The organism is Bradyrhizobium liaoningense (assembly GCF_018130825.1).
GTDB classification, from domain to species: domain Bacteria; phylum Pseudomonadota; class Alphaproteobacteria; order Rhizobiales; family Xanthobacteraceae; genus Bradyrhizobium; species Bradyrhizobium liaoningense_B.
The window spans coordinates 57,672-171,420 of sequence record NZ_JAFCJS010000012.1; the positions used below are offsets into that span (position 1 = coordinate 57,672).

General features: G+C 64.6%; 104 protein-coding genes and 1 tRNA gene (2 of these 105 only partly in view). 55 read left to right on the top strand and 50 right to left on the bottom strand.

The features are described from left to right. From JQ603_RS35015 to JQ603_RS35025, 3 genes are all read right to left on the bottom strand, one after another. Positions 1-596 carry the 5' portion of an efflux RND transporter periplasmic adaptor subunit gene (locus JQ603_RS35015; RefSeq protein WP_212347227.1) on the bottom strand. 334 nt of this gene lie to the left of the window's left edge, so 596 of the gene's 930 nt are visible here — the first part of the coding sequence; it begins with the start codon at positions 594-596; its stop codon lies beyond the left edge, outside the window. Positions 597-754: 158 nt separating this feature from the next. After that, on the bottom strand, positions 755-1,426 hold the full coding sequence (locus JQ603_RS35020; RefSeq protein ID WP_212347230.1) for an OmpA family protein: 672 nt from the start codon (positions 1,424-1,426) through the stop codon (positions 755-757). Positions 1,427-1,573: 147 nt separating this feature from the next. Continuing rightward, on the bottom strand, positions 1,574-3,112 hold the full coding sequence (locus JQ603_RS35025; RefSeq protein WP_212347233.1) for a caspase family protein: 1,539 nt from the start codon (positions 3,110-3,112) through the stop codon (positions 1,574-1,576). Positions 3,113-3,499: 387 nt separating this feature from the next. Here JQ603_RS35025 and JQ603_RS35030 point away from each other — a divergent pair, with 387 nt between their 5' ends. From JQ603_RS35030 to JQ603_RS35040, 3 genes are all read left to right on the top strand, one after another. Beyond that, the gene (locus JQ603_RS35030) at positions 3,500-4,306 is read left to right on the top strand and encodes an N-acyl homoserine lactonase family protein (protein ID WP_212347235.1); all 807 of its coding nucleotides are present in this window, start codon (positions 3,500-3,502) and stop codon (positions 4,304-4,306) included. 191 nt (positions 4,307-4,497) lie between these two features. Then, positions 4,498-4,842 carry a YciI family protein gene (locus JQ603_RS35035; RefSeq protein ID WP_212347238.1) on the top strand — a complete coding sequence of 115 codons (345 nt, stop codon included), beginning with the start codon at positions 4,498-4,500 and terminating at the stop codon, positions 4,840-4,842. 294 nt (positions 4,843-5,136) lie between these two features. After that, positions 5,137-5,409 carry a hypothetical protein gene (locus JQ603_RS35040; protein ID WP_212347241.1) on the top strand — a complete coding sequence of 91 codons (273 nt, stop codon included), beginning with the start codon at positions 5,137-5,139 and terminating at the stop codon, positions 5,407-5,409. Between the two features lie 172 nt (positions 5,410-5,581). On the opposite strand, the gene JQ603_RS35045 is transcribed toward JQ603_RS35040, so the two are convergent. From JQ603_RS35045 to JQ603_RS35055, 3 genes are all read right to left on the bottom strand, one after another. Further along, entirely contained in the window at positions 5,582-5,839 is a 258-nt protein-coding gene (locus JQ603_RS35045) for a hypothetical protein (RefSeq protein WP_145832006.1), read from the bottom strand. A 381-nt stretch (positions 5,840-6,220) separates the two neighbouring features. After that, positions 6,221-6,940 carry a class I SAM-dependent methyltransferase gene (locus JQ603_RS35050; protein WP_212347554.1) on the bottom strand — a complete coding sequence of 240 codons (720 nt, stop codon included), beginning with the start codon at positions 6,938-6,940 and terminating at the stop codon, positions 6,221-6,223. Between the two features lie 85 nt (positions 6,941-7,025). After that, positions 7,026-7,568, bottom strand: a complete 543-nt coding sequence (locus JQ603_RS35055; RefSeq protein WP_212347244.1) for a MarR family winged helix-turn-helix transcriptional regulator — start codon at positions 7,566-7,568, stop codon at positions 7,026-7,028. Between the two features lie 110 nt (positions 7,569-7,678). Here JQ603_RS35055 and JQ603_RS35060 point away from each other — a divergent pair, with 110 nt between their 5' ends. From JQ603_RS35060 to fahA, 5 genes are all read left to right on the top strand, one after another. Then, complete coding sequence (locus JQ603_RS35060; protein WP_212347247.1) at positions 7,679-9,295, top strand: FAD-dependent oxidoreductase; 1,617 nt, start codon at positions 7,679-7,681, stop codon at positions 9,293-9,295. A gap of 8 nt (positions 9,296-9,303) precedes the next feature. Next, entirely contained in the window at positions 9,304-9,528 is a 225-nt protein-coding gene (locus JQ603_RS35065; RefSeq protein WP_212347250.1) for a DUF2783 domain-containing protein, read from the top strand. An 18-nt stretch (positions 9,529-9,546) separates the two neighbouring features. Beyond that, complete coding sequence (locus JQ603_RS35070) at positions 9,547-10,503, top strand: MBL fold metallo-hydrolase (protein WP_212347253.1); 957 nt, start codon at positions 9,547-9,549, stop codon at positions 10,501-10,503. A gap of 2 nt (positions 10,504-10,505) precedes the next feature. Next, positions 10,506-11,852 carry a homogentisate 1,2-dioxygenase gene (gene hmgA / locus JQ603_RS35075; protein WP_212347256.1) on the top strand — a complete coding sequence of 449 codons (1,347 nt, stop codon included), beginning with the start codon at positions 10,506-10,508 and terminating at the stop codon, positions 11,850-11,852. A 209-nt stretch (positions 11,853-12,061) separates the two neighbouring features. Further along, on the top strand, positions 12,062-13,333 hold the full coding sequence (fahA, locus tag JQ603_RS35080) for a fumarylacetoacetase (protein ID WP_212347259.1): 1,272 nt from the start codon (positions 12,062-12,064) through the stop codon (positions 13,331-13,333). 107 nt (positions 13,334-13,440) lie between these two features. Here fahA and JQ603_RS35085 read toward each other — a convergent pair whose 3' ends face one another. After that, entirely contained in the window at positions 13,441-13,752 is a 312-nt protein-coding gene (locus JQ603_RS35085) for a DUF1272 domain-containing protein (protein WP_212347262.1), read from the bottom strand. A 73-nt stretch (positions 13,753-13,825) separates the two neighbouring features. Continuing rightward, positions 13,826-14,305: an Lrp/AsnC family transcriptional regulator gene (locus JQ603_RS35090; RefSeq protein ID WP_212347265.1), complete on the bottom strand. Its 480-nt coding sequence runs from the start codon at positions 14,303-14,305 to the stop codon at positions 13,826-13,828. A gap of 121 nt (positions 14,306-14,426) precedes the next feature. On the opposite strand from JQ603_RS35090, the gene hppD reads away from it, so the two are divergent. Further along, on the top strand, positions 14,427-15,545 hold the full coding sequence (hppD, locus tag JQ603_RS35095; RefSeq protein WP_212347268.1) for a 4-hydroxyphenylpyruvate dioxygenase: 1,119 nt from the start codon (positions 14,427-14,429) through the stop codon (positions 15,543-15,545). Positions 15,546-15,682: 137 nt separating this feature from the next. Here the strand turns inward: hppD and JQ603_RS35100 are convergent, their stop codons facing one another. The 4 genes from JQ603_RS35100 to JQ603_RS35115 all read right to left on the bottom strand — a co-directional run bounded on the left by JQ603_RS35100 (position 15,683) and on the right by JQ603_RS35115 (position 20,725). Next, the gene (locus JQ603_RS35100) at positions 15,683-16,789 is read right to left on the bottom strand and encodes a CaiB/BaiF CoA transferase family protein (RefSeq protein WP_212347271.1); all 1,107 of its coding nucleotides are present in this window, start codon (positions 16,787-16,789) and stop codon (positions 15,683-15,685) included. A 207-nt stretch (positions 16,790-16,996) separates the two neighbouring features. Beyond that, positions 16,997-17,797 (bottom strand): FAD binding domain-containing protein, encoded by an 801-nt coding sequence (locus JQ603_RS35105; RefSeq protein WP_212347274.1) that lies wholly within the window; start codon positions 17,795-17,797, stop codon positions 16,997-16,999. A gap of 15 nt (positions 17,798-17,812) precedes the next feature. Continuing rightward, positions 17,813-20,155, bottom strand: coding sequence for a xanthine dehydrogenase family protein molybdopterin-binding subunit (locus JQ603_RS35110; RefSeq protein ID WP_212347277.1), 2,343 nt, complete (start codon positions 20,153-20,155; stop codon positions 17,813-17,815). Positions 20,156-20,239: 84 nt separating this feature from the next. After that, entirely contained in the window at positions 20,240-20,725 is a 486-nt protein-coding gene (locus JQ603_RS35115) for a (2Fe-2S)-binding protein (RefSeq protein ID WP_209969521.1), read from the bottom strand. Positions 20,726-21,404: 679 nt separating this feature from the next. Here JQ603_RS35115 and JQ603_RS35120 point away from each other — a divergent pair. From JQ603_RS35120 to JQ603_RS35140, 5 genes are all read left to right on the top strand, one after another. Beyond that, complete coding sequence (locus JQ603_RS35120) at positions 21,405-21,854, top strand: SRPBCC family protein (RefSeq protein WP_211414326.1); 450 nt, start codon at positions 21,405-21,407, stop codon at positions 21,852-21,854. Positions 21,855-22,127: 273 nt separating this feature from the next. Further along, on the top strand, positions 22,128-23,843 hold the full coding sequence (locus JQ603_RS35125; protein WP_245004065.1) for a PQQ-dependent methanol/ethanol family dehydrogenase: 1,716 nt from the start codon (positions 22,128-22,130) through the stop codon (positions 23,841-23,843). Positions 23,844-23,982: 139 nt separating this feature from the next. Next, positions 23,983-25,161, top strand: a complete 1,179-nt coding sequence (locus JQ603_RS35130; protein WP_212347280.1) for a c-type cytochrome — start codon at positions 23,983-23,985, stop codon at positions 25,159-25,161. 153 nt (positions 25,162-25,314) lie between these two features. Next, positions 25,315-26,004, top strand: a complete 690-nt coding sequence (locus tag JQ603_RS35135) for a response regulator (protein WP_212347556.1) — start codon at positions 25,315-25,317, stop codon at positions 26,002-26,004. Between the two features lie 103 nt (positions 26,005-26,107). Next, entirely contained in the window at positions 26,108-26,797 is a 690-nt protein-coding gene (locus JQ603_RS35140) for a response regulator (RefSeq protein WP_212347283.1), read from the top strand. Positions 26,798-26,941: 144 nt separating this feature from the next. On the opposite strand, the gene JQ603_RS35145 is transcribed toward JQ603_RS35140, so the two are convergent. Continuing rightward, a complete protein-coding gene (locus tag JQ603_RS35145) occupies positions 26,942-28,297 on the bottom strand; it encodes a hybrid sensor histidine kinase/response regulator (protein WP_212347559.1) in 1,356 nt (451 codons plus the stop codon). A 5-nt stretch (positions 28,298-28,302) separates the two neighbouring features. Continuing rightward, positions 28,303-29,469: an FIST N-terminal domain-containing protein gene (locus tag JQ603_RS35150; RefSeq protein ID WP_212347286.1), complete on the bottom strand. Its 1,167-nt coding sequence runs from the start codon at positions 29,467-29,469 to the stop codon at positions 28,303-28,305. A gap of 262 nt (positions 29,470-29,731) precedes the next feature. Between JQ603_RS35150 and JQ603_RS35155 the strand changes: the two genes are divergently transcribed. Further along, on the top strand, positions 29,732-31,771 hold the full coding sequence (locus JQ603_RS35155; protein WP_212347289.1) for a methyl-accepting chemotaxis protein: 2,040 nt from the start codon (positions 29,732-29,734) through the stop codon (positions 31,769-31,771). A 333-nt stretch (positions 31,772-32,104) separates the two neighbouring features. Continuing rightward, positions 32,105-34,138 (top strand): methyl-accepting chemotaxis protein, encoded by a 2,034-nt coding sequence (locus tag JQ603_RS35160; protein ID WP_212347292.1) that lies wholly within the window; start codon positions 32,105-32,107, stop codon positions 34,136-34,138. Between the two features lie 112 nt (positions 34,139-34,250). On the opposite strand, the gene JQ603_RS35165 is transcribed toward JQ603_RS35160, so the two are convergent. Beyond that, positions 34,251-34,634 carry a DUF3175 domain-containing protein gene (locus JQ603_RS35165; RefSeq protein WP_212347295.1) on the bottom strand — a complete coding sequence of 128 codons (384 nt, stop codon included), beginning with the start codon at positions 34,632-34,634 and terminating at the stop codon, positions 34,251-34,253. Positions 34,635-34,815: 181 nt separating this feature from the next. Between JQ603_RS35165 and JQ603_RS35170 the strand changes: the two genes are divergently transcribed. The 3 genes from JQ603_RS35170 to JQ603_RS35180 all read left to right on the top strand — a co-directional run bounded on the left by JQ603_RS35170 (position 34,816) and on the right by JQ603_RS35180 (position 38,824). After that, positions 34,816-36,297 (top strand): MFS transporter, encoded by a 1,482-nt coding sequence (locus JQ603_RS35170; protein ID WP_212347298.1) that lies wholly within the window; start codon positions 34,816-34,818, stop codon positions 36,295-36,297. 4 nt (positions 36,298-36,301) lie between these two features. Then, complete coding sequence (gene otsB, locus JQ603_RS35175) at positions 36,302-37,120, top strand: trehalose-phosphatase (protein WP_212347301.1); 819 nt, start codon at positions 36,302-36,304, stop codon at positions 37,118-37,120. 240 nt (positions 37,121-37,360) lie between these two features. Further along, on the top strand, positions 37,361-38,824 hold the full coding sequence (locus JQ603_RS35180; protein ID WP_212347304.1) for a trehalose-6-phosphate synthase: 1,464 nt from the start codon (positions 37,361-37,363) through the stop codon (positions 38,822-38,824). Positions 38,825-38,977: 153 nt separating this feature from the next. On the opposite strand, the gene JQ603_RS35185 is transcribed toward JQ603_RS35180, so the two are convergent. Then, positions 38,978-39,319, bottom strand: a complete 342-nt coding sequence (locus tag JQ603_RS35185) for a hypothetical protein (protein WP_212347307.1) — start codon at positions 39,317-39,319, stop codon at positions 38,978-38,980. 196 nt (positions 39,320-39,515) lie between these two features. Here JQ603_RS35185 and JQ603_RS35190 point away from each other — a divergent pair. Both JQ603_RS35190 and atzF read left to right on the top strand, forming a co-directional pair. Then, positions 39,516-39,605, top strand: a tRNA-Ser gene (locus JQ603_RS35190). Positions 39,606-40,011: 406 nt separating this feature from the next. Further along, positions 40,012-41,394, top strand: coding sequence for an allophanate hydrolase (atzF, locus tag JQ603_RS35195; protein WP_349630774.1), 1,383 nt, complete (start codon positions 40,012-40,014; stop codon positions 41,392-41,394). Here atzF and JQ603_RS35200 read toward each other — a convergent pair. The 6 genes from JQ603_RS35200 to JQ603_RS35225 all read right to left on the bottom strand — a co-directional run bounded on the left by JQ603_RS35200 (position 41,391) and on the right by JQ603_RS35225 (position 47,283). Beyond that, positions 41,391-42,116 carry a Crp/Fnr family transcriptional regulator gene (locus JQ603_RS35200; protein WP_212347309.1) on the bottom strand — a complete coding sequence of 242 codons (726 nt, stop codon included), beginning with the start codon at positions 42,114-42,116 and terminating at the stop codon, positions 41,391-41,393. The two genes, atzF and JQ603_RS35200, sit on opposite strands and share 4 nt — an antisense overlap. Positions 42,117-42,183: 67 nt before the next feature. Beyond that, on the bottom strand, positions 42,184-43,059 hold the full coding sequence (locus JQ603_RS35205; RefSeq protein ID WP_212347311.1) for an ABC transporter ATP-binding protein: 876 nt from the start codon (positions 43,057-43,059) through the stop codon (positions 42,184-42,186). Then, entirely contained in the window at positions 43,047-43,826 is a 780-nt protein-coding gene (locus JQ603_RS35210; RefSeq protein ID WP_349630775.1) for an ABC transporter permease, read from the bottom strand. The genes JQ603_RS35205 and JQ603_RS35210 overlap by 13 nt, the downstream gene beginning before the upstream one ends. After that, positions 43,823-44,731, bottom strand: coding sequence for an NrtA/SsuA/CpmA family ABC transporter substrate-binding protein (locus JQ603_RS35215; RefSeq protein ID WP_245004067.1), 909 nt, complete (start codon positions 44,729-44,731; stop codon positions 43,823-43,825). Before JQ603_RS35215 ends, JQ603_RS35210 begins: the two co-directional genes overlap by 4 nt. Before the next feature lie 327 nt (positions 44,732-45,058). Beyond that, on the bottom strand, positions 45,059-46,018 hold the full coding sequence (locus JQ603_RS35220; RefSeq protein ID WP_212347313.1) for a fatty acid desaturase: 960 nt from the start codon (positions 46,016-46,018) through the stop codon (positions 45,059-45,061). 311 nt (positions 46,019-46,329) lie between these two features. Beyond that, a complete protein-coding gene (locus JQ603_RS35225; protein WP_212347316.1) occupies positions 46,330-47,283 on the bottom strand; it encodes a LysR family transcriptional regulator in 954 nt (317 codons plus the stop codon). A gap of 98 nt (positions 47,284-47,381) precedes the next feature. Here JQ603_RS35225 and JQ603_RS35230 point away from each other — a divergent pair, with 98 nt between their 5' ends. From JQ603_RS35230 to JQ603_RS35240, 3 genes are all read left to right on the top strand, one after another. Further along, positions 47,382-48,563: an MFS transporter gene (locus JQ603_RS35230; protein ID WP_212347318.1), complete on the top strand. Its 1,182-nt coding sequence runs from the start codon at positions 47,382-47,384 to the stop codon at positions 48,561-48,563. A 10-nt stretch (positions 48,564-48,573) separates the two neighbouring features. After that, a complete protein-coding gene (locus JQ603_RS35235; RefSeq protein WP_212347320.1) occupies positions 48,574-49,608 on the top strand; it encodes an aldo/keto reductase in 1,035 nt (344 codons plus the stop codon). 226 nt (positions 49,609-49,834) lie between these two features. Further along, the gene (locus JQ603_RS35240; RefSeq protein WP_212347322.1) at positions 49,835-51,409 is read left to right on the top strand and encodes an amidase family protein; all 1,575 of its coding nucleotides are present in this window, start codon (positions 49,835-49,837) and stop codon (positions 51,407-51,409) included. Between the two features lie 48 nt (positions 51,410-51,457). Here JQ603_RS35240 and JQ603_RS35245 read toward each other — a convergent pair whose 3' ends face one another. Continuing rightward, a complete protein-coding gene (locus JQ603_RS35245) occupies positions 51,458-52,762 on the bottom strand; it encodes a TadE/TadG family type IV pilus assembly protein (RefSeq protein WP_245004068.1) in 1,305 nt (434 codons plus the stop codon). A 443-nt stretch (positions 52,763-53,205) separates the two neighbouring features. On the opposite strand from JQ603_RS35245, the gene JQ603_RS38370 reads away from it, so the two are divergent. The 5 genes from JQ603_RS38370 to recQ all read left to right on the top strand — a co-directional run bounded on the left by JQ603_RS38370 (position 53,206) and on the right by recQ (position 58,812). After that, complete coding sequence (locus JQ603_RS38370) at positions 53,206-53,334, top strand: hypothetical protein (RefSeq protein WP_271580803.1); 129 nt, start codon at positions 53,206-53,208, stop codon at positions 53,332-53,334. Between the two features lie 173 nt (positions 53,335-53,507). Next, the gene (locus JQ603_RS35250) at positions 53,508-54,809 is read left to right on the top strand and encodes an O-acetylhomoserine aminocarboxypropyltransferase/cysteine synthase family protein (RefSeq protein WP_212347326.1); all 1,302 of its coding nucleotides are present in this window, start codon (positions 53,508-53,510) and stop codon (positions 54,807-54,809) included. Between the two features lie 12 nt (positions 54,810-54,821). After that, positions 54,822-55,823: a homoserine O-succinyltransferase MetA gene (metA, locus tag JQ603_RS35255; protein WP_212347328.1), complete on the top strand. Its 1,002-nt coding sequence runs from the start codon at positions 54,822-54,824 to the stop codon at positions 55,821-55,823. Between the two features lie 105 nt (positions 55,824-55,928). Then, entirely contained in the window at positions 55,929-56,672 is a 744-nt protein-coding gene (locus JQ603_RS35260; protein WP_212347330.1) for a polysaccharide deacetylase family protein, read from the top strand. Between the two features lie 274 nt (positions 56,673-56,946). Further along, positions 56,947-58,812, top strand: a complete 1,866-nt coding sequence (gene recQ / locus JQ603_RS35265; protein ID WP_212347332.1) for a DNA helicase RecQ — start codon at positions 56,947-56,949, stop codon at positions 58,810-58,812. 187 nt (positions 58,813-58,999) lie between these two features. Here recQ and JQ603_RS35270 read toward each other — a convergent pair whose 3' ends face one another. After that, complete coding sequence (locus tag JQ603_RS35270) at positions 59,000-60,013, bottom strand: 1-aminocyclopropane-1-carboxylate deaminase (RefSeq protein ID WP_212347335.1); 1,014 nt, start codon at positions 60,011-60,013, stop codon at positions 59,000-59,002. 161 nt (positions 60,014-60,174) lie between these two features. Between JQ603_RS35270 and JQ603_RS35275 the strand changes: the two genes are divergently transcribed. Next, positions 60,175-60,639 carry an Lrp/AsnC family transcriptional regulator gene (locus JQ603_RS35275; RefSeq protein ID WP_212347337.1) on the top strand — a complete coding sequence of 155 codons (465 nt, stop codon included), beginning with the start codon at positions 60,175-60,177 and terminating at the stop codon, positions 60,637-60,639. A gap of 107 nt (positions 60,640-60,746) precedes the next feature. Then, positions 60,747-61,892 (top strand): PLP-dependent cysteine synthase family protein, encoded by a 1,146-nt coding sequence (locus JQ603_RS35280; protein ID WP_212347340.1) that lies wholly within the window; start codon positions 60,747-60,749, stop codon positions 61,890-61,892. Positions 61,893-61,920: 28 nt separating this feature from the next. Here JQ603_RS35280 and JQ603_RS35285 read toward each other — a convergent pair whose 3' ends face one another. Next, positions 61,921-62,496, bottom strand: a complete 576-nt coding sequence (locus JQ603_RS35285; protein ID WP_212347344.1) for a hypothetical protein — start codon at positions 62,494-62,496, stop codon at positions 61,921-61,923. A gap of 153 nt (positions 62,497-62,649) precedes the next feature. On the opposite strand from JQ603_RS35285, the gene JQ603_RS35290 reads away from it, so the two are divergent. Further along, the gene (locus JQ603_RS35290) at positions 62,650-63,210 is read left to right on the top strand and encodes a carboxymuconolactone decarboxylase family protein (RefSeq protein WP_026312077.1); all 561 of its coding nucleotides are present in this window, start codon (positions 62,650-62,652) and stop codon (positions 63,208-63,210) included. Between the two features lie 16 nt (positions 63,211-63,226). On the opposite strand, the gene JQ603_RS35295 is transcribed toward JQ603_RS35290, so the two are convergent. Together JQ603_RS35295 and JQ603_RS35300 are read right to left on the bottom strand one after the other, a co-directional pair. Continuing rightward, the gene (locus JQ603_RS35295) at positions 63,227-64,807 is read right to left on the bottom strand and encodes a sensor domain-containing diguanylate cyclase (RefSeq protein WP_212347347.1); all 1,581 of its coding nucleotides are present in this window, start codon (positions 64,805-64,807) and stop codon (positions 63,227-63,229) included. Between the two features lie 187 nt (positions 64,808-64,994). Further along, positions 64,995-65,867, bottom strand: coding sequence for a hypothetical protein (locus tag JQ603_RS35300; protein WP_212347565.1), 873 nt, complete (start codon positions 65,865-65,867; stop codon positions 64,995-64,997). A gap of 213 nt (positions 65,868-66,080) precedes the next feature. On the opposite strand from JQ603_RS35300, the gene JQ603_RS35305 reads away from it, so the two are divergent. Next, entirely contained in the window at positions 66,081-66,329 is a 249-nt protein-coding gene (locus JQ603_RS35305; protein WP_212347350.1) for a hypothetical protein, read from the top strand. A gap of 9 nt (positions 66,330-66,338) precedes the next feature. Here the strand turns inward: JQ603_RS35305 and JQ603_RS35310 are convergent, their stop codons facing one another. Then, a complete protein-coding gene (locus JQ603_RS35310; protein ID WP_212347353.1) occupies positions 66,339-67,274 on the bottom strand; it encodes an alpha/beta hydrolase in 936 nt (311 codons plus the stop codon). A gap of 140 nt (positions 67,275-67,414) precedes the next feature. Here JQ603_RS35310 and JQ603_RS35315 point away from each other — a divergent pair, with 140 nt between their 5' ends. Continuing rightward, positions 67,415-68,302, top strand: a complete 888-nt coding sequence (locus JQ603_RS35315; RefSeq protein ID WP_212347356.1) for a branched-chain amino acid aminotransferase — start codon at positions 67,415-67,417, stop codon at positions 68,300-68,302. Positions 68,303-68,484: 182 nt separating this feature from the next. Here the strand turns inward: JQ603_RS35315 and JQ603_RS35320 are convergent, their stop codons facing one another. Both JQ603_RS35320 and phaR read right to left on the bottom strand, forming a co-directional pair. Next, a complete protein-coding gene (locus JQ603_RS35320) occupies positions 68,485-69,105 on the bottom strand; it encodes a class I SAM-dependent methyltransferase (RefSeq protein WP_212347359.1) in 621 nt (206 codons plus the stop codon). A gap of 109 nt (positions 69,106-69,214) precedes the next feature. Next, a complete protein-coding gene (gene phaR, locus JQ603_RS35325; RefSeq protein ID WP_212347362.1) occupies positions 69,215-69,805 on the bottom strand; it encodes a polyhydroxyalkanoate synthesis repressor PhaR in 591 nt (196 codons plus the stop codon). Positions 69,806-70,121: 316 nt separating this feature from the next. On the opposite strand from phaR, the gene JQ603_RS35330 reads away from it, so the two are divergent. The 3 genes from JQ603_RS35330 (at position 70,122) to yddG (ending at position 73,310) form a co-directional block, all read left to right on the top strand. Beyond that, positions 70,122-71,300: an acetyl-CoA C-acetyltransferase gene (locus JQ603_RS35330; RefSeq protein WP_212347364.1), complete on the top strand. Its 1,179-nt coding sequence runs from the start codon at positions 70,122-70,124 to the stop codon at positions 71,298-71,300. A gap of 250 nt (positions 71,301-71,550) precedes the next feature. Further along, positions 71,551-72,276 carry an acetoacetyl-CoA reductase gene (phbB, locus tag JQ603_RS35335; RefSeq protein WP_195801800.1) on the top strand — a complete coding sequence of 242 codons (726 nt, stop codon included), beginning with the start codon at positions 71,551-71,553 and terminating at the stop codon, positions 72,274-72,276. Between the two features lie 164 nt (positions 72,277-72,440). Further along, the gene (gene yddG, locus JQ603_RS35340) at positions 72,441-73,310 is read left to right on the top strand and encodes an aromatic amino acid exporter YddG (RefSeq protein WP_212347368.1); all 870 of its coding nucleotides are present in this window, start codon (positions 72,441-72,443) and stop codon (positions 73,308-73,310) included. Positions 73,311-73,445: 135 nt separating this feature from the next. On the opposite strand, the gene JQ603_RS35345 is transcribed toward yddG, so the two are convergent. Continuing rightward, positions 73,446-73,868, bottom strand: coding sequence for a cupin domain-containing protein (locus tag JQ603_RS35345; protein WP_212347371.1), 423 nt, complete (start codon positions 73,866-73,868; stop codon positions 73,446-73,448). 23 nt (positions 73,869-73,891) lie between these two features. Then, positions 73,892-74,659, bottom strand: a complete 768-nt coding sequence (gloB, locus tag JQ603_RS35350; protein ID WP_212347374.1) for a hydroxyacylglutathione hydrolase — start codon at positions 74,657-74,659, stop codon at positions 73,892-73,894. A 108-nt stretch (positions 74,660-74,767) separates the two neighbouring features. On the opposite strand from gloB, the gene JQ603_RS35355 reads away from it, so the two are divergent. Further along, positions 74,768-75,514 (top strand): methyltransferase domain-containing protein, encoded by a 747-nt coding sequence (locus JQ603_RS35355; RefSeq protein WP_212347377.1) that lies wholly within the window; start codon positions 74,768-74,770, stop codon positions 75,512-75,514. Between the two features lie 54 nt (positions 75,515-75,568). Here JQ603_RS35355 and JQ603_RS35360 read toward each other — a convergent pair whose 3' ends face one another. The 5 genes from JQ603_RS35360 to JQ603_RS35380 form a co-directional block, all read right to left on the bottom strand. Then, positions 75,569-76,342 (bottom strand): DUF4167 domain-containing protein, encoded by a 774-nt coding sequence (locus tag JQ603_RS35360; RefSeq protein WP_212347380.1) that lies wholly within the window; start codon positions 76,340-76,342, stop codon positions 75,569-75,571. A 464-nt stretch (positions 76,343-76,806) separates the two neighbouring features. Beyond that, positions 76,807-77,697, bottom strand: a complete 891-nt coding sequence (gene prmC / locus JQ603_RS35365) for a peptide chain release factor N(5)-glutamine methyltransferase (protein WP_212347383.1) — start codon at positions 77,695-77,697, stop codon at positions 76,807-76,809. Then, positions 77,694-78,779 carry a peptide chain release factor 1 gene (gene prfA / locus JQ603_RS35370; RefSeq protein ID WP_212347385.1) on the bottom strand — a complete coding sequence of 362 codons (1,086 nt, stop codon included), beginning with the start codon at positions 78,777-78,779 and terminating at the stop codon, positions 77,694-77,696. The genes prmC and prfA overlap by 4 nt, the downstream gene beginning before the upstream one ends. A 59-nt stretch (positions 78,780-78,838) precedes the next feature. Further along, complete coding sequence (gene ptsP / locus JQ603_RS35375; RefSeq protein WP_212347388.1) at positions 78,839-81,106, bottom strand: phosphoenolpyruvate--protein phosphotransferase; 2,268 nt, start codon at positions 81,104-81,106, stop codon at positions 78,839-78,841. 350 nt (positions 81,107-81,456) lie between these two features. Further along, entirely contained in the window at positions 81,457-82,713 is a 1,257-nt protein-coding gene (locus JQ603_RS35380; protein ID WP_212347392.1) for an aspartate kinase, read from the bottom strand. 150 nt (positions 82,714-82,863) lie between these two features. On the opposite strand from JQ603_RS35380, the gene JQ603_RS35385 reads away from it, so the two are divergent. The 4 genes from JQ603_RS35385 (at position 82,864) to JQ603_RS35400 (ending at position 85,671) form a co-directional block, all read left to right on the top strand. Next, on the top strand, positions 82,864-83,331 hold the full coding sequence (locus JQ603_RS35385; RefSeq protein WP_212347395.1) for a PH domain-containing protein: 468 nt from the start codon (positions 82,864-82,866) through the stop codon (positions 83,329-83,331). Positions 83,332-83,345: 14 nt separating this feature from the next. Further along, entirely contained in the window at positions 83,346-84,113 is a 768-nt protein-coding gene (ubiG, locus tag JQ603_RS35390; protein ID WP_211413381.1) for a bifunctional 2-polyprenyl-6-hydroxyphenol methylase/3-demethylubiquinol 3-O-methyltransferase UbiG, read from the top strand. A gap of 110 nt (positions 84,114-84,223) precedes the next feature. Then, positions 84,224-84,505: a GIY-YIG nuclease family protein gene (locus JQ603_RS35395; RefSeq protein WP_212347398.1), complete on the top strand. Its 282-nt coding sequence runs from the start codon at positions 84,224-84,226 to the stop codon at positions 84,503-84,505. A 266-nt stretch (positions 84,506-84,771) separates the two neighbouring features. Beyond that, entirely contained in the window at positions 84,772-85,671 is a 900-nt protein-coding gene (locus JQ603_RS35400; protein ID WP_212347401.1) for an EamA family transporter, read from the top strand. Here the strand turns inward: JQ603_RS35400 and JQ603_RS35405 are convergent. From JQ603_RS35405 to JQ603_RS35425, 5 genes are read right to left on the bottom strand one after another with little or no spacing between them, the layout of a single operon-like run. Continuing rightward, positions 85,668-86,150 carry a DUF1178 family protein gene (locus JQ603_RS35405; protein WP_212347404.1) on the bottom strand — a complete coding sequence of 161 codons (483 nt, stop codon included), beginning with the start codon at positions 86,148-86,150 and terminating at the stop codon, positions 85,668-85,670. The two genes, JQ603_RS35400 and JQ603_RS35405, sit on opposite strands and share 4 nt — an antisense overlap. Further along, entirely contained in the window at positions 86,147-87,025 is an 879-nt protein-coding gene (locus tag JQ603_RS35410; protein ID WP_212347407.1) for a carbon-nitrogen hydrolase family protein, read from the bottom strand. The genes JQ603_RS35405 and JQ603_RS35410 overlap by 4 nt, the downstream gene beginning before the upstream one ends. Next, the gene (gene grxC / locus JQ603_RS35415) at positions 87,022-87,297 is read right to left on the bottom strand and encodes a glutaredoxin 3 (RefSeq protein WP_212347570.1); all 276 of its coding nucleotides are present in this window, start codon (positions 87,295-87,297) and stop codon (positions 87,022-87,024) included. The genes JQ603_RS35410 and grxC overlap by 4 nt, the downstream gene beginning before the upstream one ends. A 47-nt stretch (positions 87,298-87,344) precedes the next feature. Continuing rightward, complete coding sequence (locus JQ603_RS35420) at positions 87,345-88,142, bottom strand: ComF family protein (protein WP_212347410.1); 798 nt, start codon at positions 88,140-88,142, stop codon at positions 87,345-87,347. Positions 88,143-88,199: 57 nt separating this feature from the next. Further along, positions 88,200-88,787, bottom strand: a complete 588-nt coding sequence (locus JQ603_RS35425; RefSeq protein WP_212347413.1) for a macro domain-containing protein — start codon at positions 88,785-88,787, stop codon at positions 88,200-88,202. A 109-nt stretch (positions 88,788-88,896) separates the two neighbouring features. On the opposite strand from JQ603_RS35425, the gene JQ603_RS35430 reads away from it, so the two are divergent. Then, complete coding sequence (locus JQ603_RS35430) at positions 88,897-89,745, top strand: methyltransferase domain-containing protein (protein WP_212347416.1); 849 nt, start codon at positions 88,897-88,899, stop codon at positions 89,743-89,745. Between the two features lie 114 nt (positions 89,746-89,859). Here the strand turns inward: JQ603_RS35430 and JQ603_RS35435 are convergent, their stop codons facing one another. Then, positions 89,860-90,270 carry a (deoxy)nucleoside triphosphate pyrophosphohydrolase gene (locus tag JQ603_RS35435; protein ID WP_212347419.1) on the bottom strand — a complete coding sequence of 137 codons (411 nt, stop codon included), beginning with the start codon at positions 90,268-90,270 and terminating at the stop codon, positions 89,860-89,862. Between the two features lie 137 nt (positions 90,271-90,407). Between JQ603_RS35435 and JQ603_RS35440 the strand changes: the two genes are divergently transcribed. Next, on the top strand, positions 90,408-91,739 hold the full coding sequence (locus JQ603_RS35440; RefSeq protein ID WP_212347422.1) for a TadE/TadG family type IV pilus assembly protein: 1,332 nt from the start codon (positions 90,408-90,410) through the stop codon (positions 91,737-91,739). Positions 91,740-91,872: 133 nt separating this feature from the next. Here the strand turns inward: JQ603_RS35440 and argJ are convergent, their stop codons facing one another. Both argJ and JQ603_RS35450 read right to left on the bottom strand, forming a co-directional pair. After that, complete coding sequence (gene argJ, locus JQ603_RS35445) at positions 91,873-93,114, bottom strand: bifunctional glutamate N-acetyltransferase/amino-acid acetyltransferase ArgJ (protein ID WP_212347425.1); 1,242 nt, start codon at positions 93,112-93,114, stop codon at positions 91,873-91,875. Positions 93,115-93,215: 101 nt separating this feature from the next. Then, a complete protein-coding gene (locus tag JQ603_RS35450) occupies positions 93,216-94,124 on the bottom strand; it encodes a peptidylprolyl isomerase (protein WP_212347428.1) in 909 nt (302 codons plus the stop codon). A 354-nt stretch (positions 94,125-94,478) separates the two neighbouring features. Here JQ603_RS35450 and secA point away from each other — a divergent pair, with 354 nt between their 5' ends. Continuing rightward, the gene (gene secA / locus JQ603_RS35455) at positions 94,479-97,319 is read left to right on the top strand and encodes a preprotein translocase subunit SecA (RefSeq protein WP_212347431.1); all 2,841 of its coding nucleotides are present in this window, start codon (positions 94,479-94,481) and stop codon (positions 97,317-97,319) included. 384 nt (positions 97,320-97,703) lie between these two features. On the opposite strand, the gene JQ603_RS35460 is transcribed toward secA, so the two are convergent. Further along, positions 97,704-98,147 (bottom strand): MarR family winged helix-turn-helix transcriptional regulator, encoded by a 444-nt coding sequence (locus JQ603_RS35460; protein WP_212347434.1) that lies wholly within the window; start codon positions 98,145-98,147, stop codon positions 97,704-97,706. A 179-nt stretch (positions 98,148-98,326) separates the two neighbouring features. Between JQ603_RS35460 and JQ603_RS35465 the strand changes: the two genes are divergently transcribed. The 7 genes from JQ603_RS35465 (at position 98,327) to JQ603_RS35495 (ending at position 105,813) form a co-directional block, all read left to right on the top strand. Beyond that, positions 98,327-99,511 carry a substrate-binding domain-containing protein gene (locus tag JQ603_RS35465; RefSeq protein ID WP_212347437.1) on the top strand — a complete coding sequence of 395 codons (1,185 nt, stop codon included), beginning with the start codon at positions 98,327-98,329 and terminating at the stop codon, positions 99,509-99,511. A 164-nt stretch (positions 99,512-99,675) separates the two neighbouring features. Continuing rightward, positions 99,676-101,190, top strand: a complete 1,515-nt coding sequence (locus JQ603_RS35470; protein ID WP_212347440.1) for an amidase — start codon at positions 99,676-99,678, stop codon at positions 101,188-101,190. A 36-nt stretch (positions 101,191-101,226) separates the two neighbouring features. Beyond that, positions 101,227-102,084, top strand: coding sequence for a branched-chain amino acid ABC transporter permease (locus JQ603_RS35475; protein ID WP_100235671.1), 858 nt, complete (start codon positions 101,227-101,229; stop codon positions 102,082-102,084). A 4-nt stretch (positions 102,085-102,088) separates the two neighbouring features. Further along, positions 102,089-103,306, top strand: a complete 1,218-nt coding sequence (locus tag JQ603_RS35480) for a substrate-binding protein (RefSeq protein ID WP_212347443.1) — start codon at positions 102,089-102,091, stop codon at positions 103,304-103,306. Positions 103,307-103,312: 6 nt separating this feature from the next. Next, positions 103,313-104,404: a branched-chain amino acid ABC transporter permease gene (locus JQ603_RS35485; protein ID WP_212347445.1), complete on the top strand. Its 1,092-nt coding sequence runs from the start codon at positions 103,313-103,315 to the stop codon at positions 104,402-104,404. Then, positions 104,394-105,125 (top strand): ABC transporter ATP-binding protein, encoded by a 732-nt coding sequence (locus JQ603_RS35490; protein WP_212347448.1) that lies wholly within the window; start codon positions 104,394-104,396, stop codon positions 105,123-105,125. Before JQ603_RS35485 ends, JQ603_RS35490 begins: the two co-directional genes overlap by 11 nt. Beyond that, entirely contained in the window at positions 105,118-105,813 is a 696-nt protein-coding gene (locus tag JQ603_RS35495) for an ABC transporter ATP-binding protein (protein ID WP_212347451.1), read from the top strand. The genes JQ603_RS35490 and JQ603_RS35495 overlap by 8 nt, the downstream gene beginning before the upstream one ends. 329 nt (positions 105,814-106,142) lie before the next feature. Here JQ603_RS35495 and JQ603_RS35500 read toward each other — a convergent pair whose 3' ends face one another. The 4 genes from JQ603_RS35500 to JQ603_RS35515 form a co-directional block, all read right to left on the bottom strand. Beyond that, a complete protein-coding gene (locus JQ603_RS35500; RefSeq protein ID WP_245004072.1) occupies positions 106,143-107,666 on the bottom strand; it encodes a L,D-transpeptidase family protein in 1,524 nt (507 codons plus the stop codon). Between the two features lie 511 nt (positions 107,667-108,177). Then, positions 108,178-109,140 (bottom strand): acetyl-CoA carboxylase carboxyltransferase subunit alpha, encoded by a 963-nt coding sequence (locus tag JQ603_RS35505; RefSeq protein ID WP_212347457.1) that lies wholly within the window; start codon positions 109,138-109,140, stop codon positions 108,178-108,180. Between the two features lie 221 nt (positions 109,141-109,361). Continuing rightward, entirely contained in the window at positions 109,362-110,321 is a 960-nt protein-coding gene (gene xerD / locus JQ603_RS35510) for a site-specific tyrosine recombinase XerD (RefSeq protein ID WP_212347460.1), read from the bottom strand. A 17-nt stretch (positions 110,322-110,338) separates the two neighbouring features. Further along, the gene (locus JQ603_RS35515) at positions 110,339-110,485 is read right to left on the bottom strand and encodes a hypothetical protein (protein ID WP_035669499.1); all 147 of its coding nucleotides are present in this window, start codon (positions 110,483-110,485) and stop codon (positions 110,339-110,341) included. Positions 110,486-110,654: 169 nt separating this feature from the next. Here JQ603_RS35515 and JQ603_RS35520 point away from each other — a divergent pair, with 169 nt between their 5' ends. From JQ603_RS35520 to JQ603_RS35530, 3 genes are all read left to right on the top strand, one after another. After that, the gene (locus JQ603_RS35520; protein ID WP_212347462.1) at positions 110,655-111,278 is read left to right on the top strand and encodes a shikimate kinase; all 624 of its coding nucleotides are present in this window, start codon (positions 110,655-110,657) and stop codon (positions 111,276-111,278) included. Beyond that, entirely contained in the window at positions 111,275-112,423 is a 1,149-nt protein-coding gene (aroB, locus tag JQ603_RS35525; RefSeq protein ID WP_212347467.1) for a 3-dehydroquinate synthase, read from the top strand. Before JQ603_RS35520 ends, aroB begins: the two co-directional genes overlap by 4 nt. 94 nt (positions 112,424-112,517) lie before the next feature. Next, positions 112,518-113,749, top strand: the 5' portion of a protein-coding gene (locus tag JQ603_RS35530; RefSeq protein ID WP_212347470.1) for an HlyC/CorC family transporter. 73 nt of this gene lie beyond the right edge of the window; only the first 1,232 of its 1,305 coding nucleotides appear in the window; it begins with the start codon at positions 112,518-112,520; its stop codon lies beyond the right edge, outside the window.

Sequence of the window (113,749 nt, forward strand, 5' to 3'; positions counted from 1 at the left end):
CGGTCGATCTCGGGCGCGACCAGCCGCACCCGTCCGATCAGATCGGGCGCGTCGTCGCGGCTGATGCGCACGGTCGCGCCGGGGCTGAGCTTGGTCATGTGGACCGCCGGAACCTGAGCGTCGAGCTCGATCTCGTTGTTGACGGCGATGCGGAACATCGGCCCGGCCTGCGGGGACGCGGGCGCGCCGACGATGGTGCGCACCTCGGTGACGAGACCCGGCGCAGGCGCCTTCAGCGAAATGGGGCCTTGCGGTCCCGGACGCTGCGGCTGGCCCGGAATCTGCGGCGGCGCGGTCAGGCGCGCCAGCTCCTGGTTGTCGGTGACCAGAGTACCTTCAGTGACGAAGACGTCGGTGACCCTGGAGCCTTCCTGGTCGGCAACGACCACCGCCTCGCGGCGCGGCACGAAGAAGCCGGTCACCCGGACGAGATCGGAGAAGCAGGCATTGGTCGACTTCGTCACGATGACGAGCGCCGTGCTCGGCGTCTCCTTCGCCTCGGGGCGGCGGCGATGCTCGAACAGATAATAGCCGACGCCGAGGGCCACCACGAAGGCCACGGTTCCGGCTGGCTTGAGGTATTCGGAGAGGTTCATCGCCGGATCATCCTGGCCTGGCTCACGGCCGTCCGCACGAGGCCCATGAAGAGCATTTCCCTGAAATAAAGCAGCGTCCCGCAAGGCTGCGGGACGCGCTTTGGACGCGAGACTTTACACCACATCACGACGGGTCACTGCAAAGGATTACGTCGCGCCTACTTCGAGGCCGTGGTCTTGTTTTCCATGTTGACCACCTGCACGCGGCGGTTGACCTCGGCCATGGGCTGGCTCGGATCCTTCAGCTTGCTCTTGCCATAGCCGACGGTGACGAGGTCGGTCGCCGAGATGCTGTACTTCTCGACCAGGTAGCGCTTGATCGAATCCGCGCGGCGCTCCGACAGGTCCTGGTTGTAGGCCTCGCCGCCGGCGGCGTCGGTGTGGCCGGCGACCACGAAGGTCGAGCCTTTCAGGTCGGGGCTGGTCAGCGCGCGGCCGAGCGCCTGCACCGAGGGCATCGACTTGGCGCTGATATTGGCCGAGTTGTAGTCGAAGGTGATCTCGAGATCGATGTTCGGCTTGTCCTTGGCGACTGAGGCGATCTCCTCGCGCTCGGTCGACGACAGCGAGCGCGTGGAGCGGCCGCGCACGGACTGGATCAGCTTGGTCTCCGCCGCGTTCGGCGCGGGATCGGCCTGCGGGGCCATCGACAGGCCGCGGGTCAGCGGCTTCTTCGCCGGCGGCGCCAGCGCGCGAAGGATCTCGTCCTCGGTGACGTTCTTGCTGTTGCCGTCATCGGCGGAGAAGGCGGGGGCGGCCGGCAGCGACAGTGTCGCGCCGATGGCCAAGATGGACAGGATTGCGGTCAGTCCCTTTGCAGCCAATCTCATAGCTAGTCCCTCCTGCGCAGCGTGCCCGCGCGGTTCCAAAATTCCTGCAATGGGGCCCCCCGGGAAAGGCCGCCTGCGGCATCCGACCGTTAGTCTTCCGTGGGCCGCCAAGGTTCGAGGCATCTGCTGCCTGAACTCAAAAAAATACTAGCGTACTCCGTAGCTTGCGAATTCCTGAACGATGTTCGGATCCATCGCCTTGGCATTGGCAATATCAAGCGCGCCTTCCTGGGCGGAGCCGTTGCGCTGCTTGGCGAGGCCGCGGCCGTAGAGCGAGGAGGTCAGGCGCGGGTTGATCTTCAGGGCCGCATCGAAATCGGCGATCGCGTTCTTGACCGCGCCCGACTTCAGATTGACCAGCCCGCGGCTGTCCAGCGCATCGACGAAGTTCGGCCGCAGCCGCAACGCCTCGTTGCAATCCTTCAGCGCGCCCTGGAGATCGCCGACCACGGTGCGGGTCCAGCACCGGTTGTTCAGCGCCTCGACATCCTTCGAGTTGATCCGGAGCGTGTCGTCGAAATCCTTGATGGCGAGGCTGTAGGCCCCCTTGCTGGCATAGACCTGGCCGCGCCGGTACAGCGCGTTCACATCGTCAGGATTGGCCGCGATCTTGGCCGTCAGGCCCTTGATGGTGGGATCCTCGGCCAAGGCGGCCGCGCTCGGCCCGCTATCCGCGTTCGGCGCGGGCGCGGGGTCGGCCGGTTTCGCCGGCGGTGGTGGCGGGGGCAGGGCCGCCTCGACCTGCGGCTTCGGTGACGGAGCCGGTGCGGGCGGCGGTGGCGGAGGAGGGGCAGGCGCGGCAGCCGTGTCAGCCGGCTTCGCGGGCGCCGGCGGTGACGGCGGGGCGGGTGGTGCCGGCGGCGGGTTGTTGGCGACGACCGGCGGCGCAGGCGGCGGGGCCGTTGTCGTCGTTGTTGTCGGGCGCGACCCGGCGGCGCCCGGAATGAAGGAGAAATCCTCGGCCAGCGAGGAGGAGATCCACGGCACCTGCTCGCCGCGCGAGGCGCGGGTGACGCCCATCTTGGTGCGGTTCAGCGTCTCCTCGGCCATCAGGTCGGGGACGCGGATTTCCTTCAGCAGTTCCTGCACGAACAGGCTGTGGTCGCCGCCGGCGTCCGAGACCACCGAGGCCAGCGCCGCCGAATACATCACCAGCGTGCCGTTCGGCGCGATGACGGGCGTAAGACCCGCCGAGAAGCTGCGGAACCGGCGCTCGAACGGGTTGCGCCTGGAGGCATCGATCAGCGCGATCTTGACGCCGGCGCCGCGCGTGTTGAGCTCGCCGAGCACGGTCTCGAGGCTGAAGCCGTCGCGGCGCACGTCGGATTCGGTCCAGATCTGCGCATCGACCGGCAGCATGTAGCTCTGGCGCGCCGACTGGATGCCGAAGCCGCTGAAGAATACCAGCGCCACCGAGCCCGGCTTGATCTTGCCATAGAGCTTGTCGAAGGCGCGGCGCATGCCGTCGCCGGTCAGGTTCTCGCCGATCTCGACCGAGAAGCCGTCGCGCTTGAGCTCGTCGGCCATGTCGCGCGCATCGTTGAGCGGTTCCTTCAGCGGAGCATCCGCATCCGGATATTTGGCGTTGCCGATGACCAGCGCAAAGCGGTCGCCGGCCGCCAGCGATGGCGCAGTCGGGACGAGCGAAACCAGCAAAGGGAGAAGGAAAAGGAAGCGAATTTTCATAATCAGCGCGGTCCAGCCAAAAAGGCGCCGTTCCAGCTTGCGCCGCGGCGACCTTAACTTACGCTCCAGGCATTATCAAACCGGGGGGAGGGGGCGTCAACCTCTTGGAGATTCGGCATTATCGCGACGATTGAGCGCAATGCAGACGCATGCCGGTAGTGGAATGAACGGGCTGTCATGTTTGGGTTCGACCCGACCTGGTTGGGCATGGCAAGCGGCCATGTTGCAGCAGTCATGTTAGGGGACTCATGTTAGGGGACTCATGGCGACGAAAATGTGATTGGTCTCACATTGCAGCAAGCCTCGGCTGTTTGACCTTTGCGGCGGACGATGGCTTGGTGCGTCCGCACGTTCAGCTCCCCTCACAAAAAAGCAAAGCCAAGAGCCATGGGAAACGTCTACGAAATCTACGCGCTGCGCTATGCGACGATGTCGCCACGCACCCCCAGCATGAACTTCCTGGCGCCCGATCCGCATGACAGCGCGGCGCAGGATCTCGACTATTTCGTCTGGCTGATCCGAGGGTACGGCCGCGATATCCTGGTCGATACCGGCTTCAATGCCGAGGAGGCGAGCGCGCGGGCACGCAAGCTGACGCTCAATCCGGTCGATGCGCTCGAGCGCTTTGGCGTCGCGGCTTCGAGCATCCGCGACGTCATCGTGACGCATCTGCATTACGACCATGCCGGCAATCTCGACCGCTTCCCGAATGCGCGCTTCCATCTGCAGGAGCGCGAGATGGCTTACGCGACGGGGCGCTGCATGTGCAACGGACTGCTGCGACATCCGTTCTCGGTCGAGCACGTCACGCAGATGGTGCGCCATGTCTATGGCGAGCGCGTCACCTTCTATTCGGGCGACGGCGAGGTCGCGCCCGGCGTCACCGTGCACCGTGTCGGCGGCCATTCCGACGGCTTGCAGGTGGTGAAGGTCGAGACCGCGCGCGGGCCCGTGGTGCTCGCATCCGATGCCGCGCATTACTACGCCAATCTCCAGCGACGCAGCCCATTCCCGATCGTCTACAATGTCGGCGACATGGCGCAGGGCTGGGAGACGATCGAGCGCCTCGCCGGCCACCCTGACAGGTTCATTCCCGGCCACGATCCGATCGTGACCGAGATCTATCCGCGCGCCAGCGACAAGGTCGACGCGTGGGCGCTGCACCTGCCGCCGACGCGATCGTTTGCGAAGTGACGGAATCCGGGGCGTGTACTTGTAAGTCCTAAGCGCGGCTAAGATCAGCCGGGCCTGATATCCGCTGCGCTCCTGAAAGCAGCGCGCAAACGAGCATCGCCGGAGGTCCGAGCCGGGCCAGAAGCTGAACATGCGAAATACCGATGATCTACCGGAGCGTGTTCTTCGGGCCGCAGATAACAGGAGATCACATGACGCACTACATTATCTACTTCAACCAGCAATGGGTCGGTGATCACTCCGAAGAGTGGTTTCAGTCCCGTGGGCGGTTGGTCAGGGCAGTCGTAGCGGAGATGAAGGAGGCGGGCGTGCACATCTTCGCCGCGGGAGTAGATGAAGACCTGAGCAAGGCTTTCAGTGCTGACGAGACCAGCGGCGAACTGCACTTCGGCGAAGGTCGGTATTCCAATGTCCCCGAGTATCTCGGTGGCTTCACCGTCGTGAATGTCTCCAATCAGGAGTCCGCAAAGTTTTGGGCCGGCAAGATCGCAACGGCTTGCGGCTGGCCACAAGAGGTCCGACCACTCCATGTATGACGATTGCAGGACATGGGGCCGAACCCGAGCTCGCCTGGCTGCTCGTCGCCCATCTGAGGCTCCTAACTCGCCGCTTGGCCAGGACCTGAAAGCGTCTACGCTTTTTGAGTCAGGCTCTGAGGAGCGCGCTCTTGCGCGCGTCTCGAAGGATGAAGGCCGAGATGCGCCTTTCGACAATGGCGATTGGAACTAGGAAACCTCGGGATGTTCGCGCGTTTAAGGGGCGGGAGCAAGCCGTGGAGGAGAAGCATGCGAACAGCAGTTCTCGCGTTGATCGTAGTTGCCGGAAGCGCAATGACCTACCAAGCAGCGGCCCAGCAGCAAAAGGCCGCCCCCAGTGAGCAAACCAAGGAGGAGATGCGCCGTGATGTAGACCAAGGGCTCAAGGATGGCGAGCCCAACGAGCAGATGCAGCGTGATGCTGACAAAGGGATCAAGACCCGCAACTCCGGAGAGTCCGGATACGTGGCCGATCAAGGCAAGCCAGGCGCTTCTGCGCATCCTCCCGGCCGACCGGGAAGTGAGCAGACCACCGGTTCGGGTGGCCAGACCAGCACTCCGAAATAGAACCCTTAATAGAGCCCTTGGCGATGCGCTCCAAAGCATGATCCGGAAAGAGTGCGAAGCGGTTTTCCGGAAAGATCATGCGTAAACAGCAACCCCAAGCGCGATGACGATTCATCCCAATCTCACCGCGCTTCAGGTCGGTGATGAGTTGCGTGGCGTCCAGAAGTTAGACTTACTTGCGTGGCTCGGTCACCACCTTGGTTGATCCGTCCGGCGCTGCCTGCATTCCCGGTGGGCTTTGACCTTGCGGGCTTTCCGGCGGCGCGCCACCCGATTTCGTGTCCAGCGGTCCGGTCCAACCTTGTGGCTGCAATTGACCTTTTTCTTCCGGTGCCGAGCGTCCAGTTGTCATGTCCTTGGGATCGGTCTGTGCTGTCGCAAATCCGCACGACAACGCCCAGCCAACCGCCGTTATCAGAATGATCCGCATTGTGAGACTCCGCTTGGCTGATCGAACCAACAGGCTGGTCCCGCTTCGGTTCCGAATCAAACTCCCCGCAAACGATGTCCGCTTCCGGTCAAAACCCGCAATGCTCCGATAAAGCCTAAGACTCCTGCTCAACCCCCAAGAAGCCGACATCGGGACCTTGCGAGCCCACGCCATAATACGCCTGCTTCGCGTCGGCCTCTTCGCTGGTCTGAATCAGGTCGAGACTTGCTTCGATCTTGGCGAGCAGGGTCGAGAGCTGCTTGCGCTCCTGCGCGGAGAGGCAGGCGAGGATCTCGTCCTCACGCCGCAGTTATTGCGGGAACAGCTCCTCGTACAGCGCGCGGCGCTTCTTCGCCTCTGAGACGGGCGGCTGGCGTGGTGTCAACGAGCGCCGGCAGGATTCCTGCAAGCGACGATATCGCGGGGAGATTTTCGAGCCGCTACCTCCGGCGGAGAGAATACCGCCAAATATCCTCCGTCACCTGCGAGCTTATATGTGGCGACCTCGCGATAGCCGACGGCGGTCAATTCGCAGCGCAAGAGTTCAATCGGCGTGCCATGCTTCGACGTCGGAAGCTCGAGATCGACAATTCCGACCCGCGCACCCTGCTTCAGGGCGGGCGCGAGGTTGTAGAGGAAGGCATAGGGTTGGGCTATCTCGTGATACATGTGCACGAGGATTGCGGCATCCAGCGAGGAAGCGGGCAGACGCGGATCGTGTGGTTCGCCGAGCGCGAATTGCACGTTCGTCAACTTCAGAAGCTCTGTTCGCCTGGCGAGTTCGATGAGGTAGTCCCGCGTGACGTCCTCGGCAACGACAGAGCCGGCGGGTCCGACGAGGCGGGAGAGCCTGACCGTGTGGTAGCCATCGCCTGCTCCAATGTCGCCGACTGTCATGCCTGGTTTCAGTTCAAGAGCATTTGCGATTTGACCGGACTCATTGAGGGCGTCGCGGCGCTCTTCGGCGGCGCGGCGTGGGCTGACGATCCGTGCAACAGGGCGCTGCGGTGAGGGAAACTCGTTTGTCGCGACTCCGGGGGGAGCCAGATAACCTATGTCAGCGGCGCATGCGCGAGTTGCGGCAAACGCCACAAGGAGCATCGCTATATAAGCCAGTGCCGTCACGGGCCTACCAAGCTCTCTCAACCGGACTCCCAAACGCCGACGTTCGCGCCTCTATGAGTCCCTAATACGCCTGCTTCGCGTCGGCCTCTTCGCTGGTCTGGATCAGATCGAGACTCGCTTCGATCTTGCCGAGCAGGGCCGCAAGCTGCTTGCGCTCCTGTGCGGAGAGGCACGCCAAAATCTCGTCCTCACGCCGCAGCAATTGCGGGAACAGTTCTTCATAGAGCGCGCGGCCCTTCTTCGTCAGCTGCAGGCGGAATTCGCGGCGGTCGGCTTCGTTCTCGACGCGCTCGATCAGTTGCTCATTGAGCAGCGTGGTGACCGCGCGGCTGATGGTGGATTTGTGCGTGCGGGTGCATTGCGAGATGTACTGCGCGCTGCAGGCATCAACGCGGAATCCGAGCGTGGCGATGACGCGCCAGGCCGGAATGTCGAGGCCGTGGCGCTCCTGATATTCGACCGACAGCGCGGAACTCACTTCCGCCGCAAGTCGGTTGAGCCGGAACGGCACGAACTTGAATAGATCGAGCCGTGCCTTCGGCCGCGGCGAGGCTTCGCCGGGGTCGCGTGTCTTCAGCGCGATGTCGCTGGATGTCCTCGCCAAGGAGAGCGCTCCGATTTCCAGTTGACGGCCGGCCGGCTCCGGTCCAAAATAGTTGCACGTGAGACTATCTAGCAGATCAGTCCTGTTCTGACCAGAGCCGAGGTTAGTGTATGGCGCCGGCCAATACGCATCAGGCCAAAACCCAGTTCGGCTATCGCCGTCATCCCGATCAGGACCGCCCCGGGCCAAGCCCCGCGGAGCATCCGGTCGTGATCGTCGGCGCCGGCCCGGTCGGGCTGTCGCTGGCGATCGATCTCGCCCAGCGCGGCCAGCGTGTCGTCCTCTTGGATGACGCCGACCGTATCGGCGAAGGCTCGCGCGCGATCTGCTTCTCGAAGCGCTCGCTGGAATATTGGGACCGGCTCGGCGTCGGCGACCGCATGGTCGACAAGGGCGTGGTGTGGAGCGTCGGGCGGATCTTTCACGGCGAATCCCAGCTCTACCAGTTCAACCTGCTGCCGGAAGACGGCCACAAGCGGCCGGCCTTCATCAACCTCCAGCAATATTACGCCGAGGCCTATCTGGTCGATCGCATCAACGATCTGCCCGGGATCGATCTGCGCTGGCGCAACAAGGTGACGGCGCTCGAGCAGCGTAACGATTCCGCGCTGCTGACGATCGAAACGCCCGAGGGCGCCTATCGCCTCAATGCGCAATATGTCATTGCCTGCGATGGGGCGCGGTCCTCGTTGCGGCAGATGGTCGGTGCGGAATTCGCCGGCCAGGTGTTCGAGGACCAGTTCCTGATCGCCGACGTCAAGATGACCGCGGAATTTCCGACCGAGCGCTGGTTCTGGTTTGATCCGCCGTTCCATGCCGGACGTTCGGCGCTGCTGCACCGGCAGCCCGACGATGTCTGGCGCATCGATCTCCAGCTCAACCGCTATGCCGATCCGGTTCTCGAGAAGAAGCCGGAAAACGTGCGGCCGCGGATCGCGCGCATGCTTGGCCACGACAAGTTCGAGTTCGAGTGGATCTCGCTCTACAAATTCCAGTGCCGGCGGATGGACCGCTTTATCCATGGCCGCGTGATCTTCGCCGGCGATTCCGCGCATCAGGTCTCGCCCTTCGGTGCGCGCGGGGCGAACTCGGGACTCGAAGACGCCGAAAATCTCTCCTGGAAGCTTGATCGCGTGCTGCGGGGCAAATCGCCCGCGAGCCTGCTGGAGAGCTACCACGTCGAACGCAGCATGGCGGCGGACGAGAACATCCGCGAATCGACGCGCTCGACCGATTTCATGGCGCCGAACTCGCATCAGGAGGCGCGGTTGCGCAAGGCGGTGCTGTCGCTGGCCAAGGAGACCGAGTTCGGCAAGCGCATGGTCAATGGCGGCCGGCTCTCGGTGCCTTGCAGCTATGATACGCCGCTGTCGTCACCCGACGCCGATGCGTGGACAGGTGGTCCTCGTCCCGGCTGTTCCATGCTCGATGCGCCCATTGCAGAGCGCAGCTATCTCACGGATGCCTTCCGCAAAGGTGGAACGGACTTCACCTTGCTGTCGTTCAGCAATGGCGCGGCGTTCGATGCGTCCGACGGCGTCAAAAATATCCGCATCGGCGGAGAGGGCGGACTTGGCGATCCCTCGGGTCTCGTCGCAAAGCGCTACGACGCCGAGTCGGGCGCTGCCTATCTGCTCAGGCCCGATGGCTATGTTGCGGCGCGCTTCCGGCATCCGACGCGCGAAGCGATTGCGGCAGCGCTGTCGCGTGCCGCAGGCTTGAATTGAGGTTTCGCATGCCGCTTTCCACCAGCTCGAACTTCGCTCGCCCGGACGACGCCTTCCGCGCCATCGTCGAGGCGCATCGCGGCCTCACCGAGGAGCAGAGCGCCGATTTCGACGCGGCGCTGGTGCTGATCCTCGCCAACCATATCGGCGACCTCGACGTGCTGCGCGAGGCGATCGGGCTCGCCGTGCGCCGGATGATCGACGGTCAGCAGCAGCAACAGCAACAACAATAACCTCGTAAGGATGAATTGATGGCGAAGAACTTCGCATCCACCGGCGATCTCTCCGAGAAGACAATCACCTTCTCCGAGATCGGCACCGATCTCTATGCCTTCACCGCCGAGGGCGACCCGAACACGGCCGTGATCGTCGGCGACGACGGCTGCCTCGTGTTCGACGCGCAGGCAACGCCCGCGATGGCGAACAAGGTGATCGAGCGCGTGCGCGCGGTCACCGACAAGCCGATCAAATATGTCGTGCTGTCGCACTATCACGCCGTCCGCGTGCTCGGCGCCTCCGCCTACAAGGCGCAAGGCATCGTCGCCTCGCAGGAGACCTATCGTCTCATCAAGGAGCGCGGCAAGCAGGATTGGGATTCCGAATACGGCCGCTTCCCGCGCCTGTTCCAGGATGTCCAAAGCATTCCCGGACTGACCTGGCCGACGCTCACCTTCGAAGGCGAGATGTCGATCTATCTGGGAAAACGCGAGGTGCGGCTGATGCAGCTTGGCGCGGGCCACACCTCGGGCGATATCGTCGCCTGGGTGCCGGATGCCGAGGTGATGTTCTCCGGCGACCTCATCGAATATCACTCGGCCTGCTATTGCGGCGATGCGCATTTGCGCGAATGGCCGCTGACGCTGAACGAGATCCGTAACTTCAATCCCAAGGCGATCGCGCCGGGTCGCGGCGATGCGCTGAAGGGCACGGCCACCGTGCGCGAGGCCATCGCGATGACGCGCGACTTCGTCACCTCGCTCTATGGCGCCGCCGAAATCTCGGTCGCGAAGGGCCGCACGCTGAAGGAATCGATGGCGGCGACACGTGAGGTGATGGATCCGAAATTCCACAGCTTCGCCATCTACGAGCACTGCCTGCCGTTCAACGTGTCGCGCGCCTATGACGAAGCGTCCGGAATCGATGACCCCGTGATCTGGACCGACAAGCGCGACCAGGAAATGTGGGCCGCCTTGCAAGGAGGAGGATAGTCATGAACATCAATACCTCGCCTGACCAGATCGTCCGCAGCTCGGCCCAGGTGACGCCGGGCTACATGTCCGGCTTCGGCAACAGTTTTGAGACCGAGGCGCTGCCGGGCGCGCTGCCGATCGGGCGCAACTCGCCGCAGCGCTGCGCCTATGGCCTCTATGCCGAGCAATTGTCCGGCTCGCCCTTCACCGCGCCGCGCGGCACCAATGAGCGCTCCTGGCTCTATCGCATCCGGCCCTCGGTGAAGCACTCCGGCCGGTTCGAGAAGGTCGATGCCGGGCTGTGGCGCTCGGCGCCGTGCCACGAATACGATTTGCCGATCGCGCAGCTGCGCTGGGACCCGACGCCGTTGCCGAAGGAGGACGTGACCTTCGTGCAGGGCGTGCAGACCATGACGACGGCCGGTGATGTCAACACGCAAGCCGGCATGGCCGCGCATGTCTACCTCATCACCAAGTCGATGGTGGACCAGCATTTCTACAATGCCGACGGCGAGCTGATGTTCGTGCTCCAGCAGGGCAATCTTCGCATCGTCACCGAGTTCGGCCGCATCGATGCCGAGCCCGGCGAGATCGTTGTGATCCCGCGCGGCGTCAAGTTCCGGGTCGAGATTCCGAACGGTCCGGCGCGCGGCTATCTCTGCGAAAACTACGGCGGCGCATTTACTCTGCCGGAGCGCGGCCCGATCGGCGCCAATTGCCTCGCCAATGCGCGCGACTTCCTCACACCGGTCGCGAACTACGAGGACAAGGATACGCCGACCGAGCTGTTCGTGAAATGGGGTGGCTCGCTGTTCAAGACGACCTTGCCGCATTCGCCGATCGACGTCGTCGCCTGGCACGGCAATTACGCGCCCTACAGATACGATCTGCGCACCTTCTCACCCGTCGGCGCGATCGGCTTCGATCATCCCGATCCCTCGATCTTCACGGTGCTGACCTCGCCGTCGGAGACCGCAGGCACCGCGAATATCGACTTCGTCATCTTCCCCGAGCGCTGGATGGTCGCCGACAATACCTTCCGTCCGCCGTGGTACCACATGAACATCATGAGCGAGTTCATGGGCCTGATCTACGGCGTCTACGACGCCAAGCCGCAAGGCTTCGTGCCTGGTGGCATCTCCTTGCACAATTGCATGCTGCCGCACGGCCCGGACCGCGACGCCTTCGAGCACGCCAGCAACGGCGAGCTGAAGCCGGTGAAGCTGACCGGCACCATGGCCTTCATGTTCGAAACCCGCTACCCGCAGCGCGTCACCGCGCACGCCGCGAAGTCCTCGACGCTGCAGGACGATTACGCCGATTGCTGGAAGGGCCTCGAGAAGCGCTTCGATCCGAGCAAGCCGTAGTCTTGCTTACCCTCCCCTGGAGGGGGAGGGTCGCTACGCATGCGGCGAAGCGGAATGCGTAGCGGGGTGGGGTGACGGTCTCTCTGCAAGGAACACTGCCCGTGTTGAGAGATCACCCCACCCCGTCTCAATTTCGCTGCGCTCGATATGAGCCGACCCTCCCCCTCCAGGGGAGGGTGACACCGTCACCGCTGCGCCACGGGAAACCAATGCCCCACCCCAACGACCCCAGCCTCCGCTCCTTCATCGAAGTCGATCCCGCCTCCGACTTCCCGATCCAGAACCTGCCTTACGGCGTGTTCTCGACAGTGGCCAATCCGACGCCGCGGGTGGGTGTCGCGATCGGCAATTATGTGCTCGATCTCTGGGAGCTGGAGCAGGACTCGCGGCTCGATGTCGGCCCGCTCGGCGTGTTCTCCGGCGCCTCGCTCAATCCCTTCATGGCGCTCGGACCAAAAGTCTGGACGAAGACGCGGGCTCGCATCAGCGAGCTCCTGCGCGCGGATCATCCGGAGCTGCGCGACAACGAAGAGCTGCGCAAGCAGACACTGGTGCCGATGCGCGATGCAAAACTGCATCTGCCGTTCGCGGTTTCCGGCTATACCGATTTCTATTCCTCGAAGGAGCACGCCACCAATGTCGGCGTGATGTTCCGCGGCAAGGACAACGCGCTGCAGCCGAACTGGCTGCACATGCCGATCGCCTATAACGGCCGCGCCTCCACCGTCGTGGTCTCCGGCACCAAGGTGAAGCGGCCGCGCGGGCAACTGAAGCCGCCGAATGTGGAGCTGCCGAGCTTTGGTCCGTGCAAGCGGCTCGATTTCGAGCTGGAGATGGGCGCCGTCATCGGTCAGCCCTCAGCCATGGGCGGCATGCTCACCGAGAGCCAGGCCGAGGAGATGATCTTCGGCTTCGTGCTGCTCAACGACTGGAGCGCGCGCGACATCCAGCAATGGGAATATGTGCCGCTCGGCCCGTTCCTGGCAAAAGCGTTCGCGACCTCGATCAGCCCGTGGGTGGTGACGCGCGAGGCGCTGGAGCCGTTCCGCCTGAAGGGGCCGGAGCAGCAGCCGGTGCCGCTCGATTATCTCAAGCAGGGCAAGCCGCAGAACTACGATGTCGAGCTCGACGTGTCCTTGCGCGCTGCGGGTGCCAATGCGCCCGCCGGCATCAGCCGCACCAATTTCAAATACATGTACTGGTCCTCGGTGCAGCAATTGATGCACCACGCCTCGAGCGGCTGCGCCATGAATGTCGGCGATCTCTTAGGGAGCGGCACCATCTCCGGCCCGGAGAAGAACCAGCGCGGCAGTCTGCTCGAAATCAGCTGGAACGGCACCGAGCCGGTCGAACTGCCCGGCGGCGCCAAGCGCTCGTTCCTGGAAGACGGCGACAGCCTTGTCATGCGCGGCTGGTGCCAGGGCAACGGCTATCGCGTCGGATTCGGCGAGGTCGAGGGGACGATTTTGGCAGCGGAGTAGCCGCGCGTTCGGGCTTCGTAGGGTGGGTTAGCGTTAGCGTAACCCACCTCTTTGGCGTCCGCGGCAGCAGAAGTGGTGGGTTACGCTGCGTAACCCACCCTACGAGTTCACCGCCTCTCCGGCGGCACGTCGCGCACCCGCGCGCAATGCGCCGCGACGTCCTCGACGCTGTACTTCAGATGTACCCGCTTGTCAGATGGCACCTGCCTGGTCGTGCACACGCCCGGCCGCCATTCCTGCGTCGGTCTGATCGGACGCGGGGCAAAGCCGCCGCCGCAGTTCGGGCAGACGTTGAAGAGCTTCGTCTCGACGCAGTCCGCACAGAACGTGCATTCGTACGAACAGATCCGCGCATTCGGCGCGTCAGGCGGCAGATCGCAATCGCAATATTCGCAGTTCGGTCGCAGCTGGAGGGCCATGACAAGAGTCTCCCGATTGGCCTGGATCATCGCAGACGGCGCGTGCAGCGCGAAGGCCGTAGTTCCCTCGATTTCAGCCAGCCTTCAAATCCCTCAGCGGCAGCTTCGCGCTTTCCTTCAACCGGTCGAGCACGATCGAGGAGCGCACATGCGCCACGCTCTGGTGCGGCATCAGGACGTCGTTGACGAGGTTGGAGAGGCCCTTGAGATCGCGCAGCACGGCTTTGAGCACGTAATCGGCATCGCCCGTCAGCGAATAGGCCTCCTGGATCTCGTCGATCCGGTTCACCAGTGCACGAAAACGCTTGGAATTGTCCGGCGAGTGCGTCGCAAGTCCCACCTGGATGAAGGCGATCACGCCGAAGCCGAGTGCCTCGCTGGAAAGATCGGCGTGATAGCCCGATATCACCTTCTCCTCCTCCAGCCGCATCCGCCGCCGCGAGCATTGCGAGGCCGAAAGTCCTGCGAGATCGGCCAGCTCCTGGTTGGTGAGGCGGCCGTCGTCCTGCAGCGCGGTTAGGATCTTGAGGTCGAAAGCGTCCACGGATATCATGCGTGTTTTGTCCATTCTATGCACGGATCATGCATACAATAGCCAAATCGCGTCCCGTTTGCACGCTCCTTGCGCGTCCGATGAAGGATAGTTCCTCCCAGCAGCCATTTGGGAGAGCAGCATGGGTCCGTTTCCGCACGATGCACCGCCGGCCACGATCAGCGCCGACAATCCGATGGGCACCGACGGCTTCGAGTTCGTCGAATATGCGCATCCCAATCCGGGCGAGCTGCACGCGCTGTTCAAGCTGATGGGCTATGCGCCCGTCGCGCGCCACAGAACGAAGAAGATCACGGTCTACCGCCAGGGCGACATCAACTATCTCGTCAACGAGGAGCCCGGCACCCACGGTTTCGAGTTCGTCGCCGCGCACGGCCCCTGCGCGCCGTCGATGGCATTCCGCGTCGTCGATGCGAAGGCGGCCTATGACCGCGCGATTTCGCTCGGCGCCGAGCCCGCCGATGTATCATCGGCGCAGAAGACGCTCGACGTGCCCGCGATCAAGGGCATCGGCGGCAGCCTGCTTTATCTGGTCGATCGCTACGGCGCGAAGGGCTCGGCCTATGATGCCGAGTTCGAATGGTTAGGGGCGCGCGATCCGCGCCCCGCGGGTGCCGGCCTGTTCTATCTCGACCATCTCACCCACAACGTCCATCGCGGCCGCATGGATGTCTGGGCCGGCTTCTATGAGAAGCTGTTCAACTTCCGCCAGATCCGCTTCTTCGACATCGAGGGCCGCGCCTCCGGCCTGTTCTCGCGCGCGCTGACCAGCCCGGACGGCAAGATCCGGATTCCGATCAACGAGGACGCCGGCGATTCCGGCCAGATCGAGGAATATCTCAAGACCTATCGCGGCGAGGGCATCCAGCACATCGCCTGCGGCTGCCGCGAGATCCACGGCACGATCGAAGGCCTGCGCGCGGCCGGCCTGCCTTTCATGCCGTCACCGCCGGAGACCTATTTCGAGAAGATCGATGCGCGGCTGCCCAAGCATGGTGAAGACGTTGCGCGGCTCCAGAAGAACGGCATCCTGATCGACGGCGAAGGCGTGGTCGACGGCGGCCAGACCAAGGTGCTGCTGCAGATCTTCTCGGCCAACGCGATCGGCCCGATCTTCTTCGAGTTCATCCAGCGCAAGGGCGATGACGGCTTTGGCGAGGGCAATTTCAAGGCCCTGTTCGAATCGATCGAGGAAGACCAGATCCGGCGCGGGGTGCTGAAGGTGGGGAACGCGGCGTAAGGTCTTAGCCTCACGCACACTGCCGTAGGGTGGGCAAAGCGAAGCGTGCCCACGACTTCTTTGTCTCTCACGGAGAAATGGTGGGCACGGCGCTTCGCGCCTTTGCCCACCCTACGAGATCTTTGCCGGGGCTGGATTTATCGCTTCCACGCCTTCGTCACCGCGGTGATCTCCGCCGCCTCCGGCTCGCGCACCGCGGACGGCGTGCGTGAGAATCGCGGCGCCGGCGCCGGCTGTTTCACGCCGTGGCGCTCGACGAAGACGTTGCGGGCGACCATGTGCGGATGCTCCGTCGCTTCCGACATGGTCAGCACCGGCGCGAAGCAGATGTCGGTGCCTTCCATGATCTTGCACCAGTCCTCGCGCGTCTTGCTCTTGAACACGGCCTTCAGCTTTTCCTTCAGCGCCGGCCAGGCCTTGGGATTCATCTGCGCGTCGAAATCCGCGTCCGTCAGGCCCGCGTGCTCGCGCAGCAGCGCGTAGAACTGCGGCTCGATCGAGCCGATCGAGACGAAATGGCCGCAGGCACATTCATAGACGCCGTAGAAATGCGCGCCGCCGTCGAGGAAGTTCTGGTTGCGACCCTCGGTCCAGCGGCCGAGCGTGGTCATGTCGAAGAAGAACGACATCAGCGAGGCCGCGCCGTCGCACATCGCGGCATCGACCACCTGCCCCTTGCCGGACCTCGAGGCTTCCAGCAGCGCTGCGAGCACGCCGACGACGAGATAGAGCGCGCCGCCGCCGAAATCGCCGACCAGGTTGAGCGGCGGCACCGGTGCTTCCTTCGTGCCGATCGCGGCGAGCGCGCCGGTGATGGAGATGTAGTTGATGTCGTGACCGGCGGCGTTGGCGAGCGGGCCTTCCTGGCCCCAGCCGGTCATGCGGCCGTAGACGAGTTTTGGATTGCGCGCGAGCACGACGTCCGGCCCGAGGCCGAGCCGCTCCATCACGCCGGGGCGAAAACCCTCGACCAGCGCGTCGGCGCTGGCGAGCAGATCGAGCACCTCTGCGATCGCTGTCTTGTCCTTGAGATCGAGCTCGATCACCTTGCGGCCGCGGCCTGCCACCGACTTCATGCTCTTCTTCGCGCCGACGCGGTCGAGCGTGACGACGTCGGCGCCCATGTCGGCCAGCATCATGCAGGCGAACGGGCCGGGTCCGATGCCGGCGAATTCGACGACGCGGAAGCCCGAGAGCGGGCCGGCGGTGCGGATGGAGGAGTTTTGGGAGGGTTTATCGAGCACGTTGTTGTTTCCTCGGGTCGCGGGCAGGTGCCGGTGATCCGGCAAACGCCTCACGTTGCTCTTGGGGGCGAGTTAATCGGCTGATTAACTTTTCCCGCCTTCCCGCCAGCGAGGCAAGCGGTTTTCATGCCGCATGGGCAAAATAAAACGGCGCGCACCGAAGTGCGCGCCGCGGAAAATTTGCGTCGAGGCGCTGGCGCGGGATTGTCAGCCCGCAGCAGCCACCGCGCGCTGCGCCATCACCTTGACGAGGTTGGCGCGGTACTCGGCGGTGCCGTGGATGTCCGCCAGCAATCCGCTCGCGGGAATGCTGATGCTGTCGAGTGCGGACGGGGACCAGTTCGCCTTCAGCGCAGCTTCGATGGCGCCAACCCGCATCACCCCGCTCTGCGACGCCCCGGTCGCGGCGACGCGGATCTCGCCGGATTTCGTCTGCGCGACGAACACCGCGGTGAGCGCGAAGCGCGAAGCGGGATGCCGCATCTTGGCATAGCCCGCCTTCGCCGGAACCGGGAACGAGACGGCAGTGATGATCTCGCCGTCTTCGAGCGCCGTGGTGAACAGGCCCTTGAAGAAATCGCCGGCCGCGATCGACCGCTTGTTGGTCTTCACGGTGGCGTCGAGCGCGAGCAGCGCGGCCGGATAGTCCGCGGCGGGATCGTTGTTGGCGATCGAGCCGCCGATCGTGCCGCGATAGCGCACGGCGGGATCGCCGATCAGCGACGCCAGATAGGCGAGCGCGGGAATCGCCTTCTTCGCGGTGTCGCTGGTCGCCACATCGTAATGCGGCGTGGCGGCCTTGATCGTCAGCGTGTCGCCGGAGGCCTCGACGCCGATCATGTCCTTGATCTTGCCAAGGTCGATGACGTCAGAGGGTCCTGCGAGGCGCTGCTTCATCACCGGAAGCAGCGTCTGGCCGCCGGCAAGGAATTTGGCCTCGCTGCTCTTGCCGAACAGGCTGGCGGCCTCGTCCACGGAGGAGGCGCGATGATATGTGGTCTGGTACATGTTCGTTCCTCCCTCTCAAGCCGCGTTGATCGTACGCCACACCCGATCCGGGGTTGCGGGCATTTCCAGATTGTTCTTGCCGATCGCATCCGTGATCGCGTTGATCACGGCCGCTGACGCCCCGATCGCGCCGGCCTCACCGCAACCCTTGATGCCCAGAGGATTGCCCGGGCACAGCGTCGTGGTGTGGGAGAGGTTGAACGAGGGCACATCGTCGGCGCGCGGCATGGCGTAGTCCATGAACGAGGCCGTGACCGGTTGGCCGTTGGCATCGTAGATCGCGTGCTCGAGCAACGCCTGTCCGATGCCTTGAACCAGGCCGCCATGGACCTGGCCCTCGACGATCATCGGGTTGATCAGCCGGCCGAAATCGTCGGCCGCAACGAAGTTGACGAAGGAGGTCTTGCCCGTCCCAGCGTCGACCTCGAGCTCGCAGATATAGGTGCCGGCCGGGAAGGTGAAGTTGGTGGGATCGTAGAAGGCGCTCTCCTTCAGGCCCGGCTCCATCCCGTCAGGCAGATTGTGCGCGGTGTAGGCCGCGAGTGCGACCATCGGGAAAGCGATGGCCTTGTCGGTGCCGGTCACCTTGAACTCGCCGTTCTCGATGACGATGTCGGCTTCCGACGCCTCCAGCGCATGCGCGGCGATCTTCCTGGCCTTGGACTCGACCTTCTCCATCGCCTTGAGGATCGCGGTGAGGCCGACGGCCGCCGAGCGCGAGCCGTAGGTGCCCATGCCGAACTGCACCTTGTCGGTGTCGCCATGGACGATCGAGACTTGGCTGATGGGAACGCCGAGGCGGTCGGCGACGAGCTGACAGAACGTCGTCTCGTGGCCCTGGCCGTGGCTGTGCGATCCGGTGAGGATCTCGATGGTTCCGACCGGGTTGACCCGCACTTCCGCGGACTCCCACAGGCCGACGCCGGCACCTAAGCTGCCGACGGCCTTCGACGGCGCGATGCCGCAGGCCTCGATGTAGCAGGACACGCCGATGCCGCGCAGCTTGCCCTGTGACTTCGCCTGCGCCTTGCGGGCTGCGAAGCCGGCATAGTCGATCGCCTTCATCGCGGCATCGAGCGAGGCATTAAAGTCGCCGGTGTCATAGGCCATGATCACGGGCGTCTGGTGCGGGAACTGGGTGATGAAGTTGGTCCGGCGCAGCTGGGCCGGATCGACCTTGAGCTGCCGCGCCGCCGTCTCCATCAGGCGTTCAATGAGGTAGCTCGCCTCGGGACGGCCCGCGCCACGATAGGCGTCGACCGGTGTGGTGTTGGTGTAGACGCCGATCACCTCGGCATGGATCGCCGGGATATTGTACTGGCCCGACAGCAGCGTCGCGTAGAGATAGGTCGGCACTGACGAGGAGAACAGCGACATGTAGGCGCCGAAATTGGCGTAGGTCTTCACCTTCAGGCCGATGATCTTGTTGCTGGCGTCGAACGCCATCTCGGCATGGGTGACATGGTCGCGGCCATGCGCGTCGGTGAGGAACGCCTCGGTGCGGTCGCCGGTCCATTTCACCGGGCGGCCGACCTTCTTGGAGGCCCACAGCGCCACCATCTCCTCGGGGTAGATGAAGATCTTCGAGCCGAAGCCGCCGCCGACGTCGGGCGCGATCACGCGCAGCTTGTGCTCGGGCGCGATGTTGTAGAACGCCGACAGCACGAGCCGGGCGACGTGCGGGTTCTGCGACGTCGTGTAGAGCGTGAAATGCTCTTCCGCCGCGTCATAGTCGGCGATCGCCGCGCGCGGCTCCATCGCGTTGGGGGCGAGGCGGTTGTTGGTGACGTCGAGCTTCACGACATTGGCTGCCTTCGAGAAGGCGGCGCTCACCGCGCCCTCGTCGCCGATCACCCAGTCATAGACCTGGTTGCCGGGTGCTTCGGGATGAAGCTGCGGCGCGCCGGCCTTGATCGCGGCGTGCATGTCGGCGACGGCCGGGAGCTCCTCATAATCCACGACCACGGCTTCGGCCGCGTCACGCGCCAGATTCTTGCTGTCGGCGATCACGACAGCGACGGCCTGACCGACGAAGCGCACCGTCTCCGGCGCCATCGCCGGCCATGCGCCCATCTTCATCGGGCTGCCGTCCTTGGAGGTGATGGCCCAGCCGCAGATCAGGTTGCCGACCTTGTCGTCGACGAGTTGCTGGCCCGTGAGCACCGCGACCACGCCCGGCATCTTCAGTGCCGCGGAGGAGTCGATCCCCTTCACCCTGGCATGTGCATGCGGGCTGCGGATGAAATGGGCATGGGTCATGCCCAGCAATTTGATGTCGTCCACATACCGGCCCTTGCCGGTGATGAAACGCTTGTCTTCCTTGCGCACGACGCGCGCACCGATGCCTTCAACACCCATGTCTGGTCCTCCCGACCGGAAATTGTTTTGACCGCGCTGTCCATCGACAGCTGCGGCGGTGGTTCTGCTTTCGAGGCGTGCCGCTTACTCGGCCGCCTGCGAGACCTTCATGCGGCCGGCTGCATCCAGCACGGCTTTGACGATGTTGTGGTAGCCGGTACAGCGGCAGATATTGCCCTCGAGCTCTTGGCGGACGGTGGCCTCGTCGAGCTGTCCACCATGGCGCTGCACGATGTCGATCGCCGACATGATCATGCCCGGGGTGCAATAGCCGCACTGCAGACCGTGATTGTCGCGGAAGGCGGCTTGCATCGGGTGTAGCTCGTCGCCCTTGGCGATGCCCTCGATCGTGGTGACGTTGGCACCGTCGGCCTGGCCCGCCAGCATGGTGCAGGACTTCACCGCGCGGCCGTCCATGTGCACGACACAGGCGCCGCACTGGCTGGTGTCGCAGCCGACATGGGTGCCGGTCAGGTTGAGGTGATCGCGCAGAACGTGGACCAGCAGCGTGCGGTCCTCGACGTCGACGGCAACGGCCTTGCCGTTGACCGTCAGTTTGACTGTAGACACGGCGTACTCCTCCCGAATGTTTGTAGTTATTCTAATTAGAGACAGCGCGAACGGAACTTTGCAACTGGGATTTTGGTGACCGCGCGTCATGGAAAGGTCATCGTGGCTGCTCTCGCAGATGTGCGATTCGGCCACGACATGTCGTGCCGCCACCAGCGCATGGCGCGACCTTGCAATGAGCCCAGCGAAAACGGTGTCCACGTCGTCAGATGCGGCCTGCGCTCAACCGCGATCGCGCGAAGCGCTGGCCTTGAGCTCTGGCCTTGGACGTCGCGCTCCTCGCGCGTCGCTTCTCCCTTTGATGCCTTGTTCCTTGTCACGAATAGGAGCACGCGCTCACGCCCTTGTAATCGCGATCTTGGTAGTAGGCGGAAGCGAGCTAAGTCGTTGATTTTGCTTACGGCGATGCAGCAAATCGTTGCCGACCGGCCGCGCCGGCCGGGTGTTGCAATCCACTCCGTCATTCCGGGGCCCGAGCGGAGCGAGGGGAGCCCGGAATCCATCGGGCGGCGGAGTCCGCCGGTAAATGGATTCCGGGCTCGCGACTTCGTCGCGCCCCGGAATGACGTTGAGTAAATGAGACGTCAGAAAAAGAGGCCTAGTACTTCCTGGCGATTGATCGCAGCCGGACGTCCCCCTAGTCGAACCGTACAAGCAACGGTCAAAAGGGATGGAAGCGATGCAGATGAACGACAGTCAGCGGATCCCGGCGTCGAAGGCCACGGTGTGGGCTGCGCTCAACGATCCCGATATTCTCAGGCGCTGCATTCCCGGCTGCCAATCGCTCGAGATGGCATCGCCGACGGAGATGACGGCGACCGTGGTGCTGAAGGTCGGTCCGGTGAAGGCGACGTTCAGCGGCAAGGTGACGCTGACCGACATCGATGCGCCCAACGGCTATCGCATCGTCGGTGAGGGCGCCGGCGGCGTCGCCGGCTTTGCCAAGGGCGGCGCGAAGGTCAGGCTGGAAGAAGAATCGCCTGACGTCACCATCCTGCATTACGAGGCCGACGCGCAGATCGGCGGCAAGCTCGCGCAGCTCGGCTCGCGCCTGATCGACTCGACGTCGCGCAAACTCGCCGCGAATTTCTTCGAAAGTTTTGCGGCGGTGGTAGCGCCATCATCGTGACCGATGCACGGGGGACAAATCGGATTGCGGCGCGATGCTGCCGTAATCCGGCGGCGCATTTCGAGCTGAAAAATACGGGCAAGACGCAAGGCAGGACAACGAGATGAGCAGCGAAAGCCGCCGATGATCTGCACTACTACCTTCCGCCTATACTAAGCGCGAAAAGGCGATGCTGTAATTTCGAACGATGGCTCGCAGATGAACTGCGCATCACGAGCGCAGCGCGCTCAGGCGCCCAACGAGGCGTTCACAACAACATCGCGGAGGGAATACATGACCTTTGGAACGAAGGGCTTCTTGGCCGGCATCTCCATGATTGCGATGCTCGCCGCCGCTACATCCGGCACTCGCGCTAACGAGACCGTGCTCAAGGCGCAATCCGATTCGAACCAGTGGGCCGTCGCCGGCCACGACTACGGCAACACGCGCTTCAGCCCGCTGAAGCAGATCAACACCGAGAACGCCGGCAAGCTGACGCTCGCCTATTCGTTCTCGCTGGCATCGCTGCGTTCGAATGAATCCTCGCCGATCGTCATCGGCAACACGCTCTACGTTTCGAGCTCGTGGGGCCCGAAATACGTGTACGCGCTCGATGCGGCCACCGGCGCGCGCAAGTGGACCTGGGAGCCCGACATTCCCGAGGACGTGCTGCAATACGCCTGCTGCGACGTGAACAATCGCGGCGTGACCTACGCTGACGGCAAGATTTTCGTCGGCCGTCTCGACGGCAAGCTGACGGCGCTCGATGCCGCGACCGGCAAGGTGCTGTGGACGACGAAGGTGGTCGATTACAAGCAGGGTTCCGTCATCACCTCGCCGCCGCTCGTCGTGCGCGACAAGGTCATCACCGGTTTCGGCGGCGGCGAATACGGCGTGCGCGGCTCGCTGCAGGCCTTCGACATCAACACCGGCAAGCAGGTATGGCAGACCTTCACCGTTCCTTCGCCGGATGAGCCCGGTGGCGACACCTGGAAGGGCGATTCCGCCCAGCATGGCGGCGGCGCGGCCTGGCTGGTCGGCTCCTACGATCCGAAGAGCGACACGGTCTATTGGGGCACCAGCAATCCCGGCCCGTGGAACACCGCTGTGCGCTCGACCGGCGACGGCAATTTCGGCAAGCTGACCAACCTCTATACCGCTTCGACGGTGGCGTTCGATCCCAACACCGGCAAGATCAAGTGGCACATCCAGACCACGCCGGCCGATGCCTGGGACTATGACGGCGTCAACGAAGCCGTGCTCGCGGATCTGAAGATCGGCGGTAGCACCGTTCCGGCACTGATGAAGGCGGATCGCAACGGCTATTTCTTCGTCGCCAACCGCGAGACCGGCAAGGTGTTGTCGGCGGAGAAGTACGTGTTCTCCAACTGGGCCAAGAAGTGGGACATCGCCACGATGCGCGCGGTCGAGGATCCCGACAAGCGTCCCGGGCCGAATCATCCCGCCAAGGACATCTGCCCGAACCTGATCGGCGGCAAGAACTGGCAGCCGATGTCGTTCAACCCGCAGACCGGCCTCGTCTACATCCCGTCCAACAATGTCTGCATGGACTGGTCGGTCAGCGACGTCGCCTACAAGCGCGGCGTGTTCTATCTCGGCGCCGAGTTCCCGACCAAGGAAGGCCCCGGCGGCTTCCTCGGCGAGCTCGTGGCCTGGGATCCGGTCGCGCAGAAGAAGGTCTGGTCGATCAAGGAAGACCTGCCGTTCAACGGCGGCACGCTGACCACCGGCGGCGGTCTCGTGTTCGCCGGCAACATCCATGGCGACTTCCGCGCCATCGATGCGAAGTCCGGCAAGGTGCTGTGGAGCAAGAATCTCGGCTCCGGCATCGGCGCAGGTCCGGTGACCTATCAGGTCGACGGCAAGCAATATGTCGCCATCGTCGTCGGCCGCACGGCTGCGCTGCCTGCGTTCCTGGGCGAGGTAGGAAAGAAGATGACGGCCGCAGCTCCCGAGGGCGGTTCGCTCTTTGTGTTCTCCGTCCAGTGACCACTCGCGCGCGTATCCTCTCGAGGTGACGGGATACGCGCGCGCTTTTTCCAGACATGAGCTGCGGCATCGGTTGATGCCCGATGTCGCAGCGCCAGGCTCAACAAGCTCCGGCCCAACAACGCTAGGGGAGACGAGGATGCGTGCCAATCATTCTGCCATCGGTGCGAGCCGACATCGCTCCATCTCAGCCTTGCTCGCATGTGCCGCCGCGGCGCTGATCGTTCCGGCCTCGCCGCTGCGCGCCGACGAGGCGCAGCCGCTTCGTCTCTGCGCCGATCCGACCAACCTTCCATTCTCGAGCGATAGTGCGTCGCAGCCGGGCTTCTATGTCGAGATCGGGCAGGCCCTGGCGCAGGCGCTCGGTCGGCCGATCGCCTATGATTGGTACAAATCCTATTTCGGCAAGCGCACCGTGCGCGTCACGCTGCTCGGCAAGCAATGCGACGCCATGATCGGGCTGCCGCGGTCCGAGGATTTCATGGGGCCGGCCGTGATCTTCTCCAGCAGCTTCGCGAAGGAGGGCTATGCCCTCGTCGCGGCCAAGGGCCAGGCACCCGGCGGCATCGACGGCCTCAAGGGCAAGCGCGTCGCGGTACAGTTCGCCAGCACGCCGCAAAACCTGCTCGCCAGCCGCGACGACATCCAGAAGGTGACGGTGCTGTCGCCCGAGGAAGGCATGCAGGCGCTCGACCAGGGCAGGGCCGACGTCGCCTTCATCTGGGGGCCGGTCGCCGGCTGGCTGAACAAGACCACCTATAATGGCCGCTATCAGATCGAGCTTACCGAAGGCGAAGGCCTGTCATGGGACGCCGCCATCGGCTTTGCCAAGACCTCGACCGAGCTGCGCGATCGCGTTGATGCCGTGTTGCCGCAGCTTCAGAGCACGATCGGCGCACTCGCGGTGAAATACGGCCTGCCGACCGGCGCGCCGGTTCGCTTCGGCGCGGTGCCGGCGGCCACCACGACGGGGACGGGAACCGGAGCCGGCGTGACGGAGATTGCCAATGTGGTGGCGACCGAGACCAAGGGCGACGCGGCCGCGCCAGGTGCCGAGGCCGTCGGCGCGGGCAAGGAGATCTTCAACGGAACCTGCGCGCACTGCCACGGCCCCGACGCCATCCAGAGCGAGCGGAAGATCGATCTGCGGCTGCTGCGTCACCGCTACGGCGACGAGATGCGCGAGAAGTTCTGGACGACCGTGCATGAGGGACGGCCGACCAAGGGCATGCCGGCCTGGAAGGAGGTCTACACCGACGACCAGTTCGACAGCATCTATTCCTTCCTGCTGACGGTCCAGTCCGAGTCGAACGACTGAACGATCTTGACCGAACCCGATCGGGAGGATGTGCTAGCGTCCATCCGGCACCATCCCGGTGCCGGACGGGTGCCGCACGGTTCTGCCTCTTCCGCTACGGCGGCGGATGCCTGTACGGTGCAGCATTCAGCGGTGCAGTCCTGCGAAGGCGCCATGACCAGCTTCCTGATCATCGACGATCATCCGCTGTTTCGCGAGGCGCTCGGCAATGCGGTGCGGCTGGCCTTGCCGGAGGCGCGGATCTTCGAGGCGATGTCGATCGAGGATGCCCTTCATATCCTGACGGCCGAGCAGGGCGAGGGCATCGACCTCGCGCTGCTCGACCTCTTGCTGCCGGATTCGACCGGCTTCTCCGGCTTTCTGCGCTTGCGCGAGGCCTGTCCGCGCCTGCCGGTCGCCATCGTGTCGAGCGACGAGGACCAGCGCGTCGTCCGCGAGGCGCTGGAGCTGGGAGCCGCCGGTTATCTGCCGAAGTCGATGTCGAAGCGCGAGCTGGCGCAATCGATCGAGGGCGTGCTGAAGGGATCGGTGTCGGTGCCGAAGGATTTCGTGGCGACGCCGCGGCGGCGGGCCGAGGCCAGCAAGGCGCTCGAGGTCAAGCTGCGCGAGCTCACGCCGCAGCAGCTTCGCGTGCTCGATCTCTTGCGGCGCGGCTATCCGAACCGGCAGATTGCCCAGGAGCTTCAGCTCGCCGAATCCACGGTGAAGGCGCACATCACCGAGATTCTGCGCAAGCTCGGCCTGTTCAGCCGCAACAAGGCGATCATCGAGATCGGCAAGATGGACTTGCCCGATCCCAAGGCCCGGCCCTATGCGCGGGCCGACCGCGGGCGGCCGCAATGAGGCGCGATGTCGTGCTTGACCTGGATCAACTCGCTCTGACTGGGTTGAGACATTCTCGCTTCGACCTCGAACCCGGCAATAATGAGGGAATGGCTCATCCGTGATGCGATTTCTGATTGTCGAAGATCATCCGTTATTTCGCGAGGCTCTCGAGGCCGCGCTCCAGATGGTGGCGCCGGCGGCCGAGATCTTTCAGGCGACGTCGATCGACGGCGCGCTCGAGCAGGTCGCGGCGACCACCGGGCTCGACCTCATCCTGCTCGACCTGTCGATGCCGGGCACCACAGGTCTTTCGGGCATCATCCGCATCCGCAAGGCGTTTCCCAGGATTCCCGTCGTCATCGTCTCCGGGCATCAGGATCCGCAGATCATGTCCGGCGCCCTGTCGCTCGGCGTGTCCGGCTACATCCTCAAATCATCGTCCAAGCAGGAGCTGGCGCAGTCGATCGGCGAGGTGTTGCGCGGCTCGGTCTGTGTTCCCGCCGCCTATCGCGCGCTTGTCCGCCCGCAGCGCGCCTCCGGCCCCGCGCAGGATCTCATTAGGCGCCTGCATGATCTGACGCCGCAGCAATTGCGCGTGCTCGAAATGCTCAAGCGCGGCCTGCAGAACAAGCAGATCGCCTATGAGCTGAAGATTTCCGAGACCACCGTGAAGGTCCACGTCTCCGACATCCTGCGCAAGCTCAACGTGCTGAGCCGCACCAAGGCGATCGTCGAAATGTCCCGGATCGATTTCGCGACGCTGGCAGCCGAGGGCACCAGGCGCGAGCGGGCACATCCGGATCAGCAGTGACGCGGTTTCGCCTCTTCTTGCCGTGCCGGGCGCGCAACATCCGGCAGATGATTCATCAATAAATCAAAACCTTGGCCCGGCGTAAGATATTACCTCTACTGTGCATGGGGTTGTTTTGCGATATTTGATGTAAGCAGCCGCGCGCTAGCTCAGCAGGAACGACAGCAGCGCCCGCATCTCGGCAGGCTTGATCGGCTTCTTCAGCACTTCGAGGCCGTGGAGGCTCGCCTCCTTCGCCGCCTTCTCCGAATAGTCGGCGGTGATGATCATGGCCGGCGTGTCGAGCTTCAACTGCTCCCGGACGGCGGCGATGGCCGACAGGCCACTCTCGCCGTGATCGAGATGGAGGTCGGCAATCACGGCATCGGGGGCGCCGCCGAGCTCGCTGAGGCGCAACAGCGCGTCCGCGCCTGATCGCGTGGTCGCGACGTCGCAGCCCCATCCCTCCAGCAGCGCGGCCATCGCCTCCGAGCCGTTCGGATCGTTTTCGATCAGCAGGATCTTTGCGCCTTCGAGCCCGCTATAATTGTAGTGCCGCTCGGCGAGCTTGACCTCGTGCACCGCGTCGCCGACGTCAGTGAGGTCGGCCGGCTCCAGCTCCAGGGTGAAGGTCGATCCCCTGCCGAGCTGCGACGACAGCCGCACCTCGTGCCCGAGCACGGTTGCGAAGCGGCGGACGATGGAGAGGCCGAGCCCGAAGCCGGCCTGGTCGGTCGCAATGGCCTCGCCGCGCTGGAATTCGCGGAAGATCGCCTCCTGCTGCGCCTGCGCAATTCCAGGCCCGGTGTCGGAGACCTGGACGCAGATGCGGTCGCCTCTCAGCCGGCATCCCATGACGACGCCGCCGCTGCGGGTGTAGCGGATGGCATTGGCGAGCAGGTTCTGCAGGATCCGCCGCAGCATCATCGTATCCGACGTCACCGCCAGCGGTGAGCTGCGGATGCGCAAGGACAGGCCTTGCCGCGCGGCGATCGGCTCGAACTCGTTGCGGAGCTGCTCGAACAAGGGCGCCAGCGCGATCGCGCGCACGTCGGGCTTGAGTGCGCCGGCGTCGAGCTTGGCGATCTCCAGCAGCGACCGCAGCAGGTCCTCCAGCATCACCAGCGAGCGGTTGGCCTGGTCGATCAGCAGGCCGGCCTCCTGCGACTCCATCATCTCGGTCAGCGCCGACAGCGTCAGGCGCGCCGCGTTGAGCGGCTGCAGCAGGTCGTGGGTGACCGAAATCAGCACCGAGGATTTCAGCGAGCTTGCCGCCTCCGCCTGCTGCTTGGCGCGGTAGAGACCCTCATTGGCGCGCTCGACCGAATGCAGCGCCTCGCGCAACTGGTGCGTCCGGTCGCGAACCTTGTGGTCGAGCGCAATGGCGGTTTCGAACAGCGAGAAGGCGTTGAGCTGCTGGTCCATCGAGCGCTCGACGCGCGACATCAGCGCGGCATTGATCTTCCTCAGCTTGGCGGCCTCGCGCCGCAGCTGGTCGACCGCATCGGGGCCCTGCCACATGTCCGTCACGACGGACGCCTTCCGATCGCAACGCCCGTGAAGGTCTGGTTCACATGCATGGAGCCGAACTGCTCGCCATAGGTATGAAAACCGACGACCCGATTCTGCCGGTACAAGTCGGACATGTCGCGGGTGAGCTGATGCTGCTCGGCGTCGAGCCGGCGGAGCAGGCACTCGAAGCCGATATAGAGCGAGACCTCTCCGATCTGGTCGCGGATATCGGCAAACGTCTCGCGGGTCGCGCCGACCAGGCTTCGCGACGTCGCCGCCGTCAGCACCATGCCCTCGTCGATGGCGCAGAAGAAATGCAGCGAGCCGTCCGGTTCGACGCGCTGGATCGAGCGCGCGTAATAGGAGCCGCCGACGCGCACCAGCACCGGATGCGATGCAAAGGAGAACGGATCGAGCTTGGCGTCCATGATGCCGACCACACGCGAATATTCCAGCGCGGCAGGCTCCGCGTTCAGCTCCCTGACCATTCGATTTTCGATGTCGGCCTCGGTCACGACCATCTTCTGCGCCCGCGGCTCGAAATTGTCGCACTTGAAGACGCGGAACGGCAACGATGTGTTCAACAGGATCAGCAGGGCGGCATTGCTGTGCGCCTTGCCGCCAAAGAACACAAAGGTCTTCTCGAAGCGCATCCCGTCGCCTGCGGACCCGCCGACGACCGGAATGTCGTCCAGCGATGCATAGAGCGCGGACATCACCGCTTCCTCGCGGCGGCACAGGCCGTCGATCAGGACGAGGCCGAAGGCACTGCCGCGGTCGACCTGCGGAGTGGCCCGCAACAGCTCGTGCCGGAGCTCGCCGCCGATCCTGCGGCCGTCCTCGACGCGGAAGCTGTCGAGGTTGAAAATGGGCCGCACCGCCGCGGAGAAATCAGCGCGGCTGAACGCCAGCGCCACGACGCTGTTTTCGTCCCAGCCATCGGGGGCAAGCTCGCCCGCGGTGGTGCAACCGCAAACCTGGGTCTCGTCGAAGTGCCGGGTGATCTCGGCGATGAAGTGATGGGGATCGTAGCTGGGGGAGAGGAACACCAGGATCAGCGCCAGCTCGTCGGAGGGGAGCTGGGCCGCCAGTTCGGCCACGGCTTCATCGACGCTCGCAGCCTTCGATTTGGCCACGGCAACGCCAGACGCACCGCCAAACCGAAAATCGGTTTGCCCCACTCCGTTTCTCCCCTCGAGGACCAGCTCGGTCTAATGCCAAGTGCCTGATAAGTATTCGAGAGTAGGGCGTTTTCCGGTGAGCCGCAACACGGCGCCCGGTCCCGCAAGGCCGGACACGCCCTTCGGGAGGAACTCTCTATTCAGGATGCAAACCGGACGGATTTACCACCCCTTGACGATTCTGCCTTAATTTTCCGCACGGTTCGGGAAGGGCTGCTTCCGCGCCGCTAGTCGTTGCAAGAACATAAGTTGGGGGTTGGGAATGTCCGGGCGTGTCGCGTCGCCGTCGAAGCGTGCAATTTTTCCGACCCTCAGGTTCCGCGCAAAAATCATTCTCGGCTTTGCTGCCGTGCTGGTGATCTCGGCCGGCAGCATGGCTTTCGCCTATTTCGGCTTCGAGCGGGTGTCGTCCGGGGTCGGGTCCTACCGTACCAGCGTGTCCGAAGCCGACCTCGCCCGCAACATCGACCGCGAGCTGCTCGCCTATCGTTCGGCCGTCAAATATTTCGTCGTCACCGGCAAGGAAGACGACGCCAAGGCGGCGCTCGATGCCGAGGCCAGCCTGAAGAGCGCCATCGATCAGGCCATCAAGGGTGCCAAGAAGCCGGCGCGGCAGGAGAGCCTCAACAAGCTCGCCAAGGAGTTCTCCAACTTCTCCGCGACCTTCGCAAAAGTGCTGCAGGCCAAGCGTGACAGCGCGCTGCTGGTGCAGAACCAGCTCACGCGCCAGGCCAACCTGCTGAAATACAAGCTCGACGATGTCGGCAACAATGCCTCCGATTCCGAGGCGCAGGCGATCGAGTTCGGCACCAAGCAGGTCAACGCCCAGTTCCAGACCGCGAGTGCGGCGGCGACCAACTTCGTGCTGACGTCCGACCAGGCGATCGCCACCAGCGCGCTGGCGCGGCTGAAATTCGTCGAGAACTCGCTCGGCGCGGTCTATTCCATGGACGACAAGATCGTCGCCGGCCTGAAGGACGCCAAGACCATCCTGGTGGCCTATCGCGAAGCGCTGGAGAAGCTGATCGCCAACGCCAAGATGGTGGATGAGCTCGTCACCGAAATGAGCGGCTCGGCCGGTGCGATCCTGCAAGGCGCGACCGCCATGAAGGCGGACCTCGTCGCCGAGCAGCAGCGGCTGGATTCGGAGTCGGAAGCGACCATCGGGCAGACCGAGCAACTCGTGCTGATGCTGGCCGTCGGCGGCACGCTGTTAGGTGCGGTTCTCGCCTTCCTGCTCGGCACCGGAATCTCGCGTCCGATGATCGCGATGTGCAAGGCGATGCGCGAGCTCGCCTCGGGCAATTTCGACGTGGTGCTGCCCGGCTTGGGGCGCAAGGACGAGATCGGCGAGATGGCCGGCGCGGTGGAAGAATTCAAGGTTCAGGCCGTCGCCAAGGCCGAGCGCGACGCCGCCGCCAGCGAGGTCCAGAACCGGGAGCAGGCGGCGGGACGCCGCGCCGAGCTGATCCGCTTTGCCGACGATTTCGAGAGCGCGGTCGGCGCCATCGTCTCCAACGTTTCGGCCTCGGCCGTGCAGCTGGAATCGGCGGCCTCGACCCTGACCCGCACCGCCGAGACCACGCAGACCCTCTCGAGCCAGGTCGCCGGCGTCTCCGAGCAGGCCTCCTCCAACATGCAGTCGGTCGCGACCGCGACCGAAGAGCTCTCGGCCTCGGTCGAGGAGATCGGCCGCCAGGTCCGCGATTCCAGCCGGATCGCGGAAGCTGCCGTGGTGCAGGCGAAGGAGACCGACGGCCGCATCGGCAAGCTGTCGCATGCCGCCCAGCAGATCGGCGAGGTGGTCAAGCTGATCACGGCGATCGCCGAGCAGACCAATCTTCTCGCGCTCAACGCCACCATCGAGGCCGCGCGTGCCGGCGACGCCGGCCGCGGCTTTGCGGTGGTTGCGAGCGAGGTGAAGTCGCTGGCAAGCCAGACCGCTAAGGCCACCGACGAGATCTCCTCGCACATCGCGGGCATGCAGGGCGCTACGGCCGAATCGGTCGCCGCGATCAAGGAGATCGGCGCCACCATCGGCCAGATCTCGTCGATCTCGACCTCGATCGCGAGCGCCGTCGAGCAGCAGGGCGCGGCCACGCAGGAGATCGCCCGCAGCGTCCAGACCGTCGCGCAGGGCACCCAGACCGCGGCCACCGACATCGGCCAGGTCAACCGCGGCGCCGCCGAGACCGGCTCGGCCTCTGAGGAGGTGCTGAACTCGGCCAAGTCGCTCTCTAGCGAAAGCACCCGCCTGCGCGCCGAGCTCGACCGCTTCATGGGGAATATCAGGGCGGCGTAGGCGCTCTCTCCATCGTCGTCCTGGCGAAAGCCAGGACCCATTACCCCAGGAGCCAGTTGGGCGAAGACCGGCAACCCCAAGCCTTCGCCAAACCACGTGCTGTGGTAATGGGTCCTGGATCAGCGCTCGCTCCGCTCGCTTGTCCAGGACGACAGCAGAATTTTAGCGGTGCGAGAAAGCCCGCCTTAACAATTCCCCGCGACACCTAACCGCCAGTTGCGGCGCCACAAATTTACCGCCGCTTATCCTTTGCCAACTACCGTGCATACGAGTCGGGGAGCGGGCTGCTCCCGGGCTGCGCCTGGTTTTCCGCGAATGGAATGGGGTGGGGGAATGCCCGTCAAGTCGAAGCCGAACACATCGAAGCTGCTCACCTTGCGCTTTCGCGCAAAAATCATCCTCGGCTTCGTGGCGGTGCTGGCCATCCTCGCCGTCAGCATGGCTTTCGCCTATTTCGGCTTCGAGCGGATCCAGGCTGCCGTGGCCTCCTACCGGACCAGCGTATCCGAAGCGGACCTTGCGCGGACCGTCGACCGCGAGCTGATCGCCTATCAGGGACTGGCGCGGGCCTATACGCTGACCGGCGCGACCGATGACGAGACCGCAGCCAAGGCGGCGGAAGAGAATCTGAGGGGTGCAATCGCCAAGTCCATGGCGGCCACGACCGGCGCTGCGCGCCGCGAGCAGGTCGGCAAGCTCGAGGCCGAGTTCCAGCGTTTCACCAAGGTCTTCGGTGAGATCATCACCCTGACGCGCGAGAACAACAAGATCGCGGCCGACGAGCTCAACAGCGTCGGCAACAAGATCCGCTTCAAGTTCGACGACCTCGCCGATACCGCGGCGCTCGCCGGTCTCGCCTCGGTCCAGACCACGGCCAAGGACGTCACCTCGCAATATCTCGCGGTCTCCACCTCGGTCAGCGCCTTCGTCGCCAAGCCCGAGCCGAAGACCGCCGACGGCGTGATCGCCCGTATCAAGTTCCTGGAGACCCTGCTGGTCTCGATCTACGCCAACGACCAGAAGATCACCGACCGCGTCACCGAGATCGGCAACCTCCTGAAGCAGTACCGTACCTCATTCTCGAAGCTGACCGAGAACGTGAAGGTCATCGTCAAGTCGAATGGCGAGATGACCAAGACGGCCGCGTCCATCCTCAAGCTCTCGGCCGATCTGCGCTCGGATCTCACCGCCGACCAGCAGCGCATCGAGGCCAGCGCCAATACCACCATCGTCGAGACCGAGCGGCTGATGCTGATGCTGGCACTGGGCGGCCTCGCCGTCGGCGCTGCGCTCGCGCTGATGCTCGGCAACGGCATCTCGCGTCCGATGATCGCGATGTGCAAGGCGATGCGCGAACTTGCCTCGGGCAATTTCGACGTCGTGCTGCCCGGCTTGGGGCGCAAGGACGAGATCGGCGAGATGGCCGGCGCGGTGGAAGAATTCAAGGTTCAGGCGATCGCCAAGGCCGAGCGCGACGCCGCCGCCAGCGAAGTCCAGAACCGGGAGCAGGCCGCCAGCCGCCGCGCCGAGCTGATCCGCTTTGCCGACGATTTCGAGGGTGCGGTCGGCGCCATCGTCTCCAATGTCTCGGCCTCGGCCGTGCAGCTGGAATCGGCGGCCTCGACCCTGACCCGGACCGCCGAGACCACGCAGACCCTCTCGAGCCAGGTCGCCGGCGTCTCCGAGCAGGCCTCCTCCAACATGCAGTCGGTCGCGACCGCGACCGAAGAGCTCTCGGCCTCGGTCGAGGAGATCGGCCGCCAGGTCCGCGATTCCAGCCGGATCGCGGAAGCCGCCGTGGTGCAGGCGAAGGAGACCGACGGCCGCATCGGCAAACTGTCGCATGCCGCCCAGCAGATCGGCGAAGTGGTCAAGCTGATTACGGCGATCGCCGAGCAGACCAATCTTCTCGCGCTCAACGCCACCATCGAGGCGGCACGCGCCGGTGATGCCGGCCGCGGCTTTGCGGTGGTCGCGAGCGAGGTGAAGTCGCTGGCAAGCCAGACCGCCAAGGCCACCGACGAGATCTCCTCGCACATCGCGGGCATGCAGGGCGCTACGGCCGAATCGGTCGCCGCGATCAAGGAGATCGGCGCCACCATCGGCCAGATCTCGTCGATCTCGACCTCGATCGCGAGCGCCGTCGAGCAGCAGGGCGCGGCCACGCAAGAGATCGCCCGCAGCGTCCAGACCGTCGCGCAGGGCACCCAGACCGCGGCCACCGACATCGGCCAGGTCAACCGCGGCGCCGCCGAGACCGGCTCGGCCTCGGAGGAGGTGCTGAACTCGGCCAAGTCGCTGTCCTCCGAAAGCACTCGCCTGCGCGCCGAGCTCGACCGCTTCATGGGGAATATCCGCGCGGCGTAGAGACGGCAGAAGGAATTCGTAGGGTGGATTAGCGAAGCGTAATCCACCACCTTGATTTCACTGCCGCGAGTAAAGCGGTGGGTTACGGCTTCGCCTAACCCACCCTACAATCTCACTCCCGCCCGAACGCCCGCTTCAGCTCCACCTTCGCCTTTTCCAGCCGCGTGCGCTGGGTCTTCGGCAGCGTCTTGCCGGCGCGGTTGATGTAGAAGGTCAGCATCGACAGCGCCGAGCGGTATGCGCCAGTCTTGCGGCGTGAGCTGTGCTCGGCCGATCGCTTCAGCGACGCCGCGATCTTCTTCGCGCTGGTCAGCTTGAACACGCCTTGCTTGAGATCGAGCGCGTCGCTCTCCCTCGTCACGCGCTGCGACCAGCGCTTCGGCGTCGCGCGCTTCGTGCCCCTGCGCGTGGTACGACGCCTCGCGCTGGCCTTTCGGCGCGCAGTCTTGTGCGTGCCGCTCTTTCGAGAATGTGTCGTCTTTCTGACATGAGCCATGCGTCAACTCCTTGCGGCTCCGTCGCAAACAGGCGGCAAGTGGGACTGTTCCTGCGGGAACCTGACATCGCCGCAGACGTTGTCGCAGGTGGCAGGCGGAATGCCGCACCCCCGATGATCGGATCGCCCCGTCCAGTCATGTGAACCGGGGCCGCTTCCTTTGGTCAGATCCAACAACCCGATGGAATTGCAGCAAACCCCAACGCTGAACTACGGACCTGCCGTCCCTGCGGCGATCGCTTCCGATCGCATCGTCGAAACCAGCATTCCCTCGCGTCTCGACGCGCTGCCGTGGAGCGGCTTTCACACCCGCGTCGTGCTGGCGCTCGGAATCACCTGGATCCTGGATGGGCTTGAGGTCACGCTTGCCGGCGCGCTTTCCGGCGCGCTCAAGCAAAGTCCTACGCTGCACTTCTCCAATCTCGATCTCGGCATCGCCAATTCCGCCTATCTCGCCGGCGCCGTGCTCGGTGCGCTCGGCTTCGGCTGGCTCACCGACCGCATCGGCCGCAAGAAGCTGTTCTTCATCACGCTCGCGCTCTATCTCTCGGCGACCGCCGCGACCGCGTTGTCCTGGGATATCGCGAGCTACGCGCTGTTTCGCTTCCTCACCGGCGCCGGCATCGGCGGCGAATACACTGCGATCAATTCCACCATCCAGGAACTGGTGCCGGCGCGCTATCGCGGCTGGACCGATCTCGTCATCAACGGCAGCTTCTGGATCGGCGCTGCGATGGGGGCTGTGGCGGCCATCGTCTTGCTCGATCCTGCATTGATGGGCCCTGATCTTGGTTGGCGCCTCGCCTATCTCATCGGCGCCGCTATCGGCCTCGTCGTGCTCTTGATGCGGATGTGGATTCCGGAGAGCCCGCGCTGGCTGATGATCCACGGCCGGCCGGACCAAGCCCACGCGATCGTCGACGACATCGAGCGCTCGGTGATCGGGCATGACCAGGATTCCGGACGCTTCACGAAGATCCGGCTGAAGATGCGCGATCACACGCCGATCCGCGAGGTCGTGCATACGCTGTTTTCCACCTATCGCCAGCGCGCGCTGGTCGGCCTCGTGCTGATGAGCGCGCAGGCGTTCTTCTACAACGCCATCTTCTTCACCTTCGCGCTGGTGCTGACCGATTTCTACGGGATCAGCGCCGATCATGTCGGCTGGTACCTGCTGCCCTTTGCCGCCGGTAATTTCCTCGGCCCGCTGCTGCTCGGCCGCCTGTTCGACACGCTCGGACGGCGCACCATGATCATGTTCACCTACGGCATCTCCGGGCTGCTGCTGGCGCTCTCGGGCTATCTGTTCACGATCGGCGCGCTCAGTGCGCAAGGACAGACCATCGCCTGGATGGTGATCTTCTTCTTTGCCTCGCCCGCCGCCAGCGCGGCCTATCTCACCGTCAGCGAGACCTTCCCGCTCGAGGTGCGCGCACTGGCGATCGCGGTGTTCTATGCGGTCGGCACCGGCATCGGCGGCGTGATCGGACCGGCATTGTTCGGCGTGCTGATCGATACGGGATCACGCACCAGCGTGTTCGCCGGCTATCTGCTGGGGGCCTTCCTGATGATCGCGGCCGCGATCGTGGCGTGGCGCTATGCCGTCTCCGCGGAACGAAAATCGCTCGAACAAATCGCGCGGCCGCTCGCCTTTATGGAGTAGACTGATGAAATCGGAACTTGCGGATATGGCATTGGACGAGAAGCGCACCATGCTCGACGACGACGCGCCCGATGTGGTGCCGGTGCCGCATGCGCTCGTCCCGCATCTCGACGAGACCGCGATCCTGCTCGACATCGACGGCACGCTGCTCGACCTGATGCCGACGCCGCGCGAGGTGTGGGTGCCGCCGGGCCTGTCGGAGACGCTCAACCGGCTGACAGAGCGCACCTCCGGAGCGCTGGCGCTGGTCAGCGGCCGCTCGCTCAACGACATCGACCTGATCTTCGCGCCCGACGTCTTCCGCGCGGTTGCAGGTCACGGCGCGGAGATGCGGCTGTCGGTGGACAGTGAAGCGGACGACGTGCACGCGCCACCGCTGGACAAGGAGCTGAAGCGGCGGCTTGCTGCGATCGCCAAGCTTTCGCCCGGCATTCTGCTCGAGGACAAGGGCTATTCGCTGGCGCTGCATTACCGCCTCGCGCCGCATGCGGAGAAGGCGATCTACGAATCCGTTTCGCTGATCCGCGCCGACCTGCCCAGCGCGCCCATCGAGGTGCTGCCGGGCAAGTTCGTCTGCGAGATCAAGCATTCGGGCTTCACCAAGGCGAGCGGCGTGCGCGAATTGATGAAACATGAACCTTTCAGGGGGCGCCGCCCGCTGTTCATCGGCGACGACGTCACGGATGAGACGGTGTTCGCGATCATGCCCGACATGGACGGGCTCGCCTTCTCGGTCGGCCGCCGCGCCATGGGCGTGAACGGACACTTTGATGCGCCCGCCGATGTGCGCATGTTCCTCGCGCGCCTGCTCGATCCAAGGTGAAACGAAGGCAGCGCCACGTCACAGACACAATGCCATCCGCACGACGTCATTGCGAACCGCAATGCGTGCTGTGCGATGCGACCGCAAATGCTGTCTTTGCAGTGAAATTTCCGGGTTCCGCAGGCGAATCCAGTTCCAACGCGCATGCCCGATTTTGGTTTCAATCCGAAGAAATCATGACAGGAACCATATTGATGAACGGCAGTTAAACGGGGTGGAATGAACAGGAGGGGACGACCTGTGAACTTGGTTGTCGTTTCAAATCGCGTCGCCCGCGGCAAGCCCAACGAGCCCATGACGGGCGGCCTTGCTGCGGCATTGCTTCCCGTCGTCGAGCATTCTGGTGCCATCTGGGTGGGTTCCTCGGGCCGCGTGCGTGACGGCCACCAGAAGGAACCGTTTGCCGAGATCGAAGCGCTGGGTTCGGGCGCGATCGCAACGCTGGATCTGCCGGCGGCGCATTACGGCGGCTATTACGAAGGTTTCGCCAATTCGGCTTTGTGGCCGGCCCTGCACTCGCGCAGCGATCTGATTCGCGTCTCGCTCGAGGATTATGTCAGCTATCGCGAGGTCAACGCCTTCATGGCGCGCGCCTTGATGCGCTTCCGCAAGGCCCGGACCGCGTTCTGGGTGCAGGACTACCATTTCCTGGCGCTCGGCGCGGAGCTGCGCGAACTCGGCGTCGACGATCCGATCGGCTTCTTCCTGCATACGCCCTGGCCGGTGGCCGCGGTGATGCAGGGCGTACCCAATCATCGTGAGCTGATCACGGCGATGCTGGCCTATGATCTGCTCGGCTTCCAGACCGAGGAGGACCGGCAGAATTTTCTCGGTTACGTCGGCGGCGAGCTTGGTCTCACCATCGAAGACGGTGTCGTGATCTCGCAGCATGGTCGCACGCGCTGCGAAGTCTTCCCCATCGGTATCGATGCGGAAAAATTCGCAGCCTATGCGGCGAAGTCGGCATCGCATCCCGATGTGTCGCGACTGCGCCGCAGCCTCAATGGCGAGCGGCTCGCGATCGGCGTCGACCGGCTCGACTATTCCAAGGGTCTCGTCAACCGCATCAGCGCGTTCGACCGGCTCTGGACCGATCAGCCGCAGTTTTTGCGCAGCATCTCGCTGCTTCAGATCGCCAATCCCTCGCGCGGCGCGATCGAGGCCTATGGCAATCTCCAGAACGAGGTCGCGCGCCTCGTCACCGACGTCAACGGCCGCCACGGCGAGGTCGACTGGACGCCGATCCGCTATCTGAACAAGGGCTTCAGCCAGGCCGTGCTCGCGGGCCTCTATCGTACCGCGCAGGTCGGCGTGGTGACGCCGCTGCATGACGGCATGAATCTCGTCGCCAAGGAATATGTCGCCGCGCAAAACCCGTCCGATCCCGGCGTGCTGGTGCTGTCGAAATTTGCCGGTGCCGCCAACGAGCTCGACGCGGCGCTGCAGGTCAATCCGCACGACATCGACGGCATGGCGCGCGCGATCGCGATCGCGGCCGCGATGCCGCTCACCGAGCGCAAGATGCGCTGGGACGCGATGATGAAGAAGCTGCGCGGCCACACCATCCAGCAATGGTCCACCGATTTCGTCGCTGAACTGGAAAAGTGCCGCACGCAGAAAGCCGCCGTCGCTCCGCTCGCCGCCCAGCCGCCGCAAGCGCTGCGCTGGCTGAGGTCGGCGATATCGGGTGTGCGGTTGATTTAGCCTCTTCTCCCTCTCCCCGTTCTTACGGGGAGAGGGTCGGGGTGAGGGGCTCTCTCCACGCGTGAGTTTGTCGAGGGACCTGTACCCCCTCACCCGGATCGCAAGAGCGATCCGACCTCTCCCCGCAAGCGGGGCGAGGTGAAAAACGACGCCTCAATAACAATATGACACGCCGTCCAGGATCGCGCACTGCCGCTTGTTCGGCGCGTTGGGATCGTCCAGCGGCACCATGCCCTTGCCCTGGCCGACGAATACGCCGGGTCCGACATGGATCGAGCTCTTGTTGCCGATGATGACGCTCTGATGCGGCGTCGAACTCGAGCGCGTCCCGTCCGGCCAGAGGATGGCATCGCCCGACAGCACCCCGCGCCGCCCGTCGTCGCAGCTGACATCGACGCCTTGCCGGGTGCAGACCTGGGCCAGCGCCGGCACGGCAAAGGTGGAGCTGACGGCCGAAATCAGGCTCAGTGCGGCGATGGTGTTGCGGATGGTCATGGCGTCCCCGGTCGTGTTTGGTTGCCTCAGGTGAATCGTCGCGCCAAACCCGCCTCCGGTTCAGCCCACAAGGGGTTCCAAAGCCCCCGCAGACGCCTGATATTATTGTTTAAATACAACATCTTACGGAAAATTCACCCGATTTCCCCGCGATCCCTTGCAAAATCACCGGCGCCCCTTCAAGAGAGGGCGCTCCGGAGAGATGGCCGAGTGGCTTAAGGCGCACGCTTGGAAAGCGTGTGTGCGGGAAACCGTACCGTGGGTTCGAATCCCACTCTCTCCGCCATTTGCGCGATTTTGCACGCCAGACTGCGATTTAGGATACTTGAACCGCGCAATTCCTAGCGCTCCATGACGAGATCGGCAGTCGAACGGATCCGCTGCGCAACCCGATCTGATTGGTGGGTTCAATTCGCGGATGGGATTTGAACCTATGACCTTCAGATAGAAAGTCTGAACGTCGCGCCTCATCCGCACCAGCTTGCACAGCAACAGTCCGACGACCGTTGCGAACGCGATCAAACCCGAACGAAAACGCAGCAAAAAAAACAACGCGCGCGATCGATGTGCTGCCGCTCATAACGGTTTGGTTGCAGGTTCGGCTCCTGGCCGTACGGCAGAGGCACTTAGTTGCTTTCCCTGCCGGGCAGCGGCTTCATATTTGTGCGGTCATGCCCTCAGGAGTTTATTCCGTGCCGCAAGCGATCTTATCCGCGCAGAGCCGACCTCTACGTTCGCCCGCCGAGTTGGCCTCCATCATCAGAACCGCCTATGAGCGCATCGCACGGGACCGGCACCGCAACTGCTGGATCTATGTGCGGCCCCTGGAAGAAGCGCTGGCTGAGGCAGATGCCCTTGTGCGGCGAGCGGAGCAGGGTGAAGTCCTGCCGCTCCTTGGCGTGCCATTCGGCGTCAAGGACAATATCGACGTCGAGGACATGCCAACGACGGCAGCCTGTCCGTCATTCGAATATGTGGCTGCGCAATCGGCCAGATGCGTCGAGAGTTTGACGGCCGCAGGTGCGATCTGTCTTGGCAAGACCAACCTGGATCAGTTCGCAACCGGACTGTCCGGCACACGATCTCCCTATGGCGCCTGTTCCAGCGCAGCCAACGATCTGTATGTCTCCGGCGGTTCGAGTTCCGGTTCGGCTGCTGCCGTAGCATCCGGCCATGTTGCCTTCGCTCTCGGCACGGATACCGGCGGCTCGGGCCGGATTCCCGCAGGCTTCAATGGGATCATCGGGATCAAGCCAACCGTCGGCCTCGTCTCATCCCGGGGGCTTGTGCCGAACTGTCCGACGCTCGATTGTCCCTCGATTTTCTGCAATTCCATTGCCGAAGGCCGAATTCTGCTCGGGTTGATCGAAGGATTCGACGACAGCGATCCTTATAGCCGCCAACGGATTGCCTCGTCCTCCCCATCTCCTCGCAAATTCCGGTTCGGCCAGGTCTCCGTCGGTCATCTCAATTCATTCGGCATGCCGGAATGCAATGACCTTTACGGGCAGGCCTGCACGAGGCTTTCGGGACTGGGAGGCCAAGCCAGGCAAATTGACTTCGCGCCTTTCGCCGAAGCCGGTGAAATGCTCTTTTCAGGGCCTTGGATTGCCGAACGTCATGCGGCGATCAGCAAGCTCCTGGACATCGATCATGGAGGCCTGCTTGACGTCATCCGCAACGTGCTGGGCGCAGCTGCCCGGTTTTCCGCAACAGATGCGTTCGCCGCGCAACATCGACTTTTGAAGCTGCGACGCCAGATCCAATCGCTTTTCGAGGAGATCGATGTCCTGGTGGTCCCGACCGCGCCACGCCCCTTCACGATCTCGGAGATGATGGAAGATCCCATCACGCTCAACAACCGCCTCGGTTACTACTCCTATTTTGCCAATCTCGTGGACTTGTGCGCGGTGGCCGTTCCCAACGCAACGCTCGGCAACGGCATGCCGATGGGCATCACTTTGCTGGCGCCTGCGTGGCGTGATCATGCCCTTCTCGACCTTGCCGAGCGATGGCTGCCCGATGCGAAGGCCGGACTGTTCGATCTAAAAGTATATCCGAAGGCCACGTCCTAGACGACTTCGAGATCGAGAGCGCGCAGATTGAGGATCACAATCAGGCCCCGGTGATAACGGATGACGCCCCTTGCCTGCATGCGGGAAAGCTGCACCGTCACCCATTGGCGGGTTGAGCCGATCAGATTGGCGAGATCACCATGCGTGAACGGAATCCCGATCACGATCTCACGGCCCTGCTGCGAGCCGTAGATCTTCGAGAGAAAGACCAACAGACGATGCAACCGCTCGGTCACCGAGCGGGTCCCCAGCATTTGCGCCATGGCCGAGTAGCACCGTGCCTTGAAGGCGAGCGCATCCAGCAGCGCGACCGCGATACTTGCCGATTGAAGCGCCAGCGCGCGCAGGGCTGGGCCGGGCAAGAATGTCACCTGGCTCCGCTCCACCGCAACCGAAGACCATACGTGGGCACCAGTACCGAACAGATCCGGGCCGCCGACGAAATTGCCGGCGAACCAGTAGGCCAGCGTCACCTCACGTCCGGAAGGAGCCGCGTAGTAGCTGCGAATACGTCCCTCTTCGATCAGATAAATGCCGTTCTGCAGATCGCCCTGACGCCAGACATGCTTGCCTGCCTGCAGGACCTCCTCGCGGCCGATGGCGAGGACACGACGCCGGTCAGCCTCACACAACGGATCCAACAAGCTGGGCAGCGACCCGACCAGAGCATCCGATCCCGCCAGCATGATGCCGGCCGTATTCCCGAGACTTGCCGCCGACATCCGCTCGCTCCCTTGCCGCCGCAAGGGAAAATCATTCAAGAGCCATGCCAGACCTGTCGGCAGGCGCCTACGTCCTGACTTCCATTTGCTCGAAGGCCCTGCGGCCTTCCGAGCGGATCAGGTCAAGGCAATCCCGCTTGAGGGCGAGATAGGCAGCCTCCGCAACGATGGCGCTGGAGCGCGGTCGCGGCAGGCTCACCTGAAGATCCCTCAGGATGCGGCCTGGTCCCGCGCTCATGATCAGCACGCGGTCAGAGAGAAGGATCGCTTCATCGATGTCGTGTGTGACGAAGACGATCGTTGCGTTGATCCGCTCGCGGAGCTCGAGCAGATTGTCCTGCATGACCGCCCGGGTCTGCGCATCCAGCGCTCCGAACGGCTCGTCCATCAACAGCACGCGCGGCTGATTGGCGAGGGCACGGGCAATCGCAACCCGCTGCTGCATGCCTCCCGATAGCGTGTGCGGATATGCCGACGCAAACCTGGTCAGCCCGATCATCTCGATGAGGTCGTCGGCAATCCGCAGCGCCTCCGCTTTCGGCTTGCCGAGGGCGCGCGGCCCGTGCGCGATGTTCCGGCGCACCGATTTCCACGGAAACAGATGGGGCTGCTGGAAGACCATCCCGATCTCGGGCCGTGGCGCGCGCATTGCTTCGCCGGCTATGAGCACCTGGCCTTCGAACGGCCGCTCGAGGCCGGCCATCGCATTCAGGAGCGTGGACTTGCCGCAGCCGGATGGACCGACGATCGAGACGAATTCTCCCTGGGCTACCGCCAGGGATACGCGATCGACCGCGACGACCTGTCCGCTCGGCGCATCGAAGACGATGCTCAAATCCTCAACCCGGATGATCGCCTGACGCGCCGGGGCGGACGGCGGGGACGTATCCACGAGCCTGAGCGGCTGGTCTGGACGAAGCAGGCTCGGGGTCATCGCCACCACACGGCGCGTTCGGCAAGAATCGCAAAGGAACGGTCGGCGACGAAGGAAAGCAGCCCGAGAGCCGCCAACCCGCCCATGACCTGACCCGTTTGCATGTTCTGTTGCGCAATTTCGATACGGTAGACGATACCGGCGAACGCTCCCGCCAACTCGGCGGCGACCAGCGTGTAGAAGGAGATGCTCACCGCGGTCCGAAGACCGACCGTGATATAGGGCAGCGCGCCAAGAAGGACGATCTCCCACAGCATCTGCGGCTGCGGCGTGCCGAGCATCTGCGCGGCACGGATAAGTCCGCGGTCGACTTTCTGCACCCCGATGTGGGTCGCAAGCCATACCGTGAAGAACACGCCCCAAACGACCAGGAAAAGCTTGCCAGTCTCCGAGAGGCCAAACCAAAGGATGACGATCGGCACGAAGGCTATGGGAGGAATTGGACGAAGGATGTGAAACAAGGGTGAAAGCAGGCTGGACACCAGCCGGAACCGGCCAGTCAGGACGCCGAGCACGATGCCGCCCGCGGCCCCGATCGCAAATCCCGCGGCCACGCGCGAGAGGCTCGCCATCAGGTCGGCGAAGAATTGTCCGCTGCGAATCCATTCGAGAATGGCGACAGCGACGGTCGATGGCGGCGGAAACAGCACGGCGTTCACGATGCCGGAGCGCGCAACCAGTTCCCACACGCCTGTGAAGGCGGGCACGGAGAGGACGGCGACCAGCACGCTCAGCCGTGCGGTCGCGCTCGCACGGCTGCGTCCCCCGATGCTCACGGGCGCGCCTCCAGCGTGACGCGAGCCGGGTCGAGCGCCTTCAGCGGCGCCGTCACCAGGACTTTCGTGAAATCGGGCATGCTCGCTCCAGGGGGATGATTGCCGGTCTCGAGCCGCCAGGCGGCGTGGGTTTTCAGAGTCGTGAGAAACCTGTCGTCGAGACGCACATGGTAGACATAGTCCGGCCAGATCGAAGCCAATTCGTCGCGTTTCATCCCGGTCGCTGCGGCGATGACGTCGATCGCATCATCCGGATTCGCCTTGAGCCAGCCCTCGGCTTCGATGAGGGACGCCAGGAACTTGCTGACGATCGACGGGTTGGCCGCGAGATAAGACTGCGTCACGACAATATTGAAGGTCTCCGAGTAGAGACCTTTGGTATCAAGCGGGATCGCGCCTTCGCCAAGAGCCTTCTTCGCATTCGCGACGTGCGGCTCCCAGGTATCGAACGCGTCGATGCTGCCGGCCGCCATGGCGGGGAGCATCTCCTGAGGGCGCAGGTTGACGAGCGTCACGTCCTTCGAAGTCAGGCCCGCCGCTTTCAACAGAACCGAGGTGTAAACTTCGCTGCCGGTTCCGGCCGTAAAGGCGATCCGCTTTCCACGCAGATCGGCCTTCGTCTTGATCCCGGCAGAAGCTGCGGTCATGGTCTTGAGATCCGAATATTCCATCCCCGCCACGAAGGCGATCGGCTGTTGCGCCATCGCGGCCGCCGTGACCGGCGCCTCGGCGGTTGTCGCGATATCCGCCCCTCCCCCAAGCACCGTATCGAGGCACTGCTTCCCGCTGGTGAAATTGGAGACCGAGATGTCGAGCCCCTGCCTGGCGAAAATACCCTTCGCGTTGGCGACAATCGCCAGTCCCGAGATCGGCCCGAGATTCTGGGCGAGCCGCGCCTTCAGCAATTCTCCGGCAGTCGCGCGCTGAGGCGTCGTAAACAGGATGGACGCAGTAAGCACGAACACGGCAGAGCGAAGAGCGGTTGTTGATCGCATGCCAAACCCCTGTGATGCCGGCGACCGGAGTGATCGACCGTGACACGAGGGTCGTCTCAAGACGGGAGACCGTGAAGCAATTAATCGACAAGGCCCGACGCTGTCCAATTTCTGCGCAAGCAGACCAGCTTCCGACTGTGACTGGGGCAATAAATTCATCAAGCTGCTCGCACCTTGGGCGCATCGTAGCCTACGGCAACGGCACTCTGCTGGCTTTCATCAAGCCCTGATCCCGATTCAATCAGAACCGATCGGGCTTTCGATGCCGTTGCGTGCGCGGCGAAACCAGGCCCACGTCTGCCGTGTCACTGCGATGTAGCCCGGGCCCCGGTAGACGATCTGATCGGCGACGATCCGGTTCAGTTTCGGCAGCGCATGGAACGGAATCGAAGGATAGGCATGGTGTTCGACATGATAGGGCATGTTCCATGCGAACCAGCGCACGAACATGGCGGTATAGGTGGTGCGGGTATTCTGGAAGGCGCTGCGCGTGCGATCGCAACCGGTGTGTTCGGCAAGGAGATACGGACGCAGAAACAATTGACCGACGATCACGGGGACGACCCAGACCCACAACAGGATCAAGCTGTGCAGCGCGACCGATGCCAGCAGCAGCGCGACGTAGCCTGCCAGATGGAGGCGCGCTTCCGTCACGACAATGTGGCGCTTGCTTTCCGGAATCCAGGGCGACGTGGCGTTTCCGGTCAACGCATGGCGAAGCATCAGCCGCACCCGGAAGGCAACCTGCCGCAAGCCGCTGTAGACGATCACCAGCTGCGCGTCCGAGGTCGGGATCGGGACCGACAGCAGTTCCGGATCCCTCATTGGATCCTGCGTATAGCGATGATGATCCCAGTGGAACAGGCAGTAATATTCGTAAGGCAAGCCGACCGCGAACGAAGAGAGTTGACCGAAGGTGAGATTAAGCGCGCGGCTGCGAAACGCCGTCTTGTGTGCGGTCTCGTGGACCACCATGAACAGGAATGCGACAAAGTAACCTTGGATGACAACCAGCGGCAACGCCCAGACGATCCCGTATCGCGACGAGACCAGCCAGATCAGCGCGCCCACAACGACGATGACGCCGTAGTGGCTGGCCGCGCGGACCAGACCTTGCCAATCGGACCGCACCGACAACTCGCGCAGCATGGCCGGAGTCAGCGGCTTCTCTCCGGTGGCAGTGATGGCATTGCTCATGATCGTCGTCGCCTCGTTGCGGGATCACGCACTTGACCGTGCTCGTGCGGACGCTGGAATTCGTCAAGCACGGACCGATCTTAGGAGGCGACGCCGCAAATGCAGAAGCAATTAATTTCACGGGCGTCGGCGGCCGGCGTCCCGAGATTTGTGGCCTTCGCTTGACCGCATCGACCCGGCGACGGATCGTTCGCTAGTGCCGTTATGGGCAGCGGTGCGCGAATACGAGTCGCGCGGCGTTTGGCCTAGGAAGACAAAAATGCTTCATCTGTCGGTGGGGATTGACTGACACTCTCCCTCCCGCCGTGGGCTCATCCCACCAATTTCCACCTCCCATCCCCGGCCCGCTTCAGCGCGGGATCGCTCACCCTGACATGCTCTGCGAGGAAATCGATGAACGCGCGCACGCGGGCGGGTAGCGGCGCGGTGTGACCGACATAGACGGCGTGGATGTCTTCGCGGTCGCCGGGATTGTAGCCCTGCAGCACCGGCACGAGGCGGCCGGCTTCGATGTCGGGGCCGATGTGGAAGAGGGCGAGGCGGGCGAGGCCGACGCCGCCGAGGCAGAGGCGCCGGGCGGCTTCGCCGTCGCTGGCGCGCGCCACCGGTGGCGGCACGGCTTCCTCGGTGCGGTCGCCGCGCCGGAATGGCCAGCCGCCGCGGATGCGCGGAAAGGTCCAGCCGATGCCGCGGTGATCGGCAAGATCCTCCGGCGTCTTCGGCGTGCCGAAGCGTGCCAGGTAGTTTGGGGTGCCGACGACCACCATGCGGCTGGTGCCGAGTTTGCGTGCGATCAGGCGTGAGGCCTTCAGAGGTCCGACACGGATGGCGACGTCGGCCCGCTCCTGCATCAGGTCGATCAGCGTATCGGTCAGTACGAGGTCGAGCGTGACTTCGGGATGCTGTTCGAGGAAGCGGGGGATCAGCGGCATCATGTGCAGCATGCCGAAAGGGATGTTGCTGTTCACGGTAAGGCGGCCGCGCGGCGCGGCGCCCGAGGCTGCCTCGCGCTCGGCTTCCTCCATCTCGCTGAGGATGCGCACGGCGCGGTCGTAGAAGGACTGACCTTCCTCGGTCAGCGTGAGCTTGCGCGTGGTGCGGTTGATCAGGCGCGAGCCGAGCCGTGCCTCCAGCCGCGAGATCAGCTTGCTCACGCCCGACGGCGTCAGGCGCAGTTTTCGCGCAGCCTGGGTGAAGCCGCCGAGGTCGACGACGCGGACGAAGACCTCCATCTCGGCGGAGCGGTTGGTGTCGAAACGAGCCATGTTGAATTCACGTCATAAATGATTGGATTGCGGACATTCTAATGGTTTTGCCGCAGTGCAGCTATCTGCGTGGCTCGTCTCATCCATTGGAGCAACGCATGCCTCCCGCCGTCCTCGCGCTCACCGCCGGTGCCTTCGGCATCGGCACCACCGAATTCATCATCATGGGCCTCTTGCTCCAGGTCGCCGCCGACATGCACGTCTCCGTGCCGGTCGCGGGCCTGCTCATCTCGGGCTATGCGCTCGGCGTGTTCGTCGGTGCGCCGGTGCTGACCTTGGCCACGCGACGGCTGCCGCGCAAAACCGTACTGCTGGCGCTGATGGCGATCTTCACGCTCGGCAATGCGGCCTGTGCGCTGGCGCCCACTTACGAATTGCTGATGGCGGCGCGCGTGCTGACATCGCTCGCCCATGGCACGTTCTTCGGCGTCGGCTCGGTCGTGGCCACCAGCCTCGTCGCCGAGGACAAGCGCGCCTCCGCCATCGCGACCATGTTCATCGGCCTCACGGTCGCAACGCTGCTGGGCGTGCCCTTCGGCGCCTGGTTCGGCCTGATGCTTGGCTGGCGCGCGGCGTTCTGGGCGGTGACTGTCATCGGCGTGATTGCCTTCGTTGTGGTTGCGGCGCTCGTCCCGGGCCACGTCGGCAATGGCGACAAGCCGATCTCGCTCGCCGAGGAGGTTGCGGTGCTCGGCCGTCCGCAGGTGCTGCTCGGCCTTGCCATGACCGTGTTCGGCTTCGCCGGCCTGTTCGTCGTGTTCACTTACATCCAGCCGATCCTGACGCGCTTCACCGGCTTTTCGGAGGCCGCGGTGTCGCCGATCCTGCTGGTGTTCGGCGTCGGGCTTGCGATCGGCAATGTCGCCGGCGGCAAGCTCGCCGACCGTGGCCTTGCGCGCGCCCTGATCGGCACGCTCGCCGCGCTCGCGCTCGTGCTGCTTGGGCTAGCCGCAGTGCTGTCGGTCAAGATCCCTGCGATCGTGCTGATCCTGCTGCTCGGCATCGCCGCCTTCGCAACCGTCGCGCCGCTCCAGCTTCGCGTGCTGGAAGCCGCAGGTCCCAGTGGCCGCACGCTCGCCTCCAGCCTCAACATCGCCGCGTTCAATCTCGGCAACGCACTGGGAGCCTGGGCCGGCGGCGTCACCATCGATCGCGGGCTCGGCCTCTCGGCGCTGCCGCTGGTCGCAGCCGGCATCACCGCGCTCGGCCTCGTGCTCGCGCTGTGGAGCCTCCAGCTCGACCGCAGGCAGACCGTCGTCGCGGCGTGCCCGGCGGAATAGGAGAGCGATCATGGAATACCGTAATCTCGGCGCTTCCGGGCTCAAGGTCCCCGTCCTCAGCTTCGGTACCGGCACGTTCGGCGGCCAGGGCCCGCTGTTCTCGGCCTGGGGCCGCAGCGGCGCGGAGGAGGCCCGCAGGCTGGTCGATATCTGTCTCGATGCCGGCGTCAATCTGTTCGACAGCGCCGATGTCTATTCGAACGGCGCCTCCGAGGAGATTCTCGGTGCCGCGATCAAGGGCCGCCGCGACAAGGTTCTGATCTCGACCAAGATGAGCCTGCCGATGGGAGAGGGCCCGCTCGATGCCGGCTCGTCGCGGCAGCGGCTGCTTGCCTCGATCGACGCGGCGCTGCGCCGGCTCGGCACTGATCATATCGACCTGCTTCAGCTCCACGCGTTCGATGCGTTCACGCCGATCGAGGAGGTGCTGTCCACGCTCGATATGCTCGTGCGCGCCGGCAAGCTGCGCTATGTCGGCGTCTCGAATTTCGCGGGCTGGCAGCTGATGAAGTCGCTCGCCGTTGCGGACCGGCATGGCTGGCCACGCTATGTCGCCCATCAGGTCTATTACTCGCTGCTCGGGCGCGACTATGAGTGGGAGCTGATGCCGCTCGCGCGCGATCAGGGCGTCGGCGCGCTGGTCTGGAGCCCGCTCGGCTGGGGCCGGCTCACCGGAAAGATCCGGCGCGACCAGCCGCTGCCGGAAGCGAGCCGCCTGCACGCCACCGCACAGTTCGGCCCGCCCGTGGACGATGCGCGCCTTTACGCCGTCGTGGACGTATTGGACGCGATCGCTGCGGAGACCGGCCATACCGTGCCGCAGGTCGCGATCGCCTGGTTGCTGTCGCGCCCCACGGTCTCCTCCGTGATCATCGGCGCCCGCGACGAGGCGCAGTTGCGCGACAATCTCGGCGCCGTCGGCTGGTCGCTGGGCGCGGATCAGATCAAGCGTCTCGACGAGGTCAGCGCGGTGATGCCGCCTTATCCCTATTACCCCTATCGCATCCAGGAGGGCTTTGCGCGGCTCAATCCACCACCGGTGTAGGGATGGGCCGGCGATCGCGGCTGACAGGGCGACATCATACGGCTGCAGCGTGCCGAGATTGCCGAGCGCGGTGCGCAAGCGGGTCGTCGCCTCCGCTGGCGTGATCTTCTCGATCCGCGGCGCCGGGCGTGACAGAGCGTCGCGACAACGCGCCATGCAGAAACGCACCTGTACACGGTCGCATGACCTCCATAACCTCCGCGGCGCAATTTTTTGGAGATGCGACGTGGCGAAGAAGGCGGCGACCAAGAAGAAAAGTACTGCAAAGAAAGTAACGAAGACCCCCAACAAGACGAGCACCGCCCGAAAGGGCACCGTCGCGAAAACCGCGAAGAAGACAGTCAGGAAGGCCGCACCGCGCAAATCGACCACCGCGCGCCGTCCAAAGGGATCGGTCTGGCAATGGTCTGCGGTCGAGACCGCGGCCGCGATCCGATCCGGCGCAATCTCCGCCGTCGAGACCGTCGAGGCGCATCTGGACCGGATGCGCGCCGTCAATCCCAGGCTGAATGCGGTCGTCGTCGATCTCGGCGCGGAGGCGCTGAAGGCGGCGCATGCGGCGGACAAGCAGCGCGCCAAGGGCGGCGAGCTCGGCCTCCTGCACGGCGTGCCCATCACCATCAAGGAGAACGTCGACTATGAGGGGCGGCCGAACTTCAACGGCGTGCCGGCGAACAAGGACCTCATCGCGCCGTCGGATTCGCCTGTCGTCCGCAACCTGAGGAAGGCGGGCGCCATCGTCATTGGTCTCACCAACACGCCGGAATTCTCCTTCCGCGGCTTCACCGACAATCCCTTGCACGGCCTGACGCTCAATCCCTGGGATCCCGATATCACCTGCGGCGGCTCGTCGGGTGGCGCGGGTTCGGCGGTTGCCGCCGGCATCGGCACCATCGCCCATGGCAACGATATCGGCGGCTCGCTGCGCTGGCCGGCGCATTGCAACGGCGTTGCCACCATCAAGCCGACGCAGGGCCGCATCCCCGCCTTCAACGGAAGCGCAACGGCCGAGCGGCCGATGCTGGCGCATCTGATGTCGGCGCAGGGGCCGCTCGCCCGCCATGTCGCCGATGTTCGCCTTGCGCTGGAGGCGATGAGCCAGCGTGACCCGCGCGATCCCTGGTGGGTGCCGGCGCCACTGGTGGGACCAAAGCCGAAGGGGCCGATCAAGGTCGCGCTGGCGAAGATCCCCGACGACATGGACGTCGATCCCCAGGTCGCTGCGGCGCTGCGGCAGGCCGCCGATCACCTGGAACGCGCGGGCTACCGCGTCACCGAGGTCGAGGTGCCCGACATCAACGGCGTCTGGCAGACCTGGTGCGACATCATCACCAACGAGACGGTGGTGATGCAGGAGGCCGGCATGCTGAAGGTCACGACCGAGGACTTCCACAAGGCCTGGGGCGGCATGAGGGCCAAGGCCAATGGGCTCGATCTCAAGGCCTGGATGCAGGCGACGGCCGCGCGCAACGGCCACATCCGTGCCTGGCAGTTGTTCTTCGAGGACTATCCGGTCGTGCTGGCACCGACCACGGTGCAGCCGACGCCGGGCCCACGCGAGGACACGGTCAGCGCCGAGCGCGTGCAGGAGATCTTCTGGGGCGAGATTCGCTTCATCTCCGCGATCAACGTGCTGGGCCTGCCCGGCGCGGTGGTGCCGGTCGCCGTCCACGCGGGCAAGCCGATCGGTGTGCAACTCATTGCCGGCCGCTATCGTGAGGACCTCGCGCTCGATGCCGCAGCCGCGATCGAGAAGCGTGCCGGTGTGATCGCCCATCGCCTTTGGGAGACGATGGCCTGATGCCATGCGCAAGGGCTCCGCGTCAGGCGCGGGGCCCGCAGAGGCCGGTCAGTTGGTCAGATGCGCGGAGGCGATCGCCTTCTGGAACAGTGCGTTGAGCGCATCGGTGATGCTCGAGTCGCTCGAGACCTCGTAGTAATAGCCCGACGTCGCGCAGGCCTGCATCTTGGTCGCGATCGAGCTGCGCCATGGCGCGATGTAGGTGTTGTACCAGCTGTTGTTGGTGATCGCGAGATAGGTGGTGTAGAGCACGGCGATCTTGACGCCGCGCGCCTTGATGGTGTCGCAGATCGTCGTCGTCAGCGGCTCCTGGCATCGGCCCGACGAGGAGATCACGGTCTTGGTGCAGGTCGAGGGATAGTAATAGTCGGCCACACCGTCCGACACGAAGAACAGCCATTTCTGCGGCGAGGACGAGGAGCCGTCGCCGGGTGTCGGAATCGCGCCGTTCATCGACGACAGAATGCCGTCGAAATCCGTGCACATGTCGTTGTTGTAATTGGTGTAGGGAATCGTCATCAGGTCGACGGCGGAAACCGCCGTCTTCACCGAAGACAGACTCGATGTCAGCGCCGAGATCGTGGTCAGGCCGATCGAGGCGCAATCGCTGCCCATGGTGTAGACAGCCATCCGGTACTGGTTGCTGACGAGCTGGCTCGCAGTCGCCGTGTCCGTCAGCGATTGCGTCGCATCCCGCACCAGGTCGATCCGCATCTTGATCCCGAGGTTCTTCGCGATCGAATAATAGCTGTTGGTCTGCTTGGTCTTCTTCGAGCTCGACGTGTAGATGTCGTGGCAGGCGAAGGCGCAGCTGTCGGATGTCGCATTCTGTAACGCAGTCATGTCGGCCGTGGTGGCGCCGAGCCCCTGCGACGGCGAGTTGTCCAGCAGCACGTAGAAGTCGATATAGGACGGCAGCGAGGCCGCCGCGCTCGAACTTGCCGAGATCGCCATGGTCTTGTAACCGACGATTCCCATGAAATAGGTCGTCACGGACGATGACGCCGTTCCCGTGGCGGTGCGGGTGGTGACGCTGTCGGTCACGGTGATGGTCACCGAGCTCGTCGCCAGGCCGTACGCGGACATCTGTCCGGCGAAAGTGTTCAGGGCGTCGCTCTGTGCGGCCGACGCGCTCTTGGTGATCTCGCTCTTCGCGGTGGCGACCAGCACGGCGGTGTCGAGCGCAGCCATCAGTCTCGCGCGCGCCCGTGCGGCGAGGGAATAGTCGACGGCCGCGCCGACGAAGGACAGCAGCGGCACCAGCGCCAGCGCGAAGATGACGGCGATGTTGCCGCGCCGGTCGGAGACGAAGCGCGAGAGCAGGCCATGGGCATTCCCGGTGGCAGTGGGCAAGCAGCGCATCCTTGAATGAAAGCAATGCGCGGATGCTAGCATCGTGGAACTTACGCAACGGTTGACCGTGGTGTGAGCGTGCGTGTCTGCGGCGTTTCCGATCGTGTCGCCGGTGAGAGAAAATCCTCGAGAAAAATAGGCGATTTCGCGCACGGCGCGCGGCGCGCTTCCGTAGTAATCCGGGGTGCTTGACCTCTCGAAGGCTTGCCTTCAATTGCAAGGATGCCGCGCCAACCAAGAGTGCTTCAACCGGCAGTAAGCGAGGACGGCGTGGTAGACGATGCCGCGATCATCGTGCATCGCTTTCCGCGAGTCGTCATTGTTCGAAGAGATGCGCCTCATGGTCTGAAGCCGGTCGCATGGATGTCGACAAAGCATCGCCATCTGCAGTTGCGACGACATCGCGATGTCGATGGAGCGTGCGTGTTGGAGACGCTCACCCGATGCCATGGCCGATGCGACGCATCGGCGTTCTCACGAAGGGACGACCGGCGGCGACCTATGCCACCGTGTCCCGCAAGAACGAGAAGGAAGGTGTCGCGGTGGGCCATCGCCGGCTCGCCATTCGTTAATTCAATTTAACGCGAATTTTAGCCAATTCACCAACAACCGTTAGGGTTACTTCCTCTATCTCTACGCGAATTATTGTCCGCTTTACCACCCGCCTCTAACAGAGGGACGGCGGACAACGCACACGCCTCATATAGGCCAATAAGTGCGGCCCGCTCCACGCGGAGGTGGCACGATGCGCAACGAAACGATCGCTATTCACGCCGGCTACGAACCCGAAGCCACCACGCACGCGGTCGCCGTGCCGATCTACCAGACCGCGGCCTACTCTTTCGACAGCGCCGATCATGGCGCGGCCCTGTTCAATCTCGAAGCCGAGGGCTTCCGCTACAGCCGCATCGCCAATCCGACCAGCGCTGTGCTGGAGAAGCGCATCGCCGAGCTCGAGGGCGGTGTCGGCGCGCTCGCGGTCGCGACCGGCCAGGCCGCACTGCATTTTGCCTTCGTCAATGTCGCCGACCACGGTGGCAACATCGTTTCCGTGCCGCAGCTCTACGGCACCACGCACACGCTGCTCTCGCACATCCTGCCGCGCCAGGGCATCACCGGCCGCTTCGCCGAGAGCGACAAGCCCGATGCCATCGAGAAGCTGATCGACGAGAATACCCGCGCGGTGTTCGCCGAAACCATCGGTAATCCCGCCGGCAATGTCTGCGACATCGAGGCGCTGGCGAAAATCGCGCATGCGCATGGTGTGCCGCTCATCGTCGACAACACGGTCGCGACCCCGATCCTGCTCAAGCCGTTCGACTACGGCGCCGACATCGCCGTGCACTCGCTGACCAAGTTCCTGGGCGGTCACGGCACCACGCTCGGCGGTGCCATTGTCGATTCCGGAAATTTCCCGTGGGCGAAATACGCCGATCGCTTCCCCGCCTACAACAAGCCGGATGCCTCCTATCACGGCCTCGTCTATGCCGAGCGCTTCGGCCGCACCGCCTATATCGAGCGCGCGCGCAGCGTCTATCAGCGCACCATGGGCTCGGTGCTGTCGCCGTTCAACGCCTTCCTGCTGCTCCAGGGCATCGAGACCGTGGCGCTGCGCATGGAGCGCCATGTCGAGAACGCCCGCAAGGTCGCCGAATTCCTCCGCGATGATCCGCGCGTTGCCTGGGTGAACTACACAGGCTTCTCCGACAGCCCCTACTACCCGTTCGTCCAAAAGTATCTCGACGGCAACGCCTCGTCGCTGTTCACGTTCGGCATCAAGGGCGGCATGGAAGCCGGCAAGACCTTCTATGATGCGCTGAAGCTGATCACGCGCCTCGTCAATATCGGCGATGCCAAGTCGCTGGCCTGCCATCCGGCCTCGACCACGCACCGGCAGATGTCGGTGGAGCAGCAGCGCGCCGCCGGCGTGCTGCCGGAGACGATCCGCCTGTCGATCGGCATCGAGCATTCCTCTGATATCATCGAGGACATCGACCAGGCGCTGGAGAAAGCCTGTCCGTCGTCGCGCCTCCAGGCCGCGGAGTAGGCGGACGGTTCGATGACGATCTTGATCGACAGGGATCAAGGCATATCGAGCCCGGCACTGGTGCCGGCCGAGGGCGATCTGGCGCGCGATCATGCCGGCCCGGAGCTCACGATCGGACTGATCAACAACATGCCTGATCCGGCGCTGAAGGCGACCGAGCGGCAGTTCATGAAGCTGCTGCAGGCCGCCGCGGGCCCGCGCCGCATCCGCTTCCACTGCTTCTCGCTGCCGTCGGTCAAGCGGTCGCCGGAAGCGAAATGGCACGTCGAGAGCGAATATTCCGATCTCGCGGATCTCAAGCGCAGGCAATTCGACGGGCTGATCGTGACCGGCGCCGAGCCGGTCGCGCCCGAGCTGCATCAGGAACCATACTGGCGCGATCTCACCGATCTCATCGACTGGGCCAGGACCAACACGCGCTCGACGATCTGGTCATGCCTTGCCGCGCACGCGGCGGTGCTGCATCTCGACGGTATCGAACGGCGCCGCCTACCGGCCAAGTGTCACGGCATCTTCGACTGCGAAGCGGTGGCGGATGATTCCCTCACGCGCGCGGCGCCTGCCCCGCTCAAGGTCTCGCATTCGCGCCTGAACGAGATCGCCGAGAGCGACCTCGTGCAGGCCGGCTACCAAGTGCTGACCCGCTCGGCCGACGCCGGGGTCGACGTCTTCGTGCGCCAATATGCCAGCCGCTTCGTGTTCTTCCAGGGGCATCCGGAATATGACGCGCTGTCGCTTCAGCGCGAATATCTGCGCGACGTGGGCCGCTACCTCGCGCGCGAGCGCGAGAATTACCCGCACGTGCCCGTGAGCTATTTTGACGCAGTCACCGAAGAGAAGCTGGCTCGCTTCGAGAAGCGGGCGAGGCAGGAGCGTCATCCGGCGCTGACCAACGACCTGCCGGCGCTGAATTTGCGCGCCGATATCGCCGCCGGGAGCGCGGCGGCGGCGCTCTTCCGCAACTGGTTGCGCTATCTCGGCGCGGAAGCCGACGCCTCGGTCCTGGCGCGCTAGGCCAAAGGGCGTTGGTTCTGCGTTAGGATTACCAAAGCGTTAGGCTTGCCTCAGCCGGCGCACGAATGTTTCAGTAGAGAAATACGGAATCACAGGAACGTAGTCGTGTGGTCGGCACTCCAGGGACGCGTGAGCAATCGGCTTGCCCGGCATTTCCGTGCCGCGCCGCACCGGCTGCCTGCGCATGCGCCGATGGTGAGCTTCACCTTCGACGATGCGCCCGACAGCGCCGCCGGCGAGGGCGCCTCGCTGCTCGAAGCGCATGGCGGCCGCGGCACGTACTACATCGCCGGCAGCCTGATCGATCGGCCGTCGGATCACTGGCATGGGTTGTCGCGTGACGCGATCGTCCGGCTGCACCATGCCGGTCACGAGATTGCGTGCCACACCTTCTCGCATCAGAGCTCGGCCGATCTCGACGAAGTCGCAATGGCCGGCGAGATCGAGCGGAACCGCAGCCATTTCCGCGGTATCGATTCCTCGATCACGCTGGAGAATTTCGCCTACCCCTATGGGATCGCCTCGGTCTGGCGCAAGCCGCAGCTGGCGAAGGCGTTCCGCTCGGCGCGCGGCATTCTTCCCGGCGTCAATCGCGACGTCATCGACCTCCAGTTCCTGCGCGCCTCGCCACTGGTCGATTGCGAGATCGATGCGGCAGGCGTCGATCGCTATTTCGACGAGGCGGTCGCAAGCGGCGGCTGGTTGATCTTCTACAGCCACGACGTCGCCAATGCGCCGAGCCCCTATGGCTGCACGCCGCATTTGATGCGCCACGCGCTGGAGGCGGCCGGAAAGCGCAACATGCCGATCGTGACCGTCGCGGAAGCGCTGCGACGAATCGGGGCGTAGCTGCTTTTCCTTCTCCGCTTGCGGGAGATGAGGGGTTCTATCCTTGACCACAGATATCGTAGGGTGGGCAAAGCGAAGCGTGCCCACGGCTTCTGTTGCAGTGTCGGATCGATGGTGGGCACGGCGCAAGTGCGCCTTTGCCCACCCTACGATTCCGTGCTCGCGGTGCCAGCCCCCGTCTTGCAAGGGGAGAGGGGCAAGATGGACTTGCCACGGCCGCTCCGCCATGCGACTGGCCTTGTGACGAATCCCGCGGCCCTGCTCCGATACACCCATGAACGCTCCATCCACCGCTCCGCTGCCCGCGCCGGCCAACGGCCGCGATGCGCTGTCGGTGCTGCATTCGGTGTTCGGTCTGCCGGGGTTTCGCGGGGCGCAGGGCGACATCATCCGGCACGTCACCGACGGCGGCAATTGCCTCGTGTTGATGCCGACCGGCGGCGGCAAGTCGCTGTGTTACCAGCTGCCGTCCTTGCTGCGCGAAGGCTGCGGCATCGTGGTCTCGCCGTTGATCGCGCTGATGCGCGACCAGGTCGCGGGCCTGCTGGAGGCCGGCGTCAACGCCGCCGCGCTCAACTCGTCGCTGTCGCCGCAGGAAGCCTCCGACGTTGAGCGCCGCCTGATCGCAGGCGATCTCGACCTGCTCTATGTCGCGCCGGAACGGCTGGTCACGCCGCGCTGCCTGTCGCTGCTGGCGCAGGCGAAAGTGGCGCTGTTCGCGATCGACGAGGCGCATTGCGTCTCGCAATGGGGCCACGACTTCCGCCCCGAATATGTCGGCCTCTCCATCATCGCCGAGCGCTTTCCCGACGTGCCGCGTATCGCGCTCACCGCGACCGCCGACGAGCTGACGCGCAAGGAGATCGTCGATCGGCTGCAGCTTGCCGGTTCCCCGCAATTCGTCTCCAGCTTCGATCGCCCCAACATCCGCTACGAGATCGTCGACAAGCGCAACGCGGTGTCGCAGCTCAAGGAATTCATCCGCGAGCGTCATGCGGGCGATGCCGGCGTGGTCTATTGCCTGTCGCGCAACCGGGTCGAGGAGGTCGCCGCCGCGCTCGACGAGGCCGGCATTGCCGCGCTGCCCTATCATGCGGGCCTCGACAGCAGCGTGCGCTCGCGCAACCAGGATCGCTTCCTCAACGAGGACGGCATCGTCATCGTCGCGACCATCGCCTTCGGCATGGGCATCGACAAGCCCGACGTGCGCTTCGTCGCCCATCTCGACCTGCCCAAGAGCATCGAGGCCTATTACCAGGAGACGGGACGCGCCGGGCGCGACGGCAAGCCGTCGGCGGCCTGGATGGCCTACGGCCTCTCCGACATCGTGCAGCAGCGCCGCATGATCGACGAGTCGGCCGGGTCCGAGGATTTCAAGCGGGTCTCGATCCGCAAACTCGATGCGCTGGTTGGCCTCGCCGAGACTGCGCATTGCCGACGCAAGCGGCTGCTCGGCTATTTCGGCGAGACCGTGCAGGGCGAGAGCTGCGGCAATTGCGACAATTGCCTGACGCCGCCAAAGATGCGCGACGGCAAGGTGCTGGCGCAAAAGCTGCTGTCCTGCGCCTATCGCACCGGGCAACGCTTCGGCGCGATGCACCTGATCGATGTGCTGATCGGGCGCCTGACCGAGAAGGTGACGCAGTTCGGCCATGACAAGCTGTCGGTGTTCGCTATCGGGCGCGAGCTCAACGAGAAGCAGTGGCGCACAGTGCTGCGGCAGCTGGTGGCGATGGGCCATTTGCAGAGCGACAGCGAGGCCTATGGCGCGCTGAAGCTGACGGAGTCCGCGCGCGGCGTGCTGCGCGGAGAAACGGAAGTCTGGCTGCGCGAGGAGGCACCCGGCAGCCGCATCCGGTCAAGCCGTGCGAAATCCCGGCGCGGCGATCTTGCGCCGGCCGCAAACGCGCCGCAGGGCGATGTCGATCCCGAATTGCGTGCGCGCTTGCGATCCTGGCGCTCGGACGTCGCACGCGAGCGCGGTGTACCGGCCTATGTAGTGCTGCACGATGCCACCATCGACGGCATCGTGCGGGCCTGGCCGACCACGCTGGACGAGCTGCGCAACGTGCCGGGCATCGGCGACAAGAAGCTCGAGCATTACGGCGACGAGCTGCTGCAGATCATCAGGACGCGGTAAGGGCGCCCCGATCTCTCCACATCGTCATCCCGGACAAGCGCGCCTAAAGCGCGCGCAGATCCGGGATCCATAGCCACAGGCCGTGGGAAAAGGCACGCTGGTTGGCCCAGTGAGTCGCAACAATTGGCAGTCGGGTAATGGGTCCTGGCTTTCGCCAGGACGACATTGGGGGGAGGCGAGACCCAGCTCAGCCGTTCCGGAAAGCGTAGCCGTAGCCATTCAGCGCCGGCGCGCCGCCGAGATGGGCGTAGAGAATCTTCGCGCCCTTCTCGAAATAGCCCTTCTTGGTCAGGTCGATCAGGCCCTGCATCGATTTGCCTTCATAGACGGGGTCGGTGATCATGGCTTCGAGACGCGCGGTGAGGCGGATCGCCTCCTTGGTCTCTTCGGACGGCACGCCATAGGCGGGATAGGCATAGTCCTCGATCAGCACGACGTCATCAGCGACGATGTCCTTGCCGAGCTCGACGAGTTTTGCGGTGTTCTGCGCGATCGAGAGCACCTGCGCCTTGGTCTGCGCCGGCGTGAACGAGCCGTCGATGCCGATCACCTTGCGGGCACGGCCGTCGGCGGCGAAGCCCACCAGCATGCCGGCATGGGTGGAGCCCGTGACGGTGCAGACGATGATGTAGTCGAACTTGAAGCCGAGCTCGGCTTCCTGCCTGCGTACCTCCTCGGCAAAGCCGACATAGCCGAGCCCGCCATATTTATGCACGGAAGCGCCGGCGGGAATCGCGTAGGGCTTGCCGCCCGCCGCCTTCACTTCCTCGATCGCCTGCTCCCAGCTCTTGCGGATGCCGATGTCGAAACCGTCGTCGACGAGGCGCACGTCGGCGCCCATGATGCGCGAGAGCATGATGTTGCCGACGCGGTCATAAACGGCGTCCTCGTGCGGCACCCAGGCTTCCTGCACCAGGCGGCACTTCATGCCGATCTTGGCGGCGACGGCGGCGATCATGCGGGTGTGGTTGGACTGCACGCCGCCGATCGACACCAGCGTGTCCGCATTGGAGGCGATCGCATCCGGAATGATGTATTCGAGCTTGCGCAGCTTGTTGCCGCCATAGGCGAGGCCGGAATTGCAGTCCTCGCGCTTGGCATAGATCTCGACATTGCCGCCGAGATGTTTTGACAGCCGCTCCAGCTTCTCGATCGGTGTCGGTCCGAAGGTCAGCGGGTAGCGCGCGAATTTTTCCAGCATGGTCAGGTCATCCCGATTGGCGTTGATCTGGGATCTGGCTAGCATTGCCGTGGGAAAATGTGCTCTCAAATATTGCGTCGATATTGCGTGCCTTCTTGCATCAATGGCGCCAATGGATACTATTTCTTCCGAGATAATCTATATTGTCGGAAGCTTCTTTCATGGCCGCGAGACTGGATCGAACCGACCTTAAGATATTGAGATTGCTGCAAAATAACGGTCGGCTCAGCAATGCCGAGCTGGCCGAAACGGTCGCGATCAGCCCCGCCACCTGCCATCGCCGCACCCAGCGCCTGTTCGCGGACGGGTTCATCGCCACTGTGCGCGCCATGGTCGCCCCGAAGAAGGTGGCCAAGGGCACGCTGGTCATGGTCGGGGTCGTGCTCGACCGCTCGACGCCGGAGAGCTTCGCCATCTTCGAGCAGGCCATCGCCAGGCTGAAATTCGTGCTCGACTGCCACCTCGTCGCCGGCGACTTCGACTACTTCCTCAAGATCCGGGTCGGCGACATGGAGGACTTCAACCGCATCCATGGCGAGCAGCTCATCGCGCTGCCCGGCGTGCGCCAGACCCGCACCTTCTTCGTGATGAAGGAGGTCGTCGACAACGCGCCGCTGGAGTTTTGAGCGAGAAGCGTTTTCCAGCGAAGTGGAAACCGGTTCGCGCCAGAAAACGCGTCAAAACAAAATCCGGACCTATTGATGCGCGATCCGCGTCATGAGAGATTCACGCGATGCAGACATTCCCCTTCCGTCAGCACAATCCGGCCGGGCCATCTTATCGGCGCGGCTGGGTCGACGAGGCCGTCGCCGCGATCGAGGCCGACCAGTGCCGCACGGCCGACACGCATCTGATCCGGCTGATCGTGCCGGCATTATCCGGCATCGACATCTATCTGAAGGACGAATCCACGCATCCGACCGGCAGCCTGAAGCATCGCCTGGCGCGTTCGCTGTTCCTCTATGCGCTCTGCAACGGCCACATTCGCGAAGGCACGCCCGTCGTCGAGGCCTCGTCGGGATCGACCGCGGTGTCGGAAGCCTATTTCGCGCAGATGATCGGCGTGCCCTTCTATGCCGTGATGCCGCGCACGACCTCGGCGGAGAAGATCGCCGCGATCGAGCATTATGGCGGCAACTGCCATCTGATCGATGACGGCCGCGCGCTCTATGCGGAGGCGGCGGTGCTCGCCGCCCGGCTGAACGGCCATTACATGGACCAGTTCACCTTCGCCGAGCGCGCCACCGACTGGCGCGGCAACAACAACATCGCCGAATCGATCTTCACGCAATTGGCGGGCGAGCCGCGGCCGATCCCGGACTGGATCGTGATGGGTGCCGGCACCGGCGGCACCTCGGCCACCATCGGACGATATCTGCGCTATCGCCAATATCCGACACGGCTCTGCGTCGCCGATGTCGAGCATTCCGCCTTCTTCGACTGCTTCCGTTCGCAGGACCGTTCCCGCGTTTGCGATCGCCCGTCGCTGATCGAGGGCGTCGGCCGCCCCCGCTGCGAGCCGTCCTTCGTGCCGGGCGTCGTCGACCGCATGATGAAGATCCCGGACGCGGCGACGATCGCGGCGATGAACGTGCTGTCGCGCCGGCTGCGCCGCGTGGTCGGCGGTTCCACCGGCACCAATTTTTTGGCGCTGTGCCGGCTTGCATCGGAGATGCGCAAGGCGAATGTGACGGGATCGCTGGTGACGCTGATCTGCGATTCCGGCGAGCGCTACCGGCAGACCTATTACGAGCCGGAATGGCTGAAAGCGCGCGGTCTCGATCCGGCGCCGTTCGAGAAGACCTTATTGTCGTTCCTCGATTCCGGGCAGCCGCTGGATGTCGCGGTCGAAGACGTTGTCAATCCGCAAAGTGCATAATGTGCTGAAGTGGTATGCTAGACACGAGTCAGGGACGATCCCTGCTTTTGGGCCAGCGCGGACCACCTAGACGCGTACATTGGAGCAGATAGCTCCCGTCTTCGTGCCAGTCGTCGGTCTTGGCAACCTCTTTCCATCCGCGTTTCTCAGGATCTCGCTCGAAGTGCTTCGGCTTCGTTTCAATGAATGGGCCTGTCTCCATTTCGATTTTCTCGATCTTCCAATCGTAGACCATGGCCGGCGCACCTGGTTCGTGCGCATGATTTTCAAAGTAAGGGAACGGGTCGATTCCGACGAATATCAGGCCTCCCAACCAGGTGCCCAGGCGAGCATTGTCTGGGGGTTTTCCGTCGCAGTACATGAGAATGCCAGCGTCCAACACCCACCAGTCATGTCGCGCGTACACGACCTGGGCCACAACTTCGTAGGAACTCTCGAGAATGTGCGTGAACGATGGCGCCTTGTGGTCGAGCCGACCGTACCTCGGAAGAGGGACGACTGGACAGAATTCGAGCGCGAACGAGACATTTGTCGCTTGCGCGAATTCACCATAGTTGCCGTCCTGAATAATCCAACTATCAAGTCCGACGACTAGATCGGCCATCCTGTGCCTCGCCAATGACATACGAAGGGCATAGCATGGTTGTGTTTGCGCTTCCATACCACTTGCCAAATCGCACGGTCGTCACGGCAACTTCACTTGCCACGTGCACGCACGCGGGCGACCGTTAGCCCTTCTCAACGAGGAGATCCCGCCGTGCGCCTCCCCATTCTCGATCCCAAGGATCTGACCGCTGAACAGAAGCCGCTCTATGACGACATGCAGGCCGGCATCAAGGACCACTTCAAGGGCTTTGTGAACATGCGCGACGACGGCGCGCTGCTCGGGCCCTGGAATCCGTGGATCCGCGAGCCGCGCTTCGGCAAGCCGGTGTGGGAGCTGGTCAAGGCGATCGCGTCGAACCCGCTGCTGCCCGCTGCCGTACGCGAGGTCGCGATCCTCGTCACCGGCTCGCATTTCCGCTCCGGCTACGAGCTGTATGCCCATGTGCTGGTGGCCGAGCAGCGCGGCCTTTCCGACGAGAAGCTCGCGACCATCGTCGCCGGCCAGCGGCCGGTCGATCTCACCAAGCAGGAGGCGGTCGCCTACGACATGGCCTCTGCCCTGGTGAGCGGCGGCGTGCTGCCGGAGCTGACTTATCGCGCGGCGGTGAAGGAGTTCGGCGAGCATGGCGCGGCCGAGCTGTCCTACCTCGTCGGCGTCTATTGCATGGTCTCGGTCACGCTCAACACCTTCGACGTGCCGGTGCCGGAATAGACGCAGCTTCCGTCGGTCACTCCGCCGCCTTGCCTGCAGGCGGCGGGGGCGCCCAGGCGATGCAGCGATTGCGGCCTTCGCTCTTGGCCTGGTAGAGCGCATGATCGGCCGCGCCCATCAGCGCGTCGATGCCGGACATGCTGGCGGTGGCCTCGGCGATGCCGACGCTCACGGTGAGGCCGAACTGGATCTTCTCGGCAAAAACCTGCGTGCTCATCACGCGCTTGCGGATGCGCTCGGCTACCGTCCTTGCCTTGGACAGGCTGGTCTCGGGCAGCAGCACGGCGAATTCCTCGCCGCCGAGACGGCCGACGATGTCCGACTTGCGCTTGCCGTCGAGGCAGGCGGCCGCGACCGCCTTGATCGCGGCGTCGCCCACGGCATGGCCGTAGCGATCGTTGACCGACTTGAAGTGGTCGATGTCGAGCATCAGCACCGAGACGGAGCGGTAGTAGCGCTGGAAGCGGCTCCATTCCGCATCGAGGCTCTCGAGGAAGTGGCGGCGGTTGTAGAGCCCGGTGAGCGGATCGGTGGTGGCGAGCGTCTCCAGCATCGCGGCCTTTTGCGTCAGATCGGTGATGTCGACATAGGTCAGCATGCGCCCGCCATTCGACATCGTGGTGCAATGGGCCCTGATGCGGCGGCCATCCGGCGTCTGCAGGTCGCGCACGTGATCGCCGGTCTTGACCTCCTCGACGCGCCGCGCCGGAAATTTCGCAAGCTCGCTGCTGGGAAGATTGGGCGCGCTGGCGCGATGCAGGCGCCGCACCAGCGACGAATAGGCCGGCCGGCTCGCCGCCTCGTCTTCGCTGACCTCCCAGAACCGCCGCATTCGCCGGTTCATGAAGGTCGCGTGCAGGTCGGCATCGAGAAGGAGCACGCCGTCCTGAACATTCTCCAGCGCATCCCGCAGCAGCTTCAACTCGTCGGAGGCGCGCACGATGTCGGTGACGGGCGTATAGGTCAGCATGCGGCCGCCGTCGGGCAGCGGCGTGACCTGGACGCGCACGACATCGCCATTGGTCCGGCGCAGGTCGATCGGGGTCGGATCGCCGGCCTCGATCACGCGAACGCGCTCCGCCACCAGGGCATCGAGCTCGGGGTCCGGCACCTCATAGGCGCCGGTGTCGCGTCCGTGGTGAAGCAGCGTGAGAATGGATGGATTGCTGTCGGCAACCTCGTCGGGCAGGCGCCACATCTGGCGAAACGACCGGTTGATCAGGCGCGCCCTGAGGTGAGAGTCGAGCAGCACGATGCCGGTCGGCACATGATCGAGCGCGGCGCGCAGCGCCAGCATCTGGCCGCGCATCAATGCGTCGGACGAGCGTTCCCGCTCCTCGCCCGCCGCCCGCTCGCTGCCCGGCTGCTCGAAGGCGACCCCGACCTGGCGGTCGGATCGCCAGACCACGCGGCAGGCCAGAATCTCGCGGCCCGGGAGCCTGAGTTGGAACCGCTCGGGCACGCCGAGGCCGCTCTCCATCTCGAGCGTCGCAGCCTCCTCGGTCAGCCGGCGTACGATGCAATCGATCGACGACTGGCCGAAATTGAAGAAGATCTTCCCAGCAAGGAACGTCCGTTCCGAAACCAAGCGGGACATTCGCAGTCTCCGACGCGTAACGACGTGAAAAGTCGGCGTAGTGTCGCGCAAGGTTCCTTGCGTCGGGGTAACGCAAGCGATGTTTTGGGATGAAGATTAACGATCGGTTGACGGGCAAGACGGAAGGTTGTTCCGGCCGGTCGCTAGCGGCCGCCACGCTTTGTCGTAAATCCCGCTACGACCCCGGTCAGTTACGCACCGCATAAAGCGGCGTGCGCAGCGTCAGCTGGTAGGCCGGCTTCGGCGTCCACGCGATCTGCGCGGTGATGCCGAACAGGCGGTTGTCGTTGTCGTCCATGCGGTCGAGGTCGAGGCGCAGGGTCGGCTGGGTGAAGGACTCCGCTATCGTTCGGCCTGCGAACTGCGCGCCGCCGAACGACTGGATGCCGAGCCGCCCGGTGAACTTCCAGTTGTTCGGCCATTGATAGTAGCCGCCGGCATAAAGGATCGTGTTCGGCCGGATACTGGCGAGCGGGCTGGCAATGGTGGTGTAGGTATATTGCATGCCGGCCAGCCAGCCCCGCGTCTCGTCCTCGTCGAGCGCGTAGTCGAATTCCAGGATGTTGTTGAAGGAATTCGTCATGCCCTGCTCGTTCGGCACCGACTGCGTCAGCGTCGATTGCAGCGTGATGGTCGGGATCTTGCCGCCATTCTGCTGGTAGAGGTCGGCTTGCACGCCGATGTTCCAGCTGGTGATATCGAAGGACGACCAGCCGCTGCCGATGTTCACGGTCGAGCCCGACACGCCGCCATAGAGCGAGACACGATCGGTGACGTCGACGGTCAGCGGCAGGTCGACGGCGATGGCTTTGGCCGCCGGCAAGCCGTTCAGCAGCGTCGTGCCGCGTCGTACCGCCAGGGCTTCGAAGGCCGCCGACAGCGAGGTGGTGCCGAAGCCGAGTCCGAGCGTGCCCGCCGGGATCGCCGCATACATGGTGCGCAGGTCGAGATAGATGTTCGGCACAGCCGGCTTTGCGGGCTTGTCCTCCTCATCGTCGGCCGCGAAGGCGGCGCCTGCCGGGATCGCCAGACAAAGCAGTCCCGTCGCGGCAGCGCGCAAAACCGGACGACGGGATTGGCTGCGATGGGGCACGTGACGATCCGACGCGTGGCGATTTGATGGCAAAACCGTTGCTAGATGGAACGTGATCGCTCGTGCGGTCAAGCGCTATCCGCAGACGATGGACGGCATGGATGTGCGGAGTTACCCTGCCGTGATCGCACTGACACACTCGCCCGCCACAGTGCAGGCGGACTATGGAGGACGACAGAAATGAACACGTCACGCCGCATCCTGCTCACTGGTCTGGCGGGGCTCGCTGTTGCTCCGGCCGCTGTTGCCGCCGCGGTGCCGTCGGCCGAACCCGGCGACGTGACGGTCGCCGAAGAGCGCTTCGCGCGCACGATCGCAGCCGCGCATTCGCCCGATATTACCTGCGCGCGACAGGCGGAACGTTATGCCGACGCGCACTGGCCGGAATATGTCGTGGCAGCCAGGGCGGTGCTCGGCGCGCGCGCTTGATTCACGCCTTTACTTCTCCACCGCCCGCCTGACCTGCTCGCCGATCTGCGACAGCACGAGCTGCGCCTGTGGCAGGATCGCACCCATGGCGTGGAAATTGTGAACCATGCCGTCGTGGCAGACATGCTCGACGGCGACACCCGCGGTGAGAAGCTTGCGCGCATAGGCATTGCCCTCGTCGCGCATCGGATCGAACTCAGCGGTGTGGATGATCGCGGTCGGAAGGCCCGCGAGCTTGCTCGCGCGCAGCGGCGAGATGCGCGGATCGGCGGCATCGAAGCCCTCGGGCAGATAGTCGGCGAGGTCGGCTTCGATTGTGATGCGGTCGATCAGGTGTCCTTCCGCGAATTCCTGGCGCGATGGCGAGGTCTCCTCGAAATCCAGCACCGGGCAGATCAGGCATTGCGCCACGATGGAGAGGCCGGCGTTCTGCAAAGCCTCCTGGCACACGATTGCCGCCAATGTGGCGCCGGCGGAATCGCCGCCGACCACGAGCCGCCCGGCATCAATGCCGAGCGAGGGCGCCTCGCGCGCGACCCATTCGGTCGCAGCGATCGCATCGTCCACGGCAGCGGGAAACTTGTGCTCGGGCGCGAGCCGGTAATCGACCGAGACCAGGCGGCATCCGGTCGCATGCGCCAGCGCCGCGGCGATGCGGTCATGCGTCGCGATGCTGCCGGCGACGAGGCCGCCGCCATGGAAGAACACGAAGCCCGGCGCGGATTCGCCGGCAGACGCGGGTGAATAGAGCCGGTAGGGAAGCTCGCCGCCGGGGCCCGGCAGCATGCCGTCGGCCGCGGTCACGTCAGGCGCATCAGTGCGTGCGAACTGCATGAGCTTTGCCAGCGACTGCCGCCGTGCCTCGACGCTGGGCCGGCTCCGGGCTTGCGGCCCGGCCGCAGCCATCATGGTCAACAAACGCTTTGCGAGCGGATCGAGCGGCATGCTGCTTCCTTCTCTCCCTTACGGGAAGGCGTGGCCTACCTCATGGGAAAGGGTAACCTACCTCTTCTGCGCAGGGAATCGTTTAGAAGTTCCGCCAATAGTGGCGCTATAGTGCGGCATCGTGCCAAGGGAGGCCGGTCATGGCCGAGATCAAGAAGCCCATCGAATATTCACCGAGCTGGACCTTCTTCGAGGGCAAATGGCATGACGGCAATGTGCCGATCATGGGGCCGCGCACACATGCGGCCTGGCTCGGTTCGGTCGTGTTCGACGGCGCCCGTGCGTTCGAGGGCGTCGCGCCCGATCTCGACCGTCATTGTGCGCGCACCAATCAATCCGCGATCAGCTTTGGCCTGAAGCCGGTGGTCGATGCCGGCACCTGGCTCGCGCTCGCAAACGAAGGCATCGCGCGTTTCGCGGCGAATGCCGAGCTCTATATCCGCCCGATGTACTGGGCGCAGAGCGGGCTCGGCGGCGGCGTGCTGTTCGATCCCGACTCCACCAACTGGTGTCTGAGCATCTACGAGGCGCCGATACCGAAACCGGTCGGCAACGCGATCACGCTGTCGCCGTTCCGCAGGCCCACCGCCGAATGCGCGCCGGTCGAAGCGAAGGCGGCCTGCCTCTATCCGAACAATTCGCGCGCGCTCGCCGAAGCGGCCTCACGCGGTTTCCAGAACGCGCTGATGCTCGACATGCTCGGCAATGTCGCCGAGTTCGGCAATTCCAACGTGTTCATGGCCAAGGACGGCGTGGTGTTCACGCCGGTCCCCAACGGCACCTTCCTCAACGGCATCACGCGCCAGCGCGTCATCAGCCTGCTTCGCGGCGACGGAGTCACTGTAGTCGAGAAGACGCTGCGCTATGCCGACTTCCTGTCAGCCGACGAGATTTTCTCATCCGGAAATTTCGCCAAGGTCGCGCCGGTGATCCGCATCGACGATCGCGAGCTGAAGCCGGGCCCGTTCTACACCAAGGCGCGCAAGCTTTATTGGGACTTCGCGCATGCGGTGAAGCTGGCGGCGTAGGCTCTCCGATGTCGTCCTGGCCTAGTGCGCAATTGCGCACGGGAGCCAGGACCCATTACCCCAGGGAGAAGTTTGGCGAAGATTCGTCGTTCGGTACTGCCATCGATCGCTACTGATAGACCTCGCGGTATGGGTCCTGGCTTTCGCCAGGACGATACCGGGGGTGTGGCATGCGCCACGCCTTATGAGCCCCGCCTCCGAAATCGGCTGAACTGAAACGCCTGCGTCGAAGCCCACGGTGTGTGGTGCGTCTCGCTCCGCGCCTCGACCAGTTCAAACTCCGGTCCGAGCTCAGCCGCGAGGCTCGCGCTGTCATGGCGCTGCACCGGCAGGCCGCTGCATTTCTCCGGACCGTCGGGCGCAAACGTCGCGATGATGACTTGCCCGCCAGCGCTGACCGCCGACCGCAGGCGCTCGACGTAGGCCGCTCTGTCATCGGGATCAGTCAGAAAGTGAAACGCCGCGCGATCGTGCCAGACATCGTAAGTCCTGGTCGGCTGCCATGTCGTGGCGTCGGCGACGATCCACTCGACCGTTGAAGCGGCCTGGCCGATTCGCTTCTTCGCAACGTCGAGCGCGTTGGCGGAGAGGTCGAGCACGGCAAGATGGCGATATCCGTCCTGCAGCAGTGCATCGATCAGCCGCGAAGCACCGCCGCCGATATCGATGATGGCTGCGCCACGATCGGAGTTGGCTGCGCGAATCATCGCGAGCGAGATCGCCGGGCTGTCCTGATACCAGCTGACCTCGGCCTCGCCCTTGGTGGCGTAGACGTTGTCCCAGTGCGTGGTGCGGTCGGACATGGTGTGCTCCGGCCTTGGCCGGGGACGGCAGCGCGCAAGCGGCGCTGCCGGGATCAACTGGCAATTCGCGCGTCCGCCGTATGCGGACGCGCCGGCACGAACGGAGGAGCTACTCGTCCTTCTTCGACATCCGCTCGAGGCGCTCCTGCATTTCCTTCATCTGCTGGCGCAAATCGTCGATGTTGCTGTCCTTGGGCGCCTCGGCGCTCGCATCGGGCTCCGGCTCGGGGCTCGACGCCGGGCGGGGCGCGGCGAACGGCTTGAACATCGAGAAGGTCTGCTGGAACAGCTCCATGTTGCGGCGGACCTGCTCCTCCAGCGGCGCAAACGGCGTGCCGGACAACGTGTTGGCGATCTGTTTGCGGAACTTCTCCTGCTCCTGGGTCAGTGTCGCGATCGACTGCTCCAGATATTTCGGCACCACCATCTGCATGCTGTCGCCGTAGAAGCGGATCAGCTGGCGCAGGAAGGTGGTCGGGAGCAGATTCTGGCCGGCCTTGTTCTCCTGCTCGAAGATGATCTGGGCCAGCACGGAGCGGGTGATGTCGTCGCCGGTCTTGGCGTCGTAGACCAGGAAATCTTCGCCGTCCTTGACCATGGCGGCGAGGTCTTCCAGCGTCACGTAGGTACTCGTTCCGGTGTTATAGAGCCGGCGGTTCGCGTATTTCTTGATGGTGGTGGGTTGGTCTGATTTCGCCATGGGCTCTCACTTGCAAAAACGCTGAGAACGGGAACCCGGCGGGCTATGCCGCAGGGCGGGAAGAGTACGCAACGCAACAAAATAAGCATTTTCAAAGGGGTCACGCTACCGTTTTGTGCGCCACGGTTAATCGGGCAGCAAAAACGTGCTTGCGAAAGCGCCAAGAACGCTATTTTGAATGCGCTGCGGCATGAATTCGGCCCCCCGCCGATTGACATGCCTCAACGACGTTAACAGGATGGCTGACGAGACTGGCGAGCGTTTTTCCAGCCCCGCCTGCCCCTTCACAAGAACCTCAAGCCCCAGGAGATGCCCCATGTCAGACGATGTCGTCATCGTCAGCGCCGCCCGCACCCCGGTCGGAAGCTTCAACGGAGCGTTCGCGACCCTTCCCGCCCATGACCTCGGCGCCGTCGCCATCAAGGCCGCGCTGGAGCGCGGTGGCATCGAGCCCGGTCGGGTCTCGGAAGTCATCATGGGCCAGATTCTGACCGCGGCCCAGGGTCAGAACCCAGCCCGCCAAGCCTCGATCATAGCCGGCATTCCGGTGGAGAGCCCCGCCTGGGGCGTGAACCAGCTTTGCGGCTCGGGCCTGCGCACGGTCGCGCTCGGCTACCAGGCGCTGCTCAACGGCGATTCCGAAATCGTGGTCGCCGGCGGCCAGGAATCCATGAGCATGGCTCCGCACGCCCAGCACCTGCGCGGCGGCGTCAAGATGGGCGGCCTCGAACTGGTCGACACCATGATCAAGGACGGCCTGTGGGATGCCTTCAACGGCTACCACATGGGCAACACCGCCGAGAACGTCGCGCGCCAGTGGCAGATCACCCGCGCCCAGCAGGACGAGTTCGCGGTCGCCTCGCAGCAGAAGGCGGAGGCCGCGCAGAAGGCCGGCAAGTTCAACGACGAGATCGTTCCCGTCACCATCAAGACCCGCAAGGGCGACGTGGTCGTCAGCGCCGACGAATATCCGCGCCATGGCGCCACGCTCGACGCGATGGCCAAGCTCAAGCCGGCCTTCGAGAAGGACGGCACGGTCACCGCGGGCTCGGCCTCGGGCATCAATGACGGCGCTGCCGCCGTGGTGCTGATGACGGCCAAGCAGGCCGCCAAGGAAGGCAAGAAGCCGCTCGCGCGCATCGTGTCCTGGGCGCAGGCCGGCGTTGATCCGAAGATCATGGGCTCGGGCCCGATCCCGGCCTCGCGTCTCGCGCTGAAGAGAGCCGGCTGGAACGTCGGCGATCTCGATCTGATCGAGGCCAACGAGGCCTTCGCGGCGCAGGCCTGCGCCGTCAACAAGGACCTCGGCTGGGACACCTCGAAGGTCAACGTCAACGGCGGCGCGATCGCGATCGGCCATCCGGTCGGCGCCTCCGGCGCGCGCGTGCTGGTGACGCTGCTGCATGAGATGCAGAAGCGCGATTCGAAGAAGGGCCTTGCCACGCTGTGCATCGGCGGCGGCATGGGTATCGCGATGTGTCTGGCGCGCGACTGAAGGTCGCTGACGTCAAGCTGACGCGTGCGCCGCACACCTGATTGAGTGCGTTGCACGCGACTAAAAAGGCAGCGGTTGCAAATCAAATATTCTTCGCAACCGCGCAGGCCTCGACTAAAGAGAAACGCCCGGCTCAGCCGGGCGTTTTGTTCTTGATGTCCGTCAAACGTCCCGCATAATCCGTAGCTAAAAACGATCACTCAAAAGCGTCCGAAGAGTCCAAGGAAGAGTCCAAGGGAAGGAATACGATATGGCACGTGTTGCACTGGTGACGGGTGGTACGCGGGGCATCGGAGCTGCGATCAGCAAGGCGCTGAAGGCGGCCGGCTACAAGGTCGCGGCAAGCTATGCCGGCAACGATGCGGCGGCGGAGAAGTTCAAGGCCGAGACCGGCATCGCCGTCTACAAATGGGACGTCAGCAATTTCGACGCCTGCGCCGAGGGCGTGAAGAAGGTCGAGGCCGAGGTCGGCCCGGTCGACGTGCTCGTCAACAATGCCGGCATCACCAAGGACGGCGCCTTCCACAAGATGAGCCTCGAGCAATGGAACGCCGTGATCGGCACCAATCTCGGCTCGCTGTTCAACATGTCGCGCCAGGTGATCGAAGGCATGCGCGGACGCAAGTTCGGCCGCATCATCAACATCTCCTCGATCAACGGCCAGAAGGGCCAGTTCGGCCAGGTGAACTATTCCGCGGCCAAGGCCGGCGAGATCGGCTTCACCAAGGCCCTGGCGCTGGAGAACGCCAAGGGCGGCGTCACAGTGAATGCGATCTGCCCGGGCTACATCAACACCGAGATGGTGCAGGCGGTGCCGAAGGACGTGCTGGAAAAGGCCATCCTGCCGCTGATCCCGATCGGCCGCCTCGGCGAGCCCGAGGAGATCGCGCGCGCGGTCGTGTTCCTCGCCGCGGATGAGGCAGGCGCCATCACCGGCTCGACGCTGACGGTCAACGGCGGCCAGTACATGGTGTGATGCGATCGCATCACGTTCGATCATATAGGTGACTTCGTCATGCCCGGGCTTGTCCCGGGCATCATGCCCTGTCATTCCGGGGCGCCGCGACAGCGGCGAACCCGGAATCTCGAGGTTCCGGGTCTGGCGCTATGCGCCATCCCGGAACGACGAGGCCTCCTGCAATGACTCCCCGCACCGCGACGCTGATCGGATTGACCGCGATCCTGATGTGGTCGCTGCTCTCGGTGATGACGGTGGCGACCGGAAAGATTCCGGCGTTCCAGCTCGCCGCGATGACGTTTGCGATCGGTGGTCTCGTCGGCCTGCTGACCTGGATCGGCCGCGGCGATGCCGCCAAAAGCCTGCGTCAGCCGCTGGTGGTGTGGGTCGTCGGCGTCGGCGGATTGTTCGGCTATCACGCGCTGTATTTCCTCGCGCTGCGCTTCGCGCCGCCGGCCGAAGCCGGCCTGTTGAACTATCTCTGGCCACTCCTGATCGTGCTGTTCTCGTCGTTCCTGCCGGGCGAGCGGCTGGCCGTGCATCATGTCATCGGCGCCGTGCTCGGCCTCATTGGCACGGTGCTGCTGTTCGCCGGCAACACCAGCGGTTTTGCGCCCGGAGCCGTGCCGGGATTGATCGCGGCCTTCATCGCGGCGTTCGTCTGGGCGACCTATTCGGTGCTGTCGCGCCGGTTGAAAGCGGTGCCGACCGATGCGGTCGCGGGCTTCTGTCTCGCCACATCGGTGCTCGCCGCACTGATGCATGGCCTGCTTGAAACCACCGTGTGGCCGGAGACCACGCTGCAATGGCTTTCCGTGATCGCGCTCGGCATCGGGCCCGTGGGCGCCGCGTTCTACACCTGGGATATCGGCATGAAGCGCGGCGACATCCGCGTGCTCGGCGCCGCCTCCTACGCGACGCCGCTGCTCTCGACCGGCTTCCTCATCGCCGCCGGCTTTGCCAAAGCCAGCACAAACATCGCCATTGCCGCAATCCTGATCGCCGGCGGCGGCCTGATCGCGGCGAAGGACATGGTGCTGAGGAAACGGTGATTGTCATTCCGGGCGCACGAAGTGCGAGCCCGGAATCCATTTATTCGCGTCAACGGTGGCGAGATGGATTCTCAGATGCGCAATTGCGCATCATAGTTCGCCGCTTGCGCGGCGCCCCGGAATGACGGTGGGGAGCTACGGCTCCCAGCCCTGCGGTGCGAGCTCGAACTTCGCGAACTCGAACGCCGGTGCCACGGTGCAGCCGACCAGTGTCCACTCGCCCGTGGTCTCCGCCATCTGCCAGGCATTGGCCGGCACGATTCCCTGCGGCCGCTCGCCGCCGATGAGATCGGTGCCGAGCCGCACCTCGTGCTGCGAGCAGCCCTCATGGGCGATGCGCAGCGTCAAGGGACTGCCGGCGTAGTAGTGCCAGGTCTCGACCGCGTCGATGCGATGCCAGTGCGAGCGTTCGCCGCGCGCGAGCAGGAAATAGATCAATGTCGAGCGCGACCGCCCGTTGGCGTCCGTGGTCTGGTCGCGAAACGTCTCGCGATAGTACCCGCCTTCGGGATGCGGGCGAAGTTCGAGGCGTGCGATGATCTCGGCTGCGGTCGGCATCGATCCTCGTCAGGACCTGTTCTTCAGGACTTGTTCTTGCGCTCGCGGAGCTCGCCGAACACCGTGGCGCCGTCTGCGCCCTTCATATGGAGCCTGGCTGCAATCGAGGGCTCATCGGCGCGCAGGAACACGTTCGTTCGCTTCTCGTCACCGAGCAGCGAGGGAATGGTCGGCTTGTTCTCGGCCCGGAGTCTTGCGACCTCCGCCGCGCGCGCCTGCAGCGCCGCATTGTCGGGATCGACGGTGAGCGCGAACTTGACGTTGGATGCGGTGTATTCGTGGCCGCAATAGAGCTTGAAGTCGTCGGGCAGGGCGCGCAGCTTCAACAGCGAATCCCACATCATTGGATAGGTGCCTTCGAACACGCGGCCGCAGCCGATCGAGAACAGCGTGTCGGCGGCGAACACCGTCTTCTCATTGTCGAACACGTAGGAGATGTGGTCGAGCGTGTGGCCCGGCGTCTCCACCACGCGCGCCAGCAGATTGCCGATCTTGACCACGTCGGCATTGGCGACGCGCAGGTCGACGTTCGCGATCTCAGTCGTCTTGTCGTGCGGCGCGACGACGCGGCAGTTGTATTTCTGCTTGAGTTCGGCAACTCCGCCAACATGATCGCCATGGTGGTGGGTGATCAGGATGTCGGTGAGCTGCCAGCCCTCGCGCTCGAGCGCCTTCAGGATCGGGCCGGCCTCCGGCGCGTCGATCGACGCCGTCGCCTTGGTTTCCAGATCGTGGATCAGATAACCGAAATTGTCGTTTAAACAGGTGAAAGTACGAATTTCGGCGGCCATGACCTCTCCATCGCGCTCAGCCCCGCCAGACAAATATGGCGTTAACGTTGCCCAGGCAATGCAATATTCCGCGCGCAGGCGTGCCCTCGCGCATGTTACATTGCCGTCATGACCATCGACGTCGTCGACCTCCGCGAGTTCTATTCCCGCCGCCTCGGGATCGTGGCGCGGCAAATGATCAATCGCGGCATCCGGGAGCGCTGGCCGGGCGCCGAGGGCCATCGCGTGCTCGGTATCGGCTATCCCACGCCCTATCTGGGGTTGTTCCGCGAAGACGCCGAGCGCTGCATCGCCTTCATGCCGGCGGCCCAGGGTGTCCTGAAATGGCCGACGGGCCGGCCGGCGCTGGCCTCGCTGGTCGATGAATTCTCGCTGCCGCTTCCCGACGCCGCGGTCGACCGCATCCTGCTGATCCATGCGCTGGAGATGTCGGACGATCCGGCCGCGCTGCTGCGCGAGGTGTGGCGGGTGCTGTCGGGTTCGGGCCGCGTCATCGCGGTGATCCCGAATCGGCGCGGCGTATGGACTCGCACCGACAGCACGCCGTTCGGTCACGGCCGGCCGTATTCGCGCTCGCAGATCACCGATCTGTTGCGCCAGACCTGGTTCACGCCGACGGCCTGGGGCGAGGCGCTGTTCATGCCGCCCTATGCCGGCGGCTGGGTGCTGAAATCCGCGCAGATGTGGGAGCGTGCCGGGGCGGCGCTGTCGCTGCCCTTTGCCGGCGTGCACATCGTCGAAGCCACCAAGCAGGTCTATCGCGCGATCCCCGCCAAGCGTGAACGGGCGCGGCTGATTCCCTCGCTGGCCAAGCCCGTGCTGGTGCCGTCCTCGACGACGGTGACGCGCAGCTGAAACAAATCGTCCCGGCGAGGCCGGGACGATCGAGATCAGAAAATCAGAAGAGGCTTACTCGCCTGAGGCGACTTCGTCGCTGGACGCGGCGGGAGCCGCCTCGCGATCGGGACGCGGCCCATGCGGCCGGCGCCGCCGGCGCGGATAGCGCTCGCCGCCACCACCGCCTTCGAAGCCGCCCTGGCCGCCATTCACCTGCGGCTGTGCGCCGGTGATGAAGGAGGGCAGGCGGTCGACGCTGCCGGCATCGGCGATGACAGGCTGCGGCTGGTTCGCGGGTTGCGGCTGATATTGCGGCTGCGGACGGTGGTCGCGTTCGCGATGCTCGCGCGGCTGCTGATTGTCGCGCTGATAGGGCTGCTGGTTGTCGCGCTGCTGGTGATCACGCTGGTGATGATCGCGCTGGCCCTCGCGGTCGCGCATGAAGGGCTGCTGCTGCGGCGGCTGCGGAACGAAGCCCGGCTCCTGGCCGAACGCCGAGAAATTCTCGCCGTCGTCCTCGCTGTCGTCGCCGCTGGTGTTGCTGATGGGCTCGTCGCCGCGCGGCTGCTGGTTCTGGCGGAACTGCTCCTGGGCGGCCGCGATCAGGCGGAAATAATGCTCGGCGTGCTGGTAGTAGTTCTCGGCTGCAACGGGGTCGCCGGAGGAGCGCGCATCGCGCGCGAGCTGGAGATATTTCTCAGCGATATGCGAAGCCGTGCCGCGGATCTTGATGTCGGGCCCGTTGGACTCGTAGACCCGGGTCATCGGGTTCTGGCCGCGCCGGTTGTTGTTGTTGTTATTGTTGTTGCGGTTGCGCATCCGCTGCTTGTTCTGACCGTTTCTCATGTCCTGCCTTTAATTCCAGCCCTAAAGGTTGCACGCATCACTGATTGCAAGAGAGTGACCTGATGACAGCGGTTCACAGTGCTCGCACGCACCGCGCGCGAGAGCGGATTGAACCCTGCCAATGTTCGTCGACCGTCGCGTTCAACAAAGACGCGTTCCCCACCCGCCAGCATTCATTGCCAGCGAACCCATTCATATCGCCTGCCGAAACAAGCCCAGCTTTCTTGCGTAAGTGTTCAAGCGCAATATCAGGCTTTCGTTCACTTTGCGGTCGGAGAGCAGCGCAGCTCCACTGGCCATCGCGCTCAACAGGACCTGCGGCTTGGAACCTTTAAATCAGTAAAGCTCTCGCCCGAGAGCCCGGCTTTCGCCCGTAGGTCTACGGGGCCGGCACCGATGTGTTGACCGGAACGTAGTCGTTCCCAAGGGATATTCCAAGAGCTTTTTACAGACCAATCCGGCTTTTATGGGGGCATTTTTCGGGCCGAAACGGCCCGTGGGATGCCCGCCAAATCGGCCTTGGGCGGCCTGTCCACCACCAACGCGGCAGCGGCCATCAAGGTTTCAATGTTCCGGGCCTGGCCCTGTCCGGCCTCGACGACCAGCGCGCCGCCCGGGGCGAGGCGCTCGGCCGCCTGCGGGATCAGGACCCGGTAGGCGTCATATCCGTCGTTGCCGCCATCGAGCGCCAGATGCGGATCGTGCTCGCGCACTTCGATGCTCAATTTCGGAATTTCGGCGGAGGGAATATAGGGCGGGTTCGACACGATGAGATCGAACGGACCCGAGAGCGCCGCCAGATAGGAGCAGGCGACGAAGGCCGAACGGTTGCCAAGGCCGAGGGCTGCGGCATTGCCCCGCGCGGTGCCGAGCGCGGTGAGGCTGAGATCGGTGCCGACACCGAAGGCATCGGGAATTTCGTGCAGCAGCGCGAGCAGGATCGCGCCCGAACCGGTGCCGATGTCGGCGATGCGGGGCCGGTGAATCTTCTGCTCGCGAAAAAGCTCGAGCGCACGCTCGACCACCGTTTCGGTGTCGGGACGCGGGACCAGGGTCGCCTCCGAAAGGCGAAACGGCAGGCCCCAGAATTCGCGCGTGCCGAGAATGCGCGCCACCGGCTCGCCCGCGATCCGGCGCTCTGCATATTGCGCGAGTTGCGACGCCTCGGCGCTCGTGAGGGCGCGCGCGCCCTGCGCAATGAGGCCGGTGAGATCGAGGCCGAGCACGGCACTGATCAGGATGCGGGCGTCGAGCTCGGCCTCGTCGAGCTGTGCTGATCTCAATTGCGCCGCCAGCGCGCGGCGTGCGCTCTCGATCGATTGTCCGGTGAAGGCGTTGCTCACGCGGCGCGTCACGCCGCCACGCCTTGCGCGGCGAGCTGCGCGGCCTGGTGCTCGGTGGTCAACGCGTCGATCAGTTCGCCCAGCGCTTCGCCGGCGATCACCTGCGGCAGCTTGTAGAGCGTCAGATTGATGCGGTGGTCGGTGACGCGCCCTTGCGGGAAATTGTAGGTGCGGATGCGCTCGGAGCGATCGCCGGAGCCGACCTTCTCCTTGCGCTCGGCCGAGCGCGCGGCATCGACGCGCTGACGCTCGGCGTCGTAGATGCGCGAGCGCAGGATGTTCATGGCCGAGGCGCGGTTCTTGTGCTGCGAGCGGCTGTCCTGCATCATCACCACGATGCCGGTCGGGATGTGGGTGATGCGGATCGCCGATTCGGTCTTGTTGACGTGCTGGCCGCCCGCTCCTTGCGCGCGCATGGTCTCGATGCGCAGATCGTCGTTCTTGATCTCGACGTCGACGTCCTCGACCTCCGGCAGCACGGCCACCGTCGCCGCCGAGGTATGGATGCGTCCTTGCGTCTCGGTGTCGGGCACGCGCTGCACGCGGTGCACGCCGGATTCGAATTTCAGCTTCGAGAACGCGCCGCGGCCCTGCACCTCGGCGATGATTTCCTTGTAGCCGCCGACCGTGCCTTCGCTCGCCGAGATCACCTCGACCTTCCAGCCCTGCAAGCTGGCGAAACGCTCGTACATCCGGAACAAATCGCCGGCGAACAACGAGGCCTCGTCGCCGCCGGTGCCGGCGCGGATTTCCAGCATCACGTTGCGGTCGTCCATGGCGTCCTTGGGCAGAAGCGCGACGCGGATCTTCTGGACCAGCTCCTCGATCCTTGGCGTCAGCTCGTCGCGCTCGGCCTCGGCCATGCCGCGCATCTCGGCATCGGTCGCGGGATCGGCGATCAGCGCCTCGGTATCGGCGAGCTCCTTGACGGCGGACCGATAGGTCTTGACCGCCTCGATCAGCGGCGTGATCTCGGCGAGCTCGCGCGTGATCTGGACGTAGCGCTCGGAGGCGAGCTGTCCGAGCGATTCGGCCTCGAGCGAAGCATGATGCGCGAGCAGAACGTCCAGTTTGGCTTCGGGGAGTGACGACATCGGTTCAGTCTCAAAGGGCGGAAGGAGGCGAGGGCGGCGGGAAGCGGGCGACAGGCCCGCTACAACGCAAGGCCCTCGGCCTCGGCAAATTCCGTCAGCTTCTGCCGGATCGAGACGCTGCCCGCGGGCGCGTCGAGGAGCGGGCCGAGCATCGCTTCGGCCTTCTTGGCATCGAGATCGAGCACCATCGCCTTGACCGGGCCGAGCGCGGTCGCCGAGAGCGACAGCGAGCGATAGCCCAGCGCGATCAGCGCCAGCGCGCCGATCGGCTTGGAGGCCATCTCGCCGCAGAGCGAGAGCGATTTCTGCGCGTCTTGCGCCTTGCGCGCGATGTCGCGCAGCGCGCGCAGGATCGGCGCCGACATGGTGTCGAAGCGCTCGGACACCTTGGCATTGCCGCGGTCGACCGCGAACAGGAACTGGAACAGATCGTTGGAGCCGACCGAGATGAAGTCGACCTTCTTCAGGAGCTCGTCGAGCTGGTAGAGCAGGGCGGGCACCTCGACCATGGTGCCGATGTCGATTCGTTCAGGCAGCGTGTGGCCGTGCTGGCGCAGATATGTCAGCTCGCGCTCGACCAGCGCCTTCGCCGAATCGAACTCGGCGACCTCCGAGATCATCGGGAACATGATGCGCAGCGCGCGGCCGCCGCCGGCGCGCAAGAGCGCGCGGATCTGGCCGCGCAACAGGCCGGGTCGGTCCAGCCCGAGCCGGATCGCGCGCCAGCCGAGCGCGGGATTTTCCTCAATCACCGCTTCCATGTAGGGCAGCGCCTTGTCGCCGCCGATGTCGAGAGTGCGGAAGGTGACGGGCTTGGTGCCTGCGGCATCCAGCACGGTGCGATAGAGTGCGAGCTGGTCGCTGGTGCGCGGCAGGCTCTGTCCCACCATGAACTGCAGCTCGGTGCGGAACAGGCCGATGCCGGCGCTGCCGGTGTCCTCGATATGCGGCAGGTCGATCGCGAGACCTGCGTTGATCATCAGCTCGACCTTCTGGCCGTCCCTGGTGACGCAGGGCCGGTCGCGCAGCGCCAGGTACTGTGCCTGGCGGCGGGCGCGGAAGCGCACGCGCTCGGCGAAGGCGGCCTCGATCTCCTGCGACGGACGCACATAGATCGAGCCGGAGGTGCCGTCGACGATGATGGCATCGCCGGGATCGGCGATGCCGGGTGCGTTCGGCACTTCGCCGACGGCGGGAATTCCGAGCGCGCGCGCCACGATCGAGACGTGGGAATTGGCGGTGCCTTCCTCCAGCACGATGCCGCGCAGGCGCTTGCGGTCGTAGTCGAGCAGCGCCGCCGGGCCCATCGCGCGGGCGATCACGATGGCATTGTCGGGCAATTGCTCACGTGACGGCGCGTGATCCTGGCCGACCAGCTGCCGCATCAGGCGATAGCCGAGATCCTCGAGGTCGTGCAGGCGGTCGCGCAAGTAAGGATCGGTCGAGCGCAGCATGCGCGCGCGGGTGTCGGACTGCACGCGCTCGACGGCGGCTTCCGCCGTGAGGCCGGTGGCGACCGCCTCGTGCAGCTTGTGCGACCAGCCCTGGTCGTTGGCGAACATGCGGTAGGCTTCCAGCACCTCGCGATGCTCGCCGCCCTCGGCGACGTCGCCGCGCTCCAGCATGCGGTCGAGATCGGCGCGCAGCTTGGCGAGCGCGGTATCCAGCCGCTTGATTTCCTTCGGCAGGTCCTCGGCGATGTAGTCCTTGATGACGACGCGCGGCTCGTGCAGCACGACATGGCCGAGCGCGATGCCTTCCGACAGGATCGCGCCGACCTTCTGCGCCGAATGGCGCGCGGCAGGCTCGAGGCCGGGCTGGGCCAGCGCGGACAATTCGCCGGAGGCGATCAGCTCGGCCAGCACCATGGCGGTGGTCTGCAGCGCCTCGAGCTCCTCCTCGACATAGTTCCGCTTGGCGCGGTTCTGCACCACCAGCACGCCGAGCGTGTTGCCGGCGCGCAGGATCGGCACGCCGAGGAAGGAGTGGTAGATTTCTTCGCCGGTCTCGGGACGGAACGAGAAGGCCGGATGGCTTTGTGCGTCGCTTAAGTTGAGCGGCGTCGCCTCGCTGGCGACGAGGCCGACCAGGCCCTCATGGGCGCTGAGCACGGTATGGTGCACAGCCTCGCGGTTGAGACCTTCGGTGGCGTAGAGTTCGAGCGTGTTGTCGACGCGCAGCACGTAGACCGAGCACACCTCGGCCACCATGTTGGCAGCGATCAGCACCACGATCTTGTCCAGCCGCTCCTGGGCCGAGACCTGCTCCGCCATGGTTTCGCGGAGCCGTCTCAACAAGACGCGGGGACCTCCCGACGCGCTCCGCATGTACCGTCAATCTCCTCCGTCTGCCGGGGCCGAAGGGGCCCGCGGCGGCTCGCCCGAAATCCAGAAAAACAACAAATTTGCTCGTCCGGCGCCGGCCCCGGCGGTTGCCGGAGCCGAATCAGCACCGCCTGAACTGGGGCACAGTTTCCGGCAGCCCACCCTGTCCGCGTATAGCGAATTAGGGCTTGTTTTGCCAAGCAAAACGCCTGCCAAACGCGAAGGTGTGTACACCTTCGCGTTTGCTGCGACCGCTAAGAGAAAATTAGCCCCTGCATGGTCCGGAAAAGTGCGAAGCGGTTTTCCGGAAAGACCATGCTCAAACGACAATCTGAAGCGCGACGGGTCGCGCTTTAGGCCTGATCGAGGCCGTAGAGCGTATGCAGGGTGCGCACCGCCAGCTCGGTATAGGCGGTGTCGATCAAAACCGAGAATTTGATCTCGGAGGTTGTAATGGCCCGGATGTTGATATTCCGTCCCGCGAGGGCCGAGAACGCCTGGGCGGCGACGCCGGCGTGGCTGCGCATGCCGCTGCCGATCACCGAGATTTTTGCGACGTCGGTGGCGGTATCGAGCCGGGCATAGCCGATCTCGGCCTTGGCGGCGGTAATCGTGTCCTTGGCGCGGGTGTAGTCGGCCGCCGGGACCGTGAAGGTGAGGTCGGTGGTCTTTCCGTCCTCGGAGACGTTCTGCACGATCATGTCGACGTTGATGTTGGCGTCCGCCAGCGGGCCGAAGATCGAGGCCGCAACGCCCGGCTTGTCCTGGATCTGGCGCACCGAAATCTGGGCCTCGTCCTTCGAAAAGGCGATGCCGGTGACGACGTGGTTTTCCATGATCTCCTCCTCGCCGCAGATCAGGGTGCCGGGCGGCTGGTTGGCATGCGGATCGATATCCTCGGGCTTGTCGAAGCTCGAGCGGACGAAGATCGGCATGTTGTGGACCATGCCGAGTTCCACCGAGCGGACCTGGAGCACTTTGGCGCCCTGTGAGGCCAGTTCCAGCATGTCCTCGAACGCGATCTTGTCGAGCCTCTTGGCCTTCGGCACGATTCGCGGGTCGGTGGTGTAGACGCCATCGACGTCGGTGTAGATGTCGCAGCGGTCCGCCTTGACGGCTGCGGCGACCGCCACGGCCGAAGTATCCGAGCCGCCGCGGCCGAGCGTGGTGATGCGGCCCGTTTCGGCGTTGATGCCCTGGAAGCCGGCGATGACCGCGACCTCCTTGCGCTCCTGGAAGCGCTTGATGATCTCGCTGCCGTCGATGTCCTCGATCCGGGCCGAGGCATGGGCGTCGCTGGTCTTGATCGGGATCTGCCAGCCCTGCCAGGAGCGGGCCTGGATGCCCATGCCCTGCAGCACGATGGCGAGGAGGCCTGATGTGACCTGCTCGCCTGAGGCGACGACGGCGTCGTATTCGCGCGCGTCGTGCATCGGCGAGGCCTCGGTGCACCAGGCCACCAACTCGTTGGTCTTGCCCGACATCGCCGAGACGACCACGGCCACTTCATGGCCGGCGTCGACCTCACGCTTCACATGGCGTGCGACGTTGCGGATGCGTTCGATGTTGGCGACGGATGTGCCGCCGAATTTCATCACGAGGCGGCTCATGACGACGCGTGCATTCCCTCATAAGGATCAGTATGGTGACCCGCACCGGACGGGTGCCTGCGGACACCGACCGCGCGTATACAGAGCGGCGGGGCCGGGGGCAAGCGGGTTCCTGCGGGGGCAGGGTCGGGGGAGTGGGTTAACCAGATCATGGCGCGCTATATCGACGAGATCCTGCAGCCGGGCGAGCGGGTGCTGTATTCGACCAATGCGCACTGGATCTTCCATCTCCCTGCGATTGTGGCCTGGATCGTGGCGCTGGTCCTGTTCCTCCTGTCCCGACAGGTCACCGCCGATGGGCTCGTCTTGCTTTGCCTCGTCGCTGCGGGCCTCGTGGCTCTGGCGGCCTTGTATTGGACCTTCAAGGGCTGGTTCCATCGCTTCACCACCGAGACCGACGTCACCAATCTGAGGGTCGTGCACAAGACCGGATTCATCAAGCGTCGCACCTTCGAGATGGCGCTGGACAAGGTCGAGAGCGTCGATGTCAACCAGACGATTCTTGGACGGATTCTCAACTACGGCGACGTGACCATCAACGGCGTCGGCGAAGGTCGCGAAACCATCCGGACCATCGCCTCGCCGCTCGCTTTCCGTAGTTCGATCACCACGCGGTAGGACCGCGCGTAACCATGAGCATGCAGCAAAATACTTCCCTCTCCGCCCAGCCGGGCTCGACCGTCGACGCCGCCGAGATCGCGAAATTCTCAAAACTCTCGGCGGAGTGGTGGGACCCCAAGGGCAAGATGGCGCCGCTGCACCGGATCAACCCGTTGCGGCTCGGCTATATCCGCGACGCCGCCTGCCGCAAGTTCGAGCGCAACGTTCGCAGCCTCAACTGCCTCGGGTCCTTGCGCGTGCTCGACATCGGCTGCGGCGCCGGCCTGCTCTGCGAGCCGCTGTCGCGGCTCGGCGCGCAAGTCATCGGTGTCGATCCCTCGCAGAGCAACATCGCCGCCGCCAAGCTCCATGCCGACAAGAGCCACCTTGCGATCGACTATCGCTGCACCACGGTGGAGGAGATCGATCCGCGCGAGCGCTTCGACATCGTGCTGGCGATGGAGGTGGTCGAGCACGTCGTCGACGTCGGCATGTTCCTGAAGCGCTGCGCGTCGATGCTGAAGCCGAACGGGCTGATGGTGGTCTCGACGCTGAACCGGAACTGGAAGAGCTTTGCGCTCGCCATCGTCGGCGCCGAATACGTCCTGCGCTGGCTGCCGCGCGGCACGCACGAATGGAACAAGTTCGTCACCCCCGACGAGCTCACCAAGTATCTGCTCGACAACCGCCTCGTCATCACTGAACAGACCGGCGTCGTCTACTCACCCTTCGCCGACAAATGGGCCCTCTCGTCGGACATGGACGTGAACTACATGGTGGTCGCGGAAGGCATGGTGTGAACCATCGTGGGTGAGGTACGAGCTGTTACTCCGAGAACGGTGTCGTCCCTGCGAACGCAGGGACCCATAACCCCAGGACCCTGTGGTTAGCAAAGACAGGCGCCTCGAGCATGTACTACGTCTACATCCTCGCCAGCCGTCATCATGGAACGCTCTATATCGGCGTCACCAACTCACTCCAAGCGCGCTTGGAGCAGCACCGCGCCGGCAAGGGCTCGGAGTTCGTCAAGCGATACGGGGTGTATCGGCTCGTCTACACCGAGTCCTTCGAGCGGGCGGAAGACGCAATTGCCCGCGAAAAGCAACTCAAGCGCTGGAAGCGCGACTGGAAAATCGAACTGATCGAGCGCGACAATCCGGAATGGCGTGATCTCAGCGATCTCTTGGTTTGATACGAAAGGTCCGCGCCAAGCCCCCGGCTGTCGTCCCTGCGAACGCAGGGACCCATACCGCGGAATCCATCGGTGGGCGGACGGTGTTGGACGCACGGGTTGGCAGCCTCCGCAAAACTGCTCCCTGGGGATATGGGTCCCTGCGTTCGCAGGGACGACAGCGGAGTTTGTTGCGAGAGCAACGCACCCATGACATCCGCGTGATTGACCTGCCTCGCCTCTGGCTGCAGGTTAGCTGCACTCCCTTCCTATCCCACCCACTCCCCATGCTCACCGTCACCAGCCTCTGGATTCCCTTCACCGTCGTCGCTGCGCTCGGCCAAGTCGCGCGCAATGCGATGCAGCGGTCGTTGACGAAGCCGCTGGGGACCTGGGGCGCGACCAACATCCGCTTCCTGTTCGGCTTCCCGTTCTCGCTGCTGTTCCTCGGCGTGGTGCTGGTCGCGACCGGCGATCATATCGGTATGCCGCCGTCGGCGTTCTGGCCATGGCTGCTGCTCGGCGCGCTCAGCCAGATCGTCGCCACCGGCCTGATGCTGCTTGCGATGAACGACCGCTCCTTCGTGGTGACCACGGCCTACCTCAAGACCGAGGCGATCCAGACCGCGATCTTCGGCTTCGTCTTCCTCGGCGATCACCTCACCTGGTTGAAGGTGCTGGCGATCGTGATTGCGACCATCGGTGTCGTCATCACCGCGCTGCGCCCCGGCGGCGAGAAGAGTTTTGCGGAATTGAAGCCGACCATCACCGGCCTCGTCGCCGCGGCGGCATTCGCGCTCTCGGCGGTCGGTTTTCGCGGCGCGATCATCACGGTGCCGAACGTGTCGTTCGTGACGGCCTCGTCGTTCACGCTGGTGCTCGGCCTGTTCGTGCAGACGCTGGTGCTGACGATCTACCTGCTCTGGCGTGCGCCGGACGTGTTGCGGGGCATCCTCGGCATGTGGCGGCCGTCGATGCTGGCGGGCTTCACCGGCGCCTTCGCCTCACAGTTCTGGTTCCTGGCCTTCGCGCTGACGGCCGCCGCCAATGTCCGCACGCTCGCGCTGATCGAGGTGTTGTTCGCGCAGGGCGTGGCCTACTACTCGTTCAAGCAGCCGATCGCACCGCGCGAGCTTGCAGGCATCGCGCTGATCGTGATCGGCGTGGCGGTGCTGGTGGGGGCCTAGTTCCTGTCTTCCGGGAGCGTCGGCAGCGGCGAGACCTCGATGCCTTCGTCGATCAGCGACTTCGCCTCTTCCGGCGAGGCCTCGCCGTAGATCGGGCGGTGCTCCTTGTCGCCGTAATGCATGGCGCGCGCTTCGTTGGCAAAGCGCTCCCCGACATTGTCGGCGTTCTTGACGATGTGATCGCGCAGCTCCTTGAGCTTGGCGCGCAGCTCGCGCTCTTGCGACATCAGCAGCGAGGTCGGCCCTGACGGCGCAGCCTCGGGCGTGGTCGCAGCCACGGGCTCCGGCGGCGGCGTTGCGCGCCCGCGGCCCTTCTTGCCGACGATGCGCGGCGCCATGATCGCCTTGTCGACCTTGGCCGAGCCGCAGATCGGGCAGGTCACGAGCTTGCGCTTCACCTGCGAATCATAGGCCGACGAGCTCTGGAACCAGCTCTCGAAGGCGTGGTTGCGGTCGCAGTGGAGCGCGTAGCGGATCATGCCGATCCCCGTACGAGATGCAGATGGTCCGGCCCGGCCTTGGGGTCGGCGACGCCGAAGCGGCGGCCGTGCTGGAGCGACGGGATGGCGCGGCGCGCGGTCTCGACCTTGGCCGGGTCGATCTTGGCCATGATGATGCCGGGCTCGACATCGCCCTCGGCGAGGATCTCGCCCCAGGGATCGATGACCAGCGAGTGGCCATAGGTCTCGCGCTTGTTCTCGTGGGTGCCTGCCTGCGCCGCGGCGAAGATGAAGCAACCGGTCTCGATCGCGCGCGCGCGCAGCAGCACGTGCCAATGCGCTTCGCCGGTCTTGCGGGTGAACGCCGACGGCACCGTGATGAAGTAGGCGCCGCTCTCGGCCAGCGCGCGGTAGAGCGCGGGGAAGCGCACGTCGTAGCAGATTGTCAGCCCGACCCGGCCCCAGGGCAGGTCGGAGATCACGGCGGTCTCGCCCGGCTGGTAATTGGCGGACTCGCGATAGCTCTCGCCGTCCGGCAGTTCGATGTCGAACATGTGGATCTTGTCGTAGCTCGCGAGCACATTGCCCTCGGGCCCGATCAGGAAGGAGCGGTTGACCGCCTTCTCCGGCGAGAAGCGCAGCGCCAGCGAGCCGACATGGATGTGGATCTTCAGCTCCGCCGCCAGTGCGCGGTAGGCTTTCAGCGAGGCGTCATCCTCTTCGCTCTGGAGCTGCTCGAACAGCGCCTTGCGGTTCAGCTGCATCATGTTGCTGACTTCGGGCGTCTGCACGTAATCGGCGCCGCCCGCCGCCGCCTGCCGGATCAGCCGGGTCGCCTGCGCGAGGCTCGGCTCCGGCATCAGGCCGGTGCGCATCTGCACCATCGCGGCGGTGAAGGTCCTGTTGTCGCTCATGATGCCGCCTTGACGCTTTCGAGCATGCCGTCGAGCTTGCCTTCGCGGTCGAGCGCGTAGAGGTCGTCGCAGCCGCCGACATGGGTGCCGCCGATCCAGATCTGCGGGAAGGTCGAGCCGTCGCCGGCGCGGTCGTACATCTCCTGGCGCCAGGACGGGTTCCTGGCAACGTCGAACTCGGTGAAGGTCGCCTTCTTGCGGGTCAGCAGCGACCTCGCGGCGGAACAATAGCCGCAGCCCGGCCTGGTGTAGATCTCGACAGCAGCAGTCATCTCGTCTGGCGCTTTCATGTCATGAATTCATTGAATTATATGGGACTTCACCTGATCTCCACAACCCGGGCGAACACCAGCACGTCGACCTGGGCCGCCTTGGCGCGGAGCAGGGCACGCGCGCAGGCGTCCAATGTGGCACCCGAGGTCAGGACGTCGTCGATCAGGACGACGCGGCGGCCCTGGACCTCGGCCTGACGGTCCGGAGATACCTGGAATGCGCCCTGCACATTGGTGGCGCGCTGGGCCCGTGACAGGCCGATCTGCTGCTCGGTGGCACGGACCCGCCGCAGCACGTCGCCCCGCACCTTGACCCCGCTCTGCCGTTCGATGATGCGCGCCAGCGCTCCGGACTGGTTGTAGCGCCGGCGCCAGGCCCGCCGCCAATGCAGGGGCACCGGCACCAGCATGTCGGCGCCGGCAAGCAGCTCGCCGCCCGCGCGCGCCATCCAGCGGCCCATGGCCGGTGCCAGATCGGTGCGGTCCTGGTATTTCAGCGCATGCACCAGCGTGCGCGCAACGTCGTCATAGCGCACCGCCGCGCGGGCGCGCTGGTAGGCCGGCGGGCTCGCGATCGCCTCCATCGACAGCATGTCGGGGCCGGGATCATAGACGAAGGGGATGCCGAGCCGCGGGCAATAGGGCCGTTCGATGAACGACAGCCGCGCCCAGCACGCCGCGCAAACGCCCTCGCCATCGACCGGCTCACGGCAAGACACGCACAGCGTCGGTAGTGCGATGTCGAGGGCGAGCCGTGCCGCACGCGCCAGCGCATGGTGGCCCGCGGTCCATGCGGCACGCAGCGGTGCGGCGAGGGAACGGGAGGGGGCGGCGTTGGCTTCCATGAGGAGAGGCTAGCGTTCCCGTCGACGGCGCTCAAGCGGCGGTGGCCCGAAACGGGATCAGGAAAGCAGTTCGTGATGCTCTCTCAGGATGGCGCGAGCACTCCGTCGCTCCGAAGCCGGCGCCAAGATCGAGTCGTAGGCAAGCCGCATTTGGCGGGCGGCCCGCGCAGGGGGCATTGCGCCTACGCCCGTCCCTAGACCCGGGACGAGCAAGGACTGGATTGCCTCGTCGTCACCGGCATTGTGCGTGATGACAGCGATCAGAGCTGCCCGGAATGCGAGATACACATTCACGGTCTGATCGATGCGCGTGGGGACTCGCATCGTGGGGGCACTCACGAGGAACGGGAAGCGCTTGTGACCCGTGGCAAGCACGATCGCTTGGCCGACCGGCAGCTCGCCATAGTGTTGCTCTGCCAGGAGGGCTTGCAGATTGGTCTGGAGGTCCCAGCCGAAATATCGCGAATAGAGAAGGTCGATCCCGCCATCCATGTGCCCGAAACTGTTCGCGGGGCTCAGGATCGCATCGGCCTCCTGCGCAAAAATGTCGCCGAGCGAGACCTCGACGTCTGCGACATCGGCAAACGCTGCTCTCCACGCCTCGACAATTTCGGCGTTGATATCGCGAAGATGAATGCTGAACACTGCCGGAGCCTCGGTGAGGCCTAATTATACGACGGCCCGTCTGGCCGTTCCACCTGACTCTCGATTGCGTGGGTTGCCAGAGTGGCCGTCATGAGCGTAACCAAACTGCATGGCTGTACCTCCCCAAACCCCGCCCGCTCTGTTTGATCGCGCCTTGCTGCACGCACGGCAGCAGCGCGCGCAGGCGCAAGGCGAGGTCACATTCCTGCTTGATCGGGTTGCCGAGGACATGTCCGACCGGTTGGCGGCGGTGATGCGGGAGTTTCAAGCGCCGGTCGATCTCTGGAGTCCCGGCGAGGGTCCGTCGTCGCTGCGCGCGCGCCTGCCTTCCATCGAACGGATCGCAATCGATACGGCCGGCGCGGAAAAACTGCCGTTCGCGCCGGAAAGCCTCGATCTCGTCGTCTCGGCGCTGGCGCTGCAATTCGTCAACGATCTGCCGGGCGTGCTGGCACAGGTTCGCCGCGCGTTGAAGCCGGATGGCTTGCTGCTGGCGGCGATGATCGGCGGCGACACCTTGACCGAGCTGCGGCAGGCCTTTGCTGCCGCCGAAGCGGAATGCGAGGGCGGCGTGTCGCCGCGTGTCGCGCCGTTCGCTGACCTTCGCGACATCGGCGCGCTGCTGCAGCGGGCTGGCTTTGCGCTGCCGGTGACCGATGTCGACCGCGTCGTGGTGCGCTATGGCAATGCGTTCGCGCTGATGCAGGATCTCCGCCGCATGGGCGCGACCAACGTGCTGATCGAACGGCGCCGCACACCGAGTCGGCGCGCGACGCTGCTGCGGATGGCCGAGATCTATGCCGAGCGCTTTGCCGATGCCGACGGCCGCATCCGCGCGACATTCGACATCATCTGGCTCTCCGGCTGGGCGCCGCATGCGAGCCAGCAGCAGCCGCTCAAGCCGGGATCGGCGAAGGCGAGCCTGGCGGAGGCGGTGAAGAAGGCGGGGAAGCAGTGATCCTCATGGTGAGGAGGCGCGTCAGCGCCGTCTCGAACCATGCAGGCCCCGCTCTTGCCGCGCGGCATCCTTCGAGACGACCGCTGCGCGGTCTCCTCAGGATGAGGTCCTGCCTCACATCAGCAAATCAATCAAATGCGGGATCAGCGGAATGTCCGCGGGCGGCATCGGGTAGTCGCGCAGCTTGTTGGCGCGGACCCAGGCGAGGCTCTGGCCTTCGCGTGCGGTGACCATCCCTTCCCAGCGCCGGCAGATGTACAGCGGCATCAACAGGTGGAAGGTCTCGTAGCCGTAGCTGGCGAAGGTCAGCGGCGCCAGGCACGGTTCGGCGACGGTGATGCCGAGCTCCTCATGGAGCTCGCGGATCAGGCTCTGCTCCGGCCGCTCGCCCGGCTCGAGCTTGCCGCCGGGGAATTCCCATAAGCCCGCCAGTGCTTTGCCTTCGGGGCGCTGCGCGATCAGGACGCGCTTGTCGGCGTCGACCAGCGCGCAGGCCACCACGAGAGTCAGTTTGAGATCGGCCATGCTTGAAGTCGCTCGCTGAGGATGGGCCGTAACGGTTCGTTAACCCCGTCCTGGCCCGCGTTTCTACGGCCTCCATAAGTCATATTTAATCGACGGTTCCTAGAGTGGAAACGATTGAACCATTCCGGGGCCGACCCATGCGCGCTGCGATTTGCTCCATGATGCGCCGTCTCGTCCGCGACCGGCGCGGCAATGTCGCGGTGATTTTCGCATTCTGCTGCGTCCCCCTGATCACGGTGGTCGGCTGCGCGGTCGATTACTCCCGTGCGACGCAGGTCCGCTCCAAGCTCCAGGCCGCTGCCGATGCGGCCAGCGTCGGCTCGGTCGCCAAGACCTCGCCGGCCTTTGCCGCCGCGGGCGCGATGACGTCGGATGGCGCAATCCCCGCCGGCATCACCGACGCGACGAACATCTTCAATGCCAACGTCGCCAACCTGACCGGCTACACGCTGAACAGCGTCACGCCGACGGTGGTCAAGTCCGGCTCGACCGTTACCTCGGCAGTCTCGTTCACCGGCACCATCAACACCATGTTCCTCGGCGTGATCGGCAAGACCGCGCTGAACATGAGCGGGACGTCGACCGCGACGGCGACCATGCCGCTCTATGTCGACTTCTACCTCCTGCTGGACAATTCGCCGTCGATGGGCGTGGCGGCGACGCCGGCGGACGTCAGCAAGATGGTCAACAACACGTCGGACAAATGCGCCTTCGCCTGTCACGACTACAACGACGCGAACAACTACTACAACCTCGCCAAGACGCTCGGGGTGACGACGCGGATCGACGTGCTGCGCAGCGCGACGCAGTCGCTGATGGATACGGCGGGTGCCACCGAGACCTATTCGAACCAGTTCCGCATGGCGATCTACGATTTCGGCGCTTCGTCGAAGACCATCGGCCTGCGCGCGCTGTTCTCGCTGTCGGCGAGCCTCTCGAGTGCGAAGACGGCGGCGGGCGGCATCGATTTGATGGGCGTCTACGGCAACAACGATTCCTACACCGCCGACAAGGATACGCAGTTCAGCACGGTCTTCCCGGCGATCAACAGTGCGATCAGCGCCCCGGGCGCCGGCACCTCGGCGGCGCCGATGAAGTATCTGTTCTTCGTCTCCGACGGCGTCGCCGACGAGTATAACACCGGCTGCTCCAAGCCGGTCGTGAGCGGTGGACGCTGCCAGTCGCCGATCGACGTCTCGCTCTGCACCACCATCAAGAACCGTGGCATCAAGATCGCGGTGCTCTACACCACCTATCTGCAGCTGCCGACCAACTCTTGGTACATGACCTACATCGACCCCTTCAACAAGGGACCGTTCGGGCCGTCACCGAACAGCGAGATCGCGAAGAACATGCAGAGCTGTGCTTCGCCCGGGCTGTATTTCGAGGTGAGCCCGACGCAAGGCATCTCGGACGCCATGAACGCGCTGTTCAAGAAGGCGGTGGCGGACGCGAGGATCTCGGGGTGAGGCCAGAGGCGTCATTCCGGGACGATGCGCCAGCATCGAACTATGGTGCGCAATTGCGCACCAGAGAATCTCGAGCCGCATAAACTTCTGGATTCCGGGTTCTCGCTTCGCGAGCCCCGGAATGACCGCTGCACTACGACCTGTAATCCCCGTTGATCGCCACATACTCCTTCGTGAGATCGCAGGTCATGACTCGGTCGCGGCCCTTGCCGAGGCCGAGCGACACCTTGATCGCGATCTCCGGGGCCTTCATCGCCTCCGATACCTGCGCTTCGTCATAGGACGGATCGCGCGCGCCGCTCTTGGCGACGCGGATGCCGTTGAAGGAGATCGAGAGCTTGTCGCGATCGGCCGGCTCGCCGGCCTTGCCGACGGCCATCACCACGCGGCCCCAATTGGCGTCCTCGCCGGCGATCGCGGTCTTGACCAGCGGCGAGTTCGCGATCGACATCGCGATCTTGCGGGCGGAGGCCTTGGTCTTGGCGCCCTCGACGGTGATCTCGACCAGCTTGCGCGCGCCTTCGCCGTCACGGGCGACCTGCTCGGCGAGATTGGCGAGCACCTGGTTGAACGCCTTGACGAAGGCCTTCAGGCGCGGATCGCTGGCGCGGCTGATTTTTGGCGCGCCGTGCTGGGCGGCGCCGCCGGTCGCGAACGCCAGCAGCGTGTCCGATGTCGAGGTGTCGCCGTCGATCGTCACCGCATTGAAGGTGTCCTCGACGCCGCTCTTGAGCAGGGCCTGCAGCGCGGCGGGTGCGATCGGCGCGTCGGTGAAGATGAAGGACAGCATCGTCGCCATATCGGGGGCGATCATGCCGGCGCCCTTGGCCATGCCGTTGATGGTGACCTTGGCCTTGCCGAGCTTGACGGTCGCGGTCGCGACCTTCGGGAAGGTGTCGGTGGTCATGATCGCCTTGGCCGCGGCGAGATAATCGCCGGGCGCGGCGGCTTCGGCCAGGCGGCCAAGCACGCCGTCGAATTTGGTGGCGTCCAGCGGTTCGCCGATCACGCCGGTCGAGGCCAGGAAGATTTCGCCCTCGCTGCAACCGACGGCCTTGGCCGCGATCTTCGCGGTCAGCGCGGTGGAGGCGCGGCCGGTCTTGCCGGTGAAGGCGTTGGCATTGCCGGAATTGACGACGAGGGCGCGCGCCTTGCCGCCCTTCAGCTTGGCGCGGCACCATTCGACCGGCGCCGACGGGCATTTCGATTTGGTGAAGACGCCGGCCACCGCGGTGCCCTTGTCCATCACCGCCAGCAGCACGTCGGTGCGGTTCTTGTAGCGGATGCCGGCCTCGGCCGTCGCAAGGCGGATGCCCGCGATCACGGGCATGTCGGGAACGTGTTTCGGGGCGAGGGGAGAGACGGAGGAGGACATCGCGGGTGCCTTGGTGAGGTCTGGATATGCAGATGGCCGGGCATGTGCCCGGCCATTGCGACGTTAGATACTATTGGCGTCCGCGAAGTGACAGCGAATTCTTACTTCTTCGCCGGCGGAGCCATCTTGCTGTCGGAGGGCTTGGCCGCGTCGGCCGGCTTGGCGTCCGCCGCCGGCTGGTCCAGGCGCTCGACCTTGGCCTCGGCGCGCAGCTTGGCGACATAGTCGGCCTGGGCCTTGCGGGTGACGTAGTTCTCGATCTGGGCCTTGACCTGCTCGAAGTCCGGCGCCTTGCGGGCGCGCTTTTCCTCGACCTTGATGATGTGCCAGCCGAACTGCGACTTCACGGGGTCGGAGATCTTGCCCGGCTCGAGCGCGAACGCCACGGCCGAGAATTCCGGCACCATCTGCTCCTTGGTGAAGAAGCCGAGGTCGCCGCCGTCGGCGGAGCCCGGATCCTTGGACTTCTTCTTGGCGAGCTCGGCGAAATCGGCGCCCTTGTCGAGCTCGGCCTTCACCGCCTTGGCCTCGTCCTCGGTCTCGACCAGGATGTGGCGGGCGCGCACCTCCTGCTCGCCGGTGATCTGCTTGGAGGCCTCCTCATAGACCTTCTTCATCGCGTCGGGGGTGGTGGCGGCCTTGCCCTCATTGGCGAGCAGGCTGTCCATCAGCAGCCGGTTGCGGGCGAACGCCAGGCGCTTCTTGAACTCCTCGCTGTCGGCGACCTTCTTGTCTTCGGCAGCCTTGCTGACGATCTTCATGTCGATCAGGAAGGACAGGACGTTCTCGTCCTTGGTCGCCGGGTCCATCTGGGCAAGGCTCGGCCCGAGTTCCTCCTCGGCCATGGCGACGTCGCTCTTCTTGATTTCCACGCCATTGACCTTCGCCAGGACCGGATCGTCGGCAGCCCGGCCGGGACCCGCGATCAGCGCCAGCGCAAGGCAGCCCACGAGGGCGGTGGCGAGGCCGAAGCGCAGGCCGGTTTTGGTTACCGGGAACGAGGTGGTCATGGAAAATCCTTTTGTTGAAGCAGGGGGCTGCTCGAGCGGGGCGGACACTCGCCCAATCAGGGGGGCTTGGCAACGCGAAAAGTCTGTCAAAATGATGAATTAGCCGCAACGCGCCCGCCGTTGACAAGGCCCTGACCGGGCCATATCTCTGCCCGGTCGCGACCATGGCGATGGCGTTTATTTTGCTGCGTTTTTGGCCGTTGAACCCAGACTTGCCCAATTCCCACCCATATGGCGGATGACCCCCCGCAGTCCGGGCTCTGACGCCAGCAGGCGTCACGGTGAGTTGATAAGGCAGGCGGGTGACAACTTCTTGGCTGCAACGCGGTTGAATCGCGAACACAGGAACTAGGCATGATCGGCGCGCTCGCCCGCAAGTTTTTCGGCTCCGCCAACGACCGGCGGGTGAAGGGATACCAGTCCCGCGTCAACGCGATCAACGCGCTGGAGCCCGAAGTCTCGAAACTCTCCGACGAGGCGCTCAAGGCCCGCACCGCCGAGTTCAGGAAGCAGCTCGCGGAGGGCAAGACGCTCGACGACCTCTTGGTGCCCGCCTTCGCCACGGTGCGTGAGGCCGCCAAGCGCACGCTCGGCCAGCGTCATTTCGACGTCCAGCTGATCGGCGGCATGGTGCTGCACGAGGGCGACATCGCCGAGATGAAGACCGGCGAAGGCAAGACGCTGGTCGCGACCCTCGCGGTCTATCTCAACGCGCTCGCCGGCAAGGGCGTCCACGTCGTCACCGTCAACGACTACCTCGCCCGCCGCGACTCCGGCTGGATGGGCCAGATCTACGGCTTCCTCGGCATGACCACCGGCGTGATCGTGCACGGCCTCGACGATGCCGAGCGCAAGGCGGCCTATGCCTGCGACATCACCTACGGCACCAACAACGAATACGGCTTCGACTATCTGCGCGACAACATGAAGTACCGGCTCGAGGACATGGTCCAGCGGCCGCACTTCTTCGCCATCGTCGACGAGGTCGACTCCATCCTGATCGACGAAGCCCGCACGCCGCTGATCATCTCCGGTCCGCTCGACGACCGCTCCGACTTCTACAACACCATCGACGGCTTCCTCCCCAGGCTCGACAAGTCCGACTACGAGGTCGACGAGAAGCAGCGCACGGTGACGCTGACCGAAGCCGGCATGGAGAAGATCGAGACGCTGCTGCGCGACGCCGGCCAGCTCAAGGGCGAGTCGCTCTACGACGTCGAGAACGTCTCCGTCGTGCACCACATCAACCAGGCGCTGCGCGCCCACACGCTGTTCACGCGCGACAAGGACTACATCGTCCGCGACGACGAGGTCGTCATCATCGACGAGTTCACGGGACGCATGATGCCGGGCCGGCGCTATTCGGAAGGCCTGCACCAGGCGCTCGAAGCCAAGGAGCACGTCCAGGTCCAGCCAGAGAACCAGACGCTGGCCTCGATCACCTTCCAGAACTACTTCCGCATGTACGAGAAGCTTGCGGGCATGACCGGTACGGCCGCGACCGAAGCGGACGAGCTGTTCGACATCTACAAGCTCGAGGTCGTGGAGATCCCGACCAATCTGGCGATTGCGCGCCTCGACGAGGACGACGAGGTCTACCGCACGCAGAAGGAAAAATACGCCGCCATCCTCGCCGAGATCGAGCGCGCCAATGCGCGGCTGCAGCCGGTGCTGGTCGGCACCGCCTCGATCGAGAAGTCGGAAGTGCTCGCCGAGTTCCTGAAGCAGAACGGCTACAAGCAGATCGATTTCGGCAAGGAGAACGCGCTCGACAAGCTCTATGCCGCCGCCCGCGCCGGCAAGCCGTCAAAACTGTTCGCGGTGCTGAACGCGCGCTTCCACGAGCAGGAAGCCTACATCGTCGCCGAAGCCGGCGTGCCCGGCGCGATCACGATCGCGACCAACATGGCCGGCCGCGGCACCGACATCAAGCTCGGCGGCTCGCTGGAGATGCGTCTCCAGCAGGAGACTGCCGGCATCGAGGACGAGGCCGAGAAGGCGAAGAAGATCGAGCAGATCAAGGCCGACATCGCGCATTTCCGCGACATCGTGCTGAAGGCGGAGGAGACCGTCGAGATCGAGCCGGCGAAGGGCAGCAAGCCCGCCAAGACCGTGAAGAAGCCCGGCGGCCTCTACATCATCGGCTCCGAGCGCCACGAATCCCGCCGCATCGACAATCAGCTGCGCGGCCGTTCCGGCCGTCAGGGCGACCCCGGCCGCTCGAAATTCTTCCTGTCGCTGGAAGACGATCTGATGCGCATCTTCGGCTCGGATCGCCTCGACAGCATGCTCCAGCGTCTCGGCCTGCAGGAGGGCGAGGCGATCATCCATCCCTGGATCAACAAGGCGCTCGAAAAGGCGCAGCAGAAGGTCGAAGCCCGCAACTTCGACATCCGCAAGAACCTGCTCAAGTTCGACAACGTCCAGAACGACCAGCGCAAGGTGATCTTCGATCAGCGCGTCGACCTGATGAAGGACGACAGCGTCGCCGAGACCGTCACCGACATGCGCCACGCCTTCATCGACGACCTCGTCGCCAAGCACGTGCCCGAGCATGCCTATGCCGAGCAGTGGGATGTCGCCGGCCTGAAGGACGAATTGAAGCGCGTGCTCGATCTCGACCTGCCGGTCGACGAATGGGCCAAGGAAGAGGGCATCGCCGACGAGGAGCTGCTCACGCGCATCGAGACCAAGGCCGACGAGCACATGGCGGCCAAGGTCGCGCAATGGGGCCCCGACGTGATGCGTTACGTCGAGAAGACCATCCTGCTGCAGACGCTCGACCATCTCTGGCGCGAGCACCTGATCATGCTCGACCACCTGCGCCAGGTCATCGGCCTGCGCGGCTACGGCCAGCGCGATCCCTTGCAGGAGTACAAGACCGAGGCCTTCAATCTCTTCCAGGAGATGAGCGCGCATCTGCGCGAGGCCGTCACCGCACAGCTGATGCGGGTCGAGATCGTCCCGCCGGAGCAGGAAGCGCCCGTGCTGCCGCAGATGGAAGCGCACAAGTTCGATCCGAACACCGGCGAGGACGAGATGGCGCTCGCCAGCGTCACGCTCGGCGCGCAGGCCACCGACGCCGCGCTGCGCGATCCCAAGAACCCGGCCAGCTGGGGCAAGGTCGGCCGCAACGAGGATTGCCCGTGCGGCTCGGGCAAGAAGTACAAGCACTGCCACGGGCGGTATGCGTAGCGACTAGCTTCGCTGCCACGCGCGCGTGAGGCGCGATACTCGTGCCTCATCCTCCGCTGTCGTCGCCCGGCTTGACCGGACGACCCAGTACGCCGCGGCTTCTCGGCTCAATCACTAATGTCTCTGGAATACTGGATCGCCCGCCTTCGCGGGCGATGACAGTTGAGGGTGTGGCGCGCAGTTAGCCCCACGTCGTCGTCCTGGCGAAAGCCAGGACCTATTACCCCAAGAGTAAGTTGTGGCGCGACGCTGGCGACCGCGAGTCTTCGTCAAACCAAATGCGGTGGCAATGGGTCCTGGATCTGCGCTCCGCTCGCGACAACGCTGCGCGTGGCCGCGAGCTTCGCTTGTCCAGGACGACGATGGAATTGATATTCACGCAGCTCAATTCGAGCTGTCGATCAGGCTCTCCAGCAGCCGCTTGAGTTCGCTCGTCGACTTGTCGCCGTAGCTCTCCAGGATGTGCTCCTCCTGGTCCACCGCGAGCGAGTTGAGCCTCTTGCACAGCACCTTGCCGCGGTCGGAGATGAACATCAGCACCTTGCGGCGGTCGTTCGGGTCCTGCACGCGGTAGACCAGCGTGTCGGAGACCATGCGGTCGATCATCTTGGTCAGCGTTGGATGGTTGAGCAGCACCGCGTCCGCAAGCTCGCCCATCGAATGGCCGTTGCCATCCGACAGCACTTTCAGGATGCGCCATTGCTCGACGGGAACGCCCTCCTTGCTCAAGCGCAGTTCCAGCTGCCGGTTGATCTCCCGGTTGGCTTGCGCGAGCAGGTAAGCGAGATGTTCGGTGATCGGGGTGTTTTCTTTCGACGGTTTTGCCACGGCTAAGACTTCGTCTTGACCCAAATGAGTGAATGTCTTGCAATCAATGCTGCATCTATATGCACTTCAATTCTTGAATATTCAATATTTTCAAAATAGGATCATTGCCCAACAAAAGGGCGGAAGCCGCGGCCGCCTGCTCAATGTGCTTTCAGGTCTGGTGCCAGACAGGAGTTGGCGTGCGCGCGACGGTAAACTTCCCGGCTCACGGCGGCCCGGCGTTGCCGCCGTCCCTGCTGTTCAGGAATCTGTCGTCATCGGCGGCTGACTTCGACCTGTCTCCGGTCGATGCGCATTTCATGAAGCGCCGCGGCGCGCGCAACAAGCTGCGCATCGGCAATTTCCTCACCTTCACCGGCTCGCCCGGAATCTGGGGCCCGACCTCCACCAACAGTGCGATGCTGGCGGTCGCCGAGATCAACAAGCGCGGCGGCATTCTGGGCCGCGAGCTCGAGCTGTCGATCTACGATTCCGGCGGACCCATCGATGAGGTGGTGCGCCGCGCCGAGCAGGCGATCGCCTTCGACGAGGTCGACCTCATCATGGGCTCGCATATCAGCGCGGTCCGCGTCGCGCTGCGCAAGGTCACCGGCAACCGCATCCCCTACATCTACACCCCGGTCTATGAGGGCGGCGAGCGCACGCCGGGCGTGATGGCGATCGGCGAGACGCCGCGCTGGCAGAGCCGGCCGGCGATCCACTGGCTGGCGGACGTCAAGAAGGCCGCGCGCTGGTACCTGATCGGCAGCGATTATGTCTGGCCGTGGCAGTCGCATCGTTCGGTGAAGCGCTACATCAAGGAGGCCGGCGGCCAGGTCGTCGGCGAGGAGTTCGTGCCTGTCGGCGAGGACAATCACGAGCCGCATCTGGCGCGCATCCGCGCCGCCAAGCCTGATGTGGTGCTGATCTCGCTGATCGGCACCGACAGCATCACCTTCAACCGCGCCTTTGCCGAGGCGGGGCTTGCCACCTCCACGCTGCGGCTGGCCGGTGCGATGGACGAGACCGTGCTGCTCGGCATCGGCGCCGACAACACCGAGAATTTGTTCTGCGCCTCCGGCTATTTCAACGGCATGGTCTCGCGCGCCAATGACGAGTTCCTCAGCGCGTATCATTCCATGTTCGGTGCCAACGCGCCGCCGGTCGGCTCCGTCGGTCAGTCGAACTATGAAGGATTGCGCTTCCTTGAATCCGTCGCCAATCGCGCCGGCTCGCTGGCCTTCCGTCCGCTGCTCAAGGCCGCGCGCAACACCGTCTATACGGCGGGCCGCGGCCCCGTGACGCTTCGCGACGGCCGCGCCGAGATGCCGATGTACCTCGCTGAAGCCGACGGTCTCGACTTCAAGATCATCAAGACGCTCTGAGAGGCGGCTGCCGATAGCCGCAGCGGACTTGCGAAATAATACTTGAAAAGGAAAATATTTCCGTCTGTAATATCGACGTGAAGCCGGTTGGCCCGCGCCGTGCAGGCGCGAGCAAGCGGCTTCCGTCCAATGCCAGGGATCAAGAAGCCTCAGAGGAGAGCTCCGTGACAGTTGTCCTTCCCACGCCCGCCCAACTTCGCAGTGTCGCCGAACAATGCGGCCTTTCGCTCACCGATGACGACGTCGCATCGTTCCGCGGCCTGATGCAGGGCTCGATCGAAGCCTACAATCTCGTTGCCGCGATGCCGGACGAATTGCCCGAGGTTAAATATCCGCGCACGCCGGGCTATCGGCCCTCGGCCGAAGAGAACCCGCGCAATGCCTGGTATCGCAAGTCGACCGTGAAGGGCGCCGCCAGCGGCAAGCTCAAGGGCAAGACCATTGCGCTGAAAGACAACATCATGCTGGCCGGCGTGCCCATGACCAACGGCTCGTCGACGCTGGAAGGCTATGTGCCCGATTTCGATGCCACCATCGTCACGCGCATGCTGGATGCCGGCGCCGAGATCAAGGGCAAGGTGCATTGCGAGCATTTCTGTCTGTCCGGCGGCAGCCACACCGGCTCCTACGGGCCCGTGCATAATCCGCACAAGATGGGGTACTCGGCCGGCGGCTCGTCGTCAGGCTCGGGCGTCGTGGTCGCGCTCGGCGAGGTCGACATGGCGATCGGCGGTGATCAGGGCGGCTCGATCCGCATGCCGTCCTCGTTCTGCGGCATTTACGGCATGAAGCCGACCTGGGGCCTCGTACCCTATACCGGCATCATGCCGATCGAGATCTATGTCGACCATACCGGTCCGATGACCGCGACGGTTGCCGACAACGCGCTGCTGCTCGAAGTGCTCGCCGGAGACGACGGCTACGATCCGCGCATCAAGGCGCCGAAGGTCGAGGAATACACCAAGGCCCTCGGCCAGGGCGTCAAGGGCATGAAGATCGGCATCCTCAAGGAAGGTTTTGAGCAGCCGGTCGCAGAGGCCGCGGTGAATGAAAGCGTGCGCGAGGCCGCAAAGCGCTTCAAGGATCTGGGCGCCACCGTCGAGACCGTCTCGATCCCGATGCACCTCCTGGGCGGCGCGATCTGGACCCCGATCGGCACCGAAGGCCTGACCCAGACCATGATGTTCGGCGACGGCTACGGCCTCAGCCGCGGCGATCTCTATTCGACCTCGCTGATGGATTTTCATCGCGGCTGGCGCCGGCAGGCCGACTCGCTGTCCGAGACCACGAAGCTGTTCATGATGCTCGGCACCTACATCAACAACAATTTCGGCCCACGCTTCTACGGCAAGGCGCTCAATATCTCCCGCCGCCTGACCGCGGCCTACGACAAGGCGCTTGGGGATTACGATCTGCTTCTGCTGCCGACGACGCCGATGAAGGCGACCAAGCTGCCGGAGCCCAATGCCAGCCGCGAGGAATATGTTGCGCGCGCGCTCGAGATGATCTCGAACACCGCGCCGTTCGACATCACCCATCACCCCGCGATGTCGCTGCCCTGCGGCATGGTCGACGGCCTGCCGGTCGGCCTGATGCTGGTCGGCCGCATGTTCGAGGAATCCACCATCTACCGCGCCGCCCATGCCTTCGAGCAGATCGGTGACTGGAAGAAGATGTGAGAAGCGAAACAATGCAGACGGACGGAAATCTACCGCATGGCTAACGCGTTCGTCGCGGCGTTCGAGATCCTGAGCTTCGGTGCGATCATCGTCCTGATCGTGCTGGGGCTCGGGATCATCGCCAGCATGATGGGCATCTTCAACTTTGCGCAGGGCGAGTTCGTCCTGCTTGGGGCCTACATCACTTACCTCGCCTACGCCAAGGGAATGCCGATCTGGGCCGGCATGGTCGCGGCGCCCTTCGTGGTCGGCGCTCTCGGCTTCGTCTTGGAGGCGTTGATCATTCGCCGCTTCTACGCCGCGCCTATCGTCGCCATGCTCGGCACCTATGCGCTCGGCCTCATCATCCGCGAATCCGTGCGCGGCCTGATCGGCGGCTTCTATCTGACCGTGCCCGAGCCGATCGGCGGCTCGATCGACATCGGCGCCATGCACATCTCGGCCTGGCGCTTCACCATCATCGTCATCACGCTGCTGGTGATGGGCGGCTGCTATCTGCTGTTGTCGCGCACCAGCTTCGGCCTCCGCGTCCGCGCCACGCTGGAGAATCCGTCGCTGGCGCGTGCTTCCGGCATTTCGACGCCGCTGATCTACGGCGCCACTTTTGCGTTCGGTGCCGCGCTCGCCGGTCTTGCCGGCGCGCTGATCGTGCCGGTGTTCAGCCTGTTCGCCGATCTCGGCCTGCGCTTCCTCATCCAGGGCTTTGTCGCGGTGATGGTCGGCGGAGTCGGCTCCTTCATCGGGCCGGTCGCGGGCGCCGGCGTCATCGGCACGCTGAGTGCCGCACTGCCATGGGTGATGGCGCCTGTCGTCGCCGACGTCCTCGTCTTCGTGCTCGCCATTGTCTTCATCAAATTCCGCCCGCAGGGCCTCATCGCTGGAAAAGGGGTTTAGTCACATGTTCGATCGTCCTGAGCTTTCACGCCGCCGCTTCCTGTCCAATTTCGCCTTTGCCACCGGCGCCGTTGCGACCGGTGTCGGCAGCTGGGTAATTCCGGCCGACTGGGCCAACGCGGCGGAAGGGCCGATCAAGGTCGGCATCGCCACCGACCTCACCGGCCCGATCGCCTATGCCGGCAATGCCGACGCCAATGTCGCCAAGATGGTGATCAAGGAGATCAACAATGCCGGCGGCCTGCTCGGCCGTCCGCTCGAGCTCTACATCGAGGATACCGCGTCGAACGAATCCGTCGCCGTCGGCAACGTGCGGAAACTGATCCAGCGCGACAAGGTCGACATGGTGCTCGGCGGCATCACCTCCTCGATGCGCAACGCGATCAAGGATCCGATCGTCGCGCGCGGCAAGACGCTCTACATCTATCCGCAGCTCTACGAGGGCAAGGAGTGCACGCCCTATCTGTTCTGCACCGGCCCGACGCCGGCTCAGCAGTGCGACGAATTCATTCCCTGGCTGATCAAGAACGGCGGCAAGAAGTTCGCGCTGCCGAGCGCCAACTACGTCTGGCCGCACACGCTCAACGTCTATGCCCGCAAGGTGATCGAATCCAATGGCGGTGAGGTCGTGTTCGAGGAATACTACCCGCTCGACCAGGTCGACTTCTCCTCGACCGTCAACCGCATCATCTCCAACAAGGTCGATGTCGTCTTCAACACCGTCATTCCGCCGGGCGTCGGCCCGTTCTTCAAGCAGCTCTATGAAGCCGGCTTCCTCAAGAACGGCGGGCGTCTCGCCTGTGTCTACTACGACGAGAACACGCTCAACATCAATCAGGCCGCCGAGATCGAGGGTCTTGCGAGCTGCCTCGACTATTTCAAGGTGCTGACCAAGGAGAACCCGTTCGACGCCAAGATTCAGGCGGCCTACGAGAAGGATTTCCCGGGCAACTTCCTGTTCGCCGCCGGCAGCGCCGCGACCGGCACCTATCGCGGCCTGAAGCTGTGGGAAGCCGCAGTCAAGGAAGCCGGCAAGATCGATCGCGAATCGGTCGCTGCTGCGCTCGACCATGCCAAGATCGCCGAGGGTCCCGGGGGACCTGCCGAGATGGTGCCGGGCAAGCGGCACTGCAAGATGAAGATGTACACCGCGGTCGCCAAGGGCGGGAACTACGAGATCGTCGCGCGCAGCAACGGCCTCGTCGATCCCAAGGAATGCTGAGGCAGAATGCCGAAAGCGATGGGCGCAGTGAAGCAGGCGGTCCCCGCCGAGATCGGCGGGGAAGCGCAGGCTGCCATGGCTGGCAGCCGAACGGCGGCAAAAGTCGTCGCGGTGCGAAAAGTCCTGCCGATCGTGGAGGGCGTCGTGCTGGTCGCGGCGCTGCTCGCGCCGCTGGTGCTGCAGGACTATCTCACCGTGTTCGCGACGCGCGTGATCATCCTCGCGCTGTTCGCGCTGTCGTTCGATCTGGTCTGGGGCTATGCCGGCATCATGAGCTTTGGCCAGGCCCTGTTCTTCGGCTCGGCCGGCTATGGCGTCGCGCTGCTCGCACGCGATCTCGACATCACCAACATCTTCCTGGTGTTGCCGGCGGGCACGTTGATCGGTCTCACCTTCGCGCTCTTGCTCGGCGGCTTCCTGCTGCTGGGCCGGCATCCCTCCAGCGTGATCTTCGTCTCGCTGGGCACGCTCACCGGCTCCTACGCTGCCGACCGCCTCGCGCGCGGCTGGTACTATCTCGGCGGCCAGAACGGCATTCCCTCGATCGCACCGATGTCGCTCGGCGGCTACGAGTTCTCGGAAGGGCCGGCCTTCTATTATCTCGTGCTCGGCATCCTCGTCGTCGTCTACCTGCTCTGCCGCTTCCTGGTGCGCTCGCAGTTCGGGCTTGCGCTCGCGGGCCTGCGCGAAAACGAGCAGCGCATCGCCTTCTTCGGCTACAAGGCGCAGCACCTGAAGGCGATCATCTTCGCCATCGGCGGCGCCATCGCCGGTCTTGCCGGCAGTCTCTATGCCTTCCACGAAGGCTTCGTCTGGCCCAACATGGTCGGCGTCGTGGTCTCGACCCAGGTCGTGCTCTACGTGCTGTTCGGCGGCTCCGGCACGCTGATTGGCGCCGTTATTGGCACCGTGATCGTGGAGGGCGTCAGCTTCTGGCTGTCGGACAATTACCGCGATATCTGGCCGATCATTCTGGGATTGCTGCTGCTGCTCGTGATCCTGTTCCGGCCCCTTGGCCTGATCAGTTTTGTCTTGGGCGAGCGCGAACGGGTCGGCAGCTTTGGTGCCAGGATCAAGGAGAAGCGCAATGCTCCTTGAAGCGGCCGGCATCAAGAAGGTCTTCGGCAAGCTCACCGCGCTCGACGGCGCGGCGCTGACCGTCGGCGAGAACGAGTTTCACGGCCTGATCGGCCCGAACGGCTCCGGCAAGAGCACCTTGATGAAGTGCATCGCTGGCGCCGAGGTGCCGACGCAAGGCAAGGTGTCGTTCGTCAACACCGACATCACCGCGTTCACGCCGACCGAGCGCGCGCGGGCCGGCATGAGCCTGAAATTCCAGATCACCAGCGTGCTGCCGACGCTGACGCTCTACGACAACATCCTGCTGGCGCTGCAGGCGCAATCCTCGCTGTTCGACCTCGTGTTCTCGCGCACACGCGGTGCGTTGCACGATCAGGTCATGACCATGCTGACGCAGTTCCGTCTCGCCGATCGTGCCTTCGATGCGGCCGCCGCGCTCTCGCACGGCCAGCAGCAATGGCTGGAGATTGCCATGGCGCTGGCCGGCAAGCCGAAGCTTCTGCTGCTCGACGAGCCGACAGGCGGCATGAGCCTGGAGGAACGCCGCGTCACCGGCGAGCTGCTGCAGCCGATCAAGGAACATTGCTCGCTCGTCATCGTCGAGCACGACCTCGATTTCATCCGCGACATCTGCGATCGCCTGACCGTGCTCGACCAGGGCAAGGTGCTGGCATCGGGCACGGTGTCCGAGATCCAGGCCAACAAATCCGTCCAGGAGATCTATCTGCGCCGTGCCTGAATTTTTGGACATCAAGCATCTCGACGCCGGCTATGGCCGCAGCCAGGTCCTGTTCGACGTCACCCTGGGCATTCCCTGGCGCGGCGGTGTCGCCGTGCTCGGACGCAACGGCGCCGGCAAGACCACGCTGATGAAGACCATCGTCGGCGAGCTGCCGGCGTGGAAGGGCGAGGTCGCCTTCGACGGCCGCGACATCAGCCGCCGCGCCACCCAGGAGCGCGTCCGCGCCGGCATCGGCTATGTGCCGCAGGAGCATTCGGTGTTCGCGCGCCTGTCGGTGCGCGACAATCTCGCCGTCGGCTCGCTCGCGAGCAAGGACGCCTCTGCCGTCGACCGCGTGCTGACCATCTTCCCAAAGCTCGGCCAGCGCCTCGACCAGCCCGCCGGCACCCTCTCCGGCGGCGAGCGCAAGATGCTCGCCATCGGCCGCGCCATGTTAGGCGATCCAAAACTGCTGCTGCTGGACGAGCCGACCGAAGGCGTCTGGATCGGCGTCATCGAGGAGATCACGGAGCGCCTGATCGAGCTCGCGAAAGACATCGCCGTCATCATCGTCGAGCAGCACCTCGATCTGGCCCTGCGCGTCGCTGATTATGCCTATGTCCTGGACCGCGGAAGAGTCGCGCTACAGGGCGCGGCGAGCGAGGTGAGGGGCAATCCGGAGCTGATGCGGTATCTGGCGCCGTAGTGAGCCATTTGCCTCTTGCTTGTGAGTGAGGCGCAGCCTTCTCGCCCCATCTCAACTGCCGTAGCCCGCATGAGCGAAGCGACATGCGGGGACCGTCGGCGACATTCCCGGATGTCGCTGCGCTCATCCGGGCTACGTGCAGCCAATTCCGTCATCCTGAGGCGCGAGTGGCGCGATGCGAACGCATCGTGCCACGAGCCTCGAAGGATGCACGGCCGAGCTAGCAGCCGGGCCGTCGCCCTTCGAGGGCCGCTGAAGAAGCGGCCACCTCAGGATGACGGGGAAATATTGTCGATTGAAGAAGCGCCGAAACGAAAGCGGGGAAGCGCTTACTTCACCGCCCCAAAGCGGCTGTCGAACGAGTTTGACTGCACCACCGGTGCGGCTCCCATGATCTGCGTCGCTTCACCCGCGCCATCGCTCACCGACGGCTTCAACGCAGGGCGGGTCTGGGCGAGGCGCGTGTCGGGCTGCGGCTTCGGCGGCTCTGCCGGCTTGGCGGCGGCAACAGTCGGCTTCGGCGCGTCCTTCGCTGCGTCCTTGGACTTGTCGTGCCCCGGCACGAAGCGCGTCACTGCGGCCTTCAGGCGGGACGCTGCGGTCGGCGGCGTCGTGGACGTCGTGGCCGGCGCGACAGACGCGGTGGCTTGCGGCGGAGGCGTCGTCGTCGCCGTGGTGTCGGCGGTGCCGAGGCCCATCTTGCGGCCGAGGTTGGAGAAGAAGCCGCCGCCTTGCGATTTCTCGGCGGGCTGAGCCGCGGCGACGCGGGTGTTGGTCGTGGGCGCGCTGACGGCGACGACGGGCTCTTCCTGCGGCGCAGGCGCGACCGCGGCGGCGTCGAGGTTCGGCTTGGGCGGATTGACGTGTCCGGGGATCGTGCCCGGCGCCTTCGCCATCGCCAGCATCTGCAGCGTGGTGCCTTCGGCGCCTTCCGACAGGCCGGTCGAGCCTTCCGGAATCTTGGCGGCGAAGATCTTGTTCATGCCGCCGTCGATGCCGGTGTTCATGCGCGCCATCGGCGTGCCCTTGGCAACGAGCCTTGCGTATTCGGCTTCGTCCTTCGCCTGCTTCTCGCGCACGGCGCTGGCGACGTCCTCGGGGATCACATAGGCCGGGCACTTGGCCGAAGCGTCGAACACCGGATCGCGCTTGGCGTCGGCCGGCTTCGTTGCGTCGAAGACGTACTTCTTCTCGCAGAAATCGACCCTCGGCTCCTGCCGCGTCACCTCGAAATGATCGTAGCCTTCCTTGATCATCTTCCAGAAGGCCATGTTCGGATTGTTCCGGTGCTTGGCCATGTTCACCGGCGTCATCTTGAACGGATAGGCCTGCAGCTGGAACGCCTTCTGGCCGCCGAAGAAGGATTCGCGCCCGAGCGAATAGATCTCCGCGATCTGCTCGTCCGTCATCGCGTAGCAGCCGCGCGAAGAACAGTCGCCGTGCACCATCAGCTGCGAGCCGGTGCGACCCAGCGCCTTGTCGAACGCGTTCGGATAGCCCGTGTTGAAGGAGAGGTAATAGGCCGACTGCGGATTCATCTGGCCCGGATTGATCGAGTAGAATCCTTCCGGCGCCTGGCGGTCGCCTTCGCGCACCTTGGGGCCGAGGTCGCCGGACCAGCGGCAGATCGGATAGGTCTTGAGCAGCGCGAACTGGCCGTTGCGGGTCTGCTTCCAGACCTCGAGCTCGGCCTCCTGCTTGAACAGGCGCACCAGGATCGGCGATTGCAGATCCATGTTCTTCTCGACCATCGCGGCGAGAAGTTTTGGCGGCACCGGCTGGTTGGCCTTGGCGTTGGTCGCGAGCGAGACCTGGTCGGTGTCGCAGCCGGCCAGCAGGACGCCGGCCGTCATCAGCGCAACCGAAGCCAAGAGCGCGCGAGCAAGCGAACGAGAAATCAAGATGGACCCCACACCGTGCCGGGCAGAGAGCGCGAACCCCAATTCTTTTGGAGCATGATCCGACCGGAAAACCACCCGCCGTGACGGGCTCGTTCAGACCACGCTCCAGCGCTTATGCCCTGAAGCCATTGATTAAAATTCTAACCTCTGGGTCATGTGGTCGCAACCCGAGCGGGGATCACGAGGGCGTTGGCCCAAAGGTGTGGTCAACAGAGACTTAAACTGGGCGTAACTTGGAACTGGGCCGGAACTTGGGCCTTGCGGCCAAACCGCCACTGAGATCGCCGATTTGGGCAAAAAAAGGGTTAACGCGGCGTTACCGGGGGTGGGTGGGGCTGCCCGAAAGGTCTCGTAGGGTGGGCAAAGGCGCGAAGCGCCGTGCCCACCATCTGGCTACCCGTACGGCTCGGAATGGTGGGCACGCTTCGCTTTGCCCACCCTACGAGACCGGAATCGAGGCGAATCAGCCCAGTTTCCGGCCGATATCGAGGAATTTCTGCCGCCGCTGCTTGCGGATGGCGTCGCCGTCGAGGCCCTGGAGCTCCTCGAAGGCCTTGGCGACGGCCTCGCCCGTGGTGGCGATCATGGCGGCGGGGTCGCGGTGGGCGCCGCCGACCGGCTCCTTCAGGATCTGGTCGATCACCCCGAAGCGGAGCATGTCCTGGGCGGTGATCTTCATGTTGTTAGCGGCTTCCTGCGCCTTGGTGCCGTCGCGCCAGAGGATGGAGGACGCCGCCTCCGGCGAGATCACGCTGTAGATGGCGTGCTCCAGCATCAGGACCTTGTTGGCGGTGGTGATCGCGATGGCGCCGCCCGACATGCCCTCGCCGGTGATGATGGCGACGTTCGGCACGGTCAGCGCGAGACACGCATCGGTCGAGCGCGCGATGGCTTCCGCCTGGCCGCGCTCCTCGGCGCCGATGCCGGGATAGGCGCCGGCGGAATCGGCGAGCGACAGCACCGGCAGGCCGAACCGCTCGGCCATCTCCATCAGCCGAACGCATTTGCGATAGCCTTCGGGGCGCGCCATGCCGAAATTGTGCCGGATGCGGCTCTCGGTGGAATCGCCCTTCTCCTGGCCCATCACGCAGATCGGCTCGCCGCGGAAGCGGCCGAAGCCTGCGACCAGCGCCTCGTCCTCGCCGAACTTGCGGTCGCCGGCGAGCGGGGTGAATTCGGTGATCAGCCCCTTGATGAAATCGTTGAAATGCGGCCGCTGCGGATGCCGCGCCACCAGCGTCTTCTGCCACGGCGTCAGGTTCGTATAGAGGTCCGCCAGCGCCTGCGCCGCCTTGTCCTCGATCCGGCCGACCTCGTCGCTGATGTCGGTGCCGGTGGCGGCGAGCGCGCGCAATTCGTCGACCTTGGAGTCGAGCTCGGCGACGGGCTTTTCGAAGTCGAGATAGCTGCGCATCTGGTCTTGCATCAACTCAGTATAGGGGGACGGGGCGAAAGAAGCGAAGCGAGGTTGGGTCACGGAAAGAAGTGTAGCTTCTTCAACGAGTTGGCTTGTGCGCTCGTGGCAGGGAGCCAAATCAGTCGTGAGGCCCCGGCTCTTTCTGCGGAGATGTGGCCGAAGTCAAGGCGGTTTCATGAGTTGCCCGTAGCCCGGATTACGCTTCGCTCCATCCGGGCTACGGGCAGTAACTACTTCTCCGCCAGCGGGTGCAGGTCGCGCACCAGGCTCTTGAGGCGCTCCTCGACCACATGGGTGTAGATCTGCGTCGTGGAGATGTCGGTATGGCCGAGCAGGGTCTGCACGATGCGCAAGTCGGCGCCGTTGTGCAGCAGGTGGCTGGCGAAGGCATGGCGCAGCACGTGCGGGGAGACCAGCCGGGCCTGCAGGCCGGAGGCGACCGCGAGCTCCTTCAAGTCGCGGGCAAAGTGCTGCCGCGTCAGATGTCCGCTCTCGCCGAAGGAGGGGAATAGCCATTTCGAGGCGGCGAGGCTGTCTTTCTTTTTCTCCGCCTTCGCGGCCTCCGTCGCGGCGAGGTAATCCGCCATCGCCTGGCGCGAGGCCTCGTTGAGCGGCACCAGGCGCTCCTTGTTGCCCTTGCCGCGCACCACGATCATGCGCGCATCGCGCTTGGCCGCCGAGCGCGGCAGCGCCACCAGTTCGGAGACGCGCAGGCCCGTGGCGTAGAGCACCTCGAGCAGGCAGTAGAGCCTTAGAGAGCGCAGCCGCTTCGACGGCGAGGCATCCTCCGCCTCGCTCAATTCCTTGGCGCGGCGGAGCATGCGGTCGACATCCGCGATCGACAGCACCTTTGGCAGGCCGCGGCCGCGCTTGGGGCCAGACAGGATCGCCGCGGGATCGTCACCGCGAATGCGCTCGTTGAGCAGGAAGCGGTAGAGGTGCCGCATTGCCGACAGCCGCCGCGCGACGCTGGTGGATTTGAAGCCGCGCATGTCGAGGTCGGCGAGATAGTCGCGCAGCGTCTGCGTTTCCGCGTCCGCAAATGTATGGCCGCCCCGGCCGAGAAATTCCGAGAAATCGGTGAGGTCGCGGCGGTAGGCGTCGAGCGTATTGGGGCCGGCGCCCTGTTCCGCCGCGAGCATGTCGAGGAACAGGCCGGTGAGCTTGGTATCGGAGGGCTTTGCAGGCATGCCCCGGAGCCTAGCTGCTATTTCTTGAGAAACTTATCCGGCGGGATCGTCACCGTCATTTCCCGCGGCTTCGGGTTCACGAAGTTCGCCAGCGCGAACACAACGCCATAGACGATGCCGGCGATCACGGCGACGACCGTCAGGAAGCGGAACAGGCTGGGCATCGTGCAAAGGTTCCTGAGGTCCAGGCGGGCGAATTAACCAATGAAATCATCCAACATGTTCGCCGTTTCGTGGCAAGAGTCCTCTGGCGAGGGCCCCTGCGGGGTCGTATAGGTGGCCAAACCCTGCCGCCTTTGGCGGCAGATCGAGCGAGATTTAGAGCTGAGATTTATGTCCGACGCCGCGTTGCCGATTCCCGCTTCGCCTGAGGCCGACATCCTGTCGGCCCTGGGTGCGCGCTCGATCGTGCTCGTCGGCATGATGGGGGTGGGCAAATCCACCATCGGCCGCCGCATGGCGGCGCGGCTCAAGCTGCCCTTCGTCGACGCCGACACCGAGATCGAGGCGGCGGCCGGCATGACCATACCGGAGATCTTCGAGCGCCATGGCGAGGTGCATTTCCGCGACGGCGAGGCCCGGGTGATCGCACGCCTGCTCGAGGGCGGCCCGGTGGTGCTGGCGACCGGCGGCGGCGCCTTCATGCGCGAGGAGACTCGGACCCGCATCGCCGCCAAGGCGGTCTCGATCTGGCTCAGGGCGGACCACGACGTCATCATGCGCCGCGTGCGTCGCCGTGCCGACCGTCCGCTGCTCCAGACCGCCGACCCCGAGGGGACCGTGACGCGCCTCCTGACCGAGCGCGAGCCGATCTATGGCAAGGCCGACCTCACGATCGCCTCGCGCGACGTGCCGCATGACAAGATCGTCGAGGAGTGCATCGAGACGCTGCGCGCCCATCTCTGCGGCGAACAGTCCGCTCCACCACCTGCCGATGTTGCGAGTGCCGCACGATGACCGCGCCGTTGAAACATTCCGATCCCGTCAACGTCGACGTCGCGCTCGGCGACCGCGCCTATGACATCGTCATCGGCCGCGGCGTGCTGGCTTCGCTCGGCGAACGGGTCGCCGCGCTGCGGCCCGGCGTCCGCACGGCCATCGTGACGGACCGAACGGTGGCAAAGCACTGGCTCGAGCCGACCGAAGCATCTCTTGCGGCCGCCGGCATTCCGACCTCGCGCATCGTCGTCGAGGAAGGCGAGATCTCCAAGACCTATGCCGGCCTCGAAAAGGTCAGCGAAGCCCTGATCGCCGCGAAGATCGAGCGCAACGATCTCGTCATCGCGCTCGGCGGAGGCGTGGTCGGCGATCTCGCCGGCTTTGCCGCGGCGATCCTGCGCCGCGGCGTCGATTTCGTGCAGGTGCCGACCTCGCTGCTGGCGCAGGTCGATTCCTCCGTCGGCGGCAAGACCGGCATCAACTCGCCGCAGGGCAAGAATCTGCTTGGCGCCTTCCATCAGCCGGTGCTGGTCATCGCCGACACCGCCGTGCTCGACACGCTGTCACCGCGCCAGTTCCGCGCCGGCTATGCCGAGGTCGCCAAATACGGCGTGCTCGGCGACGAGGCCTTCTTCAGCTGGCTGGAAAAGAACCATTCCGACATCTTCACGGGCGGATCGGCGCGCGAGCATGCGATCGCGACCTCCTGCCGCGCCAAGGCCGGCGTTGTCTCGCGCGACGAGCGCGAGACCGGCGAGCGCGCGCTGCTCAATCTCGGTCACACTTTCGGTCACGCGCTGGAAGCTGCGACCGGTTTCTCCGACCGCCTCTTCCATGGCGAGGGCGTTGCCATCGGCATGACGCTCGCGGCGCAGTTCTCGGCCAAGCTCGGCATGATCGGCGAGGCGGACGCAGCGCGCGTCGAGCGCCATCTCATTGAGGCGGGCCTGCCGACGCGCCTGCAGGACATCGCGGGCTTTGCGCAGGAGGGGCTTGCGGACGCCGACGCGCTGATGGCGCTGATGGCGCAGGACAAGAAGGTCAAGCGCGGCAAGCTCACCTTCATCCTGCTGGAGGCCGTGGGCCGCGCGGTGATCGCGAAGGACGTCGAGCCGGCGCCGGTGCGCGATTTCCTCAAAGAGAAGCTCGCGCAGAAGGCCTGATGCGCGGCTGAGCTTTATTTCGCTAAAGCGTTTTCCAGCGAAGGGGATACCGGTTCGCGCCAGGAAAACGCGTCAGACGTAACTAGAGTGGTGCATGGACTGGCTCGGATTCACCATCGTCGTCCTCTGCCTGCTGGTCTCGGCGTTCTTCGCCGCGAGCGAGACCGCGCTGACCGGCGCCTCGCGCGCCAGCATGCTGCGGCTGTCGAAACAAGGTCATCACGAGGCCGATGTCGTCTCCCAGCTGCTCGACATGCGCGAGCGGCTGATCGGTGCACTGCTGCTCGGTAACAACATCGCCAATATCGGGGCGTCCGCGCTTGCCACCGGCATCTTCACGGCCTGGTTCGGCGATGTCGGCGTGCTCTATGCGACCGGCGTGATGACCGCGCTGGTCGTGATCTTCGCGGAAGTCCTGCCAAAAACCATCGCCATCAACGCGCCCGACCGCGTCGCGCTCGCCGTGGCGCGGCCGATGCGGCTGACGATGTATGTGCTCGGGCCGTTGTTGACGGTCGTCGAAGTCATCGTGCGCCTGCTGATGCGCCTGTTCGGCCTCGCCGGCGAGCACCAGGCAATCCTGTCGCCGACCGAGCGCCTGCGCGGCGCGGTGGACCTCCTGCACCACGAGGGCAAGGTCGAGAAGCAGGACCGCGACATGCTCGGCGGCCTGCTGGACTTGCGCGAGCTCCAGGTCTCCGACGTCATGATCCATCGCACCGAGATGATGATGATCAACGCCGACATGCCGCCGGACGACCTGGTGCGCGAGGTGCTGGCGACCGAATACACCCGCATTCCGCTCTGGCGCGAGAAGCCGGAAAACATCATCGGCGTGCTGCACGCCAAGGATCTGTTGCGCGCGATCCGCGCCTCCGACGGCGACACCTCGCGCATCGACGTCTCCACCATCGCGCTGCCGCCCTGGTTCGTGCCGGAGATGCGGCCGCTCGCCGAGCAGCTCAAGGCGTTCCGGCGCCGAAAGACCCATTTCGCGCTCGTCGTAGATGAGTACGGCGAAGTTGAAGGTCTCGTGACGCTGGAAGACATTCTGGAAGAGATCGTCGGCGACATCTCCGACGAGCACGACGTCGTGGTCGCCGGCGTGCGTGCCCAGCCGGACGGCTCGGTCGTTGTCGACGGCTCGGTGCCGATCCGCGACCTCAACCGCGCCATGGACTGGCACCTGCCCGATGAGGAGGCAACCACGGTCGCCGGCCTCGTCATTCACGAGGCGCGCTCGATCCCCGACCGCGGCCAGAGTTTCACCTTCCACGGCTTCCGCTTCCGCGTCCTCCGCCGCGAACGCAACCGCATCACTGCGCT

Bases quoted from the DNA above. Each gene is read 5' to 3' on its own strand.
- JQ603_RS35360 (WP_212347380.1), bottom strand. From the start codon at position 76,342: ATGAGAAACGGTCAGAACAAGCAGCGGATGCGCAACCGCAACAACAAT.
- JQ603_RS35090 (WP_212347265.1), bottom strand. From the start codon at position 14,305: ATGATATCCGTGGACGCTTTCGACCTCAAGATCCTAACCGCGCTGCAG.
- xerD (WP_212347460.1), bottom strand. From the start codon at position 110,321: ATGCCTGCAAAGCCCTCCGATACCAAGCTCACCGGCCTGTTCCTCGAC.
- JQ603_RS35070 (WP_212347253.1), top strand. From the start codon at position 9,547: ATGGCGAAGAACTTCGCATCCACCGGCGATCTCTCCGAGAAGACAATC.
- JQ603_RS35490 (WP_212347448.1), top strand. From the start codon at position 104,394: ATGCTCCTTGAAGCGGCCGGCATCAAGAAGGTCTTCGGCAAGCTCACC.
- JQ603_RS35280 (WP_212347340.1), top strand. From the start codon at position 60,747: ATGCAGACATTCCCCTTCCGTCAGCACAATCCGGCCGGGCCATCTTAT.
- JQ603_RS35085 (WP_212347262.1), bottom strand. From the start codon at position 13,752: ATGGCCCTCCAGCTGCGACCGAACTGCGAATATTGCGATTGCGATCTG.
- JQ603_RS35050 (WP_212347554.1), bottom strand. From the start codon at position 6,940: ATGCTCCTTGTGGCGTTTGCCGCAACTCGCGCATGCGCCGCTGACATA.
- JQ603_RS35230 (WP_212347318.1), top strand. From the start codon at position 47,382: ATGCCTCCCGCCGTCCTCGCGCTCACCGCCGGTGCCTTCGGCATCGGC.
- JQ603_RS35505 (WP_212347457.1), bottom strand. From the start codon at position 109,140: ATGCAAGACCAGATGCGCAGCTATCTCGACTTCGAAAAGCCCGTCGCC.
- JQ603_RS35160 (WP_212347292.1), top strand. From the start codon at position 32,105: ATGCCCGTCAAGTCGAAGCCGAACACATCGAAGCTGCTCACCTTGCGC.
- JQ603_RS35330 (WP_212347364.1), top strand. From the start codon at position 70,122: ATGTCAGACGATGTCGTCATCGTCAGCGCCGCCCGCACCCCGGTCGGA.
- JQ603_RS35170 (WP_212347298.1), top strand. From the start codon at position 34,816: ATGGAATTGCAGCAAACCCCAACGCTGAACTACGGACCTGCCGTCCCT.
- JQ603_RS35355 (WP_212347377.1), top strand. From the start codon at position 74,768: ATGACCATCGACGTCGTCGACCTCCGCGAGTTCTATTCCCGCCGCCTC.
- JQ603_RS35410 (WP_212347407.1), bottom strand. From the start codon at position 87,025: ATGAGCGACAACAGGACCTTCACCGCCGCGATGGTGCAGATGCGCACC.
- JQ603_RS35235 (WP_212347320.1), top strand. From the start codon at position 48,574: ATGGAATACCGTAATCTCGGCGCTTCCGGGCTCAAGGTCCCCGTCCTC.
- grxC (WP_212347570.1), bottom strand. From the start codon at position 87,297: ATGACTGCTGCTGTCGAGATCTACACCAGGCCGGGCTGCGGCTATTGT.
- JQ603_RS35400 (WP_212347401.1), top strand. From the start codon at position 84,772: ATGCTCACCGTCACCAGCCTCTGGATTCCCTTCACCGTCGTCGCTGCG.
- JQ603_RS35320 (WP_212347359.1), bottom strand. From the start codon at position 69,105: ATGTCCGACCGCACCACGCACTGGGACAACGTCTACGCCACCAAGGGC.
- JQ603_RS35475 (WP_100235671.1), top strand. From the start codon at position 101,227: ATGGCTAACGCGTTCGTCGCGGCGTTCGAGATCCTGAGCTTCGGTGCG.
- otsB (WP_212347301.1), top strand. From the start codon at position 36,302: ATGAAATCGGAACTTGCGGATATGGCATTGGACGAGAAGCGCACCATG.
- aroB (WP_212347467.1), top strand. From the start codon at position 111,275: ATGACCGCGCCGTTGAAACATTCCGATCCCGTCAACGTCGACGTCGCG.
- ubiG (WP_211413381.1), top strand. From the start codon at position 83,346: ATGAGCATGCAGCAAAATACTTCCCTCTCCGCCCAGCCGGGCTCGACC.
- recQ (WP_212347332.1), top strand. From the start codon at position 56,947: ATGAACGCTCCATCCACCGCTCCGCTGCCCGCGCCGGCCAACGGCCGC.
- JQ603_RS35030 (WP_212347235.1), top strand. From the start codon at position 3,500: ATGGGAAACGTCTACGAAATCTACGCGCTGCGCTATGCGACGATGTCG.
- JQ603_RS35345 (WP_212347371.1), bottom strand. From the start codon at position 73,868: ATGCCGACCGCAGCCGAGATCATCGCACGCCTCGAACTTCGCCCGCAT.
- hmgA (WP_212347256.1), top strand. From the start codon at position 10,506: ATGAACATCAATACCTCGCCTGACCAGATCGTCCGCAGCTCGGCCCAG.
- phaR (WP_212347362.1), bottom strand. From the start codon at position 69,805: ATGGCGAAATCAGACCAACCCACCACCATCAAGAAATACGCGAACCGC.
- JQ603_RS35385 (WP_212347395.1), top strand. From the start codon at position 82,864: ATGGCGCGCTATATCGACGAGATCCTGCAGCCGGGCGAGCGGGTGCTG.
- JQ603_RS35305 (WP_212347350.1), top strand. From the start codon at position 66,081: ATGAACACGTCACGCCGCATCCTGCTCACTGGTCTGGCGGGGCTCGCT.
- JQ603_RS35250 (WP_212347326.1), top strand. From the start codon at position 53,508: ATGCGCAACGAAACGATCGCTATTCACGCCGGCTACGAACCCGAAGCC.
- JQ603_RS35165 (WP_212347295.1), bottom strand. From the start codon at position 34,634: ATGGCTCATGTCAGAAAGACGACACATTCTCGAAAGAGCGGCACGCAC.
- fahA (WP_212347259.1), top strand. From the start codon at position 12,062: ATGCCCCACCCCAACGACCCCAGCCTCCGCTCCTTCATCGAAGTCGAT.
- JQ603_RS35450 (WP_212347428.1), bottom strand. From the start codon at position 94,124: ATGACCACCTCGTTCCCGGTAACCAAAACCGGCCTGCGCTTCGGCCTC.
- JQ603_RS35315 (WP_212347356.1), top strand. From the start codon at position 67,415: ATGGCCGAGATCAAGAAGCCCATCGAATATTCACCGAGCTGGACCTTC.
- JQ603_RS35200 (WP_212347309.1), bottom strand. From the start codon at position 42,116: ATGTCGGCGGCAAGTCTCGGGAATACGGCCGGCATCATGCTGGCGGGA.
- JQ603_RS35155 (WP_212347289.1), top strand. From the start codon at position 29,732: ATGTCCGGGCGTGTCGCGTCGCCGTCGAAGCGTGCAATTTTTCCGACC.
- metA (WP_212347328.1), top strand. From the start codon at position 54,822: ATGACGATCTTGATCGACAGGGATCAAGGCATATCGAGCCCGGCACTG.
- JQ603_RS35480 (WP_212347443.1), top strand. From the start codon at position 102,089: ATGTTCGATCGTCCTGAGCTTTCACGCCGCCGCTTCCTGTCCAATTTC.
- JQ603_RS35045 (WP_145832006.1), bottom strand. From the start codon at position 5,839: ATGCGGATCATTCTGATAACGGCGGTTGGCTGGGCGTTGTCGTGCGGA.
- ptsP (WP_212347388.1), bottom strand. From the start codon at position 81,106: ATGCGGAGCGCGTCGGGAGGTCCCCGCGTCTTGTTGAGACGGCTCCGC.
- JQ603_RS35120 (WP_211414326.1), top strand. From the start codon at position 21,405: ATGCAGATGAACGACAGTCAGCGGATCCCGGCGTCGAAGGCCACGGTG.
- JQ603_RS35435 (WP_212347419.1), bottom strand. From the start codon at position 90,270: ATGGCCGATCTCAAACTGACTCTCGTGGTGGCCTGCGCGCTGGTCGAC.
- JQ603_RS35420 (WP_212347410.1), bottom strand. From the start codon at position 88,142: ATGGAAGCCAACGCCGCCCCCTCCCGTTCCCTCGCCGCACCGCTGCGT.
- JQ603_RS35125 (WP_245004065.1), top strand. From the start codon at position 22,128: ATGACCTTTGGAACGAAGGGCTTCTTGGCCGGCATCTCCATGATTGCG.
- JQ603_RS35395 (WP_212347398.1), top strand. From the start codon at position 84,224: ATGTACTACGTCTACATCCTCGCCAGCCGTCATCATGGAACGCTCTAT.
- JQ603_RS35110 (WP_212347277.1), bottom strand. From the start codon at position 20,155: ATGGGTGTTGAAGGCATCGGTGCGCGCGTCGTGCGCAAGGAAGACAAG.
- JQ603_RS35405 (WP_212347404.1), bottom strand. From the start codon at position 86,150: ATGATCCGCTACGCGCTCCACTGCGACCGCAACCACGCCTTCGAGAGC.
- JQ603_RS35130 (WP_212347280.1), top strand. From the start codon at position 23,983: ATGCGTGCCAATCATTCTGCCATCGGTGCGAGCCGACATCGCTCCATC.
- JQ603_RS35025 (WP_212347233.1), bottom strand. From the start codon at position 3,112: ATGAAAATTCGCTTCCTTTTCCTTCTCCCTTTGCTGGTTTCGCTCGTC.
- JQ603_RS35380 (WP_212347392.1), bottom strand. From the start codon at position 82,713: ATGAGCCGCCTCGTGATGAAATTCGGCGGCACATCCGTCGCCAACATC.
- JQ603_RS35035 (WP_212347238.1), top strand. From the start codon at position 4,498: ATGACGCACTACATTATCTACTTCAACCAGCAATGGGTCGGTGATCAC.
- JQ603_RS35430 (WP_212347416.1), top strand. From the start codon at position 88,897: ATGGCTGTACCTCCCCAAACCCCGCCCGCTCTGTTTGATCGCGCCTTG.
- yddG (WP_212347368.1), top strand. From the start codon at position 72,441: ATGACTCCCCGCACCGCGACGCTGATCGGATTGACCGCGATCCTGATG.
- secA (WP_212347431.1), top strand. From the start codon at position 94,479: ATGATCGGCGCGCTCGCCCGCAAGTTTTTCGGCTCCGCCAACGACCGG.
- JQ603_RS35500 (WP_245004072.1), bottom strand. From the start codon at position 107,666: ATGACGGCCGGCGTCCTGCTGGCCGGCTGCGACACCGACCAGGTCTCG.
- gloB (WP_212347374.1), bottom strand. From the start codon at position 74,659: ATGGCCGCCGAAATTCGTACTTTCACCTGTTTAAACGACAATTTCGGT.
- JQ603_RS35060 (WP_212347247.1), top strand. From the start codon at position 7,679: ATGGCGCCGGCCAATACGCATCAGGCCAAAACCCAGTTCGGCTATCGC.
- prfA (WP_212347385.1), bottom strand. From the start codon at position 78,779: ATGTCGTCACTCCCCGAAGCCAAACTGGACGTTCTGCTCGCGCATCAT.
- JQ603_RS35105 (WP_212347274.1), bottom strand. From the start codon at position 17,797: ATGTACCAGACCACATATCATCGCGCCTCCTCCGTGGACGAGGCCGCC.
- JQ603_RS35145 (WP_212347559.1), bottom strand. From the start codon at position 28,297: ATGTGGCAGGGCCCCGATGCGGTCGACCAGCTGCGGCGCGAGGCCGCC.
- JQ603_RS35275 (WP_212347337.1), top strand. From the start codon at position 60,175: ATGGCCGCGAGACTGGATCGAACCGACCTTAAGATATTGAGATTGCTG.
- JQ603_RS35065 (WP_212347250.1), top strand. From the start codon at position 9,304: ATGCCGCTTTCCACCAGCTCGAACTTCGCTCGCCCGGACGACGCCTTC.
- JQ603_RS38370 (WP_271580803.1), top strand. From the start codon at position 53,206: ATGCCATGGCCGATGCGACGCATCGGCGTTCTCACGAAGGGACGACCG.
- JQ603_RS35295 (WP_212347347.1), bottom strand. From the start codon at position 64,807: ATGTCCCGCTTGGTTTCGGAACGGACGTTCCTTGCTGGGAAGATCTTC.
- JQ603_RS35040 (WP_212347241.1), top strand. From the start codon at position 5,137: ATGACCTACCAAGCAGCGGCCCAGCAGCAAAAGGCCGCCCCCAGTGAG.
- JQ603_RS35515 (WP_035669499.1), bottom strand. From the start codon at position 110,485: ATGCCCAGCCTGTTCCGCTTCCTGACGGTCGTCGCCGTGATCGCCGGC.
- phbB (WP_195801800.1), top strand. From the start codon at position 71,551: ATGGCACGTGTTGCACTGGTGACGGGTGGTACGCGGGGCATCGGAGCT.
- JQ603_RS35135 (WP_212347556.1), top strand. From the start codon at position 25,315: ATGACCAGCTTCCTGATCATCGACGATCATCCGCTGTTTCGCGAGGCG.
- JQ603_RS35520 (WP_212347462.1), top strand. From the start codon at position 110,655: ATGTCCGACGCCGCGTTGCCGATTCCCGCTTCGCCTGAGGCCGACATC.
- JQ603_RS35485 (WP_212347445.1), top strand. From the start codon at position 103,313: ATGCCGAAAGCGATGGGCGCAGTGAAGCAGGCGGTCCCCGCCGAGATC.
- JQ603_RS35225 (WP_212347316.1), bottom strand. From the start codon at position 47,283: ATGGCTCGTTTCGACACCAACCGCTCCGCCGAGATGGAGGTCTTCGTC.
- JQ603_RS35185 (WP_212347307.1), bottom strand. From the start codon at position 39,319: ATGACCATCCGCAACACCATCGCCGCACTGAGCCTGATTTCGGCCGTC.
- JQ603_RS35440 (WP_212347422.1), top strand. From the start codon at position 90,408: ATGCGCGCTGCGATTTGCTCCATGATGCGCCGTCTCGTCCGCGACCGG.
- hppD (WP_212347268.1), top strand. From the start codon at position 14,427: ATGGGTCCGTTTCCGCACGATGCACCGCCGGCCACGATCAGCGCCGAC.
- argJ (WP_212347425.1), bottom strand. From the start codon at position 93,114: ATGTCCTCCTCCGTCTCTCCCCTCGCCCCGAAACACGTTCCCGACATG.
- JQ603_RS35140 (WP_212347283.1), top strand. From the start codon at position 26,108: ATGCGATTTCTGATTGTCGAAGATCATCCGTTATTTCGCGAGGCTCTC.
- JQ603_RS35270 (WP_212347335.1), bottom strand. From the start codon at position 60,013: ATGCTGGAAAAATTCGCGCGCTACCCGCTGACCTTCGGACCGACACCG.
- JQ603_RS35310 (WP_212347353.1), bottom strand. From the start codon at position 67,274: ATGCCGCTCGATCCGCTCGCAAAGCGTTTGTTGACCATGATGGCTGCG.
- JQ603_RS35020 (WP_212347230.1), bottom strand. From the start codon at position 1,426: ATGAGATTGGCTGCAAAGGGACTGACCGCAATCCTGTCCATCTTGGCC.
- JQ603_RS35220 (WP_212347313.1), bottom strand. From the start codon at position 46,018: ATGAGCAATGCCATCACTGCCACCGGAGAGAAGCCGCTGACTCCGGCC.
- JQ603_RS35285 (WP_212347344.1), bottom strand. From the start codon at position 62,496: ATGGCCGATCTAGTCGTCGGACTTGATAGTTGGATTATTCAGGACGGC.